The following is a 115,343-nucleotide window of genomic DNA, read 5'->3' as shown; positions in this document are numbered from 1 at the left end:
GCTCGAGAAGACACGCGCCCGATCATCCCGCGCAATGCAAATCACCGATCCTGCATTGACCGGCCGCCCCGCGCACGGACGGCCGGCAATGCCGCGCTCAGGCGGCCTGCGCGGCCGCGCGGGACGGGCCGCGATTGATCCGCAGCACGATCAGCGCGCCGACGATGCAGAGCCCGCCCGAGATCATCGACGCGACCGTATAGGTGCCGAGGCTCGCACGCAGCAGCCCCGCGCCGAGCGCCGCGAACGCCGCGCCGAGCTGGTGGCCGGCGACGATCCAGCCGAACACGACAGGCGCCGCGGCCTTGCCGAACACGTCGGTGGCGAGGCGCACCGTCGGCGGCACGGTCGCGATCCAGTCGAGCCCGTAGAACATCGCGAACAGCGGCAGCCCGAAGAAATCGATGCCGAATGCATGCGGCAGATAGATCAGCGACAACCCGCGCAGCCCGTAGTACCAGAACAGCAGCACGCGGTTGTCGTAGCGGTCCGACAGCCAGCCCGACAGCGTCGTGCCGAACAGGTCGAACACGCCCATCGCGGCGAGCAGCGACGCGCCCTGCACTTCGGTCATCCCGTAGTCGCTGCACATCGCGATCAGGTGCGTGCCGACATAGCCGTTGGTGCTCGCGCCGCAGATGAAGAAGCTGAAGAACAGGAGCCAGAAGTCACGCGAGCGGCTCGCCGTCAGCAGGGTGCGGAACGCGACCGCGAGCGGGTTGTCCTTCGTTGCGTCGGGCGCGGCCGGCGCGTCGGCCGGCTCGCCGTATGGGCGCAGCTTCACGTCGGCCGGCCGCTCCGGCAGCAGGAATGCGACCAGCGGAATCACGATCGCGGCGGCCACCGCGACGACCAGCACGACCGGCCGCCACCCGTGACGCTGCGCGATCGCGGCGAGCATCGGCAGGAACACGAGCTGGCCGGTGGCCGTGCTCGCGGTCAGGATGCCCATCACGAGACCGCGCCGCGCGTGGAACCAGCGCGTGACGAACGTGGCCGACAGCGTCAGCGCGACGACGCCGGTCGAGCAGCCGACCATCAGGCCCCAGATGACGACCATCTGCCAGCTCTGCGTCATCATCGACGACAGCGCGACACCCGCGCTCATGGTCACCAGCGCGGTCAGGATCGTCGGCCGCAGCCCGAAGCGCTGCATCGCCGCGGCCGCGAACGGCCCCGTCAGCCCGTACAGCGCGATGTTCACCGAAATCGCCAGCGAAATCGCCGCGCGGCTCCAGCCGAGTTCGCGCTCGAGCGGCACCATCAGCACGCTCGGCGTCGCGCGCGTGCCGGCCGCCGCCAGCAGGATCAGGAAAACCACCGCCGCCGCGAGCCATCCGTAGTGGAACCGCCCGCCGATTCGTGTCACCGCCCAGTTCATGTCGTCGCTCTCCAGTTGGCGGGCCGGCGCCCGCGCGCCCGCCCCGCCTTGCTACCAGGCCACCTCCGCCGCACGCTGCATCGGCTGACCCGGGCCGATACCTGGCATTCGTCTGTCGATCCGGCCGGTATTGTTACCGATCGGTCACAAGTGTGTTGCGATCGTAGTTACCAGTCGGTAACATGTCAAGCAATTCACCACGCAGTCGAGGGTCATCATGTCGGGCATCGAGGCCGCCAACAAGGCACCGGCACGCCGCACGCGCCAGCCGATCGCCGCGGCCGTCGCGCAGGAGCACCTGCTGCGCGCCGCCGAGGAGCTGTTTTACAGGGAAGGCGTGCGCGCGGTCGGCGTCGAGGCGGTCGTGGAACGCGCGGGCGTCAACAAGATGAGTTTGTACCGCCAGTTTGCGTCGAAGGACGAACTCATCCTCGCGTATCTCGAACGGATGGATGCATGTTTCTTCGAGCGCTTCGATTCGAGCGTCGCGAAGCATCCGGGCCAGCCGAAGGCGCAGTTGATCCAGTATTTCGTCGATCTGGCGGAGCGCGCGGCGCAGAAGGACTATCGCGGCTGCCCGTTCGTCAACGTCGCGGCCGAATTCCCCGATGCGTCGCATCCGGCGCGCGAGCGCGTCGCGCAGAACAAGGAACAGCTGATGAAACGGCTCGTCGCGCTGTGCGAGGGCGCAGGCGCCCGGCAGCCGAAAGCGCTCGCCGATGCGCTCGCGCTCGTGATCGAGGGCATTTATGCGGCCAGCCAGACCTACCGGCACGGCGAAACGCCGATCGGCACCGCCCCCGCGCTGGTCACGCAGCTGATCGAGGCCGCCTGCGCGTGACGGGCGGCGCGCGCCCGAACCGGGCGTGCGCCGTCCCGCTACAATGCGGCCCTCGCTGCCGCTTTGCCCGACCGCCCTTGCCATGACCGATACCCGCCCCGACTCGCACGACGACATCCTCGCCGCCACGCGGCACTGGCTCGCACGCGCGGTGATCGGGCTCAATCTGTGCCCGTTCGCGAAGAGCGTCTACGTGAAGGAGCAGGTGCGCTATGCGATCAGCGAAGCGACGACGCTCGAGGACGCACTCGCCGACCTCGAAACCGAGCTGCGCGCGCTCGAAGCGGCCAATCCGCAACAGGTCGACACGACGCTCGTGATCTATCCGCGCGTGTTCGCGGATTTCGTCGACTACAACGATGCGTTGTTCTTCGCCGACCGGCTCGTGCAGCAACTGCGGCTCGACGGCGTGCTGCAGATCGCGAGCTTCCATCCCGCGTACCGGTTCGAAGGCAGCGAAGCCGACGACATCGAGAACTACACGAACCGCGCGCCGTATCCGATCCTGCACCTGCTGCGCGAAGACAGCATCGCGCGCGCGGTCGACGCGTTCCCGGACGCGTCCACGATCTACGAGAAAAATCAGGAAACGCTGCGCCGCCTCGGCCACGACGGCTGGCGTGAATGGATGCGCCGGCCGGGCGACGACGTCTGACGCATCGCGCGACGGCCGTTCGGCGCGCGGCAAACGGGCGACGCGAGGCCGCGCGCGGCGCGTCGGCCTGCGTCAGTCCGCGGCCGGCTCGGCAGCCTCGTCCGACGTCGCCGCGGGCATCGGCGTGAAGAAGCGCGCGTTCAGTTCGGCGAGCCCGAACATGCCGAGGATCTCGTTCAGCCGCTCGCCGGGCTTGCGGCGCGGCAGGTTCTTGTACTGCGCGATGATCAGCTCGTTCTTCATCGAATGCTCCCAGCCGACCAGCTCCGTCACGCTGACCTGATAACCGTGCGCCTCGAGCTGCAGGCAGCGCAGCACGTTGGTGATCTGGCTGCCGAATTCGCGCGTATGCAGCGGATGCCGCCACACTTCCGTCAGCGCGTTCGCGAGCGACTTGCCCTTGTTCTTGCGCAGCACGCCCGCGACTTCCGCCTGGCAGCACGGCACCAGCACGATGTGCTGCGCGCGCTTAGCGAGCGCGAAACGGATCGCGTCGTCGGTGGCCGTGTCGCACGCATGCAGCGCGGTGACGACGTCGACCGTTTCGGGCAGCTTCGGCGACGTGATCGAATCGGCGACCGACAGGTTCAGGAACGACATGCCGCCGAACCCGAGTCGCGCGGCGAGCTCGGTGGAACGCGTGACGAGCTCCTCGCGCGTCTCGATCCCGTACACGTGCGACGCAAACGCCGGCGTGCCGTGCCCCGGCTGCTGCTTGAAGAACAGGTCGTACAGGATGAAGCCGAGATACGACTTGCCGGCGCCGTGATCGACGAGCGTCACGCCGCCCTTGTCGGCCTGCACGCTCGCGAGCAGCGGCTCGATGAACTGGAACAGGTGATAGACCTGCTTCAGCTTGCGGCGGCTGTCCTGGTTCAGCTTGCCGTCGCGGGTGAGGATGTGCAGTTCCTTCAGCAGCTCGACGGACTGCTCCGGACGGATTTCGTAGGTCTTGTTCGACATCGTGAAGCGGCGCCGGGCCGCGGTCGGTCGACCACGGCCCGGCGGCGGGAATTCGTGAGGAATGGCGACAGTTTACCGAAAATGCGCGATCAGGCTCGCGCGCCGAGCCGCCAGAGCGACGTGACCTCGGCGCGCCGGGCCGCGTGCAGCGGGTCGTCGGCGTCGGCCGACTTCGGGTGCGCGGGGCGGATGTCCTCGCGGCCGAGCACGACGAGACCGGCTTCGTCGATCCATTGCAGCAGCGTGTCGCGCGGCCGCAGGCCGAGATGCTCGGCGAAATCGGACAGGATCAGCCAGCCTTCGCCACCCGGTTCGAGATGGTCGGCCAGCCCCGCGAGGAAACCGCGCAGCATGCGGCTGTCGGGGTCGTAGACCGCATATTCGATCGGCGCGCTCGGACGGGCCGGCACCCAAGGCGGGTTGCAGACGACGAGCGGCGCACGGCCGGCCGGGAAGAGGTCGGCTTCGACGATGTCGACGCGCGCCGCATGACCGAGCCGCGCGATGTTCTCGCGCGCGCAGGCGAGCGCACGCGGATCCTGGTCGGTCGCGACGATCCGCTCGACGCCGCGCGATGCGAGCACGGCCGCGAGCACGCCGGTGCCCGTGCCGATGTCGAATGCGAGCGACGTCGCGGGCAGCGGCGTGCGCGCGACGAGTTCGACGTATTCGCCGCGCACGGGCGAGAACACGCCGTAATGCGGATGGATCGGCGCGCCGCCGAGTGCCGAAATCGGCACGCCCTTCTTGCGCCATTCGTGCGCGCCGACGAGGCCGAGCAACTCGCGCAGCGACACGACCGACGGCGCGCCGCCCGGCCCGTATGCTTCCTCGCACGCGGCGCGCACGTCGGGCGCGCGGCGCAGCGGGATCGTGTAGTCGGCATCGAGCGGAATCAGCAGCATGCCGAGCGTGCGGGCGCGCTGCGACTGCGCGAGCCGGTGCAGGTTGAATGCGTCGACGCCCGCCGCGGCCTTCGCCTTCTTCGGCTTGCGTTCGACGCGGCGCGCCATCGCCTGCACGAGCTGGCGTGCGTTCTGGAAGTCGCCCTGCCAGACGAGCGCGGTGCCCTCGCACGCGAGGCGGTACGCGGCGTCGGCGGTGAGGCGGTCGTCGGCGGGCACGGCGCGCCGGGGCGGCTGCACGCCGGCTTCGGAGCGCCAGCGCACGGCATGTTCGGCGCCGTCGGCGTCGGTCCAGTGGAAAACGGGGAAATCGGTCACGCGAGCTCGGCTACGGTTGGCTTCAGACAGGCGGCGCCAGGGAAGCGCGCCGCGCGGACCACACCATACCGCGCTTTGCCCGCAAGGCAAAGCGCGCGGCCGCCCGCGCCTCGCGCAGGCATCGCCTCGCTCAGGCATCGCCTACCCGCCCCACCCCGGCATCGCCGGCATGCGCAGCGTGCCCGCATCGCTGAAGCGCACGGTGCCGAGCACGCCGCCCGCGAGCCGGCCGCGCAGCGCGTAAGGCAGTTCGCCGTTGGCGGCCGCACCGGGCAGGTTCCACGCCTGCCGCGCGGCGGCGAACGCCGACACGGAAACCGGCACGTCGATCACGGCCTCGCCGAAGCGCGGCACGATGCCGGAGCGATCGCTGACGCCGCTCGCGAACGGCGCGCCGTTCAGTTCGAGCGCGACCGAAATGCCGTCGTATTCGATCGGCGCGTCGTTCGGGTTCTGCACGCGCAGCTTCAGGCTGAAACGCATCTCGAGGCCCTGCCCGGCCAGCGGGTCGAGCCCGGCGACGGTCACGCTCACCGGCTCGCGCGTCAGGCTCGCGCAACCGCCGAGCGCGAAGACGGCGGCGAACAGCAGCAGCATGACGCGCAGCGGCGCGATACGGAACAGGGCTCGTGACATGGGCTCGCCTCCTTGCGGCAATCGATCGTCGGTTCGTCGCTGCATTGTACCGAGCGCGCCACGCTCCGCCCCGATTCGTAGTTTTCGCACGGCGCCGAGATCGTTAATAGATTAAAACTACGGAAACAGGCAATCGAATGGAACGTGAATTAATGCTTCCCGGTATTCAATGGTGCGCAAAAAATTCAATCGAAGGACCTTCTAATTTTTTCGTTTCCTTTACCCAAAACCATCAAGTATATTTACGCATCCTTCGAGCAGGCCGACAAACCTTCAAGCCGCATGACGGCGATTTTACGGAACGGCGACACGCCGTCCTTCCGTCCTGCGGCCTGGTGCGGCCAGCCCCGTGGGTCGTCGGTTCAAGGGAAATGCACGCCCGCGCAGGGCGGGCGGCCCCGTGTCGTGCGCGCGAAATCAATTCAGTACAACACGCGCCCGGCCATTTTGAACCGGCAAGTTAACCGACATCCGGAAACACAGAGGGGGCAGTAAACCATGATTACCTTCACGTAGTCGGCCGACCGTCTTTTCGAATAATCCGTCATTGACATTTCTCGTCGCTGTTGATTAACGGCGAGGGATTTCTTTTGCCGGCGTTTTCGCAGCACTGAACGATTCTTTCAACAATCGAGGTTTCAGTCATGTCGATCAACATTCACAAGATGCGTTACCTGCCGCTGGTCGCCGCACTCGCGCTCGCCGGGTGCGGCGGCGACGACAGCGGCGTCGGCTCGGCTTCCGCACTCAGCGCCGCCGGCGCGCCGCACTCGAGCTCGTCGCCCGCCGCCAACACGCCGCCGAGCGCGTCCAACGTCGACAAGAGCGTGTCGCCCGTCGAGCTGCCGGACACCGTGGTACCCGTCAACTACCGGTTGTGGTTCCGCCCGAACGACGCGCTGAACGCGTTCGACGGCCGCGCCGATGTCGAGATCAAGGTGCTGAAGCCGGTCAACAACATCGTGGTCGCCGGCCACCGGATCAAGTTCACGAACGGCCGCATCACGCTGCAGCCGGGCAACATCCAGCTGATCGCGACGCCGCAGGACAAGGGCGACTTCTACCAGCTGCGTCCCGTGGCCGGCACGATCGCGCCGGGCAACTATTCGCTGCACATGGAGTGGTCGGGCATCATCAACTTCAAGTCGTACGACGATCCGGCCACGCAGACGGGCGGCAGTTGCGGCGACGATCCGTATCCGGGCTGCTCGGCCGCGGAAGGCGTGTTCCGGGTCGACCTGAAGAGCACCGACGGCACGACGAGCGGCGCGATCCTCACGCAGGGCGAAACCAACCTGGCGCGCCAGTGGTTCCCGGGCTGGGACGAGCCGGCATTCCGGCCGACTTATGAAGTGACGGCCGAAGTGCCGCAGAACTGGCGCGTCGTGTCGAACGCGGCGGAGAAGCCGTCGACCAACGTCGGCGGCGGCTACAAGCTCGTGCAGTTCGAGAAGACGCCGCCGATGCCGTCGTACCTGCTGTTCTTCGGCGGCGGCATGTTCGACACCTACGAGGACGACTTCTCGAGCCCGCTGCCGGGCGGCAAGGGCGGCCTGCACCTGCGCGTGTTCACGCCGCCGGGCATGAGCGACTGGGCGAAGCCGGCGATGGACCGCACCAAGCAGGCGCTCGACTTCTACTACCGCTACACGGGCATCCCGCTGCCGCTGACGAAGTTCGACACGGTCGCCGCGAACGATGCGTTCAAGGAGCAGAAGGACCTGAACTTCGGCGGGATGGAGAACTGGGGGTCGATCCTCGAGTTCGCCGACGACATCCTGCCGCAACCCGGCCAGCCGATGTCGCGCTACGGTAACGAAGTGCTGACGCACGAAGTCGCGCACCAGTGGTTCGGCGACCTCGTCACGACCGACTGGTGGGACAACGTCTGGCTCAATGAATCGTTCGCGACGTTCTTCGAGACGAAGACGACGATCCAGTTCTTCCCCGACGAGTTCAGCTGGCTCGACCAGGTGAAGAACAAGTATCGCGTGATCAATCGCGACATCGGCCCGAACGCGTTCCCGGTCGCGCCGAACTTCAACGGCTGGGCGTCGAACGACTTCGTGCTGAGTGCGAGCGCGTTCACGTACGACAAGGGCGGCCACGTGCTGAAGACGCTCGAGAACTACCTCGGCGAGCAAACCTTGCGCAAGGGTTTGCAGCAATACCTGGTCGACTACTCGTTCGGCAACGGCACGCCGAAGCGCCTGTGGGATGCGCTGTCGAAGGCGAGCGGCCAGCCGGTCGGCCCGATCGGCGACAGCTACGTGCGCCAGACGGGTGTGCCGCTGATCTCGCTCGACACGCAGTGCGACATGACGAAGAACCAGACGATCGTCACGCTGAAACAGCAGCCGTTCCCGAACAAGAACGCGTATCCGGGCCTGCAGTGGACGGTGCCGATCACGCTCGCGTACGGCCAGGGTCTCGCCAAACGCACGACGCTCGCGCTGAAGGATACGCAGACGCAAACGCGGATCGACGGCTGCACGGGCGTGGTCGCCGACCCGAGCGGGCTCGACTACTACGTCGTGAACTACAGCGACGCCGCGTGGAGCGGCCTGCTCACGCAGATGAACGGCTCGACCGATCCGGTGCTGCTCGCGAACCTGAAGAGCGAAGCCGCGCTGCTCGTCGCGAACAACCTCGCGCCGGCTTCGCGTTCGACGTCGATCGGCTCGGTCGCATCGCCGGCCGCGATGAAGCTGCGCCAGACGCCGAGCTTCGGCGGCATCGCGCCGACGGTGAAGGAACGTCCGTCGCTGCGCTACCAGGGCATGTTCAAGCCGCGCAAGACGCTGGTTCAGTAACGTCGTGGTCCGGCCGGCCGGTGCCGCGCAGTTCGCGGCGCCGGCCGGCGTTCAATCGTTCACGTCCTTCGGCAGGCCCCGGTGCGGGGCCTGTTTTTTTCGTGACCGCCGCTAGCGATCGTCGCGCCGGCGAAACGCCCACCACGCGGCGAGCGCGGTAAAGCCCGCGACCAGCAGCACCATCAGCCAGAACCCGTGCTTGTTCTCCGAGAACGGCACGCCGCCGACGTTCATCCCGAAGAAGCCCGCGACGATGTTGATCGGCAGCGCGATCACGGTCACGAGCGTCAGCGTAAACAGCGTCCGGTTGTTCTGTTCGTCGAGGCGCGAACCGATCTCTTCCTGCAACAGCTTGATCCGCTCGTTGAGCCCCGACAGATCGGCGAGCACCAGCGAGAATTCCTCGGTGGACTCGCGCAGCTCCTGCACGTCTTCGGCATGCAGCCACGCGGGCGGCTTCGCGAGCAGCCGGAAGATCGATCCCGGCTCGGGCGCGAGCATGCGCTGCAGCCGCGTGAGCGTACGGCGCATCGCGCCCAGTTCGACGCGATTCGACGTGAGCCGTTGCGACAGGAAGCTGTCCTCGATGCGATCGACGTCGATGCTCGTGCGCCGCATGATCTGGATCAGCAGGTCGGCCTGGTCGCGCAGCAGGTGCACCAGCAGTTCGGCGGGCGAGCGGAACCGCTCGCCGTCGCGCACGCACGCGCGCAGCGTGTCGACCGAGCGCAACGGCTTGAGCCGCGCGGTGACCATGATGCGCCGCTCGACGTGGACGAACAGCGTCGCGATTTCCGACGGCGTCAGCTCGAGGTTGAACATCACGTCGTTGACGACCGCGCGCAGCGCGCCGTCCTCCTGCTCGATGCGCGTCGAGCGCGATCCTTCGTGAAGGAATTCGAAGAAGCTGTCGGGCAGTCCGAGGTGCGTGCGCATCCAGCGCTCGCTCGCGCCGTGCGCGAGATTGAAGTGCAGCCAGACGAAATCGTCCGAGGCTGCCGCATCGTGCTCGCGGCACGTGCGCAGCCATGCGGCAGCCGCGTCGGCATCGAGCATCGCGCCCGATCCGCCCGGAACGAAGCGGAATCCGCACACCATGCCGGACGTATCGGCGCCGTAAGTCTGTACGATCAAGTCCATCGTGTCGAAGGTCGTGCAGCGCGCACCGCGTCGCGCATCGCGCGTCGCGGCGCCACGCCGGGAAATGAAAGGAAACGTATGCCCGACGCATGTGACGATCTCGTGACGCCGTCACATGCGCCCGCCCCGCGCCGGCCGGCCCCAAAAAGCAATGCGCCGCCCAGCGGGCGGCGCATGTGCGACGAGCAGGCCGGCGTGCCGCGCGGCTACTGCCGGGTCTCCGACTGCGCGGCGCTCGGGCACGCCGGATCCTTGCCCCAGTGGCCGTCGCAGACACGCCAGCGGCACAGCTGATCCTCGAAGAAGCCGCGCTCCGAGCATTCCTTCACGCGCGCCGCGAGCGAACCGCCCGTCGTGGCAGCCGCCTTGGTCGGCACGACCTGCGCCTTCTGCGCGGCGAGCTTCTTGTCGGCCGGCTTCGTGCGCGCGACGAGCGCGGCGAGCAGGTCCGCGTCCGGGTCGTCTTTCCCGGCAGGCTTCGCACTCGCGGTACGGGTCGTCGCGTCGCGACGCTTCTTCGCCTGCGCGAGTTCCGCCTGCTGTTCCTTGTGATGCTTGCGGGCCTCCGCCTTCGCGTCGGCCTTCGCATCGGCCTTGCTGCGCGCGGCGACCTTGCCGCCCTGTGCGGCGTCGGCCTTCGCGGATTTCGTCGTCGCCGCGGCGGCGGCCGTCGCGGCGGCCGCGCCGGCCGTGGCTGCACCCGACGCATCGTCCGCACCGTTCGCGAGCGCGCGCGACAAGCGGCTGTTGTCCGCGCCCGACGCAGCCGATGCGGACGCAACGGTCTGGGACGCCGCATCGTCGTTGACGATCGTGGCCGGTTGCGCGGCCGGAGCGGCCGATGCGGCATTCTGCGCGACCTGCACGGCGGCGGCGCTGGCGGCGTCCGCCTTCGCTGCCTGCGCGGGGGCGGCGGCCACGACGGCCTGCTCGCCCGAATGCTGCTGCCAGCGCCATGCCCCCCAGCCGCCGACGGCGACCACGAGCGCGACGACGGCCGCGATCGGCGCCTTCAGCGAACGGCGTGGCGCTTCGGCCGGCGGCGTGACACGTCCTTCCAGATTCGCGAGAATGCGCGACTGTTGCGCTCCGCCCTCGCCTGCCGGCTTGGTATCGGACAGCAGGCTCGGCGGGGTTTTCGAATTTGAATTTTCCGGCGCACTCATTCAGCGTCTCATTGAATCCTGGTTTAATTCACCGCGATAATATAGCCCGGCCTCTCAAAGCAGCCTGATTCTAAGAGCAAGCATTGCAAAACACAATCAATTCCAATTTCCGGGGATTTCGTTGATTGCCGTCGCACTCGTCGTCTATTTCGCCCTCGCCGTCGCGGTTGCGGCACTGTTGCTTTTACCGGGTATCCGGGCGACGGTTTTCGAATCCGTCGCCCAGTTTCACGGCCGCCTGACGCGCCGTGCGAGCGATCGCGCCGCACGCACGCGAAGTCAAATTGTTAAATCGGCAAGCGTTACGCGCGGCGCATTAAGCGATGTGCAAAATTTACTGATTCGGCGGCGCTTGATGATTATGGTATCGGCAGGTATTCTTGCGACGCCGCCATTGGTGGCCATTGCGTTACGCGGTCGGCAATTGTTTCAGTACGACGACACGGCGCGCGTGCCGGACGAGAAGATCGCCGCGCTGTTGCAGGGCGAACAACTCGTGCCGCCCCCGCCGTTGCCGCCGGAAGTCTTTGCCACGAAGGAAGTCGAACAGGTGCGGCCGGCACTGAAGGATGCGAGCCGCGACTGGAACCTGCTGGATCCCGATTTCCGCACGCGTTTGCTGCTGGTCTACAAGATCATGCACGAACAATATGGTTACGAAATGGCGCTGCTGGAAGGTTATCGGAGCCCGGAACGTCAGAACCGGCTCGCGCAAATGGGCACCAACGTGACCAATGCGGCGGCCTTCCAGAGTTATCACCAGTTCGGGCTCGCGGCCGACAACGCATTTCTGCGCGATGGCAAGCTGGTCATTTCCGAGAAAGATCCCTGGGCGATGCGCGGCTACCAGTTGTACGGACAGGTTGCCGAGCAGGTCGGCCTGACCTGGGGAGGCCGATGGAAAATGATGGACCTCGGACACGTGGAATACCATAAACCCGGTTTTAAACTGGGACGCGGCAGCTAGTCAGGGCTGCCGGACAAGAAATAATGAGGGCGGCATGGGGCTTTTTAATCACCCGGCAGGAAACGATTTGGGCGGCGCAATCGATCGGGCATTCCGTTGCGCGATTTTTTCAGGCCGCCGCTTCCGTTTAAATTCTCACAGCGTCCTTTCATTATTGCGCGCGCCTTCTCCGATGCCGCGGGCGCACTGATGCCAGCCCCCTTCATCCCGTTTGACAGCATGGCGACACATCGCGGCGCCACGCTTGCCGCTCGGCGCGCCTGCGTCGCCTCACCGAATCGCACCGGAACCTGAACGTCCTATGCAACGCATCCTCAACGTGCTGACTCATCCGCGTACGCTCTCGATCGTCGGGATCGTCGCGCTAGCGGCGATTCTCTTCATCGTCGCCGACATGCTGCAGCTGCCGCTCCTGTGGGCGGCAGTCGCCTTCGCGGCGATCCTCGTGCTGTGGCTCGGCGTCGCGCTGGTGCGCCGCTGGCGCGTGAAGCGCGCGAACCAGCAGCTCGGCCAGGTGCTCGAAGAGCAGGCGGAAACCGGCAAGATCGCCGCGCCGGCCGCGGCCGCGCTGGCCCCCGACACGAAGACCGCCGACCTCGACGTGCTGCGCACGCGCCTGTCCGACGCGGTCAAGACGATCAAGACGTCGAAGATCGGGCAGGTGTCGGGCGGCTCCGCGCTGTACGAGCTGCCGTGGTACATCGTGATCGGCAACCCGGCCGCCGGCAAGAGCAGCGCGGTGCTGAACTCCGGCCTGCAGTTTCCGTTCGCGGACAAGAACAGCGCCGTGATCCACGGCATCGGCGGCACGCGCAACTGCGACTGGTTCTTCACGACCGAAGGGATTTTGCTCGACACGGCGGGCCGCTACTCGGTGCACGAGGAAGACCGCAGCGAATGGCTCGGCTTTCTCGGCCTGCTGAAGCGCTACCGCCCGAAGGCGCCGATCAACGGCATCATCGTGACCGCGAGCATCGCCGAACTCACCGGCAACCGCCCCGAATTCGCAATCAACCTCGCGAAAAACCTCCGCCAGCGCGTTCAGGAGCTGACGGAAAAGCTCGAGGTGTTCGCGCCGGTCTACGTGATGTTCACGAAGGCCGACCTGATCACCGGCTTCACCGAATTCTTCAGCAGCAGCGACAAGCACGAATACGACCGCGTGTGGGGCGCCACCCTGCCCTACGAGCCTGACGACAAGCGCGACGTCGTCGCGCAGTTCGACACGCACTTCGAGGAGCTGTACGAAGGACTGAAGGAAATCAGCGTCGCGCAGCTGTCGCTGTCGCGCGGCAACCAGCTGTCGCCGGGCCAGCTGAGCTTCCCGCTCGAATTCTCGACGATCAAGCCGTCGCTGCGCGCGTTCCTCGCGACGCTGTTCGAGAACAACCCGTTCCAGTACAAGCCGATCTTCCGCGGCTTCTACTTCACCAGCGCGCTGCAGGAAGGCGAAACCAACAGCGCCGCCGCGCAACGCATCGCGCAGCGCTTCGGCCTCGACGCGACCGCGCTGCCGAAGCCGCACAGCGCGTTCTCGAAGAACGGCTTCTTCCTGCGCGACCTGTTCTCCAAGGTGATCTTCGCGGACCGCCAGACCGTGCGCCAGTTCGCGAGCCCGACCAAGACGCGGCTACGCTACGCCACCTTCTTCGGCTTCGTCGCGGCGCTCGCGCTCGCGCTCGGCGGCTGGACCTGGTCGACGATCGGCAACCAGCAGCTCGTCGCGAACGTGCAGGCCGACCTCGACAACGTCACGCGCCTGCAACAGGGCCGCAACGATCTGCAGTCGCGCCTGCAGGCGATGGACATCCTCGAGGACCGCATCGAGCAGCTCGAACAGTTCCGCCGCGACAAGCCGATGTCGGTGTCGCTCGGCCTGTACCAGGGCGACCGGCTCGAGCAGCACCTGCTGACCGAGTACTACAACGGCGTGCGCCAGATCCTGCTGGCGCCGGTCTCGCAGAACCTCGCGTCGTTCATGAAGGACGTGAACGCGCATCCCGAACAGCTCGTGCCGATGACGCGCCCGCCCGAATCGGGCGCCGTGCAGGGCGGCGCGATTCCCGTGTCGACGAACCCGCCGGGCGCCACGCCGCTCGCCGGCGCCGCGCAAGGCGCATCCGCCGCGCCGGCCGCCGCGCCGCAGCAGCCGGCGGCACCGCAGGGCGGGCTGTACAGCGACGCATCGCCGACCAACGTGCAGGACGCGTACAACGCGCTGAAGACCTACCTGATGCTGTCCGACAAGCGTCACGTCGAACAGGCGCACCTGACCGACCAGCTGGCCCGCTTCTGGCGCGGCTGGCTCGAGACGAATCGCGGCAACATGCCGCGCGACGAGATGATCAAGAGCGCCGAGCGCATGATCTCGTTCTACCTCGCGCGCGTGAACGATGACGACTGGCCGATGATCGACGCGAACCTCGCGCTCGTCGACCAGACCCGCGAGAACCTGCGCCGCGTCGTGCGCGGCATGCCGGCTCGTCAGCGCGTCTACGAAGAAATCAAGGCGCGCGCGTCGACCCGCTTCGCGCCGATGACCATCGCGCGCATCGTCGGCGACGGCAACCAGGGGCTGGTCGCCGGCAGCTATGCGATTCCGGGCACCTTCACGCGCGAAGCGTGGTTCGACTACGTGCAGCCGGCGATCCGCGACGCGGCGACCAAGGAGCTGCAGGCGAAGGACTGGGTGCTCAACACCTCGACGCAGGACGACCTGACGCTGGAAGGCAGCCCCGAACAGATCCAGAAGACGCTCGTCGGGATGTACAAGACCGAGTACGCGCAACACTGGCAGAAGTTCATGCAGGGCATCGCGGTGCAGGGCTTCACGAGTTTCGGGCAGGCCGTCGATGGGATGAACCGCCTGGGCGACCCGCAGGATTCGCCGATCCGCAAGATCCTCGAGACCGCGTACGACCAGACGTCGTGGGACAACCCGTCGCTGGCGAACGTCACGATCAAGAAGGCGCAGACCGGCGTCGTGAACTGGGTCAAGCAACTGTTCACGCGCTCGCAGGCCGGCCAGATGGCGGCGGCGAACATCGACATCAACGGCAATCCGGCCGAGGTGCCGATGGGTCCGATCGGCCAGGAGTTCATCGGGCTCGCGCGGATCGTCGCGACGCACGACGGCACGTCGATGCTCAAGGGCTACATGGATTCGCTGTCGAAGGTCCGCACGCGCTTCAACGTGATCAAGAACCAGGGCGACCCCGGCCCCGGCGCGCGCCAGCTGATGCAGCAGACGCTCGACGGCAACGGCTCGGAACTGGCCGATTCGCTGAAGTTCGTCGACGAGCAGATGCTGACCGGCCTGACCGACTCGCAACGCAAGTCGCTGCGCCCGCTGCTGGTGCGTCCGCTGATGCAGGCGTTCTCGGTGGTGATCCAGCCGGCCAGCGCCGAAGTCAACAAGGTGTGGAACGCGCAGGTCTACCAGCCGTTCCAGAACTCGCTCGCGACCAAGTATCCGTTCGCGGCGAACGCGAAGGTCGAGGCCGGCGCCGGTGAAATCGCGCAGGTGTTCGGGCCGGACGGCGCGATCGCGAAGTTCGTCGGCACGACGCTGGGCCCGCTCGCGGTGCGCCGTGGCGACACGCTCGCGGCCCGCACGTGGGGCGACATGGGCATCGGCCTCACGCCGGACTTCACGAACGGCTTCGCGCGCTGGGTCGCGCCGCTTTCCGGCGGCGCGGCAGGCGGCGCGGCAGGCGGCGCGGCCGCCGCGGCCGAACCGCAGACCGTGTTCCAGATCCTGCCGCAGCCGAGCACGGGCACGACGGAATACACGATCGCGATCGACGGGCAGCAGCTGCGCTACCGCAACACGCCGCCGCAGTGGACCAACTTCGTGTGGCCGAACCCGCAAGGGTCGCCGGGCGCGACGCTGTCCGCAACGACCTTCGACGGCCGCACCGTGCAACTCGTCAACGAGCCCGGCCGCTACGGTCTCGAGAAGCTGATCAACTCGGCGCAGCGCAAGCGCCGCCCGGACGGCACCTTCGACCTCACGTGGGCGCAAGGCAGCGTCAACGTGTCGGTGACGATGCGCATCATCAGCACGTCGCAGCCGACCAGCGGCGGCGGCGACCAGCCGCAGCAGCAAAGCCTGCGCGGCCTGCAGCTGCCGTCGTCGGTTGCCGACGCGAGCGCGGGCGCCGCGCAGAACGCGACGCAGGCCGCCAACGGCGCGCCGGCCGCGGCACCGGCACCGGCACCGGCCGTCGCGGCCGCCGCCGCAACGAATGCACAGGGGGCGCAATGACGCAAACCGTTCAGGCGCAGATCGCCTACTTCGGCAAGATTCCGTCGCGCGGCGACTTCGTGAAGAGCCCGCACAACCCGCAGCTGCTGCAGACGCTCGATCGCTGGATCGCGCAGGCGCTCGAGCTGCTCGCGGAAGATCCGCGCTGGAAGATCGTCTACGAGGATGCGAAGCCGATGCATTTCGCGTTCCTCGGCTCGCGCAGCAAGCTCGCGATCGCGGGCCACATGGTCGCGAGCCACGACGTGTCGATGCGCCGCTTCCCGTTCCTCGGCGCGACCGCGCTCGAGGTCGACCGGCCGCTCGCATTCCTCGCGCGCAGCCCGCTCGCGTTCGCGCGGCTGTGGTCGCGCGTGGCCGCGCAGATGCCGCCGCTGCTCGCGAAGGAGGAGCCGCCCGGCGCGCTGCAGGCGCTCGGCGACACGCAGGTGCCGATCGACATCGGCGGCCCGGGCACGTCGCATGACGGCACCTTCAACGACTTCGTCGAACACCAGTCGCTGTACGGCCTTCAGCAGATGCTGCTCGAAAGCGGCCATCCGGTCCGGCTGCGCGGCGCGATGCTCGCGCTCGGCTCGCTGTTGCGGCCCGTGATGCAAAGCGGCTCGTCGCACATCGAGCGCGGCCTGACGCTGCCGCTGCCGGTCGACCCGTTCTATCGCAGCCTCGTCGCCGCGTTCTGGCTCGAACTGATCGCGCCGTTCGTCGCGCAGGCCGACTTCGAGCTCGCGATCTTCATCGGCACGATCGCCGAGCGCGAACGGCTGATCATCGGCTTCAACGGCGCGTCGTCGAAGACGCTGCTGAGCGTCGTCGACCCGCAAACCTACGCCGCCCACAACATCGACATCGACGATCCCGAATGGATCGACGCCCATGCGCAAAACGATCAACGGATCAGCAAGCTCGTCAGCTATCTCGACCAACCGCAACTCTCGCTGCGCGTCGCCATCGACGCGTTCCGCGAAGCGTTCATCGGAGGCTGACCGGATGCAACGCACGACTCACGCCCGCCTGTCGCCCTTCGTCGTCGCCCTCGCGACCGCCGGCCTCGTCGCCAGCGGCGCGGCCTGCGCGCAGAACACCGGCGGCGCGACCGTCACGCCCGTCGGCAACGGCACCGTCGCGGCCGCCGCCCTGCCCGCCACGCCAAACGCCGGCGCCGCACCGGGCACGGCGTCCGGCACGGTGGTGCACGGCACCGCCGGCACGATCACGCCGCCGCCCGCGAACGCGACGCCCGGCCAGGTGGTGGTCGGCGGCAAGGTGCCCGACGAGGCAACCAAGGCCGCCGTGCTGCAAAAGCTGCGCGACACCTACGGCGCCGCGAACGTGGTCGACCAGATCGAGGTCGGCGACGTCGCGACGCCGCCTAACTGGAGCGCGAACGTGCAGAAGCTGCTCGGCGCGCAGCTCAAGCAGATCAGCAAGGGGCAGCTGAAGATCAACGGCACGCAGATCGAGATGAAGGGCGAGGTGCACAACGAGGCGCAGCGCCAGCAGCTCGCGAGCGACATGGCGAATACGCTGAATCCGACCTATACGATCAAGAACGGGCTGCGCGTGTCGGCGTCCGAGCAGGGGCTGCTCGACCAGACGCTGGCCAATCGCACGATCGAGTTCGAGACGGGCAGCGCGACGCTCACGCCGCAAGGCAAGCAGATTCTCGACCAGATGGCGGCCGCGCTGTCGAAGATGCAGAACCGCACGGTCGACATCATCGGCCACACCGACAACTCGGGAAACCGGACGTCGAACATCGCGCTGAGCCAGGCGCGCGCGGATGCGGTGAAGGGTTATCTGATCACGAAGAGTATCCCGCCGCAGCAGATGACGACGACAGGGGTCGGGCCGGATCAGCCGATCGCGCCGAACGATACGGCGGAGGGGCGGGCGAGGAATCGGCGGATCGAGTTCAGGGTGGGGCAGTAACCGAAATGGCGACCCGTGTACATGGGTCGCCGGCCGATTCCGGCACGAGCAAGAAGCGATCTGATTTTCTGGCGGCGAGGGCTGACAGATCGTGGCCTACGTCGCTCGTTGCAGATGATACGTTCGACATCACGCGACATTCGCCCGCAGGGAAATGCGGCCTATTCGGCCACCAGCACACGCTTGCCATGCTGGTTCTCGATCCGCTTGGGCAAGGCGATCATCAATACGTAGTTGCGCACGAGCAAGCTGACGAACAGCAATGCCAGCGGCATGCTCATTGCGGCCAAAAACAGCAGCACGCCGTTTGCCCCGAAACCCGACGAAAGCAGGCGACCCAGTATCAGGTAAAGCGGCGCCAGCCCGACCACGATATGTCGGCCTAATTTCGGGATGGCGGAAGGTTCCTTGTGATGCCGCTCGAACTCCGTCACTCCACGCTGGACGTCATAAACGACGAACTCGCCGCGATCGTCGAATACGTTGCCGACAAAGGGTGTTGCATCGACCGTATGACACACGCTGCGGTACGCCATTGCCGCCCAGAAAATGTTCAGCACGATGCCGCCGATCAATCCCGGCCAACGCGCCAAGGCGGGCATGGGCGCAAATATGAAGAAGCAGAAGTATCCGAATATGCCGAAAAAGTAGTACGTCGCGAACGTGCCCAGCGACATGACCAGTCCGTAGGCGAACAACTCGTTCGTGCCGCGGTACCTCAAATGGATGAGCAGGAGTCCCGTACAGCAACCCAATGCAACCAGAACGCCGATCCTCCACGGCCAGGTCGATATCCGCAATTCGTCCGTATAGGCAGCGTACGATATCCCTGCGCCAAGCAAGGGCAACGCCATACACAGCGGCACGGCTTTCCGCACCATCGCCAGTACGTGATCAGGCCGGAGCCGATCGACACCGCTCATACATAAGCGCCGACATCGTTGATGTGTCACCCGCGTTCGTATCACATGGTTTGACGTGCTGTTGTTGCATCAGTTATGGGCCCGCGTTCGTTCCGTCGCGCTGACGGAAGTCACCGGCCCGATCCCCACTAGAACGATGCGTCAGGCGCCATCACCACCGGCTTCCGGTATTTTCGCTCCATCGCATTCGGCAACTGGATCATCGTCACTCCGACCCTGATCATGACGCCGATCAACCAGAGCGATGCAGGGAATGTGATGGCCGCGACAAAGAACAGCACGCCCCCTGTCCCAAAGTACATCGACAGCAGTCGGCTGAGTACCAGAAAGAATGGCGCAAGTGCCATGACGATCCAGGAATGCCATTTGACGAACGGGCTGCGTTCGGCGTAGGTGGCGTCCAGAATCTCGAAGAAGTCCTTCCGGCAGACGATCGCACCGTCAAGGACGTCGAAAGCCCTGCCCTCGAAATCCGATTGCTCGATATGGCGCGTCAGCGCGACGTAGGAAAACACCAGCCAATAGACGCTGAGCCCGCCACCGATCACCAACCCGGCGATCCGGGCAAGAACCGGCATCGGGGCGAAAATGAAGTAGTAAAAGTAAAAGGCGATGCCGATCAACGCATAGGCCGACAGCAAGCTGATCAATCGGAGGCATCCATAGACGATGAATTTCTTCGTGCCCCGGCACACGAGCCAGCAAATCACCGGCGTCGCCACGCATGCCACAGCAATCGCGACACTGATTTGGCCGGGCAGGCTGGAAACGCCGTAATCGAATTTGTAGGCGGTAAACGCGAGTGCAACCGCCAACGCGTTGAGCAGAATCCCGATCCAGACAGCCTGGGCGACGGCCGGTGACAGCGATTTATCCGCGCCGTGAGCGACGGCCTCGTTCCTCATGGCAGGGCTCCAAACATCGGCGAGTAGGGGTTGTAATCCTTGGGCATGTACTTTTCGTAGCTTTCCCCGATCTCACGCAATTTGTTCGCCACCCACTTGGTAAATTCCACTTTCTTGTCTACGTAATTGACGATGTATCCGACGGCAACAGCAACGCCAATCGCGACAGCGACCGTAAGCGCCACCGGCACCGCCGCAATTGCGGCCGCCGACGCAATCGCACCCACCACCAACGACGTCAAAGCCGCCGTGAGTCCTGCGACAACCAGATCAATTCCAATCTTTGCAAAGAGATCGCACAAGTCCTTTCGAGGTTTTCCCGAAGCATCGACCTGCTTGTAGTCGTGATACCACTCCGCGAAGTCCAGCGCGATCGTCAATACAAGTGTAATAACGCCAGCCTTGGTCGTCATCGAGCCCTTGGCACTGCGCCAGGCCGCCTGCGCCATCGATTTCGCCGTCCCGGCACCTCCGGTGATCGCCAGAATCTTCGTATTCTTCACGCTATACTTGGCGGCGGATATTTCTGTTCGGGATCCTATAGTTCCCTTAAATACTACATACCACTTTGGCCCGGCATTTCGGTGAACGATCTTGATCAACTTGAATTTACTCTTCATTAGCTCCCGGATCCATGGCAAATTGTCTCCGACGTATCCAAAAAATCCGGCGACTTGACCGATAATCCAGTTGCGAGTCGCGACGTGGGCCGTATCGATCGCGGTCTCGTCCGCGCCGCCATTTTCCAGCGCCGCGATCAGATCCTTTGGTATCGTCTTCACGTCGACTTCGAATATGTGCATTACTTGCGACGTTTCCACTTGAGCTGTGGGGGCGGCCAGTGGTAGCAACATTCTGCAGCTGTACTCATCGTCGATCGTGGTCATGCCTGACGAAAGTCCGGAAAGACCGAGTTGCCAATTAGGACGATAGGTTGCCTGGCCGACTGCGGCAGTCGACGAGCCGGAAGGGTATTGCCAGAAATTCGCGATTTTGGGCGTGCCGCTCACTCCCGATTGTCCGCCGTAGACGAGCGTAATGGGTTCCGGTTTGGTTTTAGGATCGGAACCGTGGTTGTCGGTGTTCAACAGGAGCATCGAATAGCGCTGAAGCTCCACCCCGTCCTTCTTAAGCACGAGAAACCCCTTGAAATCACGACCGATCCAGATGTGATACCGTTCCCCGTCCTGAAATTTCCCGGTCTTGACTCGTCGCTTCGCATTGGTGTCGTAAAACCAATCCTCGGTAGCCTCGACCGTGTAGTTGTTGCCCTTGTGCAAATGCACCTCAAATACCACGTCCCGATGTTTTCGCAACAGGACCGTGATATCTGTCTCAGCCCAGCAACTGACCGGCTCCCCCGGCAGATCGATACAAACCTGATGTTGAACGAGCGCCTTGCCACCCATTTTCACTCTCCCGTCCGCTTGACCTGACTGGCCACGAACTCGTCAAAATCGATGTTCTTCAATTCCGCCTTGCCTTCCGCGTCGAGCGCGACGCTATGCTCGGTCCCGTCTTCCGTCGTGAACTTGATCGGCTCGCCGTGCGGCACGTTGCCGTCGGCATCCACATAGCGAATCCGCATGTCTGCCTTCTTGCCTTCCGCCTTGAACGTCTTGTGCATGCTCGTCGGCCCGCTGAACGCGTGTTGTCCGCCCTTCACGTCGATCTTGCCCGGTGCATGAATCTCGATGTTGCCACCCTTGATCCGGACATACGCGCCGCCCGACGTCAGCAGAATCTCTTCCTTCGCGACACCTTCGATCGTTGAGGTCGCCGACAGCACCTTGATCGTCTTCTGCGCGACCATCTCGACGTTGTCGTTCTGTGCCTGAATCTCGACGGCGCCTTTCCCGGCAAAGAGCTTCATGCCCGCATTCTGCGCAAAGAGGCTGAGCGTCTCCTTGACGCTCGCCACCAGCGATTTCCCGCTGGCGACATGCGTGCTCTGCCCGCTCACGACATTCACGTGCCGATCCGCGGCGATGTGCGTGCTTTGCTGCGACGCCACCCCAATCCCCGCCGGGCTCGCAAACAGCATCACCGGCTCCTTGAACGCGTTCGCGTTCCCCGTCCCGCCACCGGCCGTCCTGCCCCCGCCCGCGCTCGCGCCCGCCACGCTGTTCTGCGTCGCATCGGTGAACTGCTTCAGCGCCTCGTGCCCCGTGCCGAGGCTCTCCGCCTGATGCATCTCGCTGACCTGCGACATCGACTCGACCAGGCCCTGCGCGTTGACGAGCTGCTGCTTCGCCTCGCTCACGTCGAGCGGCTGGCTGTTCGCCTGCTTCGGATGCGTCGTCACGTACAACCCTTGCCCGGCACGCATCGCGCCGTAAGCATCCGTGCGCAGATCGAAACCGGAGCCGAGATACGCGCCGCGCGTGTTGCCGTTCTGCTCGATCAGGTAACCGAGATGAAGCAGCGAATTCGCGCTGCTGCTGAACAGGCGCGCGCGGTTCTGCCCGGTCGCGTCGTCGAGCACCATCTCGTTGTGCCCCGATCCCGCATACTCCTTCGACCGGAAGCCCGACAAAATGCCGTCGCTGTGCCACTGCGGCTTGACCGCCCCGTTGTATACGCGGTGCATGACGATCGGCCGGTCGCAGTCGCCGCCGATGTAGCCGACCAGCACTTCCTCGCCGACGCGCGGAATATGCACGCCGCCATACCCGCCGCCGGTATCGGACTGCACCACGCGCATCCAGCACGACGCGTTCTCGCGGCCTTCGCTCTGCCGGTCCCAGACGAACATGACCTTGATCCGGTTCAGCTCGTCGGTATAAACCTCTTCGCCCTTCGGGCCGACGACGATGGCCGTCTCGAGCTGCATCGCGGGCTTGCGATGCTCGAACGGGCTGCGATACGGCACGCTCGCGCGCTGCGCCTCGACTTCGACGAGATAGAACCCGGCGGAGCCGTCGTCATGCCCGACCTCGAATGCCGCCGCTTCGCCGTGAGCGGCCTTCGCCTGCGCGAGCCGGCCCTGTAGGCTATGCGGGAAGGTCGCTTCGTGATCGGAAATCGGCAGGTTGTTCTCGATGTACCGCGTGACGCCGATGGCCGCGAACTCGCGATCGCTCTCGGCATCGCGATCGTGCTCGGGATGACCGGTCAGCGTGAAGCGCCGGCCCGCGTCGATACCGCGAACGCCACCCACGCCGAAAAAGCGCTTCGCGCGCGACTCCCACTCCTCGAGGCGGATCTTCGACAGGTGTTCGCCGCGTTCCTGTCCCGGATATGTGTATGCGCCGGTGTATTCGTAGATTTCCGCCTGCTCCGGCAGGTCGCCCTGACCGGACTTCGTCGGCAGCGACGTGCCGTTCGGATTGCCCGCCGACGACGGCGACTTGTAGTCGAACGTGCGCGTCGTGTGCAGCGTGCTTTGCAACGTCCGCGACGCGGCCCATTGCGTGAAACCGGCAGTTTCGGTGCCCGTGCCCGAGCGTTCGAACGTGACGGCATTCGGCGACAGCGCATCGACCGCATGCAGGTCGTCGGTGATGACGAGCGTATGTGCCCGACCGTCTTCGCCGTGCCGCCAGAAACCGAACAGCCCTTCGTCCTCCATCAGGCGATGCACGAAGTTCCAGTCGGTCTCGCTCTGACGGCAATACGAGCGCGACGGCAACGGCTTCGACAGCGCGAACCGGTATTGGCCGCGCGCCTGCGGGTGCATGTCGAACACGTCGGAGAGAATCGCGTCGACCGGCTTGTCCTGCCAGTAGCGCATGTCGCTGCGGAACTTGAGGAAGTGCATCCACGACGCGAAGCCGACCTGGTAACTCGACAGGCTGCCGTCGGCGCCGAGCCGGCGCGCCGTATGGATATAACCGTTGATCGGCCGATACGATTTGTCCGCCTGCTGGATCCACAGCGTGATCGGCTGCGCGATCAGCGTCTTGAGCTCGACGTCGCTCGCGGTCGACACCAGGTCGAGCATCACGCTGAAATCGCGGCCGAGCTCCGAGCGCGTCACGGCGCGGCGCGGCACGAGCGCATTGTTCGGCAGCGACGGGATGTCCGTCTTCAGCAGGCGGTCCTGCTGAATCAGGCCACCGCGGAGCGCCTGCGCCAGTTCGGTCACGTTCATCGTCACCCTTCTTCTCGTTCATCGCGAGCCCGCCGGGCCCGCGCTCTCAGGTCAAAACGTCATCGCTTACGACTGTTCGTCGGGCCTCACCCCGAGCAGTTCGCGAATGTGCGACAGCGATCCGTCGTCCTTCACCACGCTCTCGAGCCATTTGTGCAGCGGCATGTCGGCCCATTCGGCTGCCTTGTCCGCGAGATATGCGACAGGGCTGTGCGGCTCGGTCTGGCGGAAGTAGCGCGCGACGGCACGCAGCTGGTCGACGGCCTGCGCACGGTTCTGGATGCCGGCGATCATCTGCGTCACCGGCGGACGCGGAGCGGTCTGCGACTGCACGTGAGTCTCCTCGCTGTGGAACGTGTCGCCGAAGCTCGGCTCGATACGCTCGGGCTGCGCCTGCGGCGCCGACGGCGCATGCGGCGCGCTGCCCGTGTAACCCTGTTCGCGCGCGAAGCGCTCGACGAGCCGGTACACGGTCTCGAACGCGTCGCGCGCCTGCCGGAAGCTCGGCGCCGAATCGCCGGCGCGTTCGACGAGCCGCTCCTCGAATGCGTCGAGCGCGAATTCGAACGCCTTCAGGTTCGCGAGCAACGTCGTGTAGAACGCGATCGGCGTCACGCGCCGCGACGCATCGACCTGCTCGACCGACGGCTTGCCGCGCGCGATGTCGTCCGCGTGTTCGGGATCGCGTCTCACGGCCTGCGCGACGTGCTGCGCAACTTCCCAGTCGAGCGTGGTGAACGCGTTCGACGCGCCCTCCGTCACCGGAATGCCGCGCAGCAGCTCCGCCGTGCGCCCGGACAGCCACGCGACGTTGCCGAGCCGGTATTCGATGTCGTCGCCCTCGGGCAGCGGATGCACGGTGTCCCAGTAGTCCCGGCACAGGCCTTCCAGCAGCGCATAACCTTCGGTGAGGCCGGTGATGCCGTCCTCGAGCGCGAGCGCCTCGGTCAGCCACACGGCGAGCCGCAAGTCCTTGGTGCGCGTGCGAAGCAATTCGCCCGCGCGATCGACGACGAAGCCCCAGTCGGCCTCCTTGATCTCGGTGACCCATTCGCCCTGGTCGAGCGTGGGATCGTCATAGCGTCGCGCGTCCTGGATCGCGTCGAATTCGTTCGAGAACAGCAGGTCGTCGCCGCTGGGCGACGCATCGCTGATCGGCGTCAGCAGCTCGGGGAGATTGATCGGCATGGTTCAGTGAATCCGTTGATGCATCAGATGTCGCGCGCGGCGGCTCATTCGACCGTGTACGCGAATTCGCCGGCCTCGTCCGCGCGCACCGCGATGCGCGCGATGGCCGCGCCGTCGGCGATCCGGCCGAGCACGTGGCCCGCGATCTCCGGCAGCAGCGTGCCGTTCAGGATATGGTCGACGTTGCGGGCGCCCGAGTCGACCTCGGTGCAGCGCGCGAGCACCGCGTCGACGAGCGATTCGTCCCACTCGAACGCGGCCTTGTGGTTCGCCTCGATGCGGCGGCGGATCCGTTCGAGCTTCAGCTCGATGATCTCGGCCAGCACGTCGTCGGAAATCGGGTAGTACGGCACGACTTTCATCCGGCCGAGGAACGCCGGCTTGAACGCCTTGTACAGCTGCGGGCGCAGCGCCTCGGCGAGCGCGTCCGGGTCCGGCAGTTCCTCGGCCGGCTTGTTCAGGCACGCCTGCATCACCGCGGCCGATCCGACGTTCGACGTCAGGATGATCAGCGTATTGCGGAAGTCGATCTCGCGCCCTTCGGCGTCGTCCATCGTGCCCTTGTCGAACACCTGGAAGAACATCTCGAGCACGTCCGGGTGCGCCTTCTCGACCTCGTCGAGCAGCACGACGGAATACGGATTGCGCCGCACGGCCTCGGTCAGCACGCCGCCCTCGCCGTAACCGACGTAGCCCGGCGGCGAACCCTTCAGGCCGGACACGCTGTGCGCTTCCTGATATTCGCTCATGTTGATCGTGACCATCTTGCGCTCGCCGCCGTACAGGATGTCGGCCAGCGCGAGCGCGGTCTCGGTCTTGCCGACGCCCGACGGCCCGACGAACATGAACACGCCGCGCGGCTTGTTCGGATCCTCGAGATTCGCGGTGGCGGTGCGCACGCGTTGCGCGATCGCCTCCAGCGCATGGTCCTGGCCGATCACGCGGGCGGTCAGCAGCGCCTGCAGGTTCAGCACGGTGTCGATCTCGTCCTTCACCATCCGGCCGAGCGGAATGCCGGTCCATGCGGCGACGATCTCGGCCACCACGTGGCCGTCGACCTGCAGCGGCACCATCGGCTCGCCGCCCTGCAGCGCGTGCAGCGCCGCGACGCGTTCGGCCAGCTTCTCGCGGGTGGCCGGCACGTCGACGGGCTCGCCGTCTTCGGACGGGCCGCGTGCCTTGTCGAGCGTCTCGCGCAGCGCGGTGATCTCGGCGACGATCGCGCGCTCGGCTTCATAGCGCGCCTCGTCCTCGGTCAATTGCGCGAGCGCCGCGTCGCGTGCGCCGCGCAGCTCGCCGAGCCGCTCGTCGTGCGTCGCGCCGCCTGCCGCTTCGCGCTCCAGCGACGCGATTTCCGCGTCGATGCGCTCGATGCGCTTCTTCGTGTCGTCGATCGCCGCCGGCGTCGCGCTGTGCGCGAGCGCGACCTTCGCGCACGCGGTGTCGAGCACGCTGATCGCCTTGTCCGGCAGCTGGCGGCCGCTGATATAGCGATGCGACAGGCGCACGGCCTCGGTGATCGCGTCGTCGAGAATCCGCACGTTGAAGTGCTTCTCCATCAGCCCGGACATCCCGCGCAGCATCGCGGCCGCGAGCGGTTCGCTCGGCTCCTCGACCTTCACGACCTGGAAGCGCCGCGCGAGCGCGGCGTCCTTCTCGAAATACTTCTTGTATTCGCTCCACGTCGTCGCGGCGATCGTGCGCAGTTCGCCGCGCGCGAGCGCCGGCTTCAGCAGGTTCGCCGCGTCGTTCTGGCCGGCCTGGCCGCCCGCGCCGATGATCGTGTGCGCTTCGTCGATGAACAGGATGATCGGGTGCGCGCTCTTCTTCACCTCGTCGATCACGCTCTTCAGACGGTTCTCGAACTCGCCCTTCACGCTGGCGCCGGCCTGCAACAGGCCCATGTCGAGCACGTGCAGCGCGACGCCGCGCAACGGCGGCGGCACGTCGTCCGCCGCGATCCGCAGCGCGAGGCCTTCGACGACGGCCGTTTTGCCGACGCCGGCCTCGCCGGTCATGATCGGGTTGTTCTGGCGGCGGCGCATCAGGATGTCGATCGCCTGGCGGATCTCGGCTTCGCGGCCGATCACCGGGTCGATCTTGCCGTCGCGCGCGCGCTGCGTGAGGTTCGTCGTGTACGTGTCGAGCGCGGGCGTCTTCGACGGGCCGGCGGCGGACGCGGCGCCGTGGGCGGCCGGCGCGACGTCGTCGCCGTCTTCCGCATCGGCCTGGCGCGGCTCGGCCTCGCTCGAGCCGGCCATGATCTCGTCGAACTTGTGCTTCAGGTCCGTCACGTTCATTTCCGCGAACTGCGACGACATGCGCTGCGCGAATTGCGCGAGATCGGGCGCGGTGAGCAGCGCGAGCAGCAGGTGCCCGGAGCGGATGCGGCCGAGCTGCGAATCGAGCGACGCGATCAGCCATGCCTGCTCGAACAGCGCGATCAGGTGCACGGAGAACACCGGCGTACGCGTGTTGCCCGTCTTCAGGCGCGTGAGTTCGCGCTCGAGATCGGCGCGCAGCGCATGCGGATCGACACGGCTCGCGCGCAACGCGAGCGGCAGGTCGCCCGTCGCCTCGTCGAGCAGTGCGAGGAACAGGTGCTCCAGATCGACTTCGTAATGGCCGCGCGCCAGGCACGCGCTCGCCGCGCGCTCGGTCGCGTGCCGGCACAGCGGGTTCAGTTTCGTGATCAGGGTCTTCAGAGGCGTGCTCATGGCGTCGATCTCAGGTTCGATTGCTTGTTGTCGTTCGGTATCAGTGAATCACATGCAGTTCGTAGCGGGCGTCGGACCGGTCCTCGGCCGCGTCGCGCGTGCAGAGGAACGCGTCCCAGCCGAGCCGCGAGCCCGCGCCGAGCACGCTCGCGCCCACTTCGGTGCGCTTGAGCACGAGCCTCACCTCGTATTCGAGCGTGACGCCGGCGAGCAGCGTCAGCATCCGCTCGAGCGCGACGGCCTGCGCGCCGCCCGGCAGGAATGCCTCGTAATCGCGCTTGGACAGCGGGCCGACGACGATCCGCGCGCGCATGTCGCGCTGCCAGACGCGTTCGCCGACGAGCGCCGTCGCGCCGAGCACCGCGTTCACCTCGCCGAGCACGCTCAGCTGGTCGGGCGGCACGTCGTACCACTTGCCGACGAACTGGTCGATCTTCACCGGCACGCGGAAATAATCGGACAGCGTGCGCTGCAGGTATGCGGCCGACATCGGCCGGTGCCGCGCGGCGAGCGCGTAACCGGCGACGGCCTCGTCGAGCACGCCACCCGCGCCGGCCGCGAGGCTGTCGCGCACTTCGTCGCTCGGCACGCCGGCGATCGCGAGCAGCAGCGGCAGGTAGCGCTCGTCGCGGTCGAGTTCGTAATGGAACGGCAGCCGGTACTTCTTCCATGCCGCATAGAACAGCGCGGTCGCGCGGTTCGAGAACACGTCGAAGAAGGCGCGCGCTGCATGGTCGCGCTTCAGGTGCTCGCGCGCGACGATCTGCTCGGTGTAGTGCAGCGGCAGCGCGCCTTGCCCGCCGAGCAGCCCGAAGAATGCGGGCGTCAGCTCGACCTGGCCGAGCTTGCCGGCCGCGAGCGCGGCGCCGCGCTCCTCGCCGGAATCGAGCAGCGTGCCGTCGTCGTCGAACGAACGGGCGCCTTCGATCTCGCTCGGCGGAAAGCCGAGCGACAGCGTGTTGCGGAATTCGATGCGCTGCGCGACGACGTCGCCCTGCCGCCATGCACCGGGCGCATCGGACGCCTGCCGCGCGAACAGCCCCTCGAGCACGCGCACCGCCTGGAAGAACTCGAAGCGGTGCGGCTCGTCGAGCAGCGCGTCGACTACGCCAGGATCGATTCGCCGGTCCGGGGCTTGCATCGGATGATCTCCTCGCCGGTGCGCTTCGACACCACGACTAGTTGAACGAAACTGTTGAGGTGCACGTACAGCCCGAAGAAGCTGTCGAGCACGCGCACGAACGATGCGAGACTCGCGCCGACGAAGTGCTCCTCGTCGATCGTCAGGCGGATCTCGATGCCGCGCACGAAGGTCGCGAACGGCTTGCCCGGCAGCCATTGCACGGCGCCGTGCTGCTCGACGCCGGCGAGCCCGTCGATCTGGCGCATCGACACCGCGGTGCGCCGCAGGTCGTACAGCGTCAGCATTTCCTTGAGCGGCGCGAGACCGTGCGCGACCAGCGACACGTGGTTCAGCGCGAGATGCGACACGAGGCGCCAGTGCGCGGCCCGGCCGCGCTCGAAGCGCACGCTCTGCGTCGGGCGCCGCAGCATCGAGATGCCGCTCGTCTGCGCGCCGCCCTCCTGGAACAGGTCGCCGCCTTCGAGGCCGAACGCGAGCATCGACGGCAGGTCGCGGTTCGTGCAGGTTAGGTCGAGGCTCAGCGTATCGGTCTGTGGCGACGTCGGCTCGAAGTCGATGTCGACGATCGAGATCTCGGTTTCATAGCCGGGGCTCTTCTGCGCGACCCAGTCGTTGCGGCGCGCGAACCAGTAATGACCGATGCGCGCCGATTCGCCGTGATGCAGCGAATAGAACGGCCGGAACTCGATCACCGATTCCTCGTGCGCCTGTTGCCGGACGAGCTTCACCGAATCGATCGAATACACCTCGTACGCGAACGCGCGGCGCGCTTCGGCGATCACCGGGTACGACACCGCGCGGTGCGTGATGCGGATCGGCTCGCCGTGCTGGCGGAACAGGTTGACGATCGGCGTGCAGAACAGCCGGAAATGGCTGGACGCGAGCAGCTCGAGCAGTCGCGCGACGTGCGAATCGCTGCGCACGTCCTGCAGCACCAGGTGCAGCGTCGCGCGCTGGCAGCGTCCCGACGCACGCGCGATCGCCGCGAGATCGAAATCGACGAAATCGAATTTGTCCGGGAATGCGAAGTATTCGATGAGCAGGCGATACGCGGGGTGCGATTTCGCCGGGTAGTCGATCAGCGCATCGTCCTCGTCGAAGCCGGCATGCGCGATCGGCAGCTTGCGCAACGGCGTCCAGCGGCCGTTGCGCTCGGGCTCGACGTAGGCGCCGAGCACGTTGACGAACAGGCAGTCGGTCAGCGCGGCGACGAACGACTGCTCGCCGTGCAGGTGCGCGCGCAGCGTCGGCAGCTTCAGCGCGCCGAGATCGAGCTGCGCGGCGAGCGATTCGAACGTGATCGAGATCACGCCCGTCGCGTTGGACGGCAGCACCGTCGCGCTCGGCGCGAGCGCGACCGGCGTGAAGCGCGCCTCCGAGATGCGGATCGGCGCGAGCGTCACGTCGTATGCGGTGCGGAACCGGCACTGCACGCCGCGAATCGGACGGCTCTTCAGCTCGGTGCCGCGGTCGATCACCACCGGTTCGGTCTGCTGGCCGGGCGAGGCCGGCGTGAACTGCGCGATCGAGCACGACGGGAACGGCCGCAGGTAGTGCGGATACAGCACTTCCAGCAGCGCTTCGGTGAATTCCGGGTAGTCGTCGTCGAGCTTCTTGTTGATGCGCGCGCCGAGCAGCGCGAACGATTCGATCATCCGCTCGACGTGCGGATCCTCGCAGTGCTCGCCCGACAGCGCGAGCCGCGCGGCGATCTTCGGATAACGCTCGGCGAAATCTCGCGAATAGCGCCGCAAAAACGATAATTCGCGCTCGTAATACGGCAGCAGCTCTTCCATCGACGACCCCGAACCTCAATATTTCCTGCCGGACCCTGAACCGTCACCGGGCGGTCCGGCCCGCTCGGCGGCTTGATTTACAGCATTCTGGCCGCGCGCGCACGCGTGACCGAATATTGCAGCGTCGATGGCTGCAGCATCGCGTCGAAACTCACCGGCTCCTCGGCCGGATGCACGACCAGCAGCGCCTGGATCGCGAAGTACAGCGCGTTGGTCGACTGCTCGTTCAGCTCGAAGGTCACCTGCACCTGCTGAAGCCGCGGCTCGTGGCGCGCGATGGCCTGCTGGATCGACTTGCAGATGAACGCGCGATCGTAGTGACTCGCGAGGCTCAGCCCCGCGAAATCGTTCAACCCGTAGGTCAGCACCGACTTCTGGCATTCCGGCAGCGCGGCCAGCTCGATTTCCGTGTGCGCGATACGGGTGTTGAGGATCGCCTCGACGTCGCGGGCGACCGTGTTCTTGAGCTCGTCCAGCGACAATTGCCGCATCGCGGCCGAGGCCGGCAGGTGCGGTTCGTCGTCGAACAGCTTGTCGAGAAAGCTGGGTTCGAATCGTTTCATCGGTCGACGTGCAAAAACGGCAACGGGACGCGTGGCGCCCCGTTGCCGCAACCGACCTTACACCGCGTAGGTCTTGTCGTTCTTCGTCAGGCTCCAGGCGCCTTGCGTGTTGCCGCCCTGGTTGCCGCCGATCTTCTGCTGGGTCTGCTTCCACTGCACGGCTGCGTACTTCAGCGAGAACGTCTCGATCGGCAGACCTTCTTCGCGAACGCTCGGTGCGATGCTCGAGATGATCACGTACTTGAGCTTGACTTCCAGATACTGCACGCGCTTGCCTTCACCGTCCGCGCGCGAGAAATGGACCGTCACTTCATCGAACGTGGTGCCGCCCGATGCGTGCTGATACAGCAGCGGGCTCGACGAATCGATTTCCTTCGTGAAAATCATGTCGCCGTGCTCGCAACGCGTCATCGTGTGACCGCCTGCGGTCGATGCCGTTGCCGAACGCGGCTGCACGATCGAGTGATCCCACGATTTCAGCTCGATCCAGCCTTGATGGTCCTTGTCCGCGGATTCGCCCTTCACCGCCGGACTACCAAACTGCAAGTGCATATGTAACATGGCCCTTCGACTCCCCAAAGAGGTGGTTTTAACGTCCTACCCAGGCGGCCCGCCCGGGCGATCTACTCGCTTATGAATTTGCCGGTTTGGGCAGATCAGCGACAAGTCGCAGAGAAATCGAGAGCTCGTCGAGCTGAAAGTGCGGGCGCAGGAACGCGACCGAACGATACGAGCCCGGCTTGCCCGGAATCTCCGACACTTGTATGGATGCCTCGCGCAGCGGGAATTGCGCCTTCTGTTCCTGCGACGCGTTGTCGTCGAGCAGGACGTACTGCGAAATCCACCGGTTGAGGAAAGTCTCCACGTTCTGCGCCGATGCGAAGCTGCCGATCTTGTCCCGCATCATCGCCTTCAGGTAGTGCGCGACGCGCGATACCGAGAAGATGTATTGAAGCTGGGCGGACAGGACGGCATTCGCGTTCGCGCTGTCGGTGCTGTATTTTTTCGGTTTCTGCACCGATTGCGCGGCGAAGAACGCAGCGTAATCCGAGTTCTTGCAATGAACGAGCGGGATGAAGCCGAGGTCGCTCAGCTCCTTCTCGCGGCGATCGGTGATCGCGATTTCGGTCGGGCACTTCAGCGCGACTTCACCGTCGTCGGTCTTGAACGTGTGGGTCGGCAGGTCCTCGACCAGGCCGCCGCCCTCGACGCCGCGGATCGCCGCGCACCAGCCGAAGTCGTCGAACGCGGCCGTCAGGCGTGCCGCGAATGCCCAGGCCGCGTTGCACCACAGGTACTTGTCGTGCTCGGTGCCGTCGACGTCCTCGACGAAGTTGAAGTTCTCCGCGGTCTGGCCGTCCTTCGGATTGAACGGCAGCCGGCCGAGAAAGCGCGGCAGCGTCAGGCCGACGTAGCGCGAGTCTTCCGAATCGCGGAACGACTTCCACTTCGCGTATTCGACCGTGTCGAACACCTTGCCGAGGTCGCGCGGCTTGCCGAGATCGGAGAACGACTCAAGGCCGAGCAGCTCGGGCGATGCCGATGCGATGAACGGCGCGTGCGCGGCGGCCGCGACGTGCGACATCTGCTCGATGAAATACATGTCTTCCGGCTGGCGCGAGATCTCGTAATCGCCGATCAGCGCACCGAACGGCGAGCCGCCGAACGTGCCGAATTCTTCTTCGTAGACCTTCTTGAACAGCGCGCTCTGGTCGAACTCGCTCGCGCCCTTGAAGTCGCGCACGAGGTCGCGCTTCGGCGCGTGCAGCGCCTTGATCTTGATCGTCTGGCCGGTGTTGCTCTCCTTGACCAGATAGTCCATGCCGCGCCACGTGCTTTCGAGGCGCTGGAATTCCGGCGCGTGCATCACCGCGGACAGCTGCGAGGAGATCAGGCGGTCGAGTTCCGCGACGCGCGCGTCGATCGTCGCCGACAGGTTGTCCGACACGATCACCGTGCCGTCGAGCACCTGGTGGACGAGCTCGCCGATCAGGTCCTTCGCACGCGCATGCTCGGAATCGGATTTCGCGACCTTGCTCTTCTCGACGATATCGTCGAGCAGCGAAGTCCCGGCGGCGTATTCCGCGCCGCTCGCTTGGGCCGCAGCCGTTTGCTGGTTCATCTCAACACTCCGTCGTCATTCGCCGTCTTTGTCGCCGCCGGTGCCCTTCGCGAGCTCCTGCAGCTGCTGCGTGTTCTTCAACACCTCGGACAGCAGATCCTCGAGCTTGTCGTTGCCGGCGAGCTTGTTGCGCAGGTCGGCGAGCTTCGAGCGCGCCTCGAGCAGGCGGCGCAGCGGCTCGACCTGTTCGACGACTTCGTCCGGGCTGAAATCCGACAGCGAACGGAACTTCAGGTCGACCGCGAACTTGCCGCCTTCCGGGCTCAGGCGGTTTTCCACCTGGAACGCGGCGCGCGGCTCGATCGCCTTCATCACGTCGTCGAAGTTGTCACGGTCGATGTTGACGAACTTGCGGTCGCGCAGCTTCGGCTGCTCGACTTCCGACTGGCCCGCCAGATCGCCGATGACCCCGACGACGAACGGCAGTTCCTTCACCTCGATCGCATCGCCCTTCTCGACCTCGTAGGTCAGCTGGACGCGCGGCGGCCGTATTTTCTGCAAGCTTTTCTGAATGCTTTCTTTCTTGGCCATCTCGACGGCTCCCAGGTTAGTTGTGGTTATCGCGTCAGTTGCGCTCAGTTGCGCAGCGCGCTGAACGGATCGGCGCCGCCCTTTTGCGGTGCCGCGGCCTGCGGCGGGGCGGCCGGCGTCGGCGCGGTCGTTGCGGCTTCCGCAGCCGGCGCCGCGCCGGGCTTCGGACGATGAATCACACGGCGCGCGGTGCGCGGCTTCGTCACCCGTTGCTCCGGCGGAAACAGCGCGGATTCGCCGAGCGTGTCGCGCAGTTGCTTCGCGAGCGCCTGCGCATCCGACTTCGCATCGCCCGCGAGCGATGCATCCTGGCGCAGCTCGCCGAGCGACTGCGTCGCGATCCGCAGCCCCGCGACGGCGAGCACGCTCTTCGCCTGACGATCGGTCGCGTCGCGCTGCAGTGCCTCCTGCGCGGCGACGATCGCCTGGCCATAGTGGTTCTGCGCAAACTGGATCTGCGCGATGCGCGACCACGGCTCCTCGCGCGTCGGATCCGACTTCGCGAGTTGCTGGTACAGGCCGAGCGCCTTGTCCTGGTCACCCGACTTCGCAACAGCGTCCGCATCGGCCAGCGACTTGTTGAACACCTCGGCAGTCGGCGGCGCCGGCGGCTGGCTCGCACAACCGGCGATCACGCCGCAAGCCAGCACAACCCCAGACAATTTTGCGAAGAGACGGTCTTTCATCGTTATATCCACCGGCGCGTGAGTATTAAAATCGTTGAGAATCTGGTTCTTTTGCTTTGCAAGAAGCGCGCGGGTATAGTACCGATCAATTTTTCATAATTCAATCGCTGCGTGCAGAGTAATTCCTTTTAAATCCGTGCGCTACCCCTCGAATCGCCTCTGGCAGCGGGCCGGAAGCGGCCTTTGCATCGATCGGAATGCGCAAGTTTTACTGGCTTCTCGGCACGTTGCCCGCGCAACGGAAAAAATTTCCGGCGGCCCGATGCCGCGCGTGCGTGCTTAATAGTTGAACAGCTGATCGGGCGGGCATTCGCGGCGAACGCGGAAATACCCGGCAGATTTGACAGGGAGTTAAAGGCGGCAAGCCGGAAACAAGATGAGAAGATCGCCCATGATTCGCTTTGCGCTGCCGGTGATTGCCTGCGCACTCCTGGCCGGATGCGCGGCCGCGCCGCTGCTCGGCTCCGCCGCGAGCGCCGTGATGCAGGCCGCCGGCGTCGGCAAGCCCGAACTGCCGGATGCCCAGAAGCCGCCGCGCAACATCGGGCTGACGCTCGCCGCGGCGCCCAATCTCAATGCCGCGAACGATCGCAAGCCGCTCGCGCTGGTGGTGCGGCTCTACGCGTTGAAGGACCCGACTTCGTTCCAGCAAGCACCATTCGACGCATTTACCGATCCGGCGAAGGAAAAAGCGGCACTCGGCGCGGATCTGCTGAACGTGCGTGAAATCACGCTGATTCCGGGGCAGCGTTATACGGCGACCGAAAAGGTGTCGCGCGAAGCGCAGGCATTCGGCATCGTCGCGCTGTTCCGCGACCCGGCAATCCAGCGATGGAAACTGACGTTCGACCCGGCGAAGTCGGAGAAATCCGGCATAATCATCGGCCTGCATAATTGCGCGATGACGGTCACCGATGGCTCCGTCATCGCACCGCAACAAGGTGCGCCTTCGCAACCGCTGAATTTGCTTTCGTCGGTCACCTGCGGTTAAACATGACGCACGAGTGTCAATTAACAAGAGTTAACAAATTGGCGATTAATTCGGGCACGACCAAATCGATTAGATCGCAACGCTACATTAACCGGATTTGACATGAGTTATTCGGCCAAGGTGCTGTGGGGGGAAGGGCTGTTCCTCCGGCCTCAACACTTCCAGCGGCAGGACGCCTACCACGAGGCGCGCCTGTTCGAGTCCATCCAGGCGATCCAGCCGTACAACTGGGGCGTGCGCTCCGTGCGCATCGACCGCGATGCGCTCGGCAGCAACGTGCTGCGCGTGGCCGAGCTCGCGCTCGTGTTTCCGGACGGTGCGCTGTATGCCGCGCCGCAGGCCGACGACCTGCCGCCGCCGATCGCGCTCGACACGCTGCCCGACGGGATCAATGAGTTCGTGTTCTATCTCGCGCTGCACCCGCTGCGCGAGAACGGCACCAACTACAGCGACGATCCGGCCGCCGGCTTCATGACGCGTTTCGTCAGCGAGCAGACGAGCGTCGCCGACAACTTCACCGATGCCGCCGAAGCCGACATCACGTTCCTCAAGACGCAGGTCAAGCTGATCGCGCACAGCGAGCCGCGCGACCAGCTGCTGTCGGTGCCGCTCGTGCGCGTGCGCCGCACCGCGACGTCCGGCTTCGAGATCGACGACAGCTTCGTGCCGCCGTGCCTCGCGATCGAAGCGTCGCCGATCCTGCATCAGCGGCTGCGCCAGCTCATCGACGCGCTGCAGGCGAAGGTCAACGCGCTGTACGGCTTTCACCGCGAGCCGTCGAAGAACATCATCGAATTCCGCTCGGGCGACATCGCGTCGTTCTGGCTGCTGCACACGGCGAACGCCGCGTTCGCGACGCTCGCGCACCTGCACCAGCACGCGGCGCTGCATCCGGAGCGGCTGTTCCAGGAACTGCTGCGCCTCGCCGGCCAGCTGATGACGTTTTCGAAAGGCTATACGCTCGCCGATCTGCCCGTGTATCGCCACGACGATCCGGGGCCGAGCTTCGCGCGTCTCGATTTGATGCTGCGCGAGCTGCTCGACACCGTGATCTCGACGCGCTACTTCGCGATCACGCTCGACGAGGTGCGCCCGTCGTTCCACCTGGGCCGCCTCGATTCGGGGAAGATCGACGACAAGACCGAGTTCTACCTGGCCGTATCGGCGGACATGCCGAACGTCGAGCTCATCGACGCCGTGCCCGCACGCTTCAAGGTCGGCGCGCCGGATGACGTCGACAAGCTCGTGCTGTCGGCCATGCCCGGCGTGCGGCTGTCGTACATGCCGCAGGTGCCGCCCGCGATTCCGGTGCGGCCCGGTGCGTGCTATTTCCAGCTCGATTCGCGCGGCGCGCTGTACGAGCGCATGCTGCAGGCCCAGTCCGCGATGATCTACGCGCCGACTGGCATCAATGACCTGAAATTCGAACTGATCGCGGTCACATCATGAGCTACGCGCCCTCCCTGTTCGGCGACAACACGCCGGCTCCGTTGCACACCCCGGCGTCGACCGACGCCGCGTTCCAGGCTCGTTCGCTGCTCGATCTGCTGTACGACGGGTTCTTCATGCTGTTCCTGCTCAAGAACGGCCGCGAGCCCGATAGCGCGAGCGAGTTCAGCACGAAGATCCAGGAATTCCTGTCGGACTTCGAGCGCGGCGCGAAGAAGCTGAACATCCCGGCCGAGGACGTGTATGGCGCGAAGTTCGCGTATTGCGCGGCGGTCGATGAAATGGTGTTGTCGTCGCAATTCAAGATCCGCACCGACTGGGAGCGCCGGCCGCTGCAGCTCGTGCTGTTCGGCGAGCAGCTCGCGGGGGAGAAGTTCTTCCAGTATCTCGAGGAATGCCGCGCGCAGGGCGCGGCGCGGCTGCAGTCGCTGGAGGTGTTTCACATGTGCCTGCTGCTCGGGTTCCAGGGCAAGTATCTGCTCGAGGGGCCGGAGAAGCTCGCGTATCTCACCGCACGGCTGGGGGACGAGATTGCGCACATGAAGGGCAAGCGCGCGGCGTTCGCGCCGCATTGGCCGCTGCCGGATCAGATCTCGCACCGGTTGAAGCGCGAGGTGCCGGTTTGGGCGATCGGCGCGGTGTTCGCGCTCGTGGCCCTGCTCGGGTATCTCGGGCTCAATACTTATCTGAAGGACAAGACGCTGCAGGCGCTGGCGCCTTATTCGCAGGTGATCAAGGTCGGGCCGGAGTCGGCGAATTTGACGATTTCGTTGCCTTGAGCGGCGTGGAGTCGTTTTAACGCTACTGCTGCTTCGTGGAAAGGGACCGCCCGGCGGTCCTTTTTTGCTGTGGCGTGCGGGATAAGCCGTCAGAGCAGAATGAACTCGTCGTTTTCGACGTAGTACACGAACGCGTCGAACAATTGCGCGATGCTCGGTTCGTCGACCTGGTCGTGCGCGTTGATGACGATGTCTTCGATCGTCGTGCTGTTCAGTGTTACGCGCCAGCCGGGCGGGACTGCAGCATCCGATACTGCGCCGTCTTTCACGTCTTCGAAGAAGACACCGCTCGTGTCGGGCGTCCATGGCGTCGGTGGTAGGCAGAGCCGCCCGGTGAAGTCACCGGGATGTTCGAAAACGTGTTTCAACGACACTTCGGTCGCGGTGATAGTCGACATGGGGTAAGGCGGTGGTAACTAAGGGAAATGTAACGGGCTGGTGGACGCACATGCGTTGTAGCGCCCGCGTCAGCGAGCCGCGATTGTGCCAAATAGCGCATGCATAAGGTTGGCCGGCGGCTATCTTCGCCACGTCTTCGACTCATCACCAGGATACCGGGAAGGCGCGAGCCAAGCATGGCGCGCGGCCGCCTCCGGCCGCCATCTAGCCATGCTCGACAATCCGATACTCGTCGGGCTTCACCCACGATACCGAACGATAAGGCGCCGTGACTGCCCCGTTTTCCCGGTAATGCTCGACGAGCTCCTGCGGACTCCAGTCTCGGCCGGCCAAAAAGAGTGCGTTGAGCTCCATCAGCATTCTCACGAGATGCTGGCGGTCCGCATCGTCGGAAATTTGGCGTATCCACTGATCCCCCTGTTTATGGAATCCAGCGGTCTGCAACTTCGAAACGTGCGCAGGCACATCGGAAAGGACAACACACCTGTTGCCCGCAATATCGATCACGACGGTTTCATTTTTCGGGATCGGCATCATTTTCTTACCCTCGCGCTCACGTGCGTCTTCACGTAGTGATCGTCTGCGCGTTTGAGCCGCATTGGCCGCTGCCGGATCAGACCTCGCACGGTTGAAGCGCGAGGTGCCGGTTTGGGCGATCGGGGCGGCGTTCGCGCTCACAGCCCCGTTCGCGAACAATGCTGGCGGGTTTGGCTCAAGTTAGCACTCGCTCAAAAATCTTTTAAGCGAGCCCGATTGCATCAACTTCTAGCCGGCCAAAATTCTAGCAATGCCCTCAAGCTCATCAACAGAAAAATCACTCGTCGCCTCAATGCAGACTCCGTAAGACGAGTCAAATTTCACATTAAACTTCCTGCCTTTATACCTGCAACATAAAACGTCAGCCTCCGGTAGACGAGCGACTTTTTCGAGGACAATTCCACTCCTCCCCGAGCACAAAGCGCCGCAGACGCTATCGAAATCCAGAGTATCCAGATCTCTCGAATTGAACTCTCGCATCGCTAAGTACCCTATCGCAATCAAGATCTCTGCTCGTCAGGCTAATACCGGCTCGGATCGCTCGCCGGGGAATTCTTGCATCATGCATGCCGCCTCCACAAAACGCCAGAGCATGCATAGCGAACTGATTCATGCCGGCCTTCCACGCACGAGCAGCGCTTTTTCAAATTCGCATGTATCGTCGCCGATGTTCGCGTCGACCATCGCGACGATAGCTAGATACTGCAGACCAATTCGCGTAACCTGAACCATAGCTGATGGCATTGTGCCCACAACGTCTTCCGATACATTAGATCCATTGATCCTCAATGCAGCCGTAGAGGAACTGACGCGAGCGACTCACATTCAAGTACCCGGTCGGCGCTAACGCCGCCGTGTTGCAAGCACGCATCTTCATACGCAACATACTCGCCGTCAGATTGCGAAACGAGCAAACCGTCGATCTTCCCAAAATCGGCATCGGGAGGGATATCAACCGCAAAGAGAGAAAGCCCCCGAGTGACGGAACATTGTGCTCCGAGCGACTTCAGATCCGAAATGATTGATGCTTTGGTGTCGGGATCCTCGGCAAAAACTCGCAGCGTTGAATGTCCTCCCCGTGCAATCACGGAAGTTGCAAACAGTTCCCCATCGACATCCTCTACTGCTATCGTGTCCCCTTTGCTCACACCACATACGTAATATGGCACATTATCAATAACACAAGACAAATCGCCAGAAAATATCCCCCAGAGTGATTCATACTCCATTTGAGGATATCCATCCTCGTCCTTCTTCAATCGAAAAATCACCTTCTTAAGATCTTGCATATTTCACCCTCAATTGTCACACGGCGTACGCCCCAAACGATTAAGTTTCTTGAAATTATCCTTTACCCTATCCCACAATCGTCTATTACACTTGCGACACAGAACCTGCGTATTTGCCTCATCATTTGCTCCACCCAGGACGTCCGGTTCAATATGATCAAATTGACGCTCATTTGTTGGTGGAGTGACCCCTCGTTGACTCTTCTTTCCTGGAACGACTTCGACTCCGCAACATTCACAGGTTCCTTTTCCGAAGAATTCTTGATTTTCTTTCGCAACTTTATCCTTAACGGATTTCGGAATACGAGCCAAACCAAGGGGATCAATCCACTCGACTGGATTCGGAGCGTATTGATAAACATTGACACCCCCATAAAGTCCGATAGGATCCTCTGAAGTGAATCGCCCGGTTACTGGATCGTAATATCGATATCGGTTATAAGCGAGCCCCGTCTCCTCATCAACCTGCTGCCCCTGAAACCGCAACGGATTCCTCGCCACGATCCCCGCCGCCTTTGACGCCCGCGCAATGACGTCGCGCGCTTCACCCCACGCCTTATACGACGCCTCCCACACGACATCGCCGTCATCGTCCGTCAGCAACTGCGGCGTACCGATCTGATCGCAGTGGTAATAGAACACCGCCGCATCACCGCGCCGCTCCGGCAGCTTCTGCAGCGGATCTTCTTCCGGCACATAGCGGTCGGTACTCTTCCACTCCGGCGTCGAGATTCCCTCGACCGGCTCCGCCACATACTGCGCCAGCGGCACGAACGTCCCCGGCTCGTACAGATAATGCGTGCCGCGCTCGCCGTCACTCTCGTACGCCAGCGTGTCACCGTCCCACCCGAAGACCGTGCGCTCGCCGTCCACCTCTTTGGCAATCCGCCGGCCGAACGCATCATAGAAATACCGCGCCCGGCTCTGCCGCGACGTCTCCGCAACCCGCGCGGACATCAAGCGATTGAACTCGTCCCACTCGTATTCCTGCTCGCCGGCCGGCGTGCGCTTGCGCACCAGATTCCCGCGCGCGTCGTACTCGAAGTGCATCCCCGCATACGCCTTCAGCAGGTTGCCGAGCACCTTCGGCACCTCAATCGGCAACGTGCTGTCCGGCCGCACCGGGCTCGGACGCGAAGCCGGCGTTTCCGTGGTCCGCACCGGGTCGATGATGTTGCTCGCAGGATCGAACGCAAACCGTTCCTTCGCGACCGGGCTGATCGCCTCGATCAGTCTCCCGACCGGATCGTATCGATAGTCGATCCCGCCTTTGCGACTGTCCTCGATTCGCGACAACTGCCCCGCCGCGTCATAGCGATACCGCCGCTCGGCAAGCGGCGCCGGCGATGTCGCTCGTTGAATCGTCTGCTGCAGCACGCGCCCGGCCGGATCGTAATGCGTGCGTTGCCCGACCTTGCTCGACAGCACACGCACCGTCTCGCGATGAAGATCGTCGCGCTCAAACTGCACACGCTCGTCGCCATCGAGCAGCATCCCGTGCACATGCCCCGAGCCATACATGAGCCAATCGACCACATGCCCGTCCGGCCGCACCGTTCTTCGCCGGTTGCCGAGTTCGTCGTACTCGTGATGCCAGACGTAGCTGCGCCGCTCGCCAAACAGATCGTACGCGTGATGTTCGCGCACCAGGTTGCCGACCGGATCGAAGAAGAACTGCACGCGGCTGTAACGGTTCACCGCGTCGATCAGCTTGCCACTCGGGTCGTAGGCGAACCGTTCCTCGCTTTGCCCGGCAACACGCTTCATCAACCGGCCGTTCGCATCGACGTCGATCGCCGTTACGCAGCCGGCTTCATCTACCGAAACGAGGCTGCCGGTCTCCTTGTCGTACTGATAGCGCGTCGACTTGCCGTCGAAGCCGACTTCCTCGATCAGCCGCCCGGCCGGATCGTAATGGAACTGGTACGTCGCAAAGTTCGCGTCGGTGAGCGCACTCAGGCGGCCGAGACGGTCATACCGATACGCGAGCGTCTGCCCGAGCGCATCCGCGCGACTCGCGATTCGGCCGACGGCGTCATAGCCGTATCGCGTCGACCGGTTCAGTTGATCGGTATGCCGTAACAACCGGCCTTCAGCGTCGTATTGCACCTGCTCGACGCCGGCCGGCGAGCGAATCTCCGTCAGCTGCCCGTTCGGGCCGTAACGATAAGCGACCATGCCGCCCGACGCATCCTTGCTCTCGATCAAGCGACCGATGTCGTCGTAACGCCACTCGGTCTTCTTGCCCGAGCAATCCGTATAGCTCGTGAGCTGCCCGGCGTCGCTGTATTCAAGGGCCTTCGAGCCGCCCTTCGCATCGGTGATCTGCGTCGGCAAACCCTTGCCGTTGTAGCCGTACTTCGTCGCGTGCCCGAGCGGATCGATTTCTTCGACGAGATTGCCGGCATCGTCGTACTTGCGCTCCCACACGTTCCCGTTCGGGTCGACGAGCCGGATCATCTGATCCTTGTCGTCGTATGCCATCTCGACGATGCTGCCGTCGGCGCGTTCATGCTGAACCAGATTGCCGCGTGCGTCGTAATCCCGACGCTCGATGCTGCCGTCCTGACGGATATGCAGAACCAGATTGTGATGCGCATCGCGACGGAACCACTCCTGATTGCCGTCCGGATGGATGATCCGGTACACGTAACCGTGGATATTGAAGTAGTAACGCGTCATCTGGCCGAGCGCGTCGGTCACGTAGGTCAGACGGATATTCGGATGCCATGCGAGCCGGAGATCGAGGCTGCCGTCATCCGCGTATTCGCGTATGCATTTGGCATCCGCGTTGTCTTCGGCATCCGCGCCATCCCATTCGAGCGTCATACCGCGGCCGGTACGATCGGTATAGCGCGTCACAAGGTGGCGGTGATATTGATACGTCCGCGCATTGCCGTGGCGATCGACTGCACGTACGAGATCGCCGTTCGCGTCGTACTCGTAGCTCGCCAGCGCGCGGCGTGCGCCATCCTCCAGCACATGCTCGATCAGCACGATCCGACCATGCTTGTCATGCTCGAACGCCAGCACGTTACCGCTCGCGTCGATCAAGCGCGCAAGCCGATCGAGCGCATCGTAGTCGCACGTAATCGTGTTGCCGGCGCGATCCTTTTGCATCGCGAACCGGAACGCATCTCCACGGCGCTCGTACACGTGCAGTTCATCGTGGCCGTACGCGACCGTCACCCACGTATCGTCGAGTCGCGACAGCGTCAGGTTTTCCGATAGGTCGTCGTGCACAGCACCGACAGCGAGTGCCGGATAATCGATGCTGCGCCCCTCGGCATCGCGAAAGATCCACTGACCGTTCTTCACGTCGATGCGTGTCGTATAAGGCGTGATCCATCGCGCACCCAGTTCGCCATTGTCATAGGCCGACAACCGGGAGCGATAAGTCCGCCCCCACACGAGCGGCAGCGCGCCCGGCAGGTCGAAATCCACATGCGAGAACGTTTCGTCGCCGAACGCGAAATCGATGGAAGCCGGCGACGCGCCGACGCCGCAAGCCTTGCACCTGCTCTTTCCCGCGCCTTCGGCCGGTGCTTGCGCGTCGGTTTTCTCGAGCCCGTCCTGACCGCGCGTCTTCTTCGCCTGGCTCTTCCCGGCCGCCTTGACGTCGGCACTCTGCTCATGAAGCTTCGAGCGTGCTTTGACGCGCCCAACGGCCTCGATCAACTGCAACACGAGCCACATCATCTTGCCTTCTTCGCTGCCGGCAAGCGCACGGATCGACGTCGCGATCTTCGGCGCTTCGGTCCGCAAGAACGTCACCGTGCCGCGAAACGGTTCGAGCCACGCATCCGGTGCGAGCTTCGCCACCGTGCCCGCCGTCTTGTTGACCACCTTCTTGCCGAGCGCCTTGGTGCCTTCATATGCGAACTGGATGCCGTCGCCGACACGGCTCGGGCTATACCACGGCCGGTTGTCCGCCATCTTCTTCGCAAGCTGCTCCTGGCGCTTCAAATTCGCGTTGGCGTCAAAGAGTTGCCCATGCAACGCCTTGTCCATGCCCGTCGCCAGCGCGAGCATGAGCTCCTCGGATTTGGACGCGCAGCCGTCCAGCAGCTCGACGAGGCCGGCCTTCAGCTTGTTGAGAAAATCTTCGATCTCCGTCGCGCACGTCGCATTGATGTGCGTGACCAGCACGGAGATGATCGCGGCACCCAGGTTGTTGCGCGTGGCCAGCAATTCGTGACGGACGAGCGCGAGCAGCGGGCGCGCCGACATACGGAACGGTGCGAGCGTCGGCGGAAGCGGAATGATGCCGAGCAGGTTGATGGCGAGACTCATGTAGTCGAGCACCTGCCCGCCGCGCTTCTCGACAATCTCGGCAATATCGCCGAGCGCGTCGACCATCGCCATGATGTTGCCGACGATCGGCACCGCGCCGGCAAACGTCTTCACATCCTCGAACGTGATGTGATTGCCGCTGATGCGGCGCAACCATGCGTCGAAGCGGTTGCCGACCGCCGCCACGTCCTTCGGCGAAACATCACTGAGCCAGGTAACGGCCTGTTCCTTCTCGGCGCCCGGCGGAAGTTGTTGTGCCATGTCGTTCTTCGTTCAATTCGTTTTTTTTTCAAGACGGCTGACAAGCCGCCCTCTCAGGATTTCAGCGGTCCGCCAAACCCGCTCGTCGGCAGTTTCATGCCCGTCGCACCCGCCGCCGACGCCACCGTCGCAGTGCCCTTGCCCGCAATTCCCGCGACGCCGGGCAACGCACCCTGCAGCGCACCGGACGCCGCATTCGCAGCCGGCGCGGCGAGCGCTGCAAGGCCGCCCTGCCGTGCGGCCTGCACCATCCCGGCCACCTGCTTCGCAGCGCTGCCCAGGCTCGAAGCCGTCTGCAGCGCGGAAACGGCGCCTGCCCCACCGAGCGCACTCGCGGCAGCCGGCAACGCGGAACTCGCGAGACCGCCGAGCGCCGCGCCGGCGCCGCCACCGCTCACGAGGCCCAACGCCGCCGTGGTCGCAGCGGGCGCCATTCCCCGGAGCTGGCTGGCAAGCTGCCCGCTCGCCGCTGCCTGCGCCGCCTCCGGCGACGGCGCGACCGGCTCTGCTGGCCACTTCGCCTGCTTGAAATAGTTCGCCGGCTGATCCGACTCGCGCGGGTCCTTGCCGAATTCGACGCGCACCGCGCCCGGCGGCAAACCGCTCACGACGGTGTGACCGCTGCTGTCGAGCGCGCCTTTTTTCAGCACGGCGCCGTTCACGTCTCTCACCGTGAACAGCCCGCCCTTCACCGCCTCGCCATTCACGTACTTGTGAAACAGCTCCAACTGCCCCGGCTGATCCGGCCGCGGGCTCGGCAACGGATACCCCATGCTCGCCGGCCCCGCGAACGTATGCGACGCGCCCTTTACATCCACCGCGCCCGGCGTATGAATCTCGATGTTGCCGTCCTTGATGCGGATATAGCCGCCGCCGCTCGTCAGCAGAATCCCCTGATCGGCCGCGATCTCGATCCGATCGGTTGCGGACACAACCTTCACCGACTTCTGCGCGGTCACCTCGACGTTGTCCGACTGCGCCTGGATCTCGACCTTGCCCTTGCCCGCGAACAGCTTCATCCCCGCGTTCTGCACGAACAGGCTCAGCTTCTGACCGATGCTGCCGATCAGCGACTTGCCCGTCGCGACGTGCACGCTCTGTCCGCTCGCAACGTTCACGTGATCGTTCGCGACCATGTGCAGCGATTGCTGCGTCGACATCCCGATCCCCGACGGGCTGCCGAACAGCATCACCGGTTCCTTGAACGCATTCGCGCTGCCCGTGCCGCCACCGGCCGTGCGCCCGCCGGATGCGTTGCCTGACGCGCTGTCCTGCGTCGCGTCGGTGAACGCGCGCATCGAGTCCTGCGCATCCTTCAGGCTTTCCGCCTGATGCTGCTCGCTCACGCCCGACATCGCCTCGACGAGACTCTCACCCGTCACGAGCTGTTGCTGCGCTTCCTTCACGTCCAGCGGCTGGCTGTTCGGCGCCTTCGGATGGGTGGTCACGTACAGGCCCTGGCTCGCCCGCACCGCGCCATACGCATCCGAGCGCAGATCGAAGCCGCTGCCGAGATACGACCCGCGCGCATTGCCGTTCTGGTCGATGAGGTAACCGAGATGCAACAGGCTATTCGCGCTGCTGCTCATCAGCTGCACGCGGTTCTGCCCGGTTGCGTCGTCCATCACGAGGTGGTTGTAGCCGCTGCCCGAATACTCCTTCGACCGGTAGCCGGAGAGAATGCCGTCGCTATGCCACTGCGGCTGGTTCGCACCGTTGTACACGCGCCCGACCGCGAGCGGCCGATCGCAATCGCCGCCGACGTAGTCGATCAGCACTTCCTCGCCGATGCGCGGCACATGCACGCCGCCGTAGCCCGCGCCGGTATCCGACTGCACGACGCGCACCCAGCACGACGCGTTCTCGTTGCCCGGGTTCAGGCGATCCCACACGAACTGCACGCGAATCCGGTTCAGCTCGTCGGTATAGACTTCCTCGCCCTGCGGCCCGACGACGATCGCCGTCTCGAGGTGCATCTTCGGCTTCTCGTGGTCGAACGGGCTGCGATACGGCACGCTCACGCGCTGCGCCTCGACTTCGACCAGATAGAAGCCGACCGAGCCGTCGTCGTGCGGCACGCGAAACGCCGGGTCGGCACCGTAGCCCTCCTGCGCCTGCATCAACGCGTCGCGCAGGCTGTACGGGAAATCCGCGCTGCTGCTTGCAACGGGCAGGTTGTTTTCGATCCACCATTCGACGCCGATCGCCGCGAATTCGCGCTGGTCGGCCGGATCGCGATCGTGCTCGGGATGATCCGACAGCGTGAAGCGCCGGCCCGCGTCGATCGCACGCACAGCGCCCGCGCCATGGAAGCGCTTGGCCTGCGATTCCCATTCCTCCATCCGGATCTTCGTCAGATGGTCGCCGCGCGTCTGGTCCAGATACGTGTACGCGCCGGTGTACTCGTACACCTCGAGCTGGTCGGGCAATTCGCCCTGGCCGGCCATCGTCGGCAGCGTCGTGCCCTTCGGATTCGACGGTTGCGAAGGGTTCTTGTAGTCGAACGTGCGCGTCGTGCGCGTCACGCTCTGCAGTGTGCGCGAGCCCGACCATTGCGTGAACCCGTCGGCTTCGCTCGCCGCGCCGCCGCGATAGAAGCGCACCGTTTCCGGCGACAACGGCGCGAATGCCTGCAGGTTGTCAGTGATCACCAGCGTGTGCGACTTGCCGTCGTCGGCCTGCTGCCATGTGCTGTAGAGCCCTTCGCTCTCCATCAGCCGATGCACGAAATGCCAGTCGGTGTCGTGCTGGCGCGTGTATGAGCGGCTCGGCAGCGGCTGCGACAGCGCGAAGCGGAAATGACCGCGCGCCTGCGGATGCTGGTTCAGCACGTCGCTGATGATCTGGTCGACGGTCGTGTCGTTCCAGAGGCGCTGGTCGCGACGAAACTTCAGGAAATGGGGGAAATCGGCGAACGTGAGCTGATAGGTCGTGAGCCCGCCGTCGGCGCCGAGGCGGCGCGCGGTGTGGACGTATCCGTTGATCGGCCGGTAGCTGCGATCGCCCTGCTGGATCCACAACGTCACGGGCTGCGCGATCAGCTTTTTCAGTTCCAGATCGCTGTCGGTCGACAGCACGTCGAGCGTGAATTCGTACGCACGCCCGATGCGCGAACGGCCGACGGCCCGCTGCACGGTCAGCACATTGGCGCCCAACGGCGTATCGAGCTTCAACAGCCGATCCTGCTGAAGCAACCCGCCGCGCAAGGCGGCAACAGTGTTCTGCATGTTCATGGCTACGGCCTTTTCTTCTTTTGACGCGCCCTCGGATGGCGCGCTATGCGATTTCGCTCGCGCGATTTTACAGACAAATTACTGCGCGACTCAGAAAAATGACCTGATTTAAAAGAGTTTTTGGTCGCATATTCCGAACGGTTCGGGGAAGCCGCTCGAACGCGGGTTCGACACGCATCCGCCGTAACGTCGCACTGAATTGCTCGCTCATGGCTCGCTGACATCGATTGCAATCAGGGCCAATTCGACTTCCGGCGCGAGCCGGTTGCGAGTAGTGTCTACGTGCCCGTATTCCGGCCAAGCCGGGGCACGACCGGTGCCCGGCTCGATTACCACACTGAACACTGGAGATCTGCGATGAAACGTTCGAAGTTCCTGCTGTCGGGGCTGCTGCTCGCGTCGGCCCTCGGTTTCACGGCCGTCGCCGCGCACGCTGAAGACCTGCTCGACTCGGTGAAGAAGGCCGGCGTGCTGCGCGTCGGTCTCGAAGGCACGTATCCGCCGTTCAACTCGCGCGGCACGTCGGGACAGCTCGAGGGCTTCGACGTCGATGTCGCCAACGCGGTTGCCGGCAAGCTCGGTGTGAAGACGCAGTTCGTCCCGACCGAATGGAGCGGGATCATCGCGGGGCTGCAGGCCGGCAAGTTCGACGTGATCGTCAACCAGGTCACGATCACGCCGCAGCGCAAGGAAGCGCTCGACTTCAGCGAACCGTACACCTACTCGGCCGCGCAGCTGATCCAGCGCAAGGACGACACGCGCAACTTCAAGTCGCTGGAGGATTTCAAGGGCAAGAAGCTGGGCGTGACGCTCGGCACCAACTATGACCAGATGGCCCGCAGCGTGCCGGGCATCGAGGTGCAGACGTATCCCGGCGCACCGGAAAAGCTGCGCGACCTCGCCGCGGGCCGGATCGAAGCGACGCTCGACGATCGTCTGATGCTGCCGTACATGATCAAGACGTCGAACCTGCCGCTGCGCTCGGGCGCGGTGCTCAACGGCGGCAAGCAGGAGATGGCGATCCCGTTCCGCAAGGGCAATCCGAAGTTCGAGAAGGCGATCAACGATGCGCTCGATTCGCTGCGCAAAGAAGGCACGCTGAAGAAGATCTCGATGCACTGGTTCGGCAGCGATGTGACGGTGCCGGTCGCGCAGTAAGCGGTTCGCCGCGCTCGTATTGCGTCACGTCATTCGCTGCGGCGAGGGCGTGACGCCTATCTGCATTGCGCTTCCCCTTCCTCAGGCCGCTTCGTCGAAGCGCGCAAGCAGCATCTGGCCGATCGGCGTAAGCGCCGGGCACGCCGCCACCGCATTCACGCGTACCTGCGTATCGTCGACCAGCCGCTTTTCAACGAGCACGGCGAACGCCGGATTCGACGGGTCGACACTGTCCGGTGCGCGGGCAACCCGCAGCAGCATCGAAAATTCGTGCGGACTCAGCATGGTCCTTGTCTCCTGATCGTCCGCGATCCGGTGTGATCGGCGTCGATCGTGTTTTCGGATGGAATGGTGTGCGGCGTAAGCCGATTGGGTGTCGGGAGCGAGATCCCGATTGGCCGCAACGCGACGCGGGCACGGCGTCGCATGCTGCCATAACCCCGGTCGCGAGGATGCTGCCGCGACGGGAATTGCAACGTTAGGGGCGCCGCGTGACGCGGGCGTGACAAGAAAACGGGGTATCGAAGGCGTTGGCCACGCAGCAGGATGCGGGCTGCCGGGAATGGAAAAAGGGGTTACGGAAAATTCCGTAACCCCTTTTCGGATATGGTGCCGGCTGCAGGACTCGAACCCGCCACCTGATGATTACAAAGCACTTGAAATATTCAAACGTTACAACGGGTTAGGGAAATTTCGCGTTTCCAAATTGGTACGTTATGCGGACGTCTCAGCCTTATCTGGCGGACTCGCTTGATGTATTGGAAACGTGTACGAACCGCACCCGGCGCGACGGAAACCCGTCCTCACGACTTCAGCTTGCGGACTTTCTCGATCAAGTCCTGTAGCAAGGCACCGAACCCTTTGAGCTGTTCGTCCAGAACGTCGCCCCCCGCGACCGCGAGATCATTGCGGCGCGCCTGCTCCAACAGAGTCCCTGCCGCGATCACGTCGGCTACCGACACCTTATGCTTTTCGGCCAGCTTGCGCGCCTCGGTCAGATAGTTGTCGACGGTTCTAAATTGGACTGTCTGCAGCTTGCGCTGGCGCGGGGTGAACAGGGTGCCCATGGATTACCTCGTAGCGTTGTAGTGGAATCAGTCAGTTGGGGGCACATCGGGCAGGAGAAAGTGGCGGTTTACCCCGGTTGCCAAGGTACCTGGTTGCCGGTCCGCTGCGAACCGACGCCTATCCCCGCGGTTCAGCCCGCGATACACTGCGCGTCAACAAAACCAAACCATGACGTCGGGGAACGACCTTGAACCTTCCATTTAACTTGGACCATGCGATCGAGGGGCTAGCGCGAGTCACATTGCGTGGCGGCCTCGTGGGCAAAGTGACGTTCAGTGTCTCAATCGTAGCTATTGCAATGGCGATAATGGCCTGGTCAGTCCATAACGTTTGGATAGCCGGTGGCGCTATGGGACTGACCTTTCTACTGGCGTTCGTGATGCTTTGGCGGCTGATCGATTTCGCCGACCGCAATCCCAAGGCTGCGCTACTCGAGGGGGCCGAATTCGTACTTCACGAGCAGATAGTGCATGCGAGTAAAGCAAATCCTCGGATACCTGAAGCCGAAATCGTGAAGGTCCAGCCCGAGCCGCTTCCTGCCGCATTGGACGATCCGGCGATCGCCTCCGTACCAGACGAGGAAGTGAAGGCCCTTGAAAACGGCGGGGACAATCAATGACTGCAAAGCTCTATCACATCTATATCCAGCCCAAGTCAGGCGTGTCCGAAGAGACAGTCAAAGCGAAGATGAACCTCTCCATCGACTGGTACAAGTATTCCGACACCTGCTGGGTCGTGAAAACGACGTCCGACGCGGCGAAGTGGCAGGCCCGTCTAAAACCACTGGTCGAACCTGACGGAAGCCTCCTGATCTTGCGCGTCGATCCGACCGATCGGCAAGGCTGGATAGCAAAGAGCTTCTGGGCATGGCTTCGCGGAGAAAAGAAGAAGGACAGCGCATGAAACGATTCCGCCAAGACGGGACTCTCAACAGCGTTGCGCCGCTGCTCAATACGGTCATTGCGACCGAAGGATAGCTAGGCCGCTCAATGTGTAGGATGACCAGCTAAGCGCCTACTTGGTGGAACTGCACAAACCCCGAAGCTCCATAACCAAGGTGCACAGCCGTCTAGCGCGAGCGTCTCGTTCGCGCCAAATGCTTCCCATGACCGACCAGACTTTGCCGCCAGCGCCCCAGTAGGCGCGCGGCCCCCTATTGCTGCGCGGCGTTCAGTTGCGCTGCTGCTTGCGCCACCCGCTCCGCGGCTGGCTGTGCAGCGGCCGGCTGTGCGGCTCTCCGCTGTTGTTGCGGGCATGTCGAACGGAGTCCGTCGATGTGCTCATTCAAGTTCGACGGAATGCGTTGCCACATGGGATCGAGGATGAAGTCTATGCCCTCACGCCGCGCCTGCTTGGCGGCAGGTACGAAATCGGCGTCGCCCGCAATCAGCACGATCTGATCGACCTGTTTCTTGAAGGCAAGGGACGAAACGTCAACACCGATCCGCATGTCCACCCCCTTCTGGCGCACATCAACCATCACGTCGTCGGGCGTAATGTCCTTCATTTCGATTTGTCCGGCCAGGAGTGCCGCGACCTTGTCCGGCTTGATGACCCATTGGGTTAGTGCGGACAGATGCCCCAAGCGCAGCGCAACTTTCCGCTTGCCGCGCAGGTGCTCATGAAGTTCGAGTCGAAACTTTGCTTCAACCGATTTTCCAAAGTCGACTGACTTCTTGCTGATCGGGTTGTGCATCTTCTTGTCGAGCGGCGGGCAATCGTAAAAGAAGATGCGGTACAGCTCGTGTCGCTGTTGACGAACCCGCTGACGGTCAGGCACTGGAGCCTCGCCCGGATTCCGACGCGCTGGCCGTGTCGGTGGTGTAAGGTGAGCGCACGCCCATCGGTGGGCGCATTCGGCAGCTCGCTGCGCGTCTAGCGCGTTTTGCGGCTCGATAGCTCGGAAGCGCTTGATGAAGAACGCGCCGTCAATCAGGATCGCTGTCGGCATCGCCGTCCCCTTTTCTTTTTTCTGACCCCAGAACGCAGAAAAGCCCAGGGGTTCGGCGCGGCGCTGGATGTGGTGCGTCGGCGTACTGCCAAGGGCTTGATGCAGCGAACTCTAGCAAACGTTACTAACACATGCAACTATTTTCGCCCTCTCTTCAGAGTATCGGGCGTGCATGTCTCGAAACGGTAATGCTTTTTTCGCTCCTAGTTCGGCGTATCTGCTGCGCGTCGGGCAAAAGGAGCAATACCTCTTTCTACCTTGCGTAAACAAGGCGCATAAAAGTGCATAGAAGAAACGGCCCGCGCCGGGCGGCCCCGCGCACCTGGCGCATGAGTGCATAAAAACCGTACATTTTTGCGCGCAGTTGGGGCGGGGCTACAACTGCGCACGCCGGATCCGAATCAGCCCGCCCTAGGGTCGAACCGCTCTCAAGGCTATCCCTGCCACGCGCGCAATGCGGACCAGCAACCAACTGCTGTGAGGACGTTTGAATCCGCCAACCCCGTGCATCGATACAGGCGAAAAAAAGCCGCCCGGCACCGAAGTCCCAGGCAGCTCTCTGCTGCGCCAACCGCTCGTCAGACGCCGAGCTGCGCGTCCGTGATGCCGAGCGCGGCGGCGATCTTCTCGCGCGTCGACTTGCGCAGCTTCTCGCTGCCCTCCTGTTGAGCGTAGGCGGACTGGCTGATGCCGAGTCGCGTCGCGACTTCGGCCTGCGTCAGCCCGAGATATTCGCGCCACGCGCGCAGGAGCGTCGCCCCGTCAACCGTTGCGCTGACAACTTCATGAGGAATCAAATCGTGATCTTCTCGGCGATGCGTTATGTGTTACTCGTAGAGGATCGCCATGAGGGCTTGCACTCATTCCGGCCCGTCGATTTGCTTTGCGACAAGACGAACCCTCGCTTGAAGAAACGCTACACATACGGCATGTAGCTGAACAAGCCTGTTCGCCAATGCAGATTGGAAATGCCGAGGGGTATTGGAAACGCGAAGGGGCTACGCAAACATCGCGTAACCCCTTTTCGGATATGGTGCCGGCTGCAGGACTCGAACCCGCCACCTGATGATTACAAATCAACTGCTCTACCAGATGAGCTAAGCCGGCGTAAGCCCGAGATTCTACCTCATTTCACGATCTTGAGGCGAGGTCTGCTGCCGCCTTTCGAACCATCGCCGTCGGTTTTCGGCGGCTCGTCGGCGCCCTCGGACGGCTCCTCGTTCGCGCCATGATCCGCAACCGGCGTCAGCACCGCGGGCGATTCGTCGCGACGCGCATCGTCGGCCTGCTCGGCATCGTCCTCGAACGCGCCCGAATCCTCGCCCTCGCCCGCCACCGCATCGACCTGGAATGCCATCCCTTGCCCGTTCTCCCGCGCGTAAATCGCGAGCACGTTGGCCACCGGAATCTCGATCTTGTGCGCCTTCCCGGAGAACCGGGCAGTGAACTCGATCCACTCGTTGCCCATCTGCAGCTGGCTCGTCGCCTCGAAGCTGATGTTGAGCACGATCTCGCCGTCACGCACGAACTGACGCGGCACGCGCGTCGAGTTGTCGACCCTCACCGCGATATGCGGCGTGTAACCGTTATCGGTGCACCACTCGTACAGCGCGCGCAGCAGATAAGGCTTCGTTGAAATCTCTTGCATCACAATCCTCGAACCCGGAGCGGGCACGCGGCACGCCGCGCCGCCCGCTCCGTCATGCACTCATTGCACCATCAACGACGCATGACCTTTTCGGACGGCGTCAGTGCTTCGATATACGCCGGACGGCTGAAGATCCGCTCGGCGTACTTCATCAGCGGCGCAGCGTTCTTCGACAGCTCGATGCCGTAGTGATCGAGACGCCACAACAGCGGCGCGATCGCGACGTCGAGCATCGAGAATTCCTCGCCGAGCATGTACTTGTTCTTCACGAAGATCGGCGCGAGCTGCGTCAGGCGATCGCGGATCGCGAGGCGTGCCTTCTCGTGGTTCTTCTCCGCTGCCTTGCCCTTTTCGTTCTCGAGCGTGCTGACGTGAACGAACAGTTCCTTCTCGAAGTTGAGCAGGAACAGGCGAGCACGTGCGCGCTGCACCGGGTCGGCCGGCATCAGTTGCGGGTGCGGGAAGCGCTCGTCGATGTATTCGTTGATGATGTTCGATTCGTACAGGATCAGGTCGCGCTCGACCAGAATCGGCACCTGACCGTACGGGTTCATCACCGAGATGTCTTCCGGCTTGTTGAACAGGTCGACGTCACGGATCTCGAAGTCCATGCCCTTCTCGAACAGCACCAGCCGGCAACGCTGGGAGAACGGGCAAGTTGTGCCGGAATACAGAACCATCATATTTGCGTTTCCTCAAAAAAGCCGAGGGCCGGCACGCGGCGCAACCCCTTTCACGGGTTCCGCCTTGCGCCGGCCCCACGCCGGTCAGGCGTGTTTACTTGATATCTTTCCAGTACGCGGCATTGAGCCGCCAGGCCAGGAAAGTCAGGACACCGAGAAAGACCAGCACCCACACGCCGAGGCGCTTGCGGGTCTGCTGGGCCGGCTCGGACATCCATGTCATATAGGCCACCAGATCGGCCACGGCAGCATCATAGTCCGGCGACGACAACGTCCCCGGCGTGACCTGCTGGAAGCCGACGAGCGTGTGGACCTTCTCGCCCGTCTCCTCGTCCGTCTTGTCTTCGAATTTGGCAGTGCGCTGCCCCTGCAGTTGCCACAATACATGGGGCATGCCGACGTTCTCGAACACCGCGTTGTTCCAGCCGGTCGGCCGCGTATCGTCGCGGTAGAAACTCCGCAGATACGTGTACAGCCAGTCGCGGCCGCGCGCCCGTTCCTCGACCGACAGGTCGGGCGGCGAGGTGCCGAGCCAGTTCTTCGCGTCTTCGGGCCGCATCGCGACGGACATCGTGTTGCCGACCTTGTCGGTCGTAAACAGGAGATTCTTTTCGATCTCCTTCTGGGATATGCCCAGATCCGTCAGACGGTTGTAGCGCATCAGGTTCGCGCTGTGGCAGTTCAGGCAATAGTTTACAAACAATTGCGCGCCGTGCTGAAGCGAAACGAGATTTTCCGTGTTATCGGGCGCCCGGTCGAGCGGAAAATTACCTTCCGCGCGCACGGCCGGCGCCGCCAGCAGCGCCACGGCCGTCGCCCCGATCAGCGCGAGCGTCGAAAGCAGTTTCTTCATGTCGTTCTCTCCTCGCTCACATTAATGGGGCTTGAAGCGCACCCGCTCCGGCGGCTGCTTGAACGTGCCAAGCGGCGTCCAGACGGGCATGCCGAGGAAGAACGCGAAGTAGATCAGCGCGCAGCCCTGCGCGATCAGCGTCGCGGCCGGCGATGGCGGCCGCGTGCCGAGGAACGCAAGGGTCAGGAACGCCGCGACGAAGATCCCGAGGAACACCTTGTGGAACAGCGGCCGGTAACGGATCGACTTCACCGGGCTGCGGTCGAGCCACGGCAGGAAGAACAGCGTGATCACCGCCGAGCCCATCACCACGACGCCCCAGAACTTCGATTCCGTCAGGAACATGAACACGACGATCGCCGCGGCCAGCACGGGCAGGCCGATCTTCCACTTGCCGCGCGCGCGAATCAGCGCGAGCACGCCGAGCAGCGCGATCACGATCATCAGCACGATCTTGAACGGGTCGGTGGTCGCGCGCAGCATCGCGTAGAACGCGGTGAAGTACCAGACCGGCGCGATTTCCGGCGGCGTCTGCAGCGGGTTCGCGGGGACGAAGTTGTTCGACTCGAGGAAGTACCCGCCCATCTCCGGCGCGAAGAACACGATCAGCGCGAACACCATCAGGAACACGCAGACGCCGAAGAAATCGTGCACCGAGTAGTACGGATGGAACGGGATGCCATCGAGCGGAATGCCGTTCGCATCCTTCTTCGCCTTGATCTCGATGCCGTCCGGGTTGTTTGACCCGACCTCGTGCAGCGCGACGAGGTGCGCGACCACGAGGCCGACCAGCACGAGCGGAATCGCGATTACGTGGAACGCGAAGAAGCGGTTCAGCGTGACGTCGGACACGACGTAGTCGCCGCGGATCCACAACGACAGGTCCGGGCCGACGAACGGAATTGCCGAGAACAGGTTCACGATCACCTGCGCGCCCCAGAACGACATCTGGCCCCACGGCAGCAGGTAGCCGAAGAACGCCTCGGCCATCAGGCACAGGAAGATCGCACAACCGAAGATCCACACGAGCTCGCGCGGCTTGCGGTACGACCCGTACATCAGCCCGCGGAACATGTGCAGGTACACGACGACGAAGAACATCGATGCACCGGTCGAGTGCATGTAGCGGATCAGCCAGCCCCAGGGCACCTCGCGCATGATGTACTCGACCGACGCGAACGCGAGCAGCGAGTCGGGCTTGTAGTTCATCGTCAGGAAGATGCCCGTGACGATCTGGTTGACGAGCACGAGCAGCGCGAGGGAGCCGAAGAAGTACCAGAAGTTGAAGTTCTTCGGCGCGTAGTACTCGGAAACGTGCTTCTTCCAGGTGGACGTGAGCGGGAAGCGCTGATCGATCCAGCCGGTGAGACCTGTCGTGGAGACTTCTTTGTTGTCGGCAGCCATCACGCTTCTCCTTTCTCGTCCTTGCCGATCACGAGGGTCGTCGCCGACGTGAACATGTAGGGCGGGATGTCGAGATTCTGAGGCGCCGGCTTGTTCTTGAACACGCGGCCGGCGAGGTCGTAGGTCGAACCGTGGCACGGGCACAGGAAACCGCCCGGCCAGTCGTCCGGCAGGTTCGGCTGCGGACCCGGCGTGAAGCGTTGGCTAGGCGTGCAGCCGAGGTGCGTACACACGGCCATCACGACGAGAATGTTCTTGCGATCGGCCCGCGAGCGATATTCGTTCGCGCAATACGCGGGCAACGGCATCGAATACGGGGATTTCGTGGTCGGATCGGCCACTTCCTTGTCGGCCTTGACGACGTCGGCCAGCATGTCGTCGGTGCGGTTCAGGATCCAGACCGGCTTGCCGCGCCACGGCACGGTGACCATCTCGCCGGGCTTCAGGCCGCTGATGTCGACCTCGACCGGAGCACCGGCCGCTTTCGCTTTCGCGGACGGCGCAAGCGACGCCGCGAAAGGTATGACGGTGGCTACGCCTCCCACGCCACCTGCTACGGATGTCGCAATCAGCCAGGTACGGCGGCCGCTGTCGACGCGTTTTTCTTCCTTGTCTCGCATCACACGCCCCACTTCTGAGTTGGATTTTCCGTCACGACTTTTCATTCCGCCGCTAGTTTGCGCGAATGGAGTCGCCATTTACAAGGCCCGGAGATGAAAATCCCTTCGAAGTGGTTGATAGTTAAGGGTTTCCCCCCCACTATCGGAGCGATTAAATCATTTCGCTTTTAAGCATCCGCTACATTGCGAAATTTCGATGCGCCGCCGCAAATTCGTCCTCAGACAGGATTATGAATGTCGATAAAAAGGTGCTCGATATCGAATTCTTCGGATAAATGCGCGCCAAGCGCCTGGATTCCGTAGCGTTCGGTCGCATGGTGCCCTGCCGCAACGAACGCGACGCCGCTCTCGGCCGACGCGTGCGTGACGGATTCCGACACTTCGCCGGTCAGGAACACGTCGGCGCCGGCATCGATCGCTGCGTCGAAATAGCTCTGCGCGGCGCCCGTGCACCACGCGATGCGGCGCAACTGCATGTCGGGATCGCCGAGCACGAGCGGCGTGCGACCCAGGGTGTTCTCGACCTTCGCGACGAAGTGCTCGAGCGTGACGGGCATCGGCAGCGTGGCCATCCAGCCGAGGTCGCCGTCGCCGAAACGCTGTTCGCCGATCAGGCCGAGCTTCTGGCCGAGCTGCGCGTTGTTGCCGAATTCGGGATGCGCGTCGAGCGGCAGGTGGAACGCGAACAGGTTCAGGTCGTTCGCGAGCAGCAGCTTCAGGCGCTGGTACTTGCGGCCCGTGATCTGCGGCGCCTCGTTGCGCCAGAAATAGCCGTGATGGACGAGCACCGCATCCGCCCCCCATTCGAGCGCGGCTTCGAGGAACGCGACCGACGCCGTCACGCCGGTGGCAATCTTCTCGATCTTGCGGCGGCCCTCGACCTGAAGGCCATTCGGGCAATAGTCCTTGAAGCGCGCGGTTTCAAGGGTATTGTTCAAGTACAATTCAAGTTCGATCCGATCCATATAAACCTCTAATCCATTCAGATGCTTAGACGCTTCTGGCTGTTCTTCGCGCAGGCGGTCACCGTACTGCTCGCGCTGATGTTCATCGTCGTGACGCTCAAGCCGCAATGGCTGCAACGGCAAGGACAGCTCGGCAAGCAGCTCGCCACGCCGATCGTCGCGCTGCGGGAAGTCGCGCCGGGCATCGGCGGTGCACCGGCGACCACGTCGTACGCGGAAGCCGCGCAAAAGGCGATGCCCGCAGTCGTCAACGTCTTCTCCAGCAAGGACGGCTCGCTGCCGCCCGATCCGCGCGCGAAGGATCCGCTGTTCCGCTACTTCTTCGGCGACCGCAACGCCCGCAAGCAGCAGGACGAACCGGCGGCCAACCTCGGCTCCGGCGTTATCGTGAGCCCGGAAGGTTACATTCTAACGAACCAGCACGTCGTGGACGGCGCCGACCAGATCGAAGTCGCGCTCGCCGACGGCCGCACGGGCACCGCGAAGGTGATCGGCAGCGATCCGGAAACCGATCTCGCCGTGCTGAAGATCAACATGACGAACCTGCCGACGATCACGCTCGGCCGTTCCGACCAGTCGCGCGTCGGCGACGTCGTCCTCGCGATCGGCAACCCGTTCGGTGTCGGCCAGACGGTCACGATGGGCATCATCAGCGCGCTGGGCCGCAATCACCTCGGCATCAACACGTTCGAGAACTTCATCCAGACCGACGCGCCGATCAATCCGGGCAACTCGGGCGGCGCGCTGGTCGACGTGAACGGCAACCTGCTCGGCATCAACACGGCGATCTACTCGCGCTCGGGCGGCTCGCTCGGCATCGGCTTCGCGATCCCCGTGTCGACCGCGCGCACCGTGCTCGAGAGCATCATCACGACGGGCTCGGTCACGCGCGGCTGGATCGGCGTCGAGCCGCAAGACGTCACGCCGGAAATCGCCGAGTCGTTCGGGCTCCAGCAGAAGTCGGGCGCGATCGTCGCGGGCGTGCTGCAGGGCGGTCCGGCCGACAAGGCCGGCATCAAGCCGGGCGACATCCTCGTCAGCGTGAACGGCGATGAAATCACCGACACGACGAAGCTGCTGAATACCGTCGCGCAGATCAAGCCGGGCACGCCGACCAAGGTGCACGTCGTGCGCAAGGGCAAGGAGTTCGACGTGAGCGTGGTGATCGGCAAGCGCCCGCCGCCGCCGAAACAGACGCTCGACGAGCAGGACAGCGACTCCGAGTAACGGATGGCGGTTCGCGCCGCGGCTTCGTCCGCCGGCCACGCCGAAAACGCAAATGGGCAGCCGATCGGCTGCCCATTTGTTTTGTTGCGAAGTTCTTTCCATCGCAGTGAAGCCTGCGTTCGCCCCCACCGTTCGACCCTTGCTGCCGCCGGCCAAGTGTGACCGAACCGAAAAAGCGACATCGCCGGTGGCCGTCATGCCGGCCCGGCTGCGCGGCGCTTTCGTCAGCCGGCGGCGCCGTTGTTCTCCGCCTCGGGTTCTTCGGTCGCCTTGGGCACGAAGAATCGCGCGGCGAGCAGTCCGATCTCGAACAGCACGACGAGCGGCAGCGCGAGCATCAGCTGCGAGAACACGTCCGGCGGCGTGACGACCGCCGCGACGACGAACGCGCCGACGATCACGTAAGGCCGCATCTCCTTCAGCTTCTTCAGCGACAGCACGCCCATGCGGACGAGCAGCACCACGACGATCGGCACCTCGAACGTCACGCCGAACGCGATGAACATCCCGAGCACGAAGCTCAGATAGTTGTCGATGTCGGTGGACATCTCGGCCCCGAGCGGCGCGTTGTAGTGCGCCATCACGCGGAAGATCGTCGGGAACACGAGGAAGTACGCGAACGCCATCCCGCACAGGAACAGGAAATAGCTGCTGCCCACGAGCGGCGCGACGAGCTTCTTCTCGTGCTGATACAGCCCCGGCGCGACGAACGCCCAGATCTGGTACAGCACGACCGGCAGCGCGATCACGAGCGCGACGAGCATCGTGACCTTCATCGGCACGAAGAACGAGCCGGTCACGTCGGTGACGATCATCCTGCCGCCCTTCGGCAGGTTTTCCATCAGCGGCCGCGCGAGCAGCCGGAAGATGTCGGGCGCCCAGTACACGAGCCCGAGGAACACGACGATCACGGCCAGCCCCGCACGAATGATGCGATCGCGAAGCTCGACGAGATGGGAGATGAAGGTTTCTTCCGGGGCGTCGCCCGGGTTCTGCTGGGGGTCGCTCACACCGGCCCTCGGTAGGATTGACGAGCGAGCATGCGCTCGGCTCAGAAGAAGCGCGTCGGCCGGCGCAGGCTGGCCGGCTGGTGGCGCGCGACTCGCGCGGCGCCCGACTGCACGTGCGTGCGGCGGGTCGTCGCGCGCTTGTACCAGACAGGCGTCGCCGCCTGTTTCACACGCCAGTTGCGACGCTTCGGCGCGAGCGCGGCCGTGCTGCCGCGCCACGACGGCGCGGCGGGCGTGTCGGAGCCGTACGTGCCGGCATCGACCGAGCCTTCGTTAAGGCCGCCGACCGCGGAATTCCACGTGTCGTTCAGCTCCTTCTCGTGCTCGCGCAGGTTGTCGTGAATCGTCGTCTCGACATTGCGCGCGGCCGCCTCGAAATCGGTCTTCATCGTCCGCAGCGCGTCGAGCTCGATTTCGCGCGAGACCTCGGCCTTCACGTCGTTGATGTACCGCTGCGCGCGGCCGAACAATGCGCCTGCCGTGCGCGCGACGCGCGGCAGGCGCTCGGGGCCGAGCACCACGAGCGCGACGACGCCGATCAGCGCCATCTTCGAAAGACCGAGATCCAGCATCGCGAATGCCTGTCAGCGTGCAGGCGATTTACGCCTTGTTCGAATCGGAACGCGTCGTTTCCTTCGCGTTGACGTCGACCGAACCCGAGCGCGGCAGTTGCTGCGCGTCAGCCGGCGTCTCGCCTTCCTTCATGCCGTCCTTGAAACCCTTCACGGCGCTGCCGAGGTCGTTGCCGATGTTGCGCAGCTTCTTCGTACCGAAAACCAGCGCGACGATCAGCAGCACGATCAGCCAGTGCCAAATGCTCAATCCACCCATGATGAAACCTCTCCTCAACCACGCCGCGTCGCGGCGCAAATCGCCGGCGGCACGCCGGCTTCGACTATCGATGCGGGGAAACGCCCCGCCACGTCAACCCATCCGCAGCCACGGGCGCGGGCCGGCCAGGATATGCGCGTGCAGGTGGTAGACCTCCTGCCCGCCGCCGGGGCCCGTATTGATCACCGTGCGAAAACCGGTTTCGCCGCCCGTGTACGCGACGCCGAGCTGGTCGGCCAGGCGCGCGACCAGCAACATCAACCGGCCGAGCATCGGCGCATCGTCCTCGCTCGCCGCCGACAGCGTCGGCAGATGCCGGCGCGGAATCACGAGCACGTGCGTCTCGGCCGCCGGGCGGATGTCGCGGAACGCGACGAATTCGTCGTCCTCGTGCACCTTCGTGCTCGGGATCTCGCCCGCCGCGATCTTGCAGAACAGGCAATTCGGATCGTGACTCATGTTGCTCCTGCGAAACGCCCGCGCGCCGGTCAGAACCAGGCCTGCGGATCGAGCGTCTTGTTGTCGTTCAGGTACAGCCAACCCTTGATGATACGGTACAGCGTCCAGATCCATGTGACAAACATGACGACGAACCCGACCACCACGAACATCAGCGCGAAGCCGATCACGTAGGCGATCAGCGCACGCCAGAACGTGCGGATCTGCCATTCGAAATGGTCGGCGTACGGCGTGCCGGCCACGTCGTCGCGCTTCACGTAGTTGATGATGATCGCGATGATCCCGGTGACGCCGCCCGTGAGCCAATGAATCGCATAAAGGCCGTACAACACGTGCGTCAACGTGCGCAGGCCTTTGAGTCGCTCGGCGTCCGCTGCGCCCGGCACCGACGGTGTCGGAAACTGGCTCGGCGTATCGGTCATGATGCTACCCCCGTTAGATGACAATTCTTACAGCTTACCGCACTGTCGTCGGCACGGCAGGCCGCGTGTCGTCACCCGCCGTTCTGCTCGCGCTCGCGGCGCTTGCGCAACGCCTTTTCCTCGATGCCGGACAGCCCTTCGCGGCGCTCGAGTTCGGCGATCACGTCGGCCGGGCTCAGGTCGAAATGCGACAGCATCACGAGGCAGTGGAACCACAGGTCGGCCACCTCGCCGACCAGCGCCGTCGGCGCGCCGCCCTGGCGCACGTCCTTCGCGGCCAGCACGACTTCGGTCGCCTCTTCGCCGATCTTCTTCAGCACCGCATCGTCGCCCTTGTGGAACAGGCGCGATACGTACGATTGTTCGGGGTCGCCGCCCTTGCGGCTATCGATCACGGCCGCGAGGCGCAGCAGCGTGTCTTCGGTCGATTGCGTCATTTGTAGATGTGTTCGGGGTCTTTCAGCACCGGATCGACCGCGACCCAGTCGCCGCTGTCCACCGTACCTTCGAATTTCTGGAAGAAGCACGAATGCCGGCCGGTGTGGCATGCGATGCCCGACACCTGCTCGACCTTCAGCAGCACGACGTCCTCGTCGCAATCGAGGCGCACCTCGTGCACATGCTGCACGTGGCCCGACTCCTCGCCCTTGAACCAGAGGCGCTTGCGCGAGCGCGAATAGTAAACCGCGCGCTGCGTCTCGATCGTCTTCGCGAGCGCCTCGCGATTCATCCACGCGAACATCAGCACGTCGTTCGTCGACGCTTCCTGCGCGATCACCGGCACGAGGCCGTTGTCGTCCCAGCGGACCTTGTCGAGCCACGCGGGCAGGGATTTCGTTTCCGTATTCATCACAGCCTCACCGGGATGCCCTGGTCGGCCATGAAGCGCTTCGCCTCGCCGACCGTGTGCTCGCCGTAGTGGAAGATGCTCGCGGCCAGCACCGCGTCGGCGCGGCCGTCCTTGATGCCGTCCGCGAGATCCTGCAGCGAGCCCACGCCGCCCGATGCGATCACCGGCACCGGCACCGCGTCCGACACGCCGCGCGTGAGCGCGAGGTCGAAGCCGGACTTCGTGCCGTCGCGGTCCATGCTCGTGAGCAGGATCTCGCCCGCGCCGAGTTCGGCCATCTTGCGCGCCCATTCGATCGCGTCGAGGCCCGTGCCCTTGCGGCCGCCGTGCGTGAACACTTCCCAGCGCGGCGCCTCGCCGTCGGCCGACACGCGCTTCGCGTCGATCGCGACGACGATGCACTGCGAGCCGTACTTGTCGGCCGCGTCGCGCACGAGCTGCGGGTTCGCGACCGCCGACGAATTCATGCTGACCTTGTCCGCGCCGGCGTTCAGCAGGCGCCGCACGTCCTCGACGGCGCGCACGCCGCCGCCGACGGTCAGCGGAATGAAGACCTGCGACGCGACGGCCTCGATGATCGGCAGGATCAGGTCGCGCTGGTCGGAGGTCGCGGTGATGTCGAGGAACGTCAGTTCGTCGGCGCCCTGGTCGTCGTAGCGGCGGGCGATTTCGACGGGGTCGCCGGCATCGCGCAGTTCGACGAAGTTGACGCCCTTGACGACACGCCCGGCAGTCACGTCCAGGCAGGGGATGATGCGTTTAGCTAGAGCCATGATGTTGCGCCATAGGCCGCGGTGGGACGGCCGGTTGCGAACGCCTCGCGCGAGGCGCCCGGTCGGGGCCGCCCGTGGGCAGCCCGTGGCGAAGAAGACGCCGCCGCGCTCAGGCGTTGTCGAGTTCGCCGTTCAGTTCGTCCGCGCGCTTTTGCGCGGCCGCGAAATCGAGATCGCCGGAGTAGATCGCACGGCCGCAGATCACGCCTTCGACGCCGTGTTCTTCCACTTCGCACAGGTGCTCGATGTCGGTAAGGTTCGACAGGCCGCCGCTTGCGATCACCGGAATGCCGACCGCCTGCGCGAGCTTCACGGTCGCTTCGATGTTGATGCCCTGCAGCATCCCGTCGCGGCCGATGTCCGTGTAGACGATCGATTCGACGCCGTAGTCCTCGAACTTGCGCGCGAGATCGATCACTTCGTGGCCCGTCAGCTTGCTCCAGCCGTCGGTCGCGACCTTGCCGTCCTTCGCGTCGAGCCCGACGATGATGTTGCCGGCGAACGCGGTGCACGCGTCCTGCAGGAAGCCCGGATTCTTCACGGCCGCGGTGCCGATGATCACGTAGGACAGGCCGGCGTCGAGATACTTCTCGATCGTCTCGAGGCTGCGGATGCCGCCGCCGAGTTGCACGGGGATTTCGTCGCCGACTTCGTCGAGGATCGCTTCGATCGCGTCGAGATTCTTCGGCTTGCCGGCGAACGCGCCGTTCAGGTCGACCAGATGCAGCCGCCGGGCGCCGAGATCGACCCACTTGCGGGCCATCGCCGCCGGGTCCTCGGAGAAAATCGTGGCCTGGTCCATATCGCCCTGTTTGAGGCGCACACACTGACCGTCTTTGAGATCGATGGCCGGAATCAGCAGCATAGCAATCGGGTGTCGTCGTGGAAAATGAAAAGAATCAGGCGCGTACCGGCCAAACCGGTGCCGCGCCGTCTCGCTAGTTTAGTACAACTCTTTCGGCGCCTAAGCCCACTCGCCACGCGCGACAGGCCGTTCGGCCAGATCGACTGTGGCTCGCGCGCCACGTTTTACGGCTTCCAGTGCACGAAGTTGCGATACAGACGCAGCCCGACCTCGGCGCTTTTCTCCGGGTGGAATTGGGTCGCGAAGAGGTTGTCCCGCGCGACCGCGGACGTAAACGGCGCGCCGTAGGCCGTTTCGCCGACCGTGTGCGCCGGGTTGTCCGGGCGCACGTAGTAGCTGTGCACGAAGTAGAAATACGCGTCGTCGGGCACACCGTCCCAGAGCGGGTGAGGCTGCGACTGGCGCACGCGGTTCCAGCCCATCTGCGGCACCTTGAAGCGCGAACCGTCGTCCTGCAGTTGGCCGTCGAGCTCGAAACGCACGACCTTGCCGGGCAGAAGGCCCAGGCCCTTCGTGTCGCCTTCCGCGCTCCAGTCGAACAACATCTGCTCGCCGACGCACACGCCGAGCAGCGGCTTCGTGCGCGACGCCTCGATCACCGCTTCCTGCAGCCCCGATTCGCCGAGGCAGCGCATGCAGTCGGGCATCGCGCCCTGGCCGGGCAGCACGACGCGATCGGCCGCGCGAATCGCGGCCGGCGTATCGACGATCGCCACGTCGGCGGCCGGTTCGGCCTTCTTGAGCGCCTGCGCGACCGAGCGCAGGTTGCCCATCCCATAATCCACAATCGCAATCGAAGTTTTCATCTCAGTGCAGGCAGTAGCGCCCTCAGTCCATTGACGATGAATTCCACCGCCAGCGCCGACAGCATCAGACCCATCAGCCGCGTGGCGATGTTGATGCCGGTGCGGCCGATCCAGTTCGCGATCGGCTCGGCAAGCCGCATCGCGAAGAAACACAGCAGAGCCAGGACCGCGCCGATCGCGACGAGCCCGGCTCGCTCATACCAGTGACGCGAGTTCGCCGCGTAGATGATCACGGTGCTGATCGAGCCGGGGCCCGTGAGCAGCGGAATCGCCAGCGGCACGACCGCGATGTTGTCCTTCAGCTCGGCCTCGTCGCGCTCCTCCGGGGTCGATCGCGTGTTGCCGATCTGCGCGTTCAGCATGTTGATCGCCATCAGCAACATGATGATCCCGCCGCCCACTTCAAGAGAGCCGACCGAAATGCCGAAGAAGTCGATGATCTGCTGCCCGAGCAGCGCCGTCACCGTCATCACGCAGAACACCGACACCGACGCGATCCGGATCGTGCGGCGCCGCTCGATGTCCGACTGCTGCGCCGTGAGGCTCAGGAAAAACGGCACCGCGCCGATCGGGTTGATCAGCGCCAGCAGCGAAATGAACGATTTGAGCAGATCCATCGCAAGCCGGCGCGCCGCGCCGAAGCCGTGAGGTGTCGTTGGCGTCCTGTCCGTTCGGCAGTCAGAGACTGCCCTTCGTCGACGGAATCTGCCCCGCCGCGCGCTCGTCGAGCTCCACCGCCGCACGCAGCGCCCGGCCGAAAGCCTTGAACACCGTTTCGAGCTGGTGGTGCGCGTTGATCCCGCGCAGGTTGTCGATGTGCAGCGTGACGCCCGCGTGGTTCACGAATCCGCGGAAGAATTCGATGGACAAGTCGACGTCGAACGTGCCGATCCGCGCGCGCGTGAACGGCACGTGGAATTCGAGACCCGGACGGCCCGAGAAGTCGATCACGACGCGCGACAGCGCCTCGTCGAGCGGCACGTACGAATGGCCGTAGCGGCGGATGCCCTTCTTGTCGCCGATCGCCTTCGCGACGGCCTGACCGAGCGTGATGCCGACGTCCTCGACCGTATGGTGGTCGTCGATATGCGTGTCGCCATGCGCTTCGACCTCGAGATCGATCAGACCATGTCGCGCGATCTGGTCGAGCATATGGTCGAGAAACGGCACGCCGGTGGCCAGCTTCTGCCGGCCCGTACCGTCGAGATCGAGCTTCACACGGATCTGCGTTTCGCTGGTATTGCGAACGACTTCCGCCACACGCATGGCAATTCCTTGAATGAGTCTGATGTAAATGGGGATTGAACGTCGCGCACCGCCGCGCCCTGGGCTCAACCGGGCAGCGCGAGTTTCAAGGCAGCCAGCAGGCGCGCGTTTTCGTCGGGAGAACCGACGGTCAGCCGCACGCATTCGGCCAGCAACGGATGCATTTTACTCACGTTTTTGACCAGCACCCGCTCCGTGAGCAGCGCATCGAACACGGCCGCCGCGTCCGGCACGCGCACCAGCAGGAAATTGCCGGCGCTCGGGAACACCGTCGTGCCCGGCAGCGCGGCCACGGCCTGCGCGAGACGCGTGCGTTGCGCGCGCAGTTCGGCCGCCTGCGCGTCGAGCACGTCGAGGTGGTCGAGCAGGAAATCGGCGGTCGCCTGAGTCAGCACGTTGATGTTGTACGGCGGGCGCACCTTGTCGAATTCGGTCAGCCACGCCGGCAGCCCGGCGAGATAGCCGAGGCGGATCCCCGCGAGGCCGAGCTTCGACACCGTGCGCATCACGACGACGTTGTCGAACTCCGCGGCACGCGGCAGCCACGAACGCTCGGCGAACGGCTGGTACGCCTCGTCGATCACGATCAGGCTGTGCCGCGCGGCCGCGATGATCCGCTCGACGTCGGCTTCGTCGTACAGCGTGCCGGTCGGGTTGTTCGGATACGCAAGATAGACGAGCGCGGGCCGATGCTCGTCGATCGCCGCGATCATCGCGTCGGCGTCGAGCGTCAGGTCCGCCTTGAGCGGCACGCCGACGAATTCGAGCTGCGCGAACTTCGCCGACAGTTCGTACATCACGAAGCCCGGCACCGGTGCGAGCACCTTCGCACCCGGCTTCGCGCAGGCCACCGACATCATGCTGATGATTTCGTCCGAGCCGTTGCCGAGCAGCACGTCGCAAGCGGCCGGCACGCCCATCGTACGGCGCAGCTTGTCGAGCAGCGCGCCCGGGCGCGGCGCCGGGTAGCGGTTCAGCGCGACCTGCGCGAGGCGTTCGCCGAGCGCCGCCGCGAGCGGCGCGGGCAGCGAATACGGGTTCTCCATCGCGTCGAGCTTCACGAAACCGCTCGCGTCGGGCACCGGGTAGCTCGTCATCGCGAGCACGTCGCGGCGGATGATGTCTTGTGGCGTCGTCATGGTGTCAAGCCGGCGTGCGTCGCGCCGGCGTCAAATGGTCGGCAAGGCGGCGGCTGCCGCCCTGCACCGGGTCTCCTCGTCGACCGGAACCGCTGCGCCAGCATCGGCTCCGGCGCACGTCATCCCTTCATCCGGAGCTCGGCGCTGCGCGCGTGTGCCTGCAGCCCCTCGCCGTATGCGAGCTCGGAGGCGATCTCGCCCAGCGTCTGCGCGCCTTCGGCGCTGACCTCGATCAGGCTCGAACGCTTGATGAAGTCGTACACGCCCAGCGGCGACGAGAAGCGCGCGGTGCGCGACGTCGGCAGCACGTGGTTCGGGCCCGCGCAGTAGTCGCCCAGGCTTTCGCTCGTGTATCGGCCGAGGAAGATCGCGCCGGCATGGCGGATCTGCTGGCCCCATTGCTGCGGCTCCAGCGCGGAAATCTCCAGGTGCTCCGGCGCGATGTCGTTCGCGATCCGGCATGCTTCGGCCATGTCGCGCACCTTGATCAGCGCGCCGCGGCCTTCCAGCGACGCGCGGATCACGTCCTGGCGCGGCATCGTCGGCAGCAGCTCGTCGATCGCCTTCTCGACGCGCTCGAGGAACGCGGCGTCCGGGCACAGCAGGATCGACTGCGCGAGCTCGTCGTGCTCGGCCTGCGAGAAGAGGTCCATCGCGACCCAGCTCGGATCGGTCGTGCCGTCGCACAGCACGAGGATTTCCGACGGGCCGGCGATCATGTCGATGCCGACCGTGCCGAACACGCGGCGCTTCGCCGACGCGACGTACGCGTTGCCGGGCCCGCAGATCTTGTCGACCGCCGGCACCGTCGCCGTGCCGTACGCGAGCGCGCCGACCGCCTGCGCGCCGCCGATCGTGAACACGCGATCGACGCCGCCGAGCAGCGCCGCGGCGAGCACGAGGTCGTTCTTCACGCCGTCCGGGGTCGGCACGACCATCACGATCTCGCCAACGCCCGCGACGCGCGCGGGAATCGCGTTCATCAGCACCGACGACGGATAGGCGGCCTTGCCGCCCGGCACGTACAGGCCGACGCGGTCGAGCGGCGTGATCTTCTGGCCGAGCACCGTGCCGTCGCTTTCCGTGTACTGCCAGCTATGGGTGCCGCATTCGATCTTCTGCTTCTCGTGGTACGCCCGCACGCGTGCCGCGGCAGCTTCGAGCGCCGCGCGCGCCTTCGGCGCGAGGCCGTCGAGCGCCGCCTGCAGCGCGTCCTGCGGCAGTTCGAGCGCGGCGACGCTGCTCGCGTCCAGCCGGTCGAAGCGGTTCGTGTACTCGAGCACCGCGGCGTCGCCGCGCGACTTCACGTCGGCGAGAATCTTCGCGACCGACTGCTCGATCGCTTCGTCCTCGCTCGCCTCGAACGCGAGCAGCGCACGCAGCGCGGCGTCGAAGCCGTCGCTGGTCGAATCGAGTTTGCGGATGGTGATGGCCATGGGAGTTCCGTTACGGTGATGCGCTCAATTGCCATTCTGCGACGCGCGTTCGAACGCGTCGAGAATCGGCTTGAGCGCCGCGCGCTTCAACTTCAGCGCAGCCTGGTTCACGACGAGGCGCGACGAGATCGCCATGATCTCCTCGACCTCGACCAGATTGTTCGCCTTCAGCGTGCCGCCCGAGCTGACGAGGTCGACGATCGCGTCGGCCAGCCCGACCAGCGGCGCCAGCTCCATCGAACCGTACAGCTTGATCAGGTCGACGTGCACGCCCTTCGCGGCGAAGTGTTCGCGTGCCGTTTCGACGTACTTGGTCGCGACCCGCAGGCGCGCGCCCTGGCGCACCGCGTTCGCGTAGTCGAAACCGGCCGGCACGGCCACCGACATCCGGCAGCGTGCGATGTTCAGATCGATCGGCTGGTACAGGCCCGAGCCGCCGTGCTCGACCAGCACGTCCTTGCCCGCCACGCCGAAATCGGCCGCGCCGTATTCGACGTAGGTCGGCACGTCGCTCGCGCGCACGATGATCACGCGCAGGTTCGGATCGGTCGTCGGCAGGATCAGCTTGCGCGACGTTTCCGGATCCTCGGCCACCTGCACGCCGGCGGCCGCCAGCAGCGGCAGGGTTTCCTCGAAAATCCGGCCCTTCGACAGGGCGAGGGTCAGCGGCGCGGTCATGCTTGGCTCCCGGAGAGGCGGCGCACGTTCGCGCCGACGGCGGTCAGTTTGGTTTCCATGCGGTCGTAGCCGCGGTCCAGGTGATAGATGCGGTCGACGAGCGTTTCGCCTTCGGCGCGCAGCCCGGCGATCACGAGGCTCGCCGACGCGCGCAGGTCAGTCGCCATCACGTTCGCGCCGGACAGCTTGTCGACGCCGGTCACGAGCGCCGTGTTGCCGTCGATCGTGATGTTCGCGCCGAGCCGGTTCAGTTCCTGCACGTGCATGAAGCGGTTCTCGAAAATGGTCTCGACCACCTGCGCGGTGCCCGTCGCGACCGAATTAAGGGCCATGAACTGCGCCTGCATGTCGGTCGGGAACGCCGGGTATTCCGACGTGCGGATCGTCACCGCCGACGGGCGGCGGTCCATCTTCACGCGCAGCCAGCTGTCGCCTTCCTCGATCGACACGCCGGCCTCGCGCAGCTTGTCGATCACCGCGTCGAGGATGTGCGGGCGCACGCCCGTCAGCATCACGTCGCCGCCCGCCGCCGCGACCGCGCACAGGAACGTGCCGGCCTCGATGCGGTCGGGAATCACCGAATGACGGGCGCCGTGCAGCCGCTCGACGCCCTGGATCACGAGGCGGTCGGTGCCGATGCCGTCGATTTTCGCACCCATCGCGACCAGCAAGTGCGCGAGATCGCTCACTTCCGGCTCGCGCGCCGCGTTCTCGATCACCGTCTCGCCGTCGGCCAGCGTCGCGGCCATCAGCAGGTTTTCCGTCCCCGTCACCGTGATCATGTCGGTCACGATGCGCGCGCCCTTCAGGCGCTTCGCGCGCGCCTCGATGAAGCCGTGCTCGATGCTGATCTCGGCACCCATCGCCTGCAGGCCCTTGATGTGCTGGTCGACCGGCCGCGCGCCGATCGCGCAGCCGCCCGGCAGCGACACCTTCGCCTCGCCGAAGCGCGCGAGCAGCGGCCCGAGCACGAGGATCGACGCGCGCATCGTCTTGACCAGCTCGTACGGCGCGACGAGGTTGTCGACGCGCGACGCGTCGAGCTGCACGCGGCTGCCGTCGGTTTCGCTCTTCACGCCCATCTGGTTCAGCACCTTCAGCGTGGTGCGCACGTCCTTCAGGTTCGGCACGTTGTCGAGCTCGACCGGCTCGGCGCTGAGCAGCCCCGCGCAGAGGATCGGCAGCGCGGCGTTCTTCGCGCCCGACACGACGATCTCGCCCGACAGCCGGCGACCGCCTTCGATCACCAGCTTGTCCATCCCATGTCCCTGCGATTCCCCGTTGGCGGCCGGGTGTGCCGTGGCGACGCTCTGGACGGCGTCGCGCTCGTTGACGGTGACTTGCACTCAGTGGTTCCGGTTATGCGTTCTGCCATTCGGCGGGCGTCAGCGTCTTCATGCTGAGCGCGTGAATTTCCTGCTTCATGCGATCGCCGAGCGCCGCATAAACGAGCTGGTGCCGCTGGATCGGCCGCTTGCCTTCGAAGGCCGCCGACACGATCGTCGCGAAGAAATGCTGGCCGTCGCCTTCGACTTCCAGATGAGTGCAGGCGAGACCGCCGGCGATGTATTGCTTGACCTGTTCGGGAGTCGGCAACATGAGAGGCTCCTGTCGGCGCGCGCCGCCCCGGGCGGCCGCCGCCGTCGATATCAATGACGCAGTTTGTAGCCGGTCGCGAGCAGCCGCATCGCGAACATCGCGAGCAGCACGAAGAAACCGGTGACGATCGCGAGGCTCGCGAGCGGGTTGATGTCGGACGCGCCGAAGAACCCGTAACGGAAGCCGTCGATCATGTAGAAAAACGGGTTGAGACGCGAGATCTCGCGCCACACGGGCGGCAGCGAGTGCGTCGAATAGAACACGCCGGACAGGAACGTCAGCGGCATGATCAGGAAGTTCTGGAACGCGGCGAGCTGGTCGAACTTCTCGGCCCAGATCCCGGCGATCAGCCCGAGCGTGCCGAGGATCGCCGAGCCGAGCAGCGCGAACGCGACGATGAACACCGGCGCCGCGAAATGCATCGGGATAAACCAGATCGTCACGACGAACACGCCGGCGCCGACCGCGAGCCCGCGCACGACGGACGCGAGCACGTACGCGCCGAAGATGTCCTTGTAGGACAACGGCGGCAGCAGCACGAACACGAGGTTGCCGGTGATCTTCGACTGGATCAGCGACGACGAGCTGTTCGCGAATGCGTTCTGCAGCACGCTCATCATCACGAGGCCCGGCACGAGAAAGCTCACGTACTCGACGCCCGGATACACCTCGACGCGGCCCGACAGCGCATGCCCGAAGATCGTCAGGTACAGCAGCGCCGTCACGATCGGCGCGCACACGGTCTGGAACGACACCTTCCAGAAACGCAGGAGTTCCTTGTAGAACAACGTACGAAAACCGCTCATGCCAATCCCTCGATCACCTCGGCCCCGTTCATCACCTGGACGAACACATCCTCGAGGTCGGCCTTGCGGACCTCGATCTCGTCGAACGTGCAGCCCGCCGCGCGACACTGCGCGAGGATGCGCTCGACATCGTCGTAGCTCGTGAGGCGCAGCAGGTGCTCGCCCGGCGCGCGCGCGGCCGGATCGGTCTCCAGCCCGCGCAGCTCGGCAGGCAGCGCACCCGTCGCGAGCCGCAAGTACAGCTGCAGCCCGGCGAAGCGGCGCAGCAGCGCGTCGGTGCGGTCGAGCGCGACGACCTCGCCGCGACGCAACATCGCGATGCGGTCGCACAGCGACTCGGCTTCCTCGAGGTAATGGGTGGTCAGGACGATCGTGTGGCCCTCGCGGTTCAGCCGCGAGATGAACTGCCACAGCGTCTGGCGCAGCTCGACGTCGACACCGGCGGTCGGCTCGTCGAGCACGATCACGGGCGGCCGGTGCACGAGCGCCTGCGCGACCAGCACGCGGCGCTTCATCCCGCCCGACAGCGCGCGCATGTTCGCGTCGGCCTTCTCGGTGAGATCGAGATTGGCCATCACTTCGTCGATCCAGTCGTCGTTGCGGCGCAGCCCGAAATAGCCGGACTGGATCCGCAGCGTCTCGCGGACGGTGAAGAACGGGTCGAATACGAGTTCCTGCGGCACGACGCCGAGTGCGCGGCGCGCGCCTCGGAAGTCCTTGACGACGTCGTGGCCGCGCACCGAGATACTGCCTTCATCGGCCCGGGCAAGCCCGGCGAGGATACTGATGAGCGTGGTCTTGCCTGCGCCGTTCGGGCCGAGCAGACCGAAAAACTCGCCTTCCTCGACCGACAGGCTGACGCCCTTGAGCGCCTGAAGCGATTTGTAGCGCTTCTTGACGTGACGGATTTCTATGGCTGACATGACTGTGCGCGGCGCTGCGGCCGCGACGCCTATTCTGTGCTTGCTGCGAAAGAAAATGGGGGCCGGACGCCGATTGGCTGCCCCGCAAAACGCTTGATTATAGGGCAAACCGGCTGGTGGAGCCGGCGCAGGAGACGCGCGGCCTGAAGCGTGCGCGCGCCGGCTGGCGCGGCACGCTTCGGTCAGGCAGGGTCAATGTCGCCCGGTGCCGTCGATGAGAGCGTCGACGCCGTAAGCGCGCGCGAGACTGGCGAGCTTCTGCGGGAGATTGAGGATGTCGAGGATCGCGCCGCGCGCTTTGGCGGCACGTTGCCATGCGAGCAGCACGGCGAGCGCGGACGAGTCGAACTGCGTCAGCGCCGCGCAGTCGACGGCGGTCGCGCCGGCGCCGATGCGCGCGAGACCGTCCGCGAGCGCGGATTTCGCGCTCGCGACGGTCAGCGAAGGACCTGCTTCGAAGCCGCTCACGACGCCTGCTTGCCGGCGGCGAGTTGCTGGTTGCGCTGCGTGAGGAACTGGATCAGGCCGTCCACGCCGCTTTGCTGGATCTTCTCGTTGAACTGCTGCTGGTACGTCTGGATCAGCCACGCGCCCAGCACGTTCAAGTCATACACCTTCCAGCCGTTCGCCGTCTTGTACAGGCGATAGTCGATCTGGACCGGCTGGCCGTTGTTCATCGCGACCGTCTTCACGACCACGTCGGTGTCGGCCGGATCGGCGCGGAACGGCGGGTACTGGATCTGCTGGTCCGGCTTGAGCTGCGCGAGCGCGCCCGAATACGTGCGGATCAGCAGCAGCTTGAACTGCTCCTGAACCTGTTGCTGCTGCTCGGGCGATGCCGCGCGCCAGTTGCGGCCCATCGCGAGCTGCGTGGTGCGGCGGAAATCGGTGTACGGCAGGATGTCCTTGTTGACGATCGAGATGATGCGGTTGGTGTCGCCCTGCTTGATCGTCTGCTGCTTGACCTCGTCGAGGACCTGCTGGGTCGCCGTCTTGATCAGCGCCTGCGGGTTCGACTGGTCGACTTGCGCGTGGGCTGCGCTGCCGAACGAGAACAGCGCCGCGAAAACGGGGATCAGGAACAGTTTTTTCATCATAGTGACCTGCATGAAGAGTCGATGCGAAGGTTGGAGCCGGTAGCTTACGCGCAAGTTCGCGTGCGCTACCGACTGAATCGTTTCCGGCTGTAACGAATGTAAGTCGGTCAGTGCAGCTTGATGCTAGGGAAACGAATCCCGCCCGGTGCGGGCGGCGTCATCTGCATTGCCGGCACGTTCGTCGCGCTGGCCGGGTTCGGTGCTTCGGCGCCGCCCGATGCCGGCGCAGCAACGGCCGCGCCCGATGCGCCGGCCGGTGCCGTCGCGCCGCCGACCGCCGCCGCGCCTGCCGTTCCGGCCGCGCCGGCTGCCGCCGGTGCCGCGCCGTCGTCCGGCAGGTCGTACTTCGGCAGCGCATCGTTGTTCGACGCCGTCGACGCCTCGCCGCGCGCGTTGTCGACCAGCATCTGGCGGCGCTGCAGGTAGGCGTTGCGCACGAACGAATACTTGTCGAGCGCCGCGGCATCCAGCACGTCGCCGGCGCCGAGCAGGTTCGCGCGCGTGTTGACGAGATTCACGCCGAACAGGCCCCAGCTCACGCCGTCCGGCTTCACGTACGTGAGCGGATTGCCCACGTAGTCGACACCGAGGCCGGCCGTGTCGCGCAGCGTGCTCGGGCCGAGCAGCGGCAGCACCAGATACGGGCCCGACGGCATGCCGTAGCGGCCCATCGTGATCCCGAAGTCGGCCGTGTGCTTCGGCAGTTTCGCGATCGTCGCGACGTCGAACAGGCCACCGACGCCGAACACCGTGTTGATCACCACGCGCATGATGTCGCCGACACCGTCCGCGATTCGCAGCTGCACGATGTTGTTCGCGGCGATGTAGACGTCGCCGATGTTCGAGAAGAAGTTGGTCACGCTGTCGCGCACCGGCTGCGGCACCACGTACTGGTAGCCCTTCGCGACCGGCTTCAGCGCGTACGTGTCGACCGTGTCGTTGAACTTGTACATCGTCCGGTTGAAGCCCTCGAGCGGATCGCCCTTGGTCGGCGTCTGCACGGTCGCGCAACCGCTCAACGCGGCGACTGCCGCCACCGCGAGCGCGGCGTGCCTGATGCGGATCGTCTGCATGGTCATTACCCTCTTGTCTTTCTCTCGTGTGGTTATTGGGCCGCCGAACCGGACACCGCGGACGCCGGCACCGCCACCGGAGCCGGTGCGGCGGGTGCGCCCGGCGCCGCGGATGCGCCGGCTGCAGGCTTCGCGCCGCCCGCGTCGGCCGCCTTGCTGTACAGGAACTGGCCGATCAGGTTCTCGAGCACGATCGCCGACTGCGTCATCGTGATCGTATCGCCCGACTTCAGCATTTCGGTGTCGCCGCCCGGATCGAGGCCGATGTACTGCTCGCCGAGCAGGCCCGACGTCAGGATCTTCGCCGACGAATCCTTCGGGAACTGGTACTGGCCGTCGACGTCGATCGTGACGACCGCCTGGTACGTGTTCGTGTCGAAGCCGATCGACTTCACGCGGCCGACCACCACGCCCGCGCTCTTCACGGCGGCGCGCGGCTTGAGCCCGCCGATGTTGTCGAACTTCATCCTCACCGAGTAGGTCGGCTGAAACGACAGCGAACTCATGTTGCCGACCTTGAGCGCCAGGAACAGCACCGCAAGGAAGCCCACCACCACGAACAGGCCGACCCAGAAGTCGAGAGCAGTCTTTTTCATCTTCATCCCAAAATTTGGCTTGGCTGAGGCTTAGCTGAACATCAGCGCGGTCAGCAGGAAATCGAGGCCGAGTACGGCGAGCGACGCGAACACGACCGTCTTGGTCGTCGCGCGCGACACGCCCTCGGGCGTGGGCTTCGCTTCATACCCTTGAAACAGTGCAATGAAGGTCACGGCGAACCCGAACACGATGCTCTTGATCACGCCGTTGCCGACGTCGGCCCACACCTCGACCCCGCCCTGCATCTGCGACCAGAACGCGCCCGGATCGACGCCGATCAGCACGACCCCGACGAAATATCCGCCGAGCACGCCGACCGCGTTGAAGATCGCGGCGAGCAGCGGCATCGCGATGATGCCGGCCCACAGGCGCGGCGCGATCACCGTCTTGATCGGGTCGACGGCCATCATTTCGAGCGCGGTGAGCTGCTCGCCCGCCTTCATCAGGCCGATCTCGGCCGTGAGCGACGTGCCGGCGCGTCCCGCGAACAGCAGCGCGGTCACGACCGGGCCGAGCTCGCGCACCAGCGACAGCGCGACCAGCAGGCCGAGCGCCTGCTCGGACCCGTAGCGATTCAGCGTGTAATAGCCCTGCAGGCCGAGCACGAAGCCGACGAACAGGCCCGACACGGCAATGATCACGAACGAATAGTTGCCGAGGAAGTGAATCTGTTTCGTGACGAGCCGCGGCCGGCGCAGCAGCGGAAAGAATTCCAGCACGAGGCGCACGAACAGCCGCGTGCCGTAGCCCGCGCGCTCGAGGCCGCCGATGACGTAACGTCCGATCGCGCTGATCATGCGCGCCCTCCGCCGAGCCCGAAATCCGCAGCCAGCGGCGGGCTCGTGTAATGAAATTTGAACGGGCCGTCTGGCGCGCCGTCGATGAACTGGCGCACGCTCGGGTCGGTCGACGCGCGCAGCTCGTCGGGCGTACCCTGCGCGAGCACGCCGCCATTGGCCAGAAAATACACGTAATCGGCGATCGCGAACGATTCCGGCACGTCGTGCGTGACGAGGATGGACGTCGCGCCGAGCGCCTCGTTCAGCGTGCGGATCAGGTTTGCCGTGATGCCGAGCGAGATCGGATCGAGGCCCGCGAACGGTTCGTCGTACATGATGAGCTGCGGATCGAGCGCGATCGCGCGTGCAAGCGCGATCCGGCGTGCCATCCCGCCGGACACCTCGGACGGCATCAGGTCGCGCGCGCCGCGCAGACCCACCGCGTTGAGCTTCATCAGCACCAGGTCGCGGATCAGGTCTTCCGGCAGGTCGGTGTGTTCGCGCAGCGCGAACGCGACGTTTTCGAACACCGACATGTCGGTAAACAGCGCGCCGAACTGGAACAGCATGCCCATCTTGCGGCGCAGCGCGTACAAGCCGTCGCGCGTCTGCGCGCCGACGTCGGCGCCGTCGAACAGCACCTGGCCGCGCCGCGCGCGCACCAGGCCGCCGATCAGACGCAGCACGGTCGTCTTGCCGCAACCCGACCCGCCCATGACGGCGACGACCTGGCCGCGCCCGAAGCGCATGTTCAGGTTCGACAGGACGAGGCGGTCGCCGTAGCCAAAGTCGACGTCGCGAAGTTCCAGCAGTGTGTCGGTAGGAGTGGGGCTCACGGAGCTGACAGTCCTTTTACGCAGAACGCCGAATTATAGGGCCTGCATTGGAATGATGTCGTGACGCCGTTTCGAACCCCGCGGTCAACGATTGTCAAATTGTCGGGCAAAGCATTGCTGCAACGCAACAACCGCCGCCCGATAATCGTCTGCACCCGTGATCGCACTGACCACCGCGACGCTGCCGACGCCCGTCGCCAGCACGTCCGGCAGCGCGTCGAGCCCGACGCCGCCGATCGCGACGAGCGGCGCCCGCGCGCCCGCGAAGCGCGCATAGCGGGCGATCCGCGCGAGGCCCTGGGGCGGCGCCGCGACGGCCTTGGTCGCGGTCGCGTACACGGGGCCGAGCGCCAGATAGCTCGGCCGCTCGTGCAACGCGCGCAACATCTCGTAATAACCGTGACTCGACAGGCCGAGCCGCAAGCCCGCGCGCGCGATCGCGGCCAGATCCGCCGTTTCCAGATCCTCCTGACCGAGATGTACGCCATACGCACCCTCTTCCATCGCGATCTGCCAGTGATCGTTGATGAACACGCGTGCATCGTGATATCGGCGCCCTGCGGCGACTGCGCGCGCGATTTCCCGGCGCAACGCATCCGGGGTCGCGCCTTTCACGCGCAGCTGCACGGTTCGCGCACCGCATTCGAGCACGCGTTCGACCCATTCGGCGTCGGGGACGACCGGATAGAGGCCCAATTGCGGCGGGCACGGCGGGAATGCGGGTTCGGGCGCGGCCGGCAGGCCCGCGATGCGCGGGAATCGCGCAGCGTCCACCGGCCACGCGTCGGTACCGCGCGCTTCGTCGCCGTCCCGCCACGCGAGCGCGAGCACCAGCGCGTCGATCGGCTCGAAACCGCAATCGAGGAACGCCGCCAGCGCCGCGATCCAGTCGTCGGCGAGCGGATGCGCGGCCTCCAGCGCGTAGCGCACGCCCGCGGCATGCAGCGCAGCGCCGTGCTCGTCGAACTCGATCGCGACCGCGTCCGGCGACGCAGGGCGCGATGCCGCCGACGCGCGCGCCTGCGCGGCACGATCGCCGGCTGACACGATCAGCACGTCGCCGGCGGCCGGTACGTCGGGCGCCGCGACGCACAGGCGCCACGCCGCGGTGCCGGTCGGCCAGTCGCCCAGGCGGGCGCGAATCCGCTCGGCCGCTTCGGCCAGTTCATCGGCCGGCGGCCAGAATGCATCGGCGAAGCGCGCGCTCATGCGCCGCTCCCGTCCTGGTGCCAGAACGGCATTCCAACGACCGGCGTGCTCGCATGCGCGGTCTCGCGCGCATCCATCGGCCCGGCGAGATAAGCCGCACGGCCGGCCTCGACGCCCTGCGCGAACGCACGCGCCATGATTTCCGGATGCGTGGCCTGCGACACGGCGGTGTTCAGCAGCACGCCGTCGAATCCCCATTCCATCACCTGGCACGCGTGCGACGGTACGCCGAGCCCGGCGTCGACGATCAACGGCACGTCCGGCAGCCGCTCGCGCAGCACGCGCAGCCCGTACGGATTGACGACGCCCTTGCCGGTGCCGATCGGCGCGCCCCAGGGCATCAGCGCCTCGCAACCGACGTCGAGCAGGCGCCGGCCGATCACGAGATCCTCGGTGCAGTACGGCAGCACCTTGAAACCATCCTTGACCAGTTGCGCGGCCGCCTCGATCAGTCCGATCGGGTCGGGCTGCAGCGTGTAATCGTCGCCGATCAGCTCGAGCTTGATCCAGTCGGTGTCGAACACCTCGCGCGCCATGTGCGCGGTCGTCACTGCCTCGGCAACGGTCTGGCAGCCGGCCGTGTTCGGCAGCAGCGGCACCGCGTGACGCTTGAGCAGGTCGAAAAAGCCGGCCTCGGCGGTGCCGCCGTTCATCTGGCGGCGCAGCGCGACCGTCACCATGCCGGGGCGCGACGCGGCGATCGAATCGGACAGCGACTGCAGCGACGGGTAGCGCGACGTGCCGAGCAGCACGCGGCTTGCGAAGGTTTCGCCGTACAGCGTCAGCGCGTCGGCGGAAGTGAGGGACGTCATGTCGTTTTCCTGGAAGAGCGGAGGCGAAGCGGCGGCGCTCAGCCGCCCGCGACGGGGTGCACGACGTCGAGCTTGTCGCCCGCCGCGAGTGCGCGCGCCGCATGCTGCGTGCGCGCGACGAAGTTGCCGTTCAGCGCGACCGCGTACGGCGGACGCGCGCCGTACGCGGCGAGCGCGTCGGCCACCGTCGCGCCGTCGGGCAGCGTCAGCGTCTGTTGATTGATCTGGATATCCATGAGACTCGATCGAATTCGGTGGGCAGCGCGCGTCAGGCCGGCTGGCGCGCGTCGTCGCGGTGATGAAGGAGCGTCGGCCAGCGCGCGGCATCGCGCCACGCGGCGAACGCGTCGGCATCGGCGAACGCGCCGCCGAGCGCGCCTTGCGCGAACGCGACCGCCGCATGCGCGACTTCCGGCGCGATCATGAAGCCGTGCCGGTACAGGCCGTTGACGGCCAGCGTCGTCGCGCCGTCCCAGACCACCGCCGGGCGATGATCGGGCAGCGTCGGGCGGCATTGCGCATTCAGTTCGAGAATGCGCGCCTCGCCGAATGCGGGATGCACGGAAAACGCCGCGCTCAACAGTTCGAGCGCCGAGCGCACGCTGACGGGCGACATGTCCTCGCCCTCCACTTCGGTCGCGCCGATCACGTACAGGTCGTCCTGTTTCGGCGCGATGTAGAGGGGATAACGCGGATGCAGCAACCGCACGGGCCGCGTGAGCCCGATGCCCGTTGCGCGCACGCGCGCGACTTCGCCGCGGATGCCGCGCAGCGCGGGCAGCACCGCTTTCGCGCCGAGCCCGCGGCAATCGATCGTGAAATGCGCGTCGGGCCGGTTCGCGTCGTCGATCGTCGCGTGCCAGTGCAGTTCGACGCCGCGTTGCGCAAGGCCCGCCGCGAGTGCACGCAGCGCCTGGCGGTTGTCGAGCTGCCCTTCGCGCGGCAGCATCAGGCCGCGCGCGAAACGCCCCGCGAGCGCGGGCTCGGCCGCGTCGACCTGCGCGCCGGCCAATGCGACGAAGCCACCGTCGAACAGCTCGGCCGGCGCGTTCGCGCGCACGCGACGCTCGAACAGCGGCGCCTCGGCGCGATCCGCGTGATGCCAGACGACGAGCGTGCCGTGCTGCTGGAAGAACACCGGTTCGGGCAGTTCCGCGAGCCATTGCGGCCAGCGCGCGAGCGATGCGGCGCCGAGCTCGGTGATCAGCAGCTCGGCGCTTGCCGCCTCGGCGAGCGGCGCGAGCATCGCGGCCGCGACCCATGCGGCCGACTGCTCGCCATCCGGGCCGCCGCGCTCGTAGAGCGCGACGCGATGCCCGTCGCCCGCGAGCCGCCAGGCGATCAAGCGGCCGACGAGGCCGCCGCCGAGTACCGCGAAATCCGGCCGGCAAGCGTGAAGGTTCATCGCGCGCCCTCCCGCCGAGCCGCGCGGGCGCGTGCGACGCACGTCGACGTGCACGCGGCGCCCCGTGCGGATGCACGCGACAGCGGATCGGGAACAGCGCAAAAGACTGAAGATTGAGCGGTCATCATTCCTTCCGTAACGCGCAGCGCGCGTACCCAAAGGACGAAACCGGCAGCAAAGGCCGGCCGGGCGGAACTCGGGCGCTGGCCATGTGGGATGGCGGCCAGCGCGGCCCGGCGGGATCAGAAACTTCCCTCGCCGGTATTACCCGGATCGGGTGCGAAGGGTCTTTCTCAGCCTCGCCGCGTCGCCCGGAACTGTCCGTCGGCCGCGCTCGAAGCACCCCTGTTTCGTCGTCGGCCATTAGACCATAAAAGCGGAAAGCGCCGCAAACTGTCCCCCTGCGGCAAATTCGCCGTCGCGCCGCGCCGCTCTGGCACAATGCCCGCAGGCCGGCCGCGCGAGCGGCCGGTTGCCGCGTCACCGCCGGCCTTAAGTGCCGTTTAAGACGCGCGGGCCACCATCCGGACGCCCGCCGTCAGTCGGCACCTCGTCCCGGCATGCCGTATCGCGGCGCGCGTCCGGCTCCGCCCGGCCCGCGCGCCGGCAACTCATCAGGAAGCACATGACCCAATCGATCGATCCCGTCCGCTCCGCCCCCGACGCGCCGCAGGACGAGCGCCCGGTATCCGCATGGAGCCTCATCAAGCCCTACTGGGTGTCGTCCGAATGGAAAATCGCGTGGGGGCTGCTGATCACGATCATCGCGATCAATCTCTGCGTGGTCTGGATCAACGTGAAGCTGAACAAGTGGAACGTGGGGTTCTACAACGCGCTGCAATCGAAGAACGTTCACGATTTCCCCGACCTGTTGATGCAGTTCTCGGGATTCGCGTTCGCGTTCATCATCCTCGCCGTGTACGGCCGTTACCTGCGCCAGATGCTCGGGTTCCGCTGGCGCCAGTGGCTCACCGAGCGCTTCCTCGGCCAATGGCTCGGCGATCGCGCGTTCTACCGGATCGAGCGCGACCGCCTCGCCGACAACCCCGATCAGCGGATCACCGACGACCTCCAGTCGTTCGCGACGACGACGCTCACGTTGTCGCTCGACCTGCTGTCGACGGTCGTCACGCTCGTGTCGTTCATCACGATCCTGTGGTCGCTCGCGGGCGCGCTGACGATTACGCTGGGTGCTACGCCTGTCGCGATCCCCGGGTACATGGTCTGGGCGGCCGCACTGTATGCGGTGGTCGGCTCGCTGCTCATCCAGAAGGTCGGTCACCCGCTCGTGTCGATCAACTACCAGCAACAGCGCGTCGAGGCCGACTTCCGCTTCGGCCTGATCCGCGTGCGCGAGAACGCCGAGCAGATCGCGTTCTACGACGGCGAGAAAACCGAGATCGGCACCGCGCAGACGCTGTTCATGCGCATTCGGGACAACTGGTGGCGCGTGATGAAGTACACGAAGCGCCTCACGTTCGTGCTCAGCTTCTACGGGCAGATCGCGATCATCTTCCCGCTCGTCGTCGCGGCGCCGCGCTATTTCGCGGGCGCGTTCTCGTTCGGCGTGCTGATGCAGATTGCGTCCGCGTTCGGCACCGTCAGCGACTCGTTCTCGTGGTTCATCAACAGTTACTCGACCCTCGTCGAATGGCGCGCGACCGTCAACCGTCTGCGTGAATTCAAGCGTGTCATGGGCACGTCGCACCTGAAGGAAAGCCTGTCGCCCGCGACCGAGCACGGCGGCATCAACCTGCACTACGTCGATGCCGCGAAGCTGTCGACGTCGTCGCTGAAGCTCGCGCTGCCGAACGGCGACGCGCTCGCCAACATCGGCAACGTGACGATCGAGCCCGGCTCGCGCTGGCTGGTAATCGGCAAGTCCGGCTCCGGCAAGAGCACGTTCATGCGCGCGCTCGCGGGCCTGTGGCCGTTCGGCGACGGCGCGATCGACGCGCCGGTCGGCGCACGGATGATGTTCGTGCCGCAAACCAGCTATTTGCCGATCGGCACGCTGAAGGCCGCGCTCACCTACCCGGCCACGCCCGACGCGTTCACCGACGACGCGTGCCGCGACGCGCTGCGTGCGTGCCGCCTCGAAGACTACGTCGGGCGCCTCGACGAGACCGGCCACTGGACGCGCGTGCTGTCGCCGGGCGAACAGCAGCGTCTGGCCGGCGCGCGCGTGCTGCTGCACAAGCCGGACTTCCTGTTCCTCGACGAAGCGACCAGCGCGCTCGATGCCGACAACGAAGCGCGCCTCTATCACCTGTTCGCCGAACGGCTGCCGAAGGCCGCGATCGTCAGCATCGCGCATCGCGAATCGCTCGCCGCGTTCCACGTCGGCACGATCAACGTCGAACGCGTGACCGACAACGACAAGGTCGCCGCGTAACCGCCAAGCAAAAGGCCGGCGCATACCGCGCCGGCCTTCTTCTCTTCCTCGTCGCTCCCGCCTTCCCGCTACGCCGGCCCGACCGGCACCGACACGATCGGCACATGCGACACGCCGTCGTGCGACAGCCGGCTTTCGAACAACGTCAGCGCGACGAAACGCAGCGCAATCGGCCGCCCCGTCGCGCCGCCGTGCGCGGGCTGCCCGTCCGCGTCGCGCGGCAGCCGCGCGAGCGTGACGTGCGGCCTGAACGGCCGGCGGTCGGCCGGCACGCCCAGTTCGCACAGCAGCGCGAACAAATCGGCATTCAGCGCCGCACAGGCGGGATCGGGCGCGAGTTCCGCGACGATCAGTCTCGCGCGCGGCAGGCTCGGCCACCACGCAATGCGCTCGACCGGCTGCAACGGCAGCGCATGCGCGGCCGCGAGCGCCGGCAGGCGCGCGGCCAGCGCATCGCAACGCGCGCGCTCGATTGCACCGATGAACGCGAGCGTCACGTGCAGTTGCGCGGGCAGCGTGCGCCGCGCGCCTCGGGTGACCGGCAACGCGTGCAGCGCGTCGCGAGATGCCGCATCGGGCATCAGCGCGACGAACGCACGGAGCCGGTCGCCGTTCATGACTCGCGCACCGTCACGCGCGCTTCGGCCACCGCATCGACCGACGCCGGACGCTGCGGCAACGGGCCGTGCTCGCCCCACACGTCGGCCGGCAGCACGCGCGCGAGCTCGGGAATCGTGTTGCGCGTAAACACCGGATCGGCAATGCCCTGCGCGCGCTGCTGGCGATAGTCGCGCCACGCGGCATGCGCATACTTGCCGAGTGCGAGAATCGCGACCAGGTTGATGATCGCCATCAGGCCCATGCTCGTATCGGCCATCGCCCATACGAGCGGCAGTTGCCCGACGCTGCCGAACATCACCATGCCGAGCACCGCGATGCGGAACAGCGGCAGCACGCCGCGCCGCTTCGTGATGAAGTCGACGTTGCCTTCCGCGTATGCGTAATTGCCGATCACCGACGAGTACGCGAAGAAGAAGATCGCGACGGCCATGTAGATGCCGCCCCAGTCGCCGACGTGGCTCGCGATCGCGCGCTGCGTGAGCGCCGCGCCTTCCATGCCGGTGCCGAGCTCGTACTGGCCCGACAGCAGGATCACGAACGCGGTCGCGCTGCAGATCACGATCGTGTCGACGAACACGCCGAGCATCTGGATCAGCCCCTGCACGACCGGATGCCGCACGCTCGCGGTCGCGGCCGCGTTCGGTGCGCTGCCCATGCCGGCCTCGTTCGAGAACAATCCGCGCTTCACGCCCATCGAGACTGCCTGACTGATCGCGTAGCCGGTCAGGCCACCCGCCGCCTGCTCGATCCCGAACGCGCTCTTCACGATCAGCGCGAGCACTTCCGGCACCAGCGCGACGTGCGTCGCGACCGCATAGACGGCCAGCGCGAGATAGCCGATCGCCATCACCGGCACGATCACCTGGGCGACCGACGCGATGCGGCGAATCCCGCCGAAGATGAGCGGCGCCGTGAGCAGCACGAGGCCGAGGCCGACCGATTCGCGGCTCCAGCCGAACGACGTATTGAACGCGTCGGCGATCGCATTGGCCTGCACCGCGTTGAACACGAAGCCGAACGCGAGGATCAGCGACAGCGAGAACAGCACGCCGAAGCCGCGCGAGCGCAGGCCCGTCTGGATGTAGTACGCGGGGCCGCCGCGATAGCTGCCGTCCGGATGCGAAACCTTGAAGATCTGCGCGAGCGTGGCCTCGACGAACGCCGACGACATCCCGACGAGCGCCGTCATCCACATCCAGAAGATCGCGCCCGGCCCGCCGACCGTCAGCGCGACCGCGACACCGGCAATGTTGCCGGTGCCCACGCGGCTCGCGAGCCCGGTCGCGAACGCCTGGAACGACGAGATGCTGCCCGGTTCGCCCTTGCTGCCGACCAGCTTGATGCTGAGAAACAGCGCCTTCAGCTGGATCATCCGGAACCGCAACGTGAACCACGCGCCGGCGCCGAGCAGCAGCGCGATCAGCACGTAATTCCACAGCACGCCGTTGACGGCGTCGATCAGCCCATGCACGAATGCTTCCATTCAGAGTCCTTGTAAAAGGGGTCATATACGCGGCCGCGCGGAACACGGCCGGGGGCGACATGATATGACAGTTTTCAAGGATTATTACAAAATGAAAGTTTAGAGATAGCGCGAAATCGGCGCCCGATGCGATCAGGTTAGGCGATGCTGAGTGAAGATGCGGATGCGCATCGAAGTCGGCCATTCGCGGCGCTCGCCGCATAAAAAAACCGGGCGCCCTTTCGGACGCCCGGCTTTTTTCGAAATCCGCTCGCGCGCTTTTGCTTAGCGCGGCAGTTCCGAATGCCCCATCAGGTACGCGTCGACCGAGCGCGCGCACTGGCGGCCTTCGCGGATCGCCCAGACGACGAGCGACTGGCCGCGGCGCATGTCGCCCGCCGCGAACACCTTGTCGACCGACGTGTAGTACGAGCGGTCGCCTTCGGTCGCCGCGCGCGCGTTGCCGCGTGCATCCTTCGCGACGCCGAACGCCTCGAGCACGGGGGCTGCCGGCTGCGTGAAGCCCATCGCGAGCAGCACCAGATCGGCCTTCATCTCGAACTCGGAGCCCGGCACTTCCTGCATCTTGCCGTCCTTCCACTCGACGCGCACCGCGATCAGCTTCTCGACCTTGCCGTTCTTGCCTTCGAGACGCTTCGTCGCAACCGCCCAGTCACGCTGGCAGCCTTCCTCGTGCGACGACGACGTGCGCAGCTTGATCGGCCAGTACGGCCACACGAGCGGCTTGTTTTCCTCTTCGGGCGGCTGCGGCAGCAGCTCGAACTGCGTGACCTGCTTCGCGCCGTGACGGTTCGACGTGCCGACGCAGTCCGAACCCGTATCGCCGCCGCCGATCACGATCACGTGCTTGCCCTTCGCGACGAGCTGGTCGACGAGCTTGTCGCCCGCGTTCACCCGGTTCTGCTGCGGCAGGAAGTCCATCGCGAAATGCACGCCGGCGAGCTCGCGGCCCGGCACCGGCAGGTCGCGCGGCGTTTCCGAGCCGCCCGCGATCACGACCGCGTCGAATTCTTCCTTCAGCGTCTCCGGCGAAATGGTTTCCTTCGCGAGATTGCCGATCGACTCGGGCAGCGGATCCTTGCCGATGAACACGCTGGTGCGGAAGGTCACGCCTTCTGCTTCCATCTGGCGCATGCGGCGGTCGATCAGCCACTTCTCGAGCTTGAAATCGGGGATCCCGTAACGCAGCAGGCCGCCGATGCGGTCGTTCTTCTCGAACACCGTCACGTCGTGGCCGGCGCGCGCGAGCTGCTGCGCAGCCGCGAGGCCCGCCGGGCCCGAACCGACGATCGCGACCTTCTTGCCCGTCTTGTGCTCGGCCGGCAGCGGCTTCACCCAGCCTTCCGCCCAGGCCTTGTCGATGATCGCGTGCTCGATCGACTTGATGCCGACCGGATCGTTGTTGATCCCGAGCGTGCAGGCTGCCTCGCACGGCGCCGGGCAGATGCGGCCCGTGAACTCCGGAAAGTTGTTGGTCGAATGCAGGACTTCGATCGCCTGCTGCCAGTCCTGGCGGTAAACGAGATCGTTGAAGTCCGGGATGATGTTGTTGACCGGGCAGCCGTTGTTGCAGAACGGGATGCCGCAGTCCATGCAGCGCGCGCCCTGGACCTTCGCGTCCGCGTCGGTCAGCGCCGCGACGAATTCCTTGTAGTGCTTCACGCGCGTGAGCGGTGCTTCGTACGCCTCGTGGCGGCGTTCGAACTCCAGAAAACCGGTTGCCTTGCCCATAAGGTGCTCTTCTGTTCGGTGTATCGGGTGGGGGAGCCGCGCGCGGCATCATCCGCGCGCGGCATTCGCTATGTCGTTCGTCGCTCAGGCGGCCAGCACTTCCTTCGCCGCCTTCTTCGCACCGATCTCGCCCAGCGCGCGCTTGTATTCGTGCGGGAACACCTTCACGAACTGGCGCCGCGCCGCGTCCCAGTTTTCCAGCAGCGACTTCGCGCGCGGCGAACCCGTGAACTGGAAATGACGCTCGACGAGCCCCTTGAGCAACGCTTCGTCCGTCGTGCCCTCATGCCAGAGCGCGCGGTCGACCGTGCGCTCCTGCTCGGCCTGCTGCAGCACCGGCTCGAGCGCGACCATCGACTTGTTGCACTTCGCCGCGAACGTGCCTTCCGGATCGTAGATGTACGCGAGACCACCCGACATGCCGGCCGCGAAGTTGCGCCCGGTTTCGCCGAGCACGACGACCGTGCCGCCCGTCATGTATTCGCAACCGTGGTCGCCCGTGCCCTCGACGACGGCCGTCGCGCCCGAGTTGCGCACGCAGAAGCGCTCGCCGGCGACGCCGCGGAAGAACGATTCGCCTTCGATCGCGCCATACATCACCGTGTTGCCGCAGATGATGTTTTCCTCGGACTTGCCGCGGAAGTCGTTGGTCGGACGGATGATGATCCGGCCGCCCGACAGGCCCTTGCCGACGTAGTCGTTGCCGTCGCCGACGAGGTCGAGCGTCACGCCCTTCGCGAGGAACGCGCCGAAGCTCTGGCCGGCCGTGCCCTTCAGCTGGATGTGCACCGCGTCGTCGGCCAGGCCGTCGTGGCCGTGCTTCTTCGCGATCACGCCCGACAGCATCGCGCCGACCGTGCGGTTCACGTTGCGCACCGGCTGGATGAACGACACGTGCTCGCCGTTCTCGATCGCGGCCTTCGCCTTCTCGATCAGCACGTGGTCGAGCGCGCGCTCGAGGCCGTGATCCTGCACGTCGACATGACGCCGTGCGACGTCCTCGCATTCTTCCGGCTGGTAGAACACGCGCGAGAAGTCGAGGCCCTTCGCCTTCCAGTGCTCGATGCCCTTGCGCGTATCGAGCAGATCGGCGCGGCCGATCAGGTCGTCGAACTTCGCGATGCCGAGCTGCGCCATGATCTCGCGCACTTCCTCGGCGACGAAGAAGAAGTAGTTCACGACGTGCTCGGGCTGGCCCTTGAACTTCGCACGCAGCACCGGATCCTGCGTCGCGACGCCGACCGGGCACGTGTTCAGGTGGCACTTGCGCATCATGATGCAGCCTTCGACGACGAGCGGCGCCGTCGCGAAGCCGAATTCGTCCGCGCCGAGCAGCGCGCCGATCACGACGTCGCGGCCCGTCTTCATCTGGCCGTCGGCCTGCACGCGGATGCGGCCGCGCAGGCGGTTCAGCACCAGCGTCTGCTGCGTTTCGGCGAGGCCGAGCTCCCACGGCGTGCCCGCGTGCTTCACCGACGACAGCGGCGATGCGCCCGTGCCGCCGTCGTGGCCGGCGATCACGACGTGATCGGCCTTCGCCTTCGCGACACCGGCCGCGACCGTGCCGACGCCCACTTCCGACACCAGCTTCACCGAGATGCTCGAGCTCGGGTTCACGTTCTTCAGGTCGTGGATCAGTTGCGCCAGATCCTCGATCGAGTAGATGTCGTGGTGCGGCGGCGGCGAGATCAGGCCGACGCCCGGCACCGAGTAACGCAGCTTGCCGATGTATTCCGACACCTTGTGGCCCGGCAGCTGGCCGCCTTCGCCGGGCTTCGCGCCCTGCGCCATCTTGATCTGGATCTGGTCGGCCGATGCCAGGTACTCGGCGGTGACGCCGAAGCGGCCCGACGCGACCTGCTTGATCTTCGAGCGCAGCGAATCGCCGTCCTTCAGCGCAATGTCGCTGACGATCTCGTCGCCGATCACCGACTTCAGCGTCTCGCCCGACTTGATCGGAATGCCGCGCAGTTCGTTGCGGTAGCGCTTCTCGTCCTCGCCGCCTTCGCCGGTGTTCGACTTGCCGCCGATCCGGTTCATCGCGATCGCGAGCGTCGCGTGTGCTTCGGTGCTGATCGAACCGAGCGACATCGCGCCCGTCGCAAAGCGCTTGACGATCTCCTTGGCCGGCTCGACGTCGTCGATCGGGATCGCCTTGGTCGGCTCGACCTTGAACTCGAACAGGCCGCGGAACGTCATGTGACGCTTGGTCTGGTCGTTGATCAGGTGCGCGTATTCCTTGTACGTCTGGTAAGAGTTGCTGCGCGTCGCGTGCTGGAGCTTCGCGATCGAATCTGGCGTCCACATGTGATCTTCGCCGCGCACGCGGTACGCGTACTCGCCGCCGGCGTCGAGCATGTCGCGCAGGATCGGGTTGTCGCCGAACGCGTCGCGGTGCAGGCGGATCGCCTCTTCCGCGACTTCGAACAGGCCGATGCCGCCGACCTTCGACGCCGTGCCCTTGAAGTACTTCTCGACGAGGTCGCTCGACAGGCCGAGCGCTTCGAAGATCTGCGCGCCCGTGTACGACATGTACGTCGAGATGCCCATCTTCGACATCACCTTCTGCAGGCCCTTGCCGACCGCCTTCGTGAAGTTGTAGACGGCCTTCTCCGGCGACAGGTCGCCCGGCAGGCCTTCCGCCATCTTCGCGAGCGTTTCCATCGCGAGGTACGGGTGCACGGCTTCCGCGCCATAGCCCGCAAGCAGCGCGAAGTGGTGCGTCTCACGTGCCGAGCCCGTCTCGACGACGAGGCCCGTGCTCGTGCGCAGCCCTTGCTGGACGAGGTGCGTGTGGATCGCCGACGTGGCGAGCAGCGCCGGAATCGCGACGTGCTCGGCGTCGGTCTTGCGATCCGACACGATCAGGATGTTGTAGCCGGACTTCACCGCGTCGACGGCTTCCGCGCACAGCGACGCGAGGCGTGCCTCGATGCCTTCCTTGCCCCAGGCCACCGGATAGCAGATGTTCAGCTCGTATGCGCTGAACTTGCCGCCCGTGTACTGGTCGATCGCGCGGATCTTCGCAATGTCCTTGAAGTCGAGCACCGGCTGCGACACTTCGAGACGCATCGGCGGGTTGATGTTGTTCGTGTCGAGCAGGTTCGGCTTCGGGCCGATGAACGACACGAGCGACATGACCATGTTCTCGCGGATCGGGTCGATCGGCGGGTTCGTGACCTGCGCGAACAGCTGCTTGAAGTAGTGATAGAGCGTCTTGTTCTTGTTCGACATCACCGCGAGCGGCGAGTCGTTGCCCATCGAGCCGACGGCTTCCTCGCCCTGCTGCGCCATCGGCGCCATCAGGAACTTCAGGTCTTCCTGCGTGTAGCCGAACGCCTGCTGGCGGTCGAGCAGCGCGGCGCCCTGCGTGCGGCCGGCCGCGACGTCCTCGGCCTTCGGCTCGATCTCGTCGAGCTTGATGCGCACGGCGTCGATCCAGCTCTTGTACGGCTTCGCGTTCGCGAGGTTGTCCTTGAGCTCCTTGTCGTCGATGATGCGGCCGTGTTCCATGTCGATCAGGAACATCTTGCCCGGCTGCAGGCGCCACTTCTTGACGATCTTCGATTCGGGGATCGGCAGCGTGCCGGCTTCCGACGCCATGATCACGAGGTCGTCGTCGGTCACGATGTAACGCGCCGGGCGCAGGCCGTTGCGGTCGAGCGTCGCGCCGATCTGGCGGCCGTCGGTGAACGCAATCGCGGCGGGGCCGTCCCACGGCTCCATCATCGCGGCGTGGTATTCGTAGAACGCGCGGCGGTTCTCGTCCATCAGCGTGTGCTGTTCCCACGCTTCCGGGATCATCATCATCACCGCGTGCACGAGCGGATAGCCGGCCATCACCAGCAGTTCGAGACAGTTGTCGAACGACGCGGTGTCGGACTGGCCCGGATAGATCAGCGGCCACAGCTTCGGCAGGTCGTCGCCGAGCACGTGCGACGCGATCGCGCCGGTGCGCGCGTTCAGCCAGTTCACGTTGCCCTTCACGGTGTTGATCTCGCCGTTGTGCGCGATCATCCGGTACGGGTGAGCCAGTTCCCATGCCGGGAACGTGTTGGTCGAGAAGCGCTGGTGCACGAGCGCGAGCGCCGACACGACGCGCTCGTCCTGCAGGTCGCGGTAGTACACGCCGACCTGGCCCGCCAGCAGCAGCCCCTTGTAGACGACCGTGCGCGCCGACATCGACGGCACGAAGTATTCCTTGCCGTGCTTGAGCTTGAGCGCCTGGATGCGGTGGCTCGCGGTCTTGCGGATCACGTACAGCTTCCGCTCGAGCGCATCGGTCACCATGATGTCCTTGCCGCGGCCGATGAAGATCTGGCGGATCAGCGGCTCGCTCGCCTTGACCGTCGGCGAGATCGGCATCGCATGGTCGACCGGCACGTCGCGCCAGCCGAGCACGACCTGCCCCTCCGCCCGCACCGTGCGCTCGAGCTCCTGCTCGCACGCGAGACGCGACGCGTTCTCCTTCGGCAGGAAGATCATCCCGACCCCGTATTCGCCGGCCGGCGGCAGCGTCACGCCCTGCTTCGACATTTCCTCGCGATAGAACGCGTCCGGAATCTGGATCAGGATGCCGGCGCCGTCGCCCATCAGCGGATCGGCACCGACCGCGCCGCGGTGATCGAGGTTCTCGAGGATCTTCAGACCCTGCTGAATGATCTCGTGGCTCTTCTTGCCCTTGATGTGAGCGACGAAGCCGACGCCGCAGGCGTCGTGTTCGTTTTGCGGGTCGTACAGACCTTGTGCGGCGGGCACCGCGGCGAGCGGCTGCTGGTGGTCGTTCATGGGGACACCGTCGTAAAGGGGCCGCGAGGGCCGTTGAACCATTTTCTTGTTGCCGTCGATCCCGCTCCCGACGGGAGACGGCACGGCCGACAGTGGTTGGGCAAGCTTCACCCGGGCCACCGGAATTCGGAATATACGCGACGAATCAAAGGAATAGCAACAAAAACCGCTTGATCGAACCCCAATTAAACGCATGCGCTGATGTGGTGCTGTTTTATTGGGGCCGTATCATTTTGGTGCAAAAAGAAGCGGCGCACGCAGCGCCGCCTCTCCATCCGCCTGTCCCGCGTTACTGCTGCGCGGGCGGCGTGTTTTCACGCACCTTTCTGGGGCGTCCGCGCGGCAGCGGCGACACGCGGCGGTTCGCGGTGCGCGCCGCCCATTCGCGATAATTCTCGCCGCCGAGCACCCAGCCCTTCAGCGTCGCCTGCTGGAGCTGGTCGGCCTGCCGCTCGTCGAGCGGCTGCTCGCAGAGCTCCTTGTACGCGCGCTGACGATCGAACGGCGTATTGCCGAGCGCCCAGTAGAGCGGATGGTCGGTGATCAGGCTGTCGACGGTGAGCCCGACGTGGTGCCGGTAGCTCGACCAGCGATACGCGTCGGGCGTCGCGACGAGCTGAGAGCGCACCGGGCTCATCTCGACCACGCGGCTCGCGAGCAGGAAATAGCGCTCGCCTTCGATCACCGTCGCGCGATAGCGGCCTTCCCACAAGGTGCCGCGCCGCGAGTAACGCCGGTTGAAATGCGCAACGTAGCGACGGCCGACTGCCTGCATCGCCTTCGGCAGGCTCGCCTCGTCGCTCGGCGTCACGAGAAGTTGCACCTGGCGCGGCAGCAGCACGTAGGCATGCACCGACAGGTGATGATCGCGTGCGGCGGCCTTCAGGCAATCGATGAAGAGTTCGTAGTCCTGGTCGTCGACGAACGCGGGTTGCTGATCCAGGCCGCGCAGTATCACGTGCTGCGGCTGGTCGGGAACGTAGAGTCGTGCTAACCGTGCCATGCTGAATGTCCGTTTGAACGCGTTAGGAAATACCCGAAGGTCCGAAATTGCGCACCTGCGTAGAATGCCTGTCCTGGCGGGGCGCGGAAGCGTACGGTCGTGCGAATCCTAGGGTGAAAACTCTAACTTACGAGCTTGTTTGGTTTTAAACGCAGTCGTCATAATGAGCACGCCTTAGATCGGAGGAGACACAATGAAACGAAAACTGGCCATTACGGGGGCCGCAGCGCTCGCATTCACGTTTGCGGGCGGTCCGGCACACGCACAATCCGCAGGTGATTTCTACGTCAGCACCGGCTGGTTCCACCTTTCGCCGCAGGACAGCAGCGACCCGCTGTTCGTCTACGGCGTAGGCGGCACGCCCATCAATCAATCGATTCCCAACACCGGCGCCGGTATCAATGACGCCGATACGCTTGGGCTCGCAGCGGGCTACTTCGTCACCGACCATATCTCCACCGAGCTCGTTATGGGGATACCGCCGAAGTTCGACATTACCGGCAAGGGTCAGTTCTCCAGCTTCGGCGTGCTCGGCCGTGCGTACCAGTGGAGCCCGGCCCTGCTGCTGCGCTACCACTTCAACGATGCCAACGCGAAATTCCGCCCGTATGTCGGCATCGGCGCCACGTACGTCTGGTTCACGGGTGCGAAGATCACGAACAGCGCCTTCGAGAACGGCGTGCTCGGCGGCCCGACCAGCGCGCAGACGAGCAACCAGTGGGCGCCCGTCTTCAACGCCGGCTTCACGTACAACTTCACCAAGCACTGGTTCGGCGGCCTGTCGATTTCCTACATCCCGGTCAGCGTGACCGCGACCTTCACGACGGCCCGCCGCACGCCGGTCGGCACGCTGACGGAAACGTCGAAGGCGCACATCTCGCTGAACCCGATCGTGACGTACCTGAACGTCGGCTATCGCTTCTAAGCGTAGTCGAATATTTGGGGAATGGTTAATCCTGCTGCAATTTGTAGCGGATTTTTCGTGACGTAACGTCTCCGCGATGCAAAACGCCCCGGCGGAAACCCGCCGGGGCGTCGTTTTTTTGTCTCAGGGTCTTCCCGCCCCCCGCCGTCGCGCGGGGGCAGCGTTAAGCGATGTCGTCCAGTGCATCGGGGCCAATCAGGTCGATGCGGTCCGTGCACACCGCATCGACGCCCCAGCGCACGAGTTCGCGCGCCCGGGCGAGGTCGTTGACCGTGTAGACCAGGATGCGCAGCCCGGCCGCCTTGATCGCGCGCACGAGCGGTTCGTCGAGTGCCTTGTGGTTTGCATGCAACGACACGCAGCCGAGCGCGCTGACGGCCTGCGCATGCCAGTCGTCCGGCACCGCCTCGTACAGCATTCCGCGCGGCAGCGCCGGAGCGCTGGCGCGCGCCTGTTGCAGTGCGTCGAACGAAAACGACGACAGCAGCGGCGGCACGGCCGCGTCGTGCCAGTACGCGGCCGCATCGGCCGCCACCCGCTGCCCCGTGTCGCGCTCGCGGCCCGGGCACGGCTTGATCTCGACGTTCGCCGCCAGCCCGTGCGCGATGCAGCGCGCCGCCGCCGCCTCGAGCGTCGGCATCCGCTCGCCCGCGAAACGCGCGTCGAACCACGCGCCGGCATCGAGCTCGGCGAGTGCCGCATAGCGCATGCCCGCCGCCGGCCCGCTGCCGTTCGACGTGCGCTCGACCGTGTCGTCGTGCAGCAGGAAGCTCACGTCGTCGGCGGACAGCTTCGCGTCGAACTCGACCATCCGGTGACCGCGCCGCGCGCCTTCGTCGAACGCGGCGAGCGTGTTCTCCGGCGCGAGCGTGCCGCCGCCGCGATGGGCGACGACGCGCGGATAGGGCCAGTCGGTACGGGAACTCATCGTCAGCCTCTCAGCGGGTTCGTCAGGATCAGCCGGCGCGCTTGCCGGTCTCGGGATCGAAGAAATGCAGCCGATGCGCGGGCAGCGCGGCGGCCAGCGCCGTGCCGCGCGCGGGGCGATCCGCATGCGGCAGGCGCACCGCGACGTCGTGGTTGCCCCAGCGGCCGTGCGCGAGGTTGTCCGCGCCGAGCAGCTCGCACGAGTCGACCGGCAGCGTCGCCTGCGCGACACCCGGCTGCGGCGTCATGTGCTCCGGCCGCACGCCGAGCACCCAGTCGCGCCCCGTGGCGATCGCGCTGCCGATGCCGGGCGCGCCGGCAACCGGCAGCGCCGGGCCGCCGCCCGCGACCGTGAACGTCGCGCCGTCCTCGGACAGCCGGCCGTGCAGCAGGTTCATCGCCGGCGAGCCGATGAAGCCCGCGACGAACACCGTCGCCGGCTTCTCGTACACGTCGACCGGCGCACCGATCTGCTCCGCATAGCCGCGGTTCATCACGATCACGCGCTGGGCGAGCGTCATCGCCTCGATCTGGTCGTGCGTCACGTACACGCTGGTGGTTGCAAGCCGCGCATGCAGCCGCTGGATCTCCAGGCGCATCTGCACGCGCAACTTCGCGTCGAGGTTCGACAGCGGCTCGTCGAACAGGAACACCGACGGCTCGCGCACGATCGCCCGCCCCATCGCGACACGCTGCCGCTGGCCGCCCGACAACTCGCGCGGCCGCCGCGCGAGCAGCGGCTCGAGCTCGAGGATCTTCGCGGCCGCGGCCACGCGTGCGTCGATCGTCGCGCGCTCGATGCCGCGGATCTTCAGCCCGTAGCCCATGTTCTGCGCGACCGTCATGTGCGGATACAGCGCGTAGTTCTGGAACACCATCGCGATGTCGCGATCCTTCGGCTCCAGCGCATTGACCACGCGCTCGCCGATCGCGATTTCGCCGTCCGTCACCGTCTCGAGCCCCGCAATCATCCGCAACAGCGTCGACTTGCCGCAGCCCGACGGGCCGACCAGCACGATGAATTCGCCGTCGGCGATCTCCACGTCGATGCCGTGCAGCACATGCTGCTTGCCGTCGTAGGATTTCCTGACGCCCTTCAAGCTCAGCGCAGCCATACTTGGTCCTTCTCCCGGTTGCCGTCCGTGGTTCATTTCTCGGAATCGACGAGGCCGCGCACGAACCAGCGCTGCATCGCCAGCACGACGACGAGCGGCGGAATCATCGCCAGCAGCGTCGCCGCCATTACGTACTGCCACTCGGTCGCGGCGTCGCCGCTCGCGATCATCGTCTTGATGCCCACCACCGCCGTCGACAGCGACGCCTCCGTCGTGATCAGGATCGGCCACAGATACTGGTTCCAGCCGTAGATGAACGTGATCACGAACAGCGCCGCGATGCTCGTTTTCGACAGCGGCAGCACCACGTCCCGGAAAAAGCGCAGCGGCCCCGCGCCGTCGATGCGCGCGGCGTCCATCAGCTCGTCGGGCAGCGTCATGAAAAACTGGCGGAACAGGAACGTCGCGGTCGCCGATGCGATCAGCGGCAGCGAGAGCCCCGCGTAACTGTTCGTCAGATGCAGTGTCGACACGACCTGCACGGTCGGGAAGATCCGCACCTCGACCGGCAGCATCAGCGTGACGAAGATCAGCCAGAACGCCGTGTTGCGGAACGGGAAGCGGAAATAGACGATCGCGTACGCCGACAGGATCGACACCGCGATCTTGCCGACCGCGATCGCGAGCGCCATCACGAAACTGTTGACAAGCAGCCGGCCGAACGGTGCCGTCGTGCCGCCGCTGCCGTGCCCCCAGATGTAGGCGATGTTCTCCAGCAGGTGTGTGCTCGGCACCAGCGACAACGGGATCGTGAACACTTCCTGCGCGTTCATGGTCGCCGCGCAGAACGCGACGTACACGGGGAACACGATCAGCACGACGCCCGCGATCAGCACCGCGTGGCAGAACAGGTCGAAGCCCTTGCGATTTTCGATCATGCGTATTGCACCCTGCGTTCGACGAAGCGGAACTGGATCACCGTCAGGCCGACGACGATGATCATCAGCACGACCGACTGCGCGCCCGAACTACCGATGTCGAGGCCCTGGAAACCTTCCGTGAAGATCTTGTAGATCAGCGTTTTCGTGCTCTGTGCGGGGCCGCCGGCGGTGGCCGCGTCGATCACCGGGAACGTGTCGAAGAACGCATAGACGAGGTTCACGACCAGCAGGAAGAAGCTGGTCGGCGACAGCAGCGGCAGCACGATGTTGAAGAAGCGCCGCACCGGCCCTGCCCCGTCGATCGCCGCCGCCTCGATCAGCGAGCGGGGAATCGCCTGCAGGCCCGCGTAGAAGAACAGGAAGTTGTAGCTCACCTGCTTCCACACCGACGCGAGCACGACGAGGAACATTGCCTGTCCGCCGTTGAGCGCGTGATTCCACACGATGCCGCCCTTCGCGAGCGCATAGGTGACGAGGCCGATGCTGGGATTGAACAGGAACGCCCACAACACGGCCGCGATCGTCGGCGCGACCGCGTACGGCCAGATCAGCAGCGTGCGGTACACGCGCGCGCCGCGGATCACGCGGTCGGCGCATGCGGCGAGCAGCAGCGACACGACGAGCCCGCTGACCGTCACGAGCGAGCTGAAGACCAGCGTCGTGCGGAACGAATCGAGGTACAGCGGATCGGCGAACAGGTGCGTGAAGTTCGCGAAGCCGACGAATTCACTCGACGTGCCGAATGCATCCTGCATCTGCGTCGACTGCCACAGCGCGACGCCGGCCGGCCACAGGAAGAATACGGCGGTGATGGCGAGCTGCGGCGCGATCAGCAGGTACGGCAGCAGGCTCGTGCCGAAACGGGAACGGGATTGCATCGCGGGCATCCGGTCAGACGAAACGGGAAAGGAACCGCGCCGCCGGCCGCCCGCTCGCAGATGCGACGCGGCGGCCGGCGACACGAACGCGATGCGCGATCAGCTGCCCGATTTCTCGAAGCGGCGCAGCAGTTCGTCGCCGCGCGACGCCGCCGAATCGAGCGCGTCCTTCGGCGACTTCTTCTGCGCCCAGACCTGCTCCAGTTCCTCGTCGACGATCGTGCGGATCTGCGGCATGTTGCCGAGACGCAGCCCCTTCGTGTAAGGCAGCGGCGGCTTGTTCATCATCTGCTTGATCGCCGTTTCCGCACTCGGGTTCTTCGCATAGAAGCCCTGCTGGCGCGTGAGGTCGTACGCGGCCGTCGTGACCGGCAGGTAGCCCGTTTCCTGGTGCCACTTCGCGGCGATCGGCGCCGAGGACAGGAATGCGAGGAATTTCGCGACGCCCTTGTAGGTCGCCGGATCCTTGCCGGCCAGCACCCACAGGCTCGCGCCGCCGATGATCGCGTTCTGCGGCGCACCCTTCACATTCGCGTCGTACGGCATCATGCCGGTGCCGTAGCTGAACTTCGCGAACTTCTGCACGTTCGCGAGCGCGCCCGACGAGGTCGTCAGGATCCCGCAGTCGCCGCTGTAGAACTTCGCGGACGCCTCGTCCTTGCGGCCCGCATACGTGAACGTGCCGTCCTTCTGCATCTGCTGCAGGAACGCGATGTGCGCGATCTGCTGCGGCTTGTTGAATTCGAGCACGGCGTCGGTGCCGTCGAAGCCGTTGTTGCGGCTCGCGAACGGCAGCGCATGCCACGCGCTGTAGTTCTCGAGCTGGATCCAGCCTTGCCAGCCGGTCGTGAAGCCGCACGTCATCCCGGACTTGCGCAGTTTCTCCGCGTCGGCCTGCACGTCGGCCCACGTCTTCGGCGGCTGGTTCGGATCGAGCCCGGCCTTCTTGAACGCGTCCTTGTTGTAGTACAGCACCGGCGTCGAGCTGTTGAACGGCATCGACACGAGGTGGCCCGTCTTCGCATCGCTGTAGTAGCTCGCGATGGTCGGCACGAACGCCTTCTCGTCGAGTGGCACGCCGGCCTGCTTGAACACGTCGTACACCGGCACGACGGCCTTCTTCGCCTGCATCATCGTCGCGGTGCCGACTTCGTAGACCTGGAGGATCGCCGGCGCGTTGCCGCTGCGATAGGCGGCGATGCCCGCCGCGAGCGCCTGGTCGTAGGTGCCCTTGAAGACCGGCACGATCTTGTAGTCGCTCTGCGACGCGTTGAACTGCGTGGCGAGTTCATTCACGCGCTCGCCGAGCGCCGACTCCATCGCATGCCAGAACTGGATTTCCGTCACGGCGAACGCCGCATGCTGCACACCGAACATCAACGCGCCGCCCAGCGCGATCGAGCGAATCATGGTCCCCGCGGGCTTCTTCTTCATCGACCTCTCTCCTGTGAAAACGTTACCAACAGCGTGTGCAACATTCCCGTCGCCATTGAACCGGCGAAGTCTAGTGATCGTTTGTGACAGTCAGTTGTCGTTGACGACGAACAGGCGCTGATACTCCTTCAGCGCGAAGCGGTCGGTCATGCCGGCGATGTAGTGCGCGACGAGGCGCGGCTGCTGCGCGGCGTCGTCCGACTGGTACGGCGGCGGCAGCAGCCGCGGATCGTCGATGAACGCGTCGAACAGCCCGGTGACGACGCGCTGCGCCTTGTTCGCCATTCGCATCACCTTGTAGTGACGGTACAGGTTCTTGAACAGGAACCGCTTGAGGGCGGCCGCCTGCGCGGCGATCGCCTCGCTGTGCGCGACGAGCTGCGGCGCGGCGCGCACGTCGTCGAGCGACGCGGGCGCGACGCGCGCGAGATTGCGCGTGGTCTCGTCGATCAGGTCGACGATCAGCGTGTTGATGATGCGGCGCACCGTCTCGTGCACGAGACGGCGGCCTTCCAGATGCGGGAATTCGGCGAGCGCGGCGTCGTAGTGGCGCTGCCACAGCTCGACTTCGGCGAGCTGCTCGATCGTGATCAGGCCGGAGCGCAGGCCGTCGTCGACGTCGTGGTTGTTGTACGCGATTTCGTCCGCGATGTTCGCGAGCTGCGCCTCCAGCGACGGCTGGCGCCCTTGCAGGAAGCGCTCGCCGAGCGCGCCGAGCTTGCGCGCGTTCTCGCGCGAACAATGCTTGAGGATGCCTTCGCGCGTCTCGAAGCACAGGTTCAGGCCGTTGAACGCGCCGTAATGCTCCTCGAGCTCGTCGACCACGGCGAGGCTCTGCAGGTTGTGCTCGAAGCCGCCATGCTCACGCATGCAGGCATTCAGCGCGTCCTGCCCGGCATGGCCGAACGGCGTGTGACCGAGATCGTGCGCGAGCGAGATCGCTTCGACGAGATCCTCGTTCAGACGCAGGTTGCGCGCGACCGAACGGGCAATCTGCGCGACCTCGAGGCTGTGCGTGAGGCGGGTGCGGAACAGGTCGCCTTCATGATTGACGAAGACCTGCGTCTTGTATTCGAGGCGGCGGAACGCGGTGGAATGAACGATACGGTCGCGGTCGCGCTGGAATTCGGTACGCGCCGCCGGCGGCGCTTCCCGATGGCGGCGGCCGCGCGACTGCGACGCGTGGGCGGCATACGGAGCGAGATGGGCTTCCAGCGCCGCCAGCGTCGGCGGCTCGGCCACCGCCGCGACGGATGCGCGGCCGGCTTCGGTCGGTTTGCTGCTGGATGTCTCGCTCACGTCTGCTCCATGTCAGGGGCGCCGGGGCATCCGGGGCGCCGTTAGCGGGTCGTCTGCGCCAGTGTGGCGAACACGGCTTCGTCCGGCGCCTGGGTGATCAGCGTATCGCCGAATCGCTTCAGCAGGATGAACTTGATCGCGCCGGCTTCGGCCTTCTTGTCGACGCGCATCAGATCCATGTAGCGCGCATCGCCGAGCGCCGGCCCGCGCACCGGCAGGTGCGCGGCGGCGATCACTGCGTCGAGCCGCTGCCGCGACGCTTCGTCGAGCAGACCGAGCCGCACCGACAGATCGGCCGCCATCACCATCCCGCAGCCGACCGCTTCGCCGTGCAGCCACTCGCCGTAGCCGAGCCCGGCCTCGATCGCGTGGCCGAACGTATGGCCGAAATTCAGGATCGCCCGCAATCCGCCTTCGCGTTCATCGGCCGCAACCACGCTCGCCTTGATCTCGCACGAGCGCTTCACGGCATGCGCGAGCGCGGCCGGCTCGCGGCGATTCAGCGCATCGACGTTCGCCTCGATCCAGTCGAAGAATGCCGCATCGGCGATCGCGCCCGTCTTGATGACCTCGGCCACGCCGGCCGCCAGCTCGCGATCGGGCAGCGTGGTCAGCGCGCCGATATCGGCGATCACGGCCTGCGGCTGGTAGAACGCGCCGATCATGTTCTTGCCGAGCGGGTGGTTGATGCCCGTCTTGCCGCCGACCGACGAATCGACCTGCGACAGCAACGTCGTCGGCACCTGGATGAACGGCACGCCGCGCATGTAGCATGCGGCGGCAAAGCCGGTCATGTCGCCGATGACGCCGCCGCCGAGTGCGACGAGGGTCGTCTTGCGGTCGGCGCGCTCGGTGAGCAGCCCGTCGAAGATCAGGTTCAGCGTTTCCCAGTTCTTGTAGGCCTCACCGTCCGGCAACACGACCGTCGACACGCGCTTGCCGAGCGGCGCGAGCGCCGCGCGCAGCATGTCGCCGTAGAGCGGATCGACCGTCGTGTTCGTGACGATCGTGACCGACGAACCGGTGATGTGAGGAGCAAACAGCTCGGTGCGGCCGATCAGGCCGGCACCAATGTGAATCGGGTAGGCGCGGTCGCCCAGATCGACGTTGACGGTAATCATGCTTGTAGCGGCTTGGCGACGACGCCTGCCAGTTCGAGTTGCATCAGCACCATGTTGACGAGGCCGTTGACCGACGGACGGCCGGTCTCGATGATGAAGTCCGCGCATTCGCGGTACAGCGGGTCGCGTACTTCGTAGAGCGCTTCGAGTCGCGCCTTCGGATCGTCGGTCTGCAACAGCGGGCGGTTCTTGTCCTTGCGCGTGCGCAGCCACAGATCATGCGGATTGGCGCGCAGATAGACGACGATGCCGTGCCCTTTCAGGCAATCGCGATTCTCGGGGCGCAGCACCGCGCCGCCGCCCGTCGCGAGCACGATGTTCTCGCGCTGCGTCAGATCCGCGATCACCTGCGATTCGCGATCGCGAAACCCGGCCTCGCCCTCCATCTCGAAGATCACCGGAATGCGCGCACCCGTGCGGGCCTCGATTTCGTGGTCGGAGTCGAAGAACGTCCTGTCGAGCCGGCGCGCGACCGCACGGCCCACGGTAGTCTTACCCGCTCCCATGAGGCCGACGAAAAATACGTTTGCATGTGGGTCCCGCGCTTGCAACGGCTTCCTCTGCTTGAATCTTGCTGGTGTGTGGCGCAGCTTACTGGCAAAGCGGCTGCCTTGTCGAGCCTGCGCCGCCGGCTTCAGGCCCCGTTTTTCCCGCATTCGCGCCGCCCGCGCCGGCCGTTTCGCAACGCGCGCCGACGACCGTCGGCGTGATGAAGACGACCAGTTCGTTGCGCTGGTCGCGGCGCGCGCGATGCCGAAAAAGCGCGCCCAGAACCGGTATTTTGCCCAAGAGCGGCACCCGCGTCACATCGTCCCGGTTCAACTGCTCGTAGATTCCGCCGATCGCGACCGTTCCGCCATCCTCGACCTCGACACGCGTCTGCACGTGCTTGGTATGAATCGCCGGGCCGGCCGCCGTCGGCTCGCCGATGCTGTCCTTCGTCACGTCCAGATCGAGCACGACGCGCCCGTCCGGCGTGATCTGCGGCTCGACCTCGAGCTTCAGCGTCGCGCGGCGGAACTGCACACCGCTCACACCATTGCCGACTTTCGCCTGGTACGGCAGCTCTGAGCCCTGTTCGACGATCGCCTTCACGCGGTCGGCCGTCACCACGCGCGGGCTGGAAACGATCTGGCCCCGCCCTTGCGCCTCGAGCGCGCTCAACTCGACGTCGAGCACGCGGCTGAGCGGCGCGGCGAACAACGTGAAGCCGGCCGTCGCCGCCTCGAAGCCGCCAAGCGGCCGCGCGGCCAGATCGAGCGTGTTGCGCGTGTCCGTCGCGGACGCCGCCCCGTCGGCCACGGGCGCCCGCCCTTCGGCCCGCAGCGCGACGCGCGCGCCGAGATTGCGCGAGAATCCCTGTTCGCCCTCGACGATGCGCGCCTCGATCCGGACCTGCCGCGACGGCCGGTCGATCGCGTCGATCAGGCTCGCGATCTGTTCGATGCGCGGCGCCAGATCGGTGACGAACAACAAGTTCATGCGCGGATCGGCTGCCGCGGCGCCGCGCTTCGACAGCAGGCGCTGGCCCGTCGCCCCCGCCAGCAGCCGCTGCACGTCCTGCGCGCGTGGGTAATGCAGCGCGAAGGTTCGGCTCTCGAGCGGTTCGAGCTCGGCCGCGCGTGCGTGCGTCTCGAAGCGCTCGCGCTCCCGCGCCGCGAGTTCGGCCGCGGGAGTGACCCAGATCACGTTGCCGCGCCGGGACATCGCCAGTCCGTGTGTGTCGAGCAACGTATCGAATGCATCGCGCCATCCGACATTGTTCAGACGTAATGTCACGGTACCGCGCACTTGCTCGCCGACGATGATGTTCAGCCCGGTGAATCGCGCGAGCGCGTCGAATGCCGCCGCGAGCGCGACGCCTTGCAAATTCAGCGAGATGCGCCGCGCGTCGTCCGCATCGCCGGGATGCCGGGCCGCGGCATCGCTCATGCGCGTCGGCGGAGGTAACGGAATCGGCGGCCCTTCCAGCCGCGGTGACGGTGCCGCAGCGTTTGCCTGAAGCGCCGCGCGAGCCGCCTCGTCAAACGGCAGTGAAGCACCGTGCGCCGGCGCGTCGCCGTCCGCGCCGTTCATGCCGTCCGGCCTGTCCTGCGGCAGCGGCGTGTCCTCGGAGTATGCCCGTATCGATCCGGTCGGCCAGCCGGCCGGCGGCAGAGGCGGTAGCGCCGCGTCCACGGTGGCCATGCTCGATCCGGCCCAGAATGCGATCGCCCACCATCCGTGCTTCGTCATGAGCGGCCTCCGTCGTCCACGACGAATCGGCGGGCGCCACTGGCCGTCGCCACCGTCACGGCACCGGCATCGACGCTCACCACACGCGACACCCCGAACACCTCGCCCGGTGCGACGGCCGCGAATGCGCCGTCGCCAGCATCGAACAGCGCGAGCCCGGCGCGGGCGTCGCGAATGGTGCCGGCCAGGCGCGGCGTCATGTCGTCGGCCATCGTCTGCGAAGCGGGCTCCCCGAATGGATCGCCGCTCGGCGCACCAGCAAGCACCGCCTCCGCGCCAACCGGAATCCGCGCCGCCGGCAGCGCCGGAAACACGTCGATCGTCATGTCGACCCGCGACGCGGGTGATTTCCTCTCGATATGCAGCCGCGACGGCACCACCAGCGCCGGAAAACTCGCGAACTCGCCCATCAGGCGCAGCAGCGCCGGGAAACCGCCATCGGCGACGATCCGCACCGTGCGCCGGCCATCCGGCGCGGCCTCGTCGGTGTGCCGCGGCTCGATCGACACGACCTGCAGTCCGCTTGCCCGGACCACATCAGCCAGTTCAAGCATCAGCGCGGGCCACCCCGGCACACGCGGCGAGCTGGCGTCGCGCCCGGCAGCCGGATCAATATCGCGCCGGGGTACGGCGGTCGCGAGCAGCCGGTGTGCGTCGGCGGCCCGTATCTGCGCCGTTGCCAGCAATGCGCGGCTGCGTGCGAGTCCGCTCGCATCGACGGCATTCATCAGTTGAATGCCGCCCGCCATCACGAACGCGAATGCCACCACGCAGCCGACGGCGTGCATTGCGGCCGGCGACATTCGCGTCATGCGGCCGAGCCACTTGGCACCGTCAGGCATGGACCGATGCATGATCGCGGTCATGCGCCGCCTCCCGGTGCCTTCTGTCGCGGCGGCGCGTCGTGCCAGCGCATCTGCACGGAAAAGCGAAACGGCACGGCCGTACCCGCGCCCGGCGCGGCTGAAGCCGGTGTCAGCGCACCGATATCGAATCGCCAGTCGCGCTGTTCGGCGGCGATCCGTGCGAGCCACCGCACGGCCGCACGGTAGTTCGCCGCACGCGCGTCGAGCTCGGCGCCCGACGATGTCGTTCGCAATGCGTCGAGCCGGACGGTGTCGTCGCGAACCTGTGCCAGCGTCGCGAGCAGCCCGGCAACGCGCAAGTAAGGCCCGGCAAGGGCGACCGCCCGCGCATCGCGCTGCGCGTGATCGGCGGCCACGCCGGCGGCGCGCCGTGCGGCATCGACCTGCGGCTGCAATTGCCGCAGCCGCGCGTCCACTTGCGTGCGCTCGGCATCCACGCGCCATCGCCACGCTGTCGCCGCCCCTGTCCAGACGCACGCCCCAAGTGCCCCGAGCACGATCGCCACCGCACATTGCGTGGCACGGCGCCGGCGCAGCGCCTGCGCCAGCCGCTCGCGGTACGGCAGCAAATTGAAGCCGCCGAGCGTGACATGGCCAGCGGGCGCGCGCCCGAAACTCATACCGGCCGTCATTCCCACACCCCGCGCAGCGCGAGCCCGATCGCGAGGGCAAACGCCGGACTACCCGGTACGCCGACGGGTACACCCGGCAGCCCATCCCATCCGGTGCAATCGAACGGCACGACTGCCACCCCGAGCGCATCGCCGATATCGGCGGCCGACGTGCCGCAGCGGGCGATAGAGCGCTCGTCGCCGGCCACGAGCACGCAGCGCACCGGCTCGAATACGCACTGGCGCAACGCGTCAGGCAACGCCGGCCGCACGTCGCCGGACAGCGCCAGCACCGGCGCCGCGATCGCGCCGTCGATCCGCCACCCGCGCACGCCCGTGTCGCTGAACCAGAACGCGGCATACGGGCCGTGCGCGTCGGGCTCGAACTGCGCGGCGTAGCGCAACGCGCGCAGTGCGGCAGCCGACTCGCCGTCGACGGCCGTCAGATCGATGCCGGCCTGCGCGGCCACGTCGATCCGGCGCTCGAGCAATGCCTGCGGCGCCGCGGCGACTGCAATCTCGCCCGGGCATGCATCGTCTTCCTGCCGCCAGTCGAACGCGAGGTTGTCCGGCGGCAGCCCGGAGATCCTTTCGGCCGCCTGTCGGGCGGCGTCCGCGATGTCGTCGCGACCGGCCAGATCGAGTGTCGCGGTTCGCATCTCGTCATCGCGCAGCGCCATCACGCCGCGCGCGTCGCAGCGCACACCCGCCGCCGCCAGCCGCGACACGGCCGCCGCCAACGCGCGTGCGACCGCAGCCCAGCGCGCGTCCTCCGGCCCGCCCGCCAGCGCGACCGGCTCCCGCTCGAGTCCTTCGACCCGCACATCGGCGATCCGGCCGCGCCGGCTCAGCACGGCTACCCTCACCTCGTCCGCCCCGACGTCGATGCCCGTCGAGCGGTGCCTGCCTGGCGCGAACCGCGCCGCCCATCGTCCTTCCATCCCAGCCTCCCGCGATCGTCGCGGCCCACGCCGCGTTTCCGAGGCTTGATTCTGCAAAGCGGCGTGTGCGCCCGACAGTCGGCCGAACGGCCAGTCGTGACTCGAAACGGGCCCGCGGACGTCATACTGGCGGCACCGCGATCCGCCGCGCTCCGGCGGACGCCCCCCGCGTCAGGGCCGCCTTACCGGGCAGCTATAATCGCGGGACTGTTTTCCGGTATGCCTATGCAATCCACGTCTCCTACGTCCCCGCCTCCCGCGCCCGAGCCGAAGAAGCGGTCCTGGTGGCTGAAAGTCCTGATCGGCCTGGCCGCGATGTGCGTGGCCCTCGTCGTGGCCGGCGGCCTCGTGCTTGGCTACGCGCTCGTCGTCGCGTGGCCGAACATGCCGTCGCTCGACGCGCTGACGGACTATCGTCCGAAGGTACCGCTGCGGATCTACACGTCGGATCACGTGCTGATCGGCGAATTCGGCGAGGAACGCCGCGACATCGTCCATTTCAAGGACGTGCCCGACTCGCTCAAGAAGGCGATCCTCGCGATCGAGGACGCGCGCTTCTACGATCACGGCGGCGTCGACCTCACCGGCATCGCGCGCGCTGGCTTCGTCGCGCTGACGAACGGCCACGCGTCGCAGGGCGCGAGCACGATCACGATGCAGGTCGCACGCAATTTCTTCCTGTCGAGCGAAAAGACCTACACGCGCAAGATCTACGAGATGCTGCTCGCGTACCGCATCGAGCGCGCACTGACGAAGGATCAGATTCTCGAGGTCTACATGAATCAGATCTATCTCGGCCAGCGCGCGTACGGTTTCGCAAGCGCCGCGCGGGTCTATTTCGGCAAGGACCTGAAGGACATCACGCTCGCGGAGGCGGCAATGCTCGCCGGGCTGCCGAAGGCGCCGTCCGCGTACAACCCAGTCGTCAATCCGAAGCGCGCCAAAGTGCGTCAGGAGTACATCCTGCAGCGGATGCTCGAGCTGAACTTCATCACGCGCGAGCAGTACGACGAAGCCGTCGCTCAGCCGCTCGTCGTCAAGGGCGCGGGCCGCGAGTTCAGCGTGCACGCCGAGTACGTCGCGGAAATGGTCCGGCAGATGATGTACGCGCAGTACCGCGAGGAAACCTACACGCGCGGCTTCAACGTCATCACGACGATCGACTCCGCCGACCAGCAGGTCGCGTACACGGCGCTGCGCAAGGGCATCATGGATTACGAGCGCCGCCACGGCTATCGCGGGCCGGAAGGCTTCATCGAGCTGCCGGCCGGCGCCGACGACCGCGAGCAGGCGATCGACGATGCGCTGCTTGAGCATCCCGACAACGGCGAACTGATCGCGGCGGTCGTCACCGCCGCATCGCCGCGCCAGATCACCGTCGCGTTCATCGACGGCAGCAGCGCGACGATCGAAGGCGACAACCTGCGCTTCGCGTCGGGCGCGCTGTCGGCCAACGCTCAGCCGAACCGGCGCATCCGTCCGGGCGCGATCGTCCGGGTCGTGAAGAACGACGCAGGCAAGTGGGCGATCACGCAGTTGCCGCAGGTCGAAGGCGCGTTCATCTCGATCGTCCCGCAGGACGGCGCGATCCGCTCGCTCGTCGGCGGTTTCGACTACAACAAGAACAAGTTCAACCACGTCACGCAGGCGTGGCGGCAACCGGGTTCGTCGTTCAAGCCGTTCATCTACTCGGCGTCGCTCGACAAGGGCCTCGGGCCGGCCACGGTGATCAACGACGGCCCGCTGTATTTCAGCGCCGCGGAAACCGGCGGCCAGCCGTGGGAGCCGAAGAACTACGGCGGCGGCTTCGAAGGCCCGATGTCGATGCGCACCGCGCTGCAGCGCTCGCGCAACCTCGTGTCGATCCGCATCCTGAACCACATCGGCACGAAGTACGCGCAGCAGTACATCACGCGCTTCGGCTTCGACGCCGAGCGCCATCCGGCCTACCTGCCGATGGCGCTCGGTGCGGGCCAGGTCACGCCGTTGCAGATGGCCGGCGCGTACTCGGTGTTCGCGAACGGCGGCTTCCGCGTGAATCCGTATCTGATCGCCGAAGTGACCGATCCGAACGGCGCGATCGTCGCCCGTGCGCAGCCGCTCATCGCCGAGCAGAATGCGCCGCGCGCAATCGACGCGCGCAACGCGTATGTGATGAACAGCCTGCTGCAAAGCGTCGCGCAGCGCGGCACCGGCGCGCGCACCAACGTGCTGAAGCGCACCGACCTCGCCGGCAAGACCGGTACGACGAACGATTCGCACGACGCATGGTTCGCCGGTTACCAGCACACGCTCGCGGCGATCGCGTGGATCGGCTACGACAACCCGCGCAGCCTCGGCGATCGCGAAACCGGCGGCGGCCTGTCGCTGCCTGTGTGGATCGACTACATGGGCGCGGCGCTGAAGGGCGTGCCGGAATTCAAGCCGACGATGCCGGACGATGTCCAGACGCTCGGCAGCGAGCTGTACTTCACCGAGTTCACGCCGGGGCACGGCTTCGTGTCGACGGTCGGCGTGCCGCAGGCGCCGGCGGTGCAGAACACCGACGAACCCGTGCCGCACGTCGACGAGCAGGAGAAGCAGGACATCATGAACCTGTTCCGCGGCCACTGATACCGGCGGCCCCGAGCATGAAAAAAGCGCCCGCCAGGGCGCTTTTTTATTGGGCTTCGATCCGGCGCAACGGGCGCCGGGCGCGCGAGCGCCGGACGTTACGCGCCGAACGTGATCGGCAGGCCGGCCTGCTGCGTCGCGTAGTCGGTGAGCGCCGCGAAGAACTCGGTGCCGGTGCGCGTATCGCGCCACTCGCCGTCCACGAAACGGTAATGGAATCCGCCCGCCTTCGCGGCGATCCACAGCTCCTTCATCGGCGGCTGGAGATTGATGATGATCTTCGAGCCGTTCTCGAACGTCAGCGTCAGCACGCTACCGTTGCGCTCCAGATCGATGTCGTGATCGCCGTCGTTCGCGGCATCCACGGTGCGCTCGACGGCCGCCAGCACGGCCTCGGCACGGGCCAGGTATTCAGTATCGGACATGCTAAACTCTATCGGTTAAATTGTTCAGGGACGATCATGCGAGTCGTTTTCCGGATGAGCGCGATTGTAGCGGCTTTGGCGATACTTGCCGGCTGCGGTCAACGCGGCCCGCTCTATCTGCCCACCGTGCCGCCGTTGCCGGCGAAGCCCATCCAGCAGGACACGCCGCCGTCGGACGTCACGCCGACCGATGAAAACGCGTCGTCCGAGAGCATTCCCGATTCTTCCGGCACACCGCTCACGCTGTCGCCCGAGCTGTCGAGCGATGCGTCGAGGGCCGCGATGCCCGCATCGGGCCCGGCCGTCGCGCAGTAACCGCACGCCGCCGCCCGCGCGGCTTGACTCGCAACAAAGGCGATGACTTCCCGTCATCGCCTTTTGTTTTCCCGCGTTCGCATCGTCATGCACGGATGCGCCGCCACGCCCATTCAAGCAGCCGCCAGCCGAGCAGCACCGCGACGATCGTCGCGTAAAGCTTCGGCTGCGCGAGATTGTGCTTGCCGGCCCTCATCCACCAGAAATGCAGCACGCCGAACAACGCAATCGCATAGATCGCGCGATGCAGCGTCGCCCAGTGACGGCCGAGCCGGCGCACCATCGCGCGCGGCGACGTCGCGGCCAGCGGAATCAGCAGCACGAACGCGGCGAAGCCGACCGTGATGAACGGACGCTTGCCGACGTCCTTCAGGATCGCGAGCACGTCGAACCACTTGTCGAACCACAGATACGTCGTGAAATGCAGCGTCGCGTAAAAGAACGCGAACAGGCCGATCATCCGCCGAAAGCGCAGCAACGCGGGAACACCCGTCATGCGCCGAAGCGGCGTGACGGCGAGCGTGATGCACAGCATCACCAGCGTCCAGAGGCCCGTCGAACGCGTGATGAACTCGATCGGATTCGCGCCGAGCCGATCGGTCAGCCCGAACAGCACCAGCCGTGCGAGCGGATAGAGGCCGGCCGCGAAAACGAGCACCTTGGCAGGGGCAAGCCAGCGCGGCGAGGCGGTACGCACCGCACCGCCGCCGGAACCACCGGCGGCAGCGGTGCGCATGCCCGACGCGCGCGCGGGCGTCAGCGTCGAAGAACGGATATCGTTTCTCACGGGCGCGCTCAAAAGTTCTTTTTCAGATCCATGCCCTGATACATCGACGCGACGAGATCGCCATAGCCGTTGAACATCAGCGTCTTGCGCTTCGGCGTGAAGAAGCCGTCCTCGCCGATCCGGCGCTCGGTTGCCTGGCTCCACCGCGGGTGATCGACGTTCGGGTTCACGTTCGAATAGAAACCGTATTCGTTCGATGCATAGGTGTTCCAGCTCGTCTTCGGCTGCTTGTCGACGAAGCGGATCTTCACCAGCGACTTCGCGCTCTTGAAGCCGTACTTCCACGGCACGACGATCCGCACCGGCGCGCCGTTCTGGTTCGGCAGCACCTGGCCGTACACGCCCATCGTCAGCAGCGTCAGCGGGTTCATCGCCTCGTCCATCCGCAGCCCTTCCGAGTACGGCCAGTCGAGCACCGGCGTCGACAACCCCGGCATCTGCGACGGATCGGCCAGCGTGATGAACTGCACGTATTTCGCGTTGCCGGTCGGCTGCACGCGCTTGATCAGCTCGGACAACGGCACGCCGATCCACGGAATCACCATCGACCAGCCTTCGACGCAACGCAGCCGGTACACGCGCTCCTCGAGCGGTGCGAGCTTCAGCAGTTCGTCGAGATCGAACACCTTCGGGTGCAGCACCTCGCCTTCGACGCTCACGCGCCACGGGCGCGGCCGCAGCGTGCCCGCGTTCTGCGCCGGGTCGCTCTTGTCGGTGCCGAATTCGTAGAAGTTGTTGTAGGACGTGATGTCCTTGAACGGCGTCACCTTGTCGGCCGCGACGAACCTTGGGTTGGTTTTCGCCGCGAGCTTCGCGGCCCGCGCGTCCGGCGACGCATAGGCCGCCAACGCCGCGCCGCTGCCGCCGAGCAGGCCGCCCGCCGCCGCCAGGCCGGCAGCCTGCAATACGCGCCGCCGGTTTTCGAACACCGCGCGCGGCGTAATCTGGCTCTGCGCGATATCACCGCCCGTCAGTACGGTTTGCAAAGAACGTTTGATCCACATCGTGCTGCTCCTCCTGCATGCGCGGCGCGCACGCGTCATGAGCGTTCGACCCGCCCTGCCCTGCGCCGTTCGACGCCCGGACGGCCCGCCCGTTACAAAAGAAAACCGCCGGGCACGCAGTGCGCCGGCGGTCTTTCGTCGGACCAACGTCGGAAATCTTACAGCTTGCCGTAGCTGTGCAGCCCCGACAGGAACATGTTGACGCCGAGGAACGCGAATGTCGTCACGAGCAGGCCCGTGAGCGCCCACCACGCGGCGACCGCGCCGCGCAGACCCTTCATCAGGCGCATGTGCAGCCAGGCCGCGTAGTTGAGCCACACGATCAGCGCCCAGGTTTCCTTCGGATCCCAGCTCCAGTAGCCGCCCCAGGCTTCGGCCGCCCACAGTGCGCCGAGGATCGTCGCGATCGTGAAGAACGCGAAGCCGACCGCGATCGACTTGTACATCACGTCGTCGAGCACCTCGAGCGACGGCAGACGATCGGCGAGCACGCCGCGCTCCTTCATCAGGTACGCGACCGACACCATCGCCGACAGCGCGAAGCTGCCGTAGCCGATGAAGTTCGCCGGCACGTGGATCTTCATCCACCAGCTCTGCAGCGCCGGCACGAGCGGCTGGATCTGTTGCGCATCGCGCGCGACCGAATACCACATCAGGAAGCCGACGGCCGCGCTGATCACCAGCAGCACGAACGCGCCGAGCGAGCGCGTGCCGTAGTGGCCTTCGTAATACAGGTAGAGCAGCGCGGTTATCAGGCTGAACAGCACGAATACTTCATACAGATTCGACACCGGGATATGCCCGACGTCCGCACCGATCAGGTAGGACTCGTACCAGCGCACCATCAGGCCGGTGAAGCCCATCAGCACCGCGACCCACGTCAGTTTCTGGCCGATCGCCGAACCCGACTCCGAGCGCGCGAGCAGGCCGATCCAGTAGAAGATCGTCGCGAGCACGAACAGCGCGCTCATCCACAGGATCGCGGACTGGCTCGACAGGAAATACTTGAGGAAGAACGCCGAATCGGCGCGCGCGAGATCGCCCTGGTAGATCTGGATCGACAGCAGCGACAGCACCGCGATCGACGCCATCATCAGCCGCGCGGGCTTCCAGCGCCAGCCCAGTGCGACAAGCGCCGGCACGGTGCCGATCATCACCGCCTTGTCGTAGTAATTCATGTGTTCGTTGTAATGCACGAACGCATAGCCCGCGCCGACCACGAGTGCCAGAGCGAAGATCCAGTCGACGATCGACAGGCGCGCGAGGAACGGGCGGTCGTCGAACAATGGCGCCGGATTCGGGGCCTGGACCGGCCCCGAACGGGAAGAGGAAGCTTGAGTGAGATCCATGATGTTACCGGGTGGAATTCTCGGAATCGGAACCGTCGCCGGCAGGCGGACGGACAGTCGCTGCCGCACCGGCCGGTGCGGCGTCGCGCGGCGTGGCGCGCAAGGCGGCGCCGGCCGCGTCGCGCGTCTGCACGAATTCTTTCTCGAAATCGAAGGTCTTGCGGGCCGTGGACATCGCCATCACCACATCGACGCCCGAACCGGCGTCCTTGAGCCAGAACCAGAGCCGCCGCTCGCGCACGTAGAACATCGAGAAGATGCCGGCGACCAACAGCAGGCTGCCAAGATACACCAGATTCTTGCCGGGTGCGCGCGTCAGCTGAAATACCGAAGCTTGCACCTGCTTAAACGAGTCGAGCTGCAAATAGACCGGCGATCCGTACAAGAAGCTGTCGGATAGCGCATTGATCGCGTTCTGCACGAAGCGGATCGTGTCGGTGCCCTGCTGCGCGGCCGGCTCGCCGGCGCGCTCGCGCGCGATCTGCCACACCTCCCACATCGAACCTTCGAGCATGCGCAACAGCAGGCTCGCCGCCTTTTCCTGCTCGGCCTTCGGCACCGAGCGGTCGATGAACGTCGCCACTGCCTGGAAGCCGCCGACCGGCTGGCCGTCGGCGCCGCGGCCGATGCTGTCGTCGCTCGCCGCGAAGAGGGTCAGCACCTTGAACGCGCTGTCCTGCAGGCGGCCGCGCAGCGACGCTTCGGTCGTCGGCAGCGAACGCTGCGCGAAACGTGCGGCGGCGTCGGCGCGCACGGCCGGGTCCTCGAGCGCGGCGCGCAGACGCATCCATTCGCCGATCGAATCCTGGCTGTCGGCCGGAATCCGCATATAGCGGAACGGGTCGTTCGGGCTCGCGCGCACGCCGGCGAGGAACACGCGCGTGCCGCCCATGTCGACGGGCAGCATGTAGTTGTTGAATTCGCGTGCCTGGCCATCCTTGCCGCGAATCTTGTACTGCACCGACGGGCCGATGTTGTGGAGCTGCATCGGCTTCGACGTCTTCGCGCCCGAACCGAGCCGCTCGTCGAATGCTTCCTTGAGCGATTCCGTCTTCGCGACGCCGCGCACGTCCGGCTTGCCGTTCGCGTCCGCCATGTTCTCCACGTTGATCGCGCGGAAGTCCGAGAATTCGATCGTGTCGCCGTCGCTGCCGGGCATCTGCAGCGGCGCCGTGCTGCCGATCGTGCCCTTCACCGCGAAGGTCTTCGCGTTGCCGCCCGTCATCGGGTAGGCGGTCATCTCCATCTGCGAGCCGCCGTCCTGGAAGCTCGACTGATAGATCGACACGCCCTTGTACGTGAACGGCTTGTTGACCTCGACGCGCGCCGGAATCTTCTGGCCCGTCTCGCGATCGATCACGACGATGTCGCTCGCGAACAGCTTCGGCATCCCCGTCGTGTAGTAGTCGACGATGAATTTGTTGAGCTGGATCGAGAACGGCAGGTCCTGGATCAGCGAGCCGCTCGGCTGGTTCAGGATCGCGGTCGACACGAACTGGCCTTCCGGCACCCACGCATAGCCGCGGAACGTCGGGTTCGATGCCGACAACCGATGGTCGGGCGAGATCTCGCTGATCGTCGCGCTGGTGTTGACCGGGCTCTTGCCGAACATCCACATCTGGAATTTGATCGGCAGGTTGCTGTCCAGCAGGCCGCCGATGCAGATCACGACGATCGCAAGGTGCGCGGAGATGTAGCCCCACTTCGTCAGCGCGCCGCGTTTCGCGGAGATCAGCGTCGCACCTTCGGATTCACGCACGACGTGCTTGTAGCCTGCCTTGGTGACGAACGTGGCGAGCGTGGCCGCAACGCTCGCGCGCGTGCCGGACACCGAGTATTCGGCCTTGTGGTGGAACGCGCGCAGGCTGCCTTCGCGGACCTTGTCCTTCCAGCTCTTCGCATCCGCGAGCATCTTCGGCGCGTTGCGGATCACGCACAGCGAGATCGACACGACGAGGAAGATCAGGATCAGCATGAACCACCACGCGCTGTACACGTTGTACAGGCCCAGCGACCGGAAGATGTCGGCCCAGAACGGCCCGAACTGGTTCACGTAGTTCGGATACGGGTCGTCTTGCGTCAGAACCGTGCCGACGATGCTCGCGATCGACAACACCACCAGCAGCGCGATCGCGAAGCGCATCGAGCTCAGCAGCTCGACCGCGCGCCTGGACGCACTTTGACCCGACTTCGACTGCAACCCCGACGTGGTAACGCTCATTCAAACTCCGACTGACAACAAAAAAGGGCAAGGCGGCCGCAATCACGCGGCGCCCCACCCTTTTCTTGTTCTGACTCCGGCCGCCCTTCGGGCGCCCGGTCATTCCATTCGCGACCGTCCGTTCAACGCAGGCCCGCGATGTAATCCGCGACGGCCTTGATCTCGTTGTCCGACAGACGCGATGCGATCTGATGCATCGCCTCGTTGTTGTTGCGCGCGCCGGCACCTTGCTGGAACGCAGTCA

103 protein-coding genes, 1 tRNA gene, 2 pseudogenes and 1 riboswitch (1 of these 107 running past the window's edge) are annotated in these 115,343 nt (G+C 65.5%); of the genes and pseudogenes, 19 read left to right on the top strand and 87 right to left on the bottom strand.

The window, feature by feature from the left end; translation table 11 throughout:
- Positions 1-97 precede the first annotated feature (97 nt).
- Entirely contained in the window at positions 98-1,381 is a 1,284-nt protein-coding gene (locus WS51_RS12860; RefSeq protein ID WP_059449767.1) for an MFS transporter, read from the bottom strand.
- 217 nt (positions 1,382-1,598) lie between these two features.
- Here WS51_RS12860 and WS51_RS12855 point away from each other — a divergent pair, with 217 nt between their 5' ends.
- A complete protein-coding gene (locus WS51_RS12855; protein ID WP_069229280.1) occupies positions 1,599-2,222 on the top strand; it encodes a TetR/AcrR family transcriptional regulator in 624 nt (207 codons plus the stop codon).
- A gap of 82 nt (positions 2,223-2,304) precedes the next feature.
- Positions 2,305-2,877: a DUF1415 domain-containing protein gene (locus WS51_RS12850; protein ID WP_069229279.1), complete on the top strand. Its 573-nt coding sequence runs from the start codon at positions 2,305-2,307 to the stop codon at positions 2,875-2,877.
- Between the two features lie 72 nt (positions 2,878-2,949).
- On the opposite strand, the gene WS51_RS12845 is transcribed toward WS51_RS12850, so the two are convergent.
- From WS51_RS12845 to WS51_RS12835, 3 genes are all read right to left on the bottom strand, one after another.
- Positions 2,950-3,840, bottom strand: a complete 891-nt coding sequence (locus WS51_RS12845) for a class I SAM-dependent methyltransferase (RefSeq protein WP_059449770.1) — start codon at positions 3,838-3,840, stop codon at positions 2,950-2,952.
- A gap of 89 nt (positions 3,841-3,929) precedes the next feature.
- Positions 3,930-5,063 (bottom strand): methyltransferase, encoded by a 1,134-nt coding sequence (locus WS51_RS12840; RefSeq protein WP_059799557.1) that lies wholly within the window; start codon positions 5,061-5,063, stop codon positions 3,930-3,932.
- A gap of 141 nt (positions 5,064-5,204) precedes the next feature.
- Complete coding sequence (locus tag WS51_RS12835; protein WP_059944755.1) at positions 5,205-5,699, bottom strand: LEA/WHy family protein; 495 nt, start codon at positions 5,697-5,699, stop codon at positions 5,205-5,207.
- A 644-nt stretch (positions 5,700-6,343) separates the two neighbouring features.
- On the opposite strand from WS51_RS12835, the gene WS51_RS12830 reads away from it, so the two are divergent.
- Positions 6,344-8,512 (top strand): M1 family metallopeptidase, encoded by a 2,169-nt coding sequence (locus tag WS51_RS12830; RefSeq protein ID WP_059449773.1) that lies wholly within the window; start codon positions 6,344-6,346, stop codon positions 8,510-8,512.
- Between the two features lie 111 nt (positions 8,513-8,623).
- On the opposite strand, the gene WS51_RS12825 is transcribed toward WS51_RS12830, so the two are convergent.
- Together WS51_RS12825 and WS51_RS12820 are read right to left on the bottom strand one after the other, a co-directional pair.
- Complete coding sequence (locus tag WS51_RS12825) at positions 8,624-9,652, bottom strand: transporter (RefSeq protein ID WP_059449774.1); 1,029 nt, start codon at positions 9,650-9,652, stop codon at positions 8,624-8,626.
- 206 nt (positions 9,653-9,858) lie between these two features.
- Positions 9,859-10,818 (bottom strand): hypothetical protein, encoded by a 960-nt coding sequence (locus WS51_RS12820; RefSeq protein WP_059805313.1) that lies wholly within the window; start codon positions 10,816-10,818, stop codon positions 9,859-9,861.
- A gap of 121 nt (positions 10,819-10,939) precedes the next feature.
- On the opposite strand from WS51_RS12820, the gene WS51_RS12815 reads away from it, so the two are divergent.
- From WS51_RS12815 to WS51_RS12800, 4 genes are all read left to right on the top strand, one after another.
- Positions 10,940-11,785, top strand: a complete 846-nt coding sequence (locus WS51_RS12815) for a M15 family metallopeptidase (protein ID WP_059449776.1) — start codon at positions 10,940-10,942, stop codon at positions 11,783-11,785.
- 301 nt (positions 11,786-12,086) lie between these two features.
- Positions 12,087-16,052, top strand: coding sequence for a type VI secretion system membrane subunit TssM (gene tssM, locus WS51_RS12810; RefSeq protein WP_069229278.1), 3,966 nt, complete (start codon positions 12,087-12,089; stop codon positions 16,050-16,052).
- Complete coding sequence (gene tagF / locus WS51_RS12805; protein WP_059449778.1) at positions 16,049-17,038, top strand: type VI secretion system-associated protein TagF; 990 nt, start codon at positions 16,049-16,051, stop codon at positions 17,036-17,038. The genes tssM and tagF overlap by 4 nt, the downstream gene beginning before the upstream one ends.
- 4 nt (positions 17,039-17,042) lie before the next feature.
- Positions 17,043-17,984, top strand: coding sequence for an OmpA family protein (locus tag WS51_RS12800; RefSeq protein WP_059449779.1), 942 nt, complete (start codon positions 17,043-17,045; stop codon positions 17,982-17,984).
- Between the two features lie 161 nt (positions 17,985-18,145).
- Here the strand turns inward: WS51_RS12800 and WS51_RS12795 are convergent, their stop codons facing one another.
- The 13 genes from WS51_RS12795 to WS51_RS12735 all read right to left on the bottom strand — a co-directional run bounded on the left by WS51_RS12795 (position 18,146) and on the right by WS51_RS12735 (position 34,652).
- On the bottom strand, positions 18,146-18,907 hold the full coding sequence (locus WS51_RS12795; protein WP_069229277.1) for a hypothetical protein: 762 nt from the start codon (positions 18,905-18,907) through the stop codon (positions 18,146-18,148).
- 128 nt (positions 18,908-19,035) lie between these two features.
- Positions 19,036-19,812 (bottom strand): hypothetical protein, encoded by a 777-nt coding sequence (locus WS51_RS12790; protein WP_060273740.1) that lies wholly within the window; start codon positions 19,810-19,812, stop codon positions 19,036-19,038.
- Positions 19,809-21,221 (bottom strand): hypothetical protein, encoded by a 1,413-nt coding sequence (locus WS51_RS12785; protein ID WP_059949155.1) that lies wholly within the window; start codon positions 21,219-21,221, stop codon positions 19,809-19,811. Before WS51_RS12785 ends, WS51_RS12790 begins: the two co-directional genes overlap by 4 nt.
- A 2-nt stretch (positions 21,222-21,223) precedes the next feature.
- On the bottom strand, positions 21,224-23,905 hold the full coding sequence (locus WS51_RS12780; RefSeq protein WP_069229276.1) for a type VI secretion system Vgr family protein: 2,682 nt from the start codon (positions 23,903-23,905) through the stop codon (positions 21,224-21,226).
- A 66-nt stretch (positions 23,906-23,971) separates the two neighbouring features.
- Complete coding sequence (gene tssA / locus WS51_RS12775) at positions 23,972-25,093, bottom strand: type VI secretion system protein TssA (RefSeq protein ID WP_059545062.1); 1,122 nt, start codon at positions 25,091-25,093, stop codon at positions 23,972-23,974.
- A 44-nt stretch (positions 25,094-25,137) separates the two neighbouring features.
- The gene (gene tssH / locus WS51_RS12770) at positions 25,138-27,810 is read right to left on the bottom strand and encodes a type VI secretion system ATPase TssH (protein ID WP_069229275.1); all 2,673 of its coding nucleotides are present in this window, start codon (positions 27,808-27,810) and stop codon (positions 25,138-25,140) included.
- A gap of 40 nt (positions 27,811-27,850) precedes the next feature.
- Positions 27,851-28,951 (bottom strand): type VI secretion system baseplate subunit TssG, encoded by a 1,101-nt coding sequence (gene tssG, locus WS51_RS12765; protein ID WP_069229274.1) that lies wholly within the window; start codon positions 28,949-28,951, stop codon positions 27,851-27,853.
- On the bottom strand, positions 28,915-30,750 hold the full coding sequence (tssF, locus tag WS51_RS12760) for a type VI secretion system baseplate subunit TssF (RefSeq protein ID WP_069229273.1): 1,836 nt from the start codon (positions 30,748-30,750) through the stop codon (positions 28,915-28,917). Before tssF ends, tssG begins: the two co-directional genes overlap by 37 nt.
- A 77-nt stretch (positions 30,751-30,827) precedes the next feature.
- Positions 30,828-31,313 (bottom strand): type VI secretion system baseplate subunit TssE, encoded by a 486-nt coding sequence (tssE, locus tag WS51_RS12755; protein ID WP_044845929.1) that lies wholly within the window; start codon positions 31,311-31,313, stop codon positions 30,828-30,830.
- Between the two features lie 57 nt (positions 31,314-31,370).
- The gene (locus WS51_RS12750) at positions 31,371-31,874 is read right to left on the bottom strand and encodes an Hcp family type VI secretion system effector (RefSeq protein WP_059449787.1); all 504 of its coding nucleotides are present in this window, start codon (positions 31,872-31,874) and stop codon (positions 31,371-31,373) included.
- 70 nt (positions 31,875-31,944) lie between these two features.
- Positions 31,945-33,435, bottom strand: a complete 1,491-nt coding sequence (tssC, locus tag WS51_RS12745) for a type VI secretion system contractile sheath large subunit (RefSeq protein ID WP_059449788.1) — start codon at positions 33,433-33,435, stop codon at positions 31,945-31,947.
- A gap of 15 nt (positions 33,436-33,450) precedes the next feature.
- Positions 33,451-33,966, bottom strand: coding sequence for a type VI secretion system contractile sheath small subunit (gene tssB / locus WS51_RS12740; protein WP_059449789.1), 516 nt, complete (start codon positions 33,964-33,966; stop codon positions 33,451-33,453).
- 44 nt (positions 33,967-34,010) lie between these two features.
- Positions 34,011-34,652, bottom strand: a complete 642-nt coding sequence (locus WS51_RS12735; RefSeq protein ID WP_059449790.1) for a tetratricopeptide repeat protein — start codon at positions 34,650-34,652, stop codon at positions 34,011-34,013.
- A gap of 391 nt (positions 34,653-35,043) precedes the next feature.
- Here WS51_RS12735 and tssJ point away from each other — a divergent pair, with 391 nt between their 5' ends.
- The 3 genes from tssJ (at position 35,044) to icmH (ending at position 37,871) form a co-directional block, all read left to right on the top strand.
- Positions 35,044-35,643 carry a type VI secretion system lipoprotein TssJ gene (tssJ, locus tag WS51_RS12730; RefSeq protein WP_059449791.1) on the top strand — a complete coding sequence of 200 codons (600 nt, stop codon included), beginning with the start codon at positions 35,044-35,046 and terminating at the stop codon, positions 35,641-35,643.
- A gap of 102 nt (positions 35,644-35,745) precedes the next feature.
- On the top strand, positions 35,746-37,092 hold the full coding sequence (gene tssK / locus WS51_RS12725; protein WP_059449792.1) for a type VI secretion system baseplate subunit TssK: 1,347 nt from the start codon (positions 35,746-35,748) through the stop codon (positions 37,090-37,092).
- Positions 37,089-37,871, top strand: a complete 783-nt coding sequence (icmH, locus tag WS51_RS12720; protein ID WP_059449793.1) for a type IVB secretion system protein IcmH/DotU — start codon at positions 37,089-37,091, stop codon at positions 37,869-37,871. The genes tssK and icmH overlap by 4 nt, the downstream gene beginning before the upstream one ends.
- 89 nt (positions 37,872-37,960) lie before the next feature.
- On the opposite strand, the gene WS51_RS12715 is transcribed toward icmH, so the two are convergent.
- Entirely contained in the window at positions 37,961-38,269 is a 309-nt protein-coding gene (locus WS51_RS12715) for a DUF7716 domain-containing protein (RefSeq protein ID WP_059771502.1), read from the bottom strand.
- A gap of 205 nt (positions 38,270-38,474) precedes the next feature.
- Positions 38,475-38,807: a hypothetical protein gene (locus WS51_RS12710; RefSeq protein WP_230938209.1), complete on the bottom strand. Its 333-nt coding sequence runs from the start codon at positions 38,805-38,807 to the stop codon at positions 38,475-38,477.
- Between the two features lie 47 nt (positions 38,808-38,854).
- Between WS51_RS12710 and WS51_RS32095 the strand changes: the two are divergent.
- A pseudogene (locus WS51_RS32095) lies at positions 38,855-38,952 on the top strand (DotU family type IV/VI secretion system protein); the annotation flags it as partial.
- A 640-nt stretch (positions 38,953-39,592) separates the two neighbouring features.
- On the opposite strand, the gene WS51_RS30920 reads toward WS51_RS32095, so the two are convergent.
- The 3 genes from WS51_RS30920 to WS51_RS12700 are packed head-to-tail and all read right to left on the bottom strand — an operon-like array spanning position 39,593 to position 47,883.
- Complete coding sequence (locus WS51_RS30920; protein WP_081060115.1) at positions 39,593-40,096, bottom strand: DUF4265 domain-containing protein; 504 nt, start codon at positions 40,094-40,096, stop codon at positions 39,593-39,595.
- 9 nt (positions 40,097-40,105) lie between these two features.
- Positions 40,106-44,650, bottom strand: coding sequence for an RHS repeat-associated core domain-containing protein (locus WS51_RS12705; RefSeq protein WP_167357979.1), 4,545 nt, complete (start codon positions 44,648-44,650; stop codon positions 40,106-40,108).
- Positions 44,651-44,703: 53 nt separating this feature from the next.
- Positions 44,704-47,883, bottom strand: a complete 3,180-nt coding sequence (locus WS51_RS12700) for a type VI secretion system Vgr family protein (RefSeq protein WP_069229272.1) — start codon at positions 47,881-47,883, stop codon at positions 44,704-44,706.
- A gap of 357 nt (positions 47,884-48,240) precedes the next feature.
- On the opposite strand from WS51_RS12700, the gene WS51_RS12695 reads away from it, so the two are divergent.
- Positions 48,241-49,041: a transporter substrate-binding domain-containing protein gene (locus WS51_RS12695; RefSeq protein WP_014722334.1), complete on the top strand. Its 801-nt coding sequence runs from the start codon at positions 48,241-48,243 to the stop codon at positions 49,039-49,041.
- An 81-nt stretch (positions 49,042-49,122) separates the two neighbouring features.
- Here the strand turns inward: WS51_RS12695 and WS51_RS12690 are convergent, their stop codons facing one another.
- Positions 49,123-49,326 carry a hypothetical protein gene (locus tag WS51_RS12690; protein ID WP_069229271.1) on the bottom strand — a complete coding sequence of 68 codons (204 nt, stop codon included), beginning with the start codon at positions 49,324-49,326 and terminating at the stop codon, positions 49,123-49,125.
- 518 nt (positions 49,327-49,844) lie between these two features.
- Complete coding sequence (locus WS51_RS12685; RefSeq protein WP_069229270.1) at positions 49,845-50,108, bottom strand: hypothetical protein; 264 nt, start codon at positions 50,106-50,108, stop codon at positions 49,845-49,847.
- A 350-nt stretch (positions 50,109-50,458) separates the two neighbouring features.
- Here WS51_RS12685 and WS51_RS12680 point away from each other — a divergent pair, with 350 nt between their 5' ends.
- Positions 50,459-50,728 (top strand): hypothetical protein, encoded by a 270-nt coding sequence (locus tag WS51_RS12680; RefSeq protein WP_155773595.1) that lies wholly within the window; start codon positions 50,459-50,461, stop codon positions 50,726-50,728.
- Positions 50,725-51,012: a hypothetical protein gene (locus tag WS51_RS12675; protein WP_069229268.1), complete on the top strand. Its 288-nt coding sequence runs from the start codon at positions 50,725-50,727 to the stop codon at positions 51,010-51,012. Before WS51_RS12680 ends, WS51_RS12675 begins: the two co-directional genes overlap by 4 nt.
- Before the next feature lie 250 nt (positions 51,013-51,262).
- On the opposite strand, the gene WS51_RS12670 is transcribed toward WS51_RS12675, so the two are convergent.
- From WS51_RS12670 to WS51_RS12630, 9 genes and pseudogenes are all read right to left on the bottom strand, one after another.
- Entirely contained in the window at positions 51,263-52,060 is a 798-nt protein-coding gene (locus WS51_RS12670; protein WP_069229267.1) for an NYN domain-containing protein, read from the bottom strand.
- Between the two features lie 578 nt (positions 52,061-52,638).
- A pseudogene (locus tag WS51_RS12665) lies at positions 52,639-52,875 on the bottom strand (helix-turn-helix domain-containing protein); the annotation flags it as partial.
- A 216-nt stretch (positions 52,876-53,091) separates the two neighbouring features.
- Positions 53,092-53,167, bottom strand: a tRNA-Thr gene (locus tag WS51_RS12660).
- A gap of 19 nt (positions 53,168-53,186) precedes the next feature.
- Entirely contained in the window at positions 53,187-53,708 is a 522-nt protein-coding gene (locus WS51_RS12655) for a ClpXP protease specificity-enhancing factor (protein ID WP_059449799.1), read from the bottom strand.
- Positions 53,709-53,779: 71 nt separating this feature from the next.
- Complete coding sequence (locus tag WS51_RS12650) at positions 53,780-54,391, bottom strand: glutathione S-transferase N-terminal domain-containing protein (protein WP_006400565.1); 612 nt, start codon at positions 54,389-54,391, stop codon at positions 53,780-53,782.
- 94 nt (positions 54,392-54,485) lie between these two features.
- Positions 54,486-55,244 (bottom strand): cytochrome c1, encoded by a 759-nt coding sequence (locus WS51_RS12645; RefSeq protein ID WP_059449800.1) that lies wholly within the window; start codon positions 55,242-55,244, stop codon positions 54,486-54,488.
- Positions 55,245-55,265: 21 nt separating this feature from the next.
- The gene (locus tag WS51_RS12640; RefSeq protein ID WP_059543788.1) at positions 55,266-56,648 is read right to left on the bottom strand and encodes a cytochrome b; all 1,383 of its coding nucleotides are present in this window, start codon (positions 56,646-56,648) and stop codon (positions 55,266-55,268) included.
- The gene (gene petA, locus WS51_RS12635; RefSeq protein ID WP_009691892.1) at positions 56,648-57,268 is read right to left on the bottom strand and encodes a ubiquinol-cytochrome c reductase iron-sulfur subunit; all 621 of its coding nucleotides are present in this window, start codon (positions 57,266-57,268) and stop codon (positions 56,648-56,650) included. Before petA ends, WS51_RS12640 begins: the two co-directional genes overlap by 1 nt.
- 218 nt (positions 57,269-57,486) lie before the next feature.
- A complete protein-coding gene (locus WS51_RS12630) occupies positions 57,487-58,233 on the bottom strand; it encodes a Nif3-like dinuclear metal center hexameric protein (protein ID WP_059543786.1) in 747 nt (248 codons plus the stop codon).
- A gap of 21 nt (positions 58,234-58,254) precedes the next feature.
- Here WS51_RS12630 and WS51_RS12625 point away from each other — a divergent pair, with 21 nt between their 5' ends.
- On the top strand, positions 58,255-59,460 hold the full coding sequence (locus WS51_RS12625) for a Do family serine endopeptidase (RefSeq protein ID WP_059449803.1): 1,206 nt from the start codon (positions 58,255-58,257) through the stop codon (positions 59,458-59,460).
- A gap of 224 nt (positions 59,461-59,684) precedes the next feature.
- Here WS51_RS12625 and tatC read toward each other — a convergent pair whose 3' ends face one another.
- From tatC to WS51_RS12480, 29 genes are all read right to left on the bottom strand, one after another.
- Entirely contained in the window at positions 59,685-60,470 is a 786-nt protein-coding gene (tatC, locus tag WS51_RS12620) for a twin-arginine translocase subunit TatC (RefSeq protein WP_059543780.1), read from the bottom strand.
- A gap of 41 nt (positions 60,471-60,511) precedes the next feature.
- Positions 60,512-61,042: a Sec-independent protein translocase protein TatB gene (gene tatB / locus WS51_RS12615; RefSeq protein ID WP_059449805.1), complete on the bottom strand. Its 531-nt coding sequence runs from the start codon at positions 61,040-61,042 to the stop codon at positions 60,512-60,514.
- A gap of 28 nt (positions 61,043-61,070) precedes the next feature.
- Positions 61,071-61,301: a Sec-independent protein translocase subunit TatA gene (tatA, locus tag WS51_RS12610; RefSeq protein ID WP_034183658.1), complete on the bottom strand. Its 231-nt coding sequence runs from the start codon at positions 61,299-61,301 to the stop codon at positions 61,071-61,073.
- Positions 61,302-61,394: 93 nt separating this feature from the next.
- Entirely contained in the window at positions 61,395-61,760 is a 366-nt protein-coding gene (locus WS51_RS12605) for a histidine triad nucleotide-binding protein (RefSeq protein WP_059504644.1), read from the bottom strand.
- Positions 61,761-61,789: 29 nt separating this feature from the next.
- A complete protein-coding gene (locus WS51_RS12600) occupies positions 61,790-62,182 on the bottom strand; it encodes a DUF4870 family protein (RefSeq protein WP_059449807.1) in 393 nt (130 codons plus the stop codon).
- 71 nt (positions 62,183-62,253) lie between these two features.
- Positions 62,254-62,619, bottom strand: coding sequence for a phosphoribosyl-ATP diphosphatase (locus WS51_RS12595; RefSeq protein WP_059449808.1), 366 nt, complete (start codon positions 62,617-62,619; stop codon positions 62,254-62,256).
- Complete coding sequence (hisI, locus tag WS51_RS12590) at positions 62,616-63,032, bottom strand: phosphoribosyl-AMP cyclohydrolase (protein WP_044845954.1); 417 nt, start codon at positions 63,030-63,032, stop codon at positions 62,616-62,618. Before hisI ends, WS51_RS12595 begins: the two co-directional genes overlap by 4 nt.
- Positions 63,032-63,805 carry an imidazole glycerol phosphate synthase subunit HisF gene (gene hisF / locus WS51_RS12585; protein ID WP_059449809.1) on the bottom strand — a complete coding sequence of 258 codons (774 nt, stop codon included), beginning with the start codon at positions 63,803-63,805 and terminating at the stop codon, positions 63,032-63,034. The genes hisI and hisF overlap by 1 nt, the downstream gene beginning before the upstream one ends.
- Before the next feature lie 109 nt (positions 63,806-63,914).
- On the bottom strand, positions 63,915-64,670 hold the full coding sequence (gene hisA / locus WS51_RS12580; RefSeq protein WP_059449810.1) for a 1-(5-phosphoribosyl)-5-[(5-phosphoribosylamino)methylideneamino]imidazole-4-carboxamide isomerase: 756 nt from the start codon (positions 64,668-64,670) through the stop codon (positions 63,915-63,917).
- Between the two features lie 164 nt (positions 64,671-64,834).
- Positions 64,835-65,476 carry an imidazole glycerol phosphate synthase subunit HisH gene (gene hisH, locus WS51_RS12575; protein ID WP_059449811.1) on the bottom strand — a complete coding sequence of 214 codons (642 nt, stop codon included), beginning with the start codon at positions 65,474-65,476 and terminating at the stop codon, positions 64,835-64,837.
- On the bottom strand, positions 65,473-66,093 hold the full coding sequence (locus WS51_RS12570) for a MarC family protein (RefSeq protein ID WP_059449812.1): 621 nt from the start codon (positions 66,091-66,093) through the stop codon (positions 65,473-65,475). Before WS51_RS12570 ends, hisH begins: the two co-directional genes overlap by 4 nt.
- Before the next feature lie 61 nt (positions 66,094-66,154).
- A complete protein-coding gene (gene hisB / locus WS51_RS12565) occupies positions 66,155-66,742 on the bottom strand; it encodes an imidazoleglycerol-phosphate dehydratase HisB (RefSeq protein ID WP_006751804.1) in 588 nt (195 codons plus the stop codon).
- 65 nt (positions 66,743-66,807) lie between these two features.
- Positions 66,808-67,881, bottom strand: coding sequence for a histidinol-phosphate transaminase (hisC, locus tag WS51_RS12560; RefSeq protein WP_059794254.1), 1,074 nt, complete (start codon positions 67,879-67,881; stop codon positions 66,808-66,810).
- 119 nt (positions 67,882-68,000) lie between these two features.
- Entirely contained in the window at positions 68,001-69,317 is a 1,317-nt protein-coding gene (gene hisD / locus WS51_RS12555) for a histidinol dehydrogenase (protein ID WP_059449814.1), read from the bottom strand.
- Positions 69,318-69,341: 24 nt separating this feature from the next.
- Positions 69,342-69,995: an ATP phosphoribosyltransferase gene (hisG, locus tag WS51_RS12550; protein ID WP_006751807.1), complete on the bottom strand. Its 654-nt coding sequence runs from the start codon at positions 69,993-69,995 to the stop codon at positions 69,342-69,344.
- Positions 69,992-71,341 carry a UDP-N-acetylglucosamine 1-carboxyvinyltransferase gene (gene murA, locus WS51_RS12545; RefSeq protein WP_059449815.1) on the bottom strand — a complete coding sequence of 450 codons (1,350 nt, stop codon included), beginning with the start codon at positions 71,339-71,341 and terminating at the stop codon, positions 69,992-69,994. Before murA ends, hisG begins: the two co-directional genes overlap by 4 nt.
- Positions 71,342-71,354: 13 nt before the next feature.
- The gene (locus WS51_RS12540) at positions 71,355-71,594 is read right to left on the bottom strand and encodes a BolA family protein (RefSeq protein WP_006477131.1); all 240 of its coding nucleotides are present in this window, start codon (positions 71,592-71,594) and stop codon (positions 71,355-71,357) included.
- A 50-nt stretch (positions 71,595-71,644) separates the two neighbouring features.
- Positions 71,645-72,400, bottom strand: a complete 756-nt coding sequence (locus WS51_RS12535; RefSeq protein WP_059449816.1) for an ABC transporter permease — start codon at positions 72,398-72,400, stop codon at positions 71,645-71,647.
- Positions 72,397-73,323, bottom strand: a complete 927-nt coding sequence (locus WS51_RS12530) for an ABC transporter ATP-binding protein (protein ID WP_059449817.1) — start codon at positions 73,321-73,323, stop codon at positions 72,397-72,399. The genes WS51_RS12535 and WS51_RS12530 overlap by 4 nt, the downstream gene beginning before the upstream one ends.
- A gap of 192 nt (positions 73,324-73,515) precedes the next feature.
- Positions 73,516-73,791: an STAS domain-containing protein gene (locus WS51_RS12525; protein ID WP_069229266.1), complete on the bottom strand. Its 276-nt coding sequence runs from the start codon at positions 73,789-73,791 to the stop codon at positions 73,516-73,518.
- Complete coding sequence (locus tag WS51_RS12520) at positions 73,788-74,417, bottom strand: MlaC/ttg2D family ABC transporter substrate-binding protein (protein ID WP_059449851.1); 630 nt, start codon at positions 74,415-74,417, stop codon at positions 73,788-73,790. The genes WS51_RS12525 and WS51_RS12520 overlap by 4 nt, the downstream gene beginning before the upstream one ends.
- A gap of 110 nt (positions 74,418-74,527) precedes the next feature.
- Positions 74,528-75,493, bottom strand: a complete 966-nt coding sequence (locus WS51_RS12515; RefSeq protein ID WP_069229976.1) for an MlaA family lipoprotein — start codon at positions 75,491-75,493, stop codon at positions 74,528-74,530.
- A gap of 32 nt (positions 75,494-75,525) precedes the next feature.
- Positions 75,526-76,095 (bottom strand): outer membrane lipid asymmetry maintenance protein MlaD, encoded by a 570-nt coding sequence (mlaD, locus tag WS51_RS12510; RefSeq protein WP_059449819.1) that lies wholly within the window; start codon positions 76,093-76,095, stop codon positions 75,526-75,528.
- A gap of 24 nt (positions 76,096-76,119) precedes the next feature.
- Positions 76,120-76,887, bottom strand: a complete 768-nt coding sequence (mlaE, locus tag WS51_RS12505; protein WP_059449820.1) for a lipid asymmetry maintenance ABC transporter permease subunit MlaE — start codon at positions 76,885-76,887, stop codon at positions 76,120-76,122.
- Positions 76,884-77,705: an ABC transporter ATP-binding protein gene (locus WS51_RS12500; protein ID WP_059449821.1), complete on the bottom strand. Its 822-nt coding sequence runs from the start codon at positions 77,703-77,705 to the stop codon at positions 76,884-76,886. The genes mlaE and WS51_RS12500 overlap by 4 nt, the downstream gene beginning before the upstream one ends.
- An 84-nt stretch (positions 77,706-77,789) precedes the next feature.
- A complete protein-coding gene (gene thiE, locus WS51_RS12495; protein WP_069229265.1) occupies positions 77,790-78,914 on the bottom strand; it encodes a thiamine phosphate synthase in 1,125 nt (374 codons plus the stop codon).
- Positions 78,911-79,726 carry a thiazole synthase gene (locus WS51_RS12490; protein WP_069229264.1) on the bottom strand — a complete coding sequence of 272 codons (816 nt, stop codon included), beginning with the start codon at positions 79,724-79,726 and terminating at the stop codon, positions 78,911-78,913. Before WS51_RS12490 ends, thiE begins: the two co-directional genes overlap by 4 nt.
- 38 nt (positions 79,727-79,764) lie before the next feature.
- Positions 79,765-79,962: a sulfur carrier protein ThiS gene (gene thiS / locus WS51_RS12485; RefSeq protein ID WP_027783340.1), complete on the bottom strand. Its 198-nt coding sequence runs from the start codon at positions 79,960-79,962 to the stop codon at positions 79,765-79,767.
- 32 nt (positions 79,963-79,994) lie between these two features.
- On the bottom strand, positions 79,995-81,131 hold the full coding sequence (locus WS51_RS12480; protein ID WP_069229975.1) for an FAD-dependent oxidoreductase: 1,137 nt from the start codon (positions 81,129-81,131) through the stop codon (positions 79,995-79,997).
- A 233-nt stretch (positions 81,132-81,364) separates the two neighbouring features.
- Positions 81,365-81,488, bottom strand: a riboswitch (TPP riboswitch).
- 268 nt (positions 81,489-81,756) lie between these two features.
- Here WS51_RS12480 and WS51_RS12475 point away from each other — a divergent pair.
- Positions 81,757-83,526, top strand: a complete 1,770-nt coding sequence (locus WS51_RS12475; protein WP_059449824.1) for an ABC transporter ATP-binding protein/permease — start codon at positions 81,757-81,759, stop codon at positions 83,524-83,526.
- Positions 83,527-83,594: 68 nt separating this feature from the next.
- On the opposite strand, the gene thpR is transcribed toward WS51_RS12475, so the two are convergent.
- The 5 genes from thpR to WS51_RS12450 form a co-directional block, all read right to left on the bottom strand.
- Positions 83,595-84,143 carry an RNA 2',3'-cyclic phosphodiesterase gene (gene thpR, locus WS51_RS12470; protein ID WP_069229263.1) on the bottom strand — a complete coding sequence of 183 codons (549 nt, stop codon included), beginning with the start codon at positions 84,141-84,143 and terminating at the stop codon, positions 83,595-83,597.
- Complete coding sequence (locus WS51_RS12465) at positions 84,140-85,630, bottom strand: alanine/glycine:cation symporter family protein (protein WP_059543775.1); 1,491 nt, start codon at positions 85,628-85,630, stop codon at positions 84,140-84,142. Before WS51_RS12465 ends, thpR begins: the two co-directional genes overlap by 4 nt.
- 264 nt (positions 85,631-85,894) lie before the next feature.
- Entirely contained in the window at positions 85,895-87,361 is a 1,467-nt protein-coding gene (locus tag WS51_RS12460; RefSeq protein WP_059449827.1) for a glutamate synthase subunit beta, read from the bottom strand.
- A gap of 84 nt (positions 87,362-87,445) precedes the next feature.
- Positions 87,446-92,149: a glutamate synthase-related protein gene (locus tag WS51_RS12455; protein WP_059449828.1), complete on the bottom strand. Its 4,704-nt coding sequence runs from the start codon at positions 92,147-92,149 to the stop codon at positions 87,446-87,448.
- A 289-nt stretch (positions 92,150-92,438) separates the two neighbouring features.
- Positions 92,439-93,152 carry a transposase gene (locus WS51_RS12450; protein ID WP_059449829.1) on the bottom strand — a complete coding sequence of 238 codons (714 nt, stop codon included), beginning with the start codon at positions 93,150-93,152 and terminating at the stop codon, positions 92,439-92,441.
- A 193-nt stretch (positions 93,153-93,345) separates the two neighbouring features.
- Here WS51_RS12450 and WS51_RS12445 point away from each other — a divergent pair, with 193 nt between their 5' ends.
- Positions 93,346-94,077 carry an OmpW/AlkL family protein gene (locus tag WS51_RS12445; protein WP_059449830.1) on the top strand — a complete coding sequence of 244 codons (732 nt, stop codon included), beginning with the start codon at positions 93,346-93,348 and terminating at the stop codon, positions 94,075-94,077.
- A 163-nt stretch (positions 94,078-94,240) separates the two neighbouring features.
- Here the strand turns inward: WS51_RS12445 and ugpQ are convergent, their stop codons facing one another.
- The 12 genes from ugpQ to WS51_RS12385 all read right to left on the bottom strand — a co-directional run bounded on the left by ugpQ (position 94,241) and on the right by WS51_RS12385 (position 106,385).
- Positions 94,241-95,005: a glycerophosphodiester phosphodiesterase gene (ugpQ, locus tag WS51_RS12440; protein ID WP_059504627.1), complete on the bottom strand. Its 765-nt coding sequence runs from the start codon at positions 95,003-95,005 to the stop codon at positions 94,241-94,243.
- Between the two features lie 28 nt (positions 95,006-95,033).
- Positions 95,034-96,119 carry a sn-glycerol-3-phosphate import ATP-binding protein UgpC gene (locus WS51_RS12435; RefSeq protein WP_059504625.1) on the bottom strand — a complete coding sequence of 362 codons (1,086 nt, stop codon included), beginning with the start codon at positions 96,117-96,119 and terminating at the stop codon, positions 95,034-95,036.
- 32 nt (positions 96,120-96,151) lie between these two features.
- Positions 96,152-96,997, bottom strand: coding sequence for a sn-glycerol-3-phosphate ABC transporter permease UgpE (gene ugpE, locus WS51_RS12430; protein ID WP_059449833.1), 846 nt, complete (start codon positions 96,995-96,997; stop codon positions 96,152-96,154).
- Positions 96,994-97,878, bottom strand: a complete 885-nt coding sequence (gene ugpA, locus WS51_RS12425; RefSeq protein ID WP_059449834.1) for a sn-glycerol-3-phosphate ABC transporter permease UgpA — start codon at positions 97,876-97,878, stop codon at positions 96,994-96,996. The genes ugpE and ugpA overlap by 4 nt, the downstream gene beginning before the upstream one ends.
- A gap of 99 nt (positions 97,879-97,977) precedes the next feature.
- Positions 97,978-99,312 carry a sn-glycerol-3-phosphate ABC transporter substrate-binding protein UgpB gene (ugpB, locus tag WS51_RS12420; RefSeq protein WP_059504622.1) on the bottom strand — a complete coding sequence of 445 codons (1,335 nt, stop codon included), beginning with the start codon at positions 99,310-99,312 and terminating at the stop codon, positions 97,978-97,980.
- A gap of 90 nt (positions 99,313-99,402) precedes the next feature.
- A complete protein-coding gene (locus tag WS51_RS12415; protein WP_059504620.1) occupies positions 99,403-100,611 on the bottom strand; it encodes a deoxyguanosinetriphosphate triphosphohydrolase in 1,209 nt (402 codons plus the stop codon).
- A gap of 41 nt (positions 100,612-100,652) precedes the next feature.
- Positions 100,653-101,732: a 3-dehydroquinate synthase gene (aroB, locus tag WS51_RS12410; protein ID WP_059449837.1), complete on the bottom strand. Its 1,080-nt coding sequence runs from the start codon at positions 101,730-101,732 to the stop codon at positions 100,653-100,655.
- A complete protein-coding gene (gene aroK, locus WS51_RS12405; RefSeq protein ID WP_059449838.1) occupies positions 101,729-102,283 on the bottom strand; it encodes a shikimate kinase AroK in 555 nt (184 codons plus the stop codon). The genes aroB and aroK overlap by 4 nt, the downstream gene beginning before the upstream one ends.
- A 40-nt stretch (positions 102,284-102,323) precedes the next feature.
- Positions 102,324-103,967, bottom strand: coding sequence for a type IV pilus secretin PilQ (locus tag WS51_RS12400; RefSeq protein WP_069229262.1), 1,644 nt, complete (start codon positions 103,965-103,967; stop codon positions 102,324-102,326).
- Positions 103,964-104,833 (bottom strand): pilus assembly protein, encoded by an 870-nt coding sequence (locus WS51_RS12395; protein WP_069229261.1) that lies wholly within the window; start codon positions 104,831-104,833, stop codon positions 103,964-103,966. Before WS51_RS12395 ends, WS51_RS12400 begins: the two co-directional genes overlap by 4 nt.
- Positions 104,830-105,465 carry a hypothetical protein gene (locus tag WS51_RS12390; RefSeq protein WP_060258347.1) on the bottom strand — a complete coding sequence of 212 codons (636 nt, stop codon included), beginning with the start codon at positions 105,463-105,465 and terminating at the stop codon, positions 104,830-104,832. Before WS51_RS12390 ends, WS51_RS12395 begins: the two co-directional genes overlap by 4 nt.
- On the bottom strand, positions 105,462-106,385 hold the full coding sequence (locus tag WS51_RS12385) for a type IV pilus biogenesis protein PilM (RefSeq protein ID WP_069229260.1): 924 nt from the start codon (positions 106,383-106,385) through the stop codon (positions 105,462-105,464). The genes WS51_RS12390 and WS51_RS12385 overlap by 4 nt, the downstream gene beginning before the upstream one ends.
- Before the next feature lie 225 nt (positions 106,386-106,610).
- On the opposite strand from WS51_RS12385, the gene WS51_RS12380 reads away from it, so the two are divergent.
- On the top strand, positions 106,611-108,998 hold the full coding sequence (locus WS51_RS12380; protein WP_155773593.1) for a penicillin-binding protein 1A: 2,388 nt from the start codon (positions 106,611-106,613) through the stop codon (positions 108,996-108,998).
- A gap of 98 nt (positions 108,999-109,096) precedes the next feature.
- On the opposite strand, the gene cyaY is transcribed toward WS51_RS12380, so the two are convergent.
- Positions 109,097-109,423 (bottom strand): iron donor protein CyaY, encoded by a 327-nt coding sequence (cyaY, locus tag WS51_RS12375; RefSeq protein WP_059449844.1) that lies wholly within the window; start codon positions 109,421-109,423, stop codon positions 109,097-109,099.
- Positions 109,424-109,459: 36 nt separating this feature from the next.
- Between cyaY and lptM the strand changes: the two genes are divergently transcribed.
- Complete coding sequence (gene lptM / locus WS51_RS12370) at positions 109,460-109,738, top strand: LPS translocon maturation chaperone LptM (RefSeq protein ID WP_059449845.1); 279 nt, start codon at positions 109,460-109,462, stop codon at positions 109,736-109,738.
- A gap of 85 nt (positions 109,739-109,823) precedes the next feature.
- On the opposite strand, the gene msrQ is transcribed toward lptM, so the two are convergent.
- From msrQ to WS51_RS12345, 5 genes are all read right to left on the bottom strand, one after another.
- Entirely contained in the window at positions 109,824-110,513 is a 690-nt protein-coding gene (gene msrQ, locus WS51_RS12365) for a protein-methionine-sulfoxide reductase heme-binding subunit MsrQ (protein ID WP_081073722.1), read from the bottom strand.
- A 20-nt stretch (positions 110,514-110,533) separates the two neighbouring features.
- Positions 110,534-111,529 (bottom strand): protein-methionine-sulfoxide reductase catalytic subunit MsrP, encoded by a 996-nt coding sequence (gene msrP / locus WS51_RS12360; protein WP_059794229.1) that lies wholly within the window; start codon positions 111,527-111,529, stop codon positions 110,534-110,536.
- A 158-nt stretch (positions 111,530-111,687) separates the two neighbouring features.
- On the bottom strand, positions 111,688-112,878 hold the full coding sequence (ccsB, locus tag WS51_RS12355; protein ID WP_069229258.1) for a c-type cytochrome biogenesis protein CcsB: 1,191 nt from the start codon (positions 112,876-112,878) through the stop codon (positions 111,688-111,690).
- Between the two features lie 4 nt (positions 112,879-112,882).
- Positions 112,883-115,099, bottom strand: coding sequence for a cytochrome c biogenesis protein ResB (locus WS51_RS12350; protein WP_059543989.1), 2,217 nt, complete (start codon positions 115,097-115,099; stop codon positions 112,883-112,885).
- Between the two features lie 122 nt (positions 115,100-115,221).
- On the bottom strand, positions 115,222-115,343 hold the end of the coding sequence (locus tag WS51_RS12345) for a c-type cytochrome (protein ID WP_059505751.1). 532 nt of this gene lie beyond the right edge of the window; 122 of the gene's 654 nt are visible here — the last part of the coding sequence; its start codon lies beyond the right edge, outside the window — the gene reads right to left on this strand; it ends in the stop codon at positions 115,222-115,224.

Origin of the sequence: Burkholderia territorii (assembly GCF_001718335.1) — a bacterium.
GTDB classification, from domain to species: domain Bacteria; phylum Pseudomonadota; class Gammaproteobacteria; order Burkholderiales; family Burkholderiaceae; genus Burkholderia; species Burkholderia territorii.
Note: the sequence above shows the minus strand (reverse complement) of the source record. Positions and strands in the feature narration are given on the sequence as shown.

Coding starts and splice junctions, on each gene's coding strand:
- WS51_RS12710 (WP_230938209.1), bottom strand. CDS start 38,807: ATGATGCCGATCCCGAAAAATGAAACCGTCGTGATCGATATTGCGGGC.
- WS51_RS12735 (WP_059449790.1), bottom strand. CDS start 34,652: ATGAAAGACCGTCTCTTCGCAAAATTGTCTGGGGTTGTGCTGGCTTGC.
- WS51_RS12685 (WP_069229270.1), bottom strand. CDS start 50,108: ATGGGCACCCTGTTCACCCCGCGCCAGCGCAAGCTGCAGACAGTCCAA.
- thpR (WP_069229263.1), bottom strand. CDS start 84,143: ATGAACGGCGACCGGCTCCGTGCGTTCGTCGCGCTGATGCCCGATGCG.
- WS51_RS12465 (WP_059543775.1), bottom strand. CDS start 85,630: ATGGAAGCATTCGTGCATGGGCTGATCGACGCCGTCAACGGCGTGCTG.
- WS51_RS12645 (WP_059449800.1), bottom strand. CDS start 55,244: ATGAAGAAACTGCTTTCGACGCTCGCGCTGATCGGGGCGACGGCCGTG.
- ugpB (WP_059504622.1), bottom strand. CDS start 99,312: ATGAAGAAGAAGCCCGCGGGGACCATGATTCGCTCGATCGCGCTGGGC.
- ugpQ (WP_059504627.1), bottom strand. CDS start 95,005: ATGAGTTCCCGTACCGACTGGCCCTATCCGCGCGTCGTCGCCCATCGC.
- tssE (WP_044845929.1), bottom strand. CDS start 31,313: ATGAAACGATTCGAACCCAGCTTTCTCGACAAGCTGTTCGACGACGAA.
- WS51_RS12625 (WP_059449803.1), top strand. CDS start 58,255: ATGCTTAGACGCTTCTGGCTGTTCTTCGCGCAGGCGGTCACCGTACTG.
- WS51_RS12705 (WP_167357979.1), bottom strand. CDS start 44,650: ATGGCACAACAACTTCCGCCGGGCGCCGAGAAGGAACAGGCCGTTACC.
- WS51_RS12795 (WP_069229277.1), bottom strand. CDS start 18,907: ATGAGCGGTGTCGATCGGCTCCGGCCTGATCACGTACTGGCGATGGTG.
- WS51_RS12695 (WP_014722334.1), top strand. CDS start 48,241: ATGAAACGTTCGAAGTTCCTGCTGTCGGGGCTGCTGCTCGCGTCGGCC.
- hisF (WP_059449809.1), bottom strand. CDS start 63,805: ATGGCTCTAGCTAAACGCATCATCCCCTGCCTGGACGTGACTGCCGGG.
- WS51_RS12530 (WP_059449817.1), bottom strand. CDS start 73,323: ATGTCAGCCATAGAAATCCGTCACGTCAAGAAGCGCTACAAATCGCTT.
- WS51_RS12605 (WP_059504644.1), bottom strand. CDS start 61,760: ATGAGTCACGATCCGAATTGCCTGTTCTGCAAGATCGCGGCGGGCGAG.
- WS51_RS12690 (WP_069229271.1), bottom strand. CDS start 49,326: ATGCTGAGTCCGCACGAATTTTCGATGCTGCTGCGGGTTGCCCGCGCA.
- WS51_RS12380 (WP_155773593.1), top strand. CDS start 106,611: ATGCAATCCACGTCTCCTACGTCCCCGCCTCCCGCGCCCGAGCCGAAG.
- WS51_RS12670 (WP_069229267.1), bottom strand. CDS start 52,060: ATGCCGACAGCGATCCTGATTGACGGCGCGTTCTTCATCAAGCGCTTC.
- mlaD (WP_059449819.1), bottom strand. CDS start 76,095: ATGAAGATGAAAAAGACTGCTCTCGACTTCTGGGTCGGCCTGTTCGTG.
- tssM (WP_069229278.1), top strand. CDS start 12,087: ATGCAACGCATCCTCAACGTGCTGACTCATCCGCGTACGCTCTCGATC.
- tagF (WP_059449778.1), top strand. CDS start 16,049: ATGACGCAAACCGTTCAGGCGCAGATCGCCTACTTCGGCAAGATTCCG.
- tssG (WP_069229274.1), bottom strand. CDS start 28,951: ATGCAAGCCCCGGACCGGCGAATCGATCCTGGCGTAGTCGACGCGCTG.
- tssC (WP_059449788.1), bottom strand. CDS start 33,435: ATGAACCAGCAAACGGCTGCGGCCCAAGCGAGCGGCGCGGAATACGCC.
- WS51_RS12490 (WP_069229264.1), bottom strand. CDS start 79,726: ATGACGTCCCTCACTTCCGCCGACGCGCTGACGCTGTACGGCGAAACC.
- mlaE (WP_059449820.1), bottom strand. CDS start 76,887: ATGATCAGCGCGATCGGACGTTACGTCATCGGCGGCCTCGAGCGCGCG.
- WS51_RS12785 (WP_059949155.1), bottom strand. CDS start 21,221: ATGGGTGGCAAGGCGCTCGTTCAACATCAGGTTTGTATCGATCTGCCG.
- WS51_RS12595 (WP_059449808.1), bottom strand. CDS start 62,619: ATGACGCAATCGACCGAAGACACGCTGCTGCGCCTCGCGGCCGTGATC.
- msrP (WP_059794229.1), bottom strand. CDS start 111,529: ATGTGGATCAAACGTTCTTTGCAAACCGTACTGACGGGCGGTGATATC.
- hisA (WP_059449810.1), bottom strand. CDS start 64,670: ATGCTGCTGATTCCGGCCATCGATCTCAAAGACGGTCAGTGTGTGCGC.
- WS51_RS12860 (WP_059449767.1), bottom strand. CDS start 1,381: ATGAACTGGGCGGTGACACGAATCGGCGGGCGGTTCCACTACGGATGG.
- WS51_RS12570 (WP_059449812.1), bottom strand. CDS start 66,093: ATGGATCTGCTCAAATCGTTCATTTCGCTGCTGGCGCTGATCAACCCG.
- WS51_RS12535 (WP_059449816.1), bottom strand. CDS start 72,400: ATGAGCGGTTTTCGTACGTTGTTCTACAAGGAACTCCTGCGTTTCTGG.
- WS51_RS12845 (WP_059449770.1), bottom strand. CDS start 3,840: ATGTCGAACAAGACCTACGAAATCCGTCCGGAGCAGTCCGTCGAGCTG.
- tssH (WP_069229275.1), bottom strand. CDS start 27,810: ATGAGCACGCCTCTGAAGACCCTGATCACGAAACTGAACCCGCTGTGC.
- WS51_RS12475 (WP_059449824.1), top strand. CDS start 81,757: ATGACCCAATCGATCGATCCCGTCCGCTCCGCCCCCGACGCGCCGCAG.
- thiS (WP_027783340.1), bottom strand. CDS start 79,962: ATGGATATCCAGATCAATCAACAGACGCTGACGCTGCCCGACGGCGCG.
- tssJ (WP_059449791.1), top strand. CDS start 35,044: ATGATTCGCTTTGCGCTGCCGGTGATTGCCTGCGCACTCCTGGCCGGA.
- WS51_RS12850 (WP_069229279.1), top strand. CDS start 2,305: ATGACCGATACCCGCCCCGACTCGCACGACGACATCCTCGCCGCCACG.
- WS51_RS12830 (WP_059449773.1), top strand. CDS start 6,344: ATGTCGATCAACATTCACAAGATGCGTTACCTGCCGCTGGTCGCCGCA.
- tssB (WP_059449789.1), bottom strand. CDS start 33,966: ATGGCCAAGAAAGAAAGCATTCAGAAAAGCTTGCAGAAAATACGGCCG.
- WS51_RS12390 (WP_060258347.1), bottom strand. CDS start 105,465: ATGACGGCCGGTATGAGTTTCGGGCGCGCGCCCGCTGGCCATGTCACG.
- ccsB (WP_069229258.1), bottom strand. CDS start 112,878: ATGGATCTCACTCAAGCTTCCTCTTCCCGTTCGGGGCCGGTCCAGGCC.
- hisD (WP_059449814.1), bottom strand. CDS start 69,317: ATGGCCATCACCATCCGCAAACTCGATTCGACCAGCGACGGCTTCGAC.
- WS51_RS12800 (WP_059449779.1), top strand. CDS start 17,043: ATGCAACGCACGACTCACGCCCGCCTGTCGCCCTTCGTCGTCGCCCTC.
- WS51_RS30920 (WP_081060115.1), bottom strand. CDS start 40,096: ATGCAAGATCTTAAGAAGGTGATTTTTCGATTGAAGAAGGACGAGGAT.
- ugpA (WP_059449834.1), bottom strand. CDS start 97,878: ATGCAATCCCGTTCCCGTTTCGGCACGAGCCTGCTGCCGTACCTGCTG.
- WS51_RS12790 (WP_060273740.1), bottom strand. CDS start 19,812: ATGAGGAACGAGGCCGTCGCTCACGGCGCGGATAAATCGCTGTCACCG.
- tssA (WP_059545062.1), bottom strand. CDS start 25,093: ATGCCGATCAATCTCCCCGAGCTGCTGACGCCGATCAGCGATGCGTCG.
- hisG (WP_006751807.1), bottom strand. CDS start 69,995: ATGACCGCGCCGCTGACCCTCGCCCTGTCGAAGGGCCGGATTTTCGAG.
- WS51_RS12520 (WP_059449851.1), bottom strand. CDS start 74,417: ATGAAAAAACTGTTCCTGATCCCCGTTTTCGCGGCGCTGTTCTCGTTC.
- WS51_RS12540 (WP_006477131.1), bottom strand. CDS start 71,594: ATGTTGCCGACTCCCGAACAGGTCAAGCAATACATCGCCGGCGGTCTC.
- WS51_RS12715 (WP_059771502.1), bottom strand. CDS start 38,269: ATGTCGACTATCACCGCGACCGAAGTGTCGTTGAAACACGTTTTCGAA.
- WS51_RS12445 (WP_059449830.1), top strand. CDS start 93,346: ATGAAACGAAAACTGGCCATTACGGGGGCCGCAGCGCTCGCATTCACG.
- WS51_RS12835 (WP_059944755.1), bottom strand. CDS start 5,699: ATGTCACGAGCCCTGTTCCGTATCGCGCCGCTGCGCGTCATGCTGCTG.
- tatA (WP_034183658.1), bottom strand. CDS start 61,301: ATGGGTGGATTGAGCATTTGGCACTGGCTGATCGTGCTGCTGATCGTC.
- WS51_RS12600 (WP_059449807.1), bottom strand. CDS start 62,182: ATGACCGATACGCCGAGCCAGTTTCCGACACCGTCGGTGCCGGGCGCA.
- WS51_RS12655 (WP_059449799.1), bottom strand. CDS start 53,708: ATGCAAGAGATTTCAACGAAGCCTTATCTGCTGCGCGCGCTGTACGAG.
- WS51_RS12515 (WP_069229976.1), bottom strand. CDS start 75,493: ATGCAGACGATCCGCATCAGGCACGCCGCGCTCGCGGTGGCGGCAGTC.
- WS51_RS12480 (WP_069229975.1), bottom strand. CDS start 81,131: ATGAACCTTCACGCTTGCCGGCCGGATTTCGCGGTACTCGGCGGCGGC.
- WS51_RS12700 (WP_069229272.1), bottom strand. CDS start 47,883: ATGAACATGCAGAACACTGTTGCCGCCTTGCGCGGCGGGTTGCTTCAG.
- WS51_RS12675 (WP_069229268.1), top strand. CDS start 50,725: ATGACTGCAAAGCTCTATCACATCTATATCCAGCCCAAGTCAGGCGTG.
- hisI (WP_044845954.1), bottom strand. CDS start 63,032: ATGAATACGGAAACGAAATCCCTGCCCGCGTGGCTCGACAAGGTCCGC.
- WS51_RS12455 (WP_059449828.1), bottom strand. CDS start 92,149: ATGAACGACCACCAGCAGCCGCTCGCCGCGGTGCCCGCCGCACAAGGT.
- WS51_RS12855 (WP_069229280.1), top strand. CDS start 1,599: ATGTCGGGCATCGAGGCCGCCAACAAGGCACCGGCACGCCGCACGCGC.
- cyaY (WP_059449844.1), bottom strand. CDS start 109,423: ATGTCCGATACTGAATACCTGGCCCGTGCCGAGGCCGTGCTGGCGGCC.
- petA (WP_009691892.1), bottom strand. CDS start 57,268: ATGCGAGACAAGGAAGAAAAACGCGTCGACAGCGGCCGCCGTACCTGG.
- WS51_RS12680 (WP_155773595.1), top strand. CDS start 50,459: ATGGGACTGACCTTTCTACTGGCGTTCGTGATGCTTTGGCGGCTGATC.
- WS51_RS12650 (WP_006400565.1), bottom strand. CDS start 54,391: ATGATGGTTCTGTATTCCGGCACAACTTGCCCGTTCTCCCAGCGTTGC.
- ugpE (WP_059449833.1), bottom strand. CDS start 96,997: ATGATCGAAAATCGCAAGGGCTTCGACCTGTTCTGCCACGCGGTGCTG.
- aroB (WP_059449837.1), bottom strand. CDS start 101,732: ATGATTACCGTCAACGTCGATCTGGGCGACCGCGCCTACCCGATTCAC.
- WS51_RS12630 (WP_059543786.1), bottom strand. CDS start 58,233: ATGGATCGGATCGAACTTGAATTGTACTTGAACAATACCCTTGAAACC.
- hisB (WP_006751804.1), bottom strand. CDS start 66,742: ATGCGTGTGGCGGAAGTCGTTCGCAATACCAGCGAAACGCAGATCCGT.
- tssK (WP_059449792.1), top strand. CDS start 35,746: ATGAGTTATTCGGCCAAGGTGCTGTGGGGGGAAGGGCTGTTCCTCCGG.
- WS51_RS12780 (WP_069229276.1), bottom strand. CDS start 23,905: ATGAACGTGACCGAACTGGCGCAGGCGCTCCGCGGTGGCCTGATTCAG.
- thiE (WP_069229265.1), bottom strand. CDS start 78,914: ATGAGCGCGCGCTTCGCCGATGCATTCTGGCCGCCGGCCGATGAACTG.
- WS51_RS12820 (WP_059805313.1), bottom strand. CDS start 10,818: ATGAGTGCGCCGGAAAATTCAAATTCGAAAACCCCGCCGAGCCTGCTG.
- lptM (WP_059449845.1), top strand. CDS start 109,460: ATGCGAGTCGTTTTCCGGATGAGCGCGATTGTAGCGGCTTTGGCGATA.
- WS51_RS12435 (WP_059504625.1), bottom strand. CDS start 96,119: ATGGCTGCGCTGAGCTTGAAGGGCGTCAGGAAATCCTACGACGGCAAG.
- WS51_RS12400 (WP_069229262.1), bottom strand. CDS start 103,967: ATGACGAAGCACGGATGGTGGGCGATCGCATTCTGGGCCGGATCGAGC.
- tssF (WP_069229273.1), bottom strand. CDS start 30,750: ATGGAAGAGCTGCTGCCGTATTACGAGCGCGAATTATCGTTTTTGCGG.
- WS51_RS12640 (WP_059543788.1), bottom strand. CDS start 56,648: ATGGCTGCCGACAACAAAGAAGTCTCCACGACAGGTCTCACCGGCTGG.
- WS51_RS12460 (WP_059449827.1), bottom strand. CDS start 87,361: ATGGGCAAGGCAACCGGTTTTCTGGAGTTCGAACGCCGCCACGAGGCG.
- WS51_RS12825 (WP_059449774.1), bottom strand. CDS start 9,652: ATGGACTTGATCGTACAGACTTACGGCGCCGATACGTCCGGCATGGTG.
- WS51_RS12385 (WP_069229260.1), bottom strand. CDS start 106,385: ATGGAAGGACGATGGGCGGCGCGGTTCGCGCCAGGCAGGCACCGCTCG.
- hisH (WP_059449811.1), bottom strand. CDS start 65,476: ATGAAAACTTCGATTGCGATTGTGGATTATGGGATGGGCAACCTGCGC.
- WS51_RS12350 (WP_059543989.1), bottom strand. CDS start 115,099: ATGAGCGTTACCACGTCGGGGTTGCAGTCGAAGTCGGGTCAAAGTGCG.
- icmH (WP_059449793.1), top strand. CDS start 37,089: ATGAGCTACGCGCCCTCCCTGTTCGGCGACAACACGCCGGCTCCGTTG.
- hisC (WP_059794254.1), bottom strand. CDS start 67,881: ATGACGACGCCACAAGACATCATCCGCCGCGACGTGCTCGCGATGACG.
- tatB (WP_059449805.1), bottom strand. CDS start 61,042: ATGCTGGATCTCGGTCTTTCGAAGATGGCGCTGATCGGCGTCGTCGCG.
- WS51_RS12395 (WP_069229261.1), bottom strand. CDS start 104,833: ATGACCGCGATCATGCATCGGTCCATGCCTGACGGTGCCAAGTGGCTC.
- WS51_RS12450 (WP_059449829.1), bottom strand. CDS start 93,152: ATGGCACGGTTAGCACGACTCTACGTTCCCGACCAGCCGCAGCACGTG.
- WS51_RS12750 (WP_059449787.1), bottom strand. CDS start 31,874: ATGTTACATATGCACTTGCAGTTTGGTAGTCCGGCGGTGAAGGGCGAA.